The 115343-nt window shown below is 61.9% G+C and carries 94 protein-coding genes (2 of these 94 only partly in view); 45 read left to right on the top strand and 49 right to left on the bottom strand.

Annotated elements, in window-relative coordinates; genetic code table 11:
* Positions 1–1433, top strand: the 3' portion of a protein-coding gene (locus ACR9Y2_RS11325) for a hypothetical protein (RefSeq protein ID WP_435041364.1). Its footprint begins 106 nt before the window's first position; 1433 of the gene's 1539 nt are visible here — the last part of the coding sequence; its start codon lies beyond the left edge, outside the window; the stop codon is at positions 1431–1433.
* Between the two features lie 86 nt (positions 1434–1519).
* Here the strand turns inward: ACR9Y2_RS11325 and ACR9Y2_RS11330 are convergent, their stop codons facing one another.
* Complete coding sequence (locus tag ACR9Y2_RS11330; protein WP_435041365.1) at positions 1520–4675, bottom strand: efflux RND transporter permease subunit; 3156 nt, start codon at positions 4673–4675, stop codon at positions 1520–1522.
* A gap of 519 nt (positions 4676–5194) precedes the next feature.
* Between ACR9Y2_RS11330 and ACR9Y2_RS11335 the strand changes: the two genes are divergently transcribed.
* Positions 5195–6697: a glycoside hydrolase family 30 protein gene (locus ACR9Y2_RS11335; RefSeq protein ID WP_435041366.1), complete on the top strand. Its 1503-nt coding sequence runs from the start codon at positions 5195–5197 to the stop codon at positions 6695–6697.
* 49 nt (positions 6698–6746) lie between these two features.
* Here the strand turns inward: ACR9Y2_RS11335 and ACR9Y2_RS11340 are convergent, their stop codons facing one another.
* On the bottom strand, positions 6747–7496 hold the full coding sequence (locus tag ACR9Y2_RS11340) for a matrixin family metalloprotease (protein ID WP_435041367.1): 750 nt from the start codon (positions 7494–7496) through the stop codon (positions 6747–6749).
* 165 nt (positions 7497–7661) lie between these two features.
* On the opposite strand from ACR9Y2_RS11340, the gene ACR9Y2_RS11345 reads away from it, so the two are divergent.
* On the top strand, positions 7662–8174 hold the full coding sequence (locus ACR9Y2_RS11345) for a YgjV family protein (protein ID WP_435041368.1): 513 nt from the start codon (positions 7662–7664) through the stop codon (positions 8172–8174).
* 59 nt (positions 8175–8233) lie between these two features.
* Here the strand turns inward: ACR9Y2_RS11345 and ACR9Y2_RS11350 are convergent, their stop codons facing one another.
* Genes ACR9Y2_RS11350 through ACR9Y2_RS11360 form a run of 3 tightly spaced genes read right to left on the bottom strand, consistent with a single transcriptional unit; the run spans position 8234 to position 13467 of the window.
* Positions 8234–9601: an acetylxylan esterase gene (locus tag ACR9Y2_RS11350; RefSeq protein ID WP_435041369.1), complete on the bottom strand. Its 1368-nt coding sequence runs from the start codon at positions 9599–9601 to the stop codon at positions 8234–8236.
* Between the two features lie 18 nt (positions 9602–9619).
* Complete coding sequence (locus tag ACR9Y2_RS11355) at positions 9620–11104, bottom strand: MFS transporter (RefSeq protein ID WP_435041370.1); 1485 nt, start codon at positions 11102–11104, stop codon at positions 9620–9622.
* A gap of 26 nt (positions 11105–11130) precedes the next feature.
* The gene (locus ACR9Y2_RS11360) at positions 11131–13467 is read right to left on the bottom strand and encodes a glycoside hydrolase family 3 N-terminal domain-containing protein (protein WP_435041371.1); all 2337 of its coding nucleotides are present in this window, start codon (positions 13465–13467) and stop codon (positions 11131–11133) included.
* Positions 13468–13643: 176 nt separating this feature from the next.
* On the opposite strand from ACR9Y2_RS11360, the gene ACR9Y2_RS11365 reads away from it, so the two are divergent.
* Positions 13644–15176, top strand: coding sequence for a carboxylesterase/lipase family protein (locus tag ACR9Y2_RS11365; RefSeq protein WP_435041372.1), 1533 nt, complete (start codon positions 13644–13646; stop codon positions 15174–15176).
* Positions 15177–15196: 20 nt separating this feature from the next.
* On the opposite strand, the gene ACR9Y2_RS11370 is transcribed toward ACR9Y2_RS11365, so the two are convergent.
* Positions 15197–17665 (bottom strand): ABC transporter permease, encoded by a 2469-nt coding sequence (locus ACR9Y2_RS11370; RefSeq protein ID WP_435041373.1) that lies wholly within the window; start codon positions 17663–17665, stop codon positions 15197–15199.
* Positions 17666–18055: 390 nt separating this feature from the next.
* On the opposite strand from ACR9Y2_RS11370, the gene ACR9Y2_RS11375 reads away from it, so the two are divergent.
* A complete protein-coding gene (locus tag ACR9Y2_RS11375; RefSeq protein WP_435041374.1) occupies positions 18056–27226 on the top strand; it encodes a hypothetical protein in 9171 nt (3056 codons plus the stop codon).
* Positions 27227–27660: 434 nt separating this feature from the next.
* On the opposite strand, the gene ACR9Y2_RS11380 is transcribed toward ACR9Y2_RS11375, so the two are convergent.
* The 4 genes from ACR9Y2_RS11380 to ACR9Y2_RS11395 all read right to left on the bottom strand — a co-directional run bounded on the left by ACR9Y2_RS11380 (position 27661) and on the right by ACR9Y2_RS11395 (position 31978).
* Positions 27661–28557 carry a hypothetical protein gene (locus ACR9Y2_RS11380; RefSeq protein WP_435041375.1) on the bottom strand — a complete coding sequence of 299 codons (897 nt, stop codon included), beginning with the start codon at positions 28555–28557 and terminating at the stop codon, positions 27661–27663.
* Positions 28558–28622: 65 nt separating this feature from the next.
* Complete coding sequence (locus ACR9Y2_RS11385) at positions 28623–29366, bottom strand: hypothetical protein (RefSeq protein WP_435041376.1); 744 nt, start codon at positions 29364–29366, stop codon at positions 28623–28625.
* Between the two features lie 5 nt (positions 29367–29371).
* A complete protein-coding gene (locus tag ACR9Y2_RS11390) occupies positions 29372–30229 on the bottom strand; it encodes a hypothetical protein (protein WP_435041377.1) in 858 nt (285 codons plus the stop codon).
* An 18-nt stretch (positions 30230–30247) separates the two neighbouring features.
* Positions 30248–31978, bottom strand: coding sequence for a carboxypeptidase regulatory-like domain-containing protein (locus ACR9Y2_RS11395; RefSeq protein ID WP_435041379.1), 1731 nt, complete (start codon positions 31976–31978; stop codon positions 30248–30250).
* 249 nt (positions 31979–32227) lie between these two features.
* Here ACR9Y2_RS11395 and ACR9Y2_RS11400 point away from each other — a divergent pair, with 249 nt between their 5' ends.
* The 4 genes from ACR9Y2_RS11400 to ACR9Y2_RS11415 all read left to right on the top strand — a co-directional run bounded on the left by ACR9Y2_RS11400 (position 32228) and on the right by ACR9Y2_RS11415 (position 36547).
* A complete protein-coding gene (locus ACR9Y2_RS11400; RefSeq protein WP_435041380.1) occupies positions 32228–33088 on the top strand; it encodes a hypothetical protein in 861 nt (286 codons plus the stop codon).
* Between the two features lie 90 nt (positions 33089–33178).
* Positions 33179–33514 (top strand): PadR family transcriptional regulator, encoded by a 336-nt coding sequence (locus tag ACR9Y2_RS11405; protein ID WP_435041381.1) that lies wholly within the window; start codon positions 33179–33181, stop codon positions 33512–33514.
* A complete protein-coding gene (locus ACR9Y2_RS11410; RefSeq protein WP_435041382.1) occupies positions 33511–36144 on the top strand; it encodes an ABC transporter permease in 2634 nt (877 codons plus the stop codon). The genes ACR9Y2_RS11405 and ACR9Y2_RS11410 overlap by 4 nt, the downstream gene beginning before the upstream one ends.
* Before the next feature lie 166 nt (positions 36145–36310).
* Positions 36311–36547: a hypothetical protein gene (locus tag ACR9Y2_RS11415; protein ID WP_435041383.1), complete on the top strand. Its 237-nt coding sequence runs from the start codon at positions 36311–36313 to the stop codon at positions 36545–36547.
* A 12-nt stretch (positions 36548–36559) separates the two neighbouring features.
* Here ACR9Y2_RS11415 and ACR9Y2_RS11420 read toward each other — a convergent pair whose 3' ends face one another.
* From ACR9Y2_RS11420 to ACR9Y2_RS11430, 3 genes are all read right to left on the bottom strand, one after another.
* Positions 36560–38203, bottom strand: coding sequence for an AMP-binding protein (locus ACR9Y2_RS11420; protein WP_435041384.1), 1644 nt, complete (start codon positions 38201–38203; stop codon positions 36560–36562).
* A gap of 81 nt (positions 38204–38284) precedes the next feature.
* Positions 38285–38773 carry a YqgE/AlgH family protein gene (locus ACR9Y2_RS11425; RefSeq protein ID WP_435041385.1) on the bottom strand — a complete coding sequence of 163 codons (489 nt, stop codon included), beginning with the start codon at positions 38771–38773 and terminating at the stop codon, positions 38285–38287.
* Positions 38774–38805: 32 nt separating this feature from the next.
* Entirely contained in the window at positions 38806–39729 is a 924-nt protein-coding gene (locus tag ACR9Y2_RS11430) for a sugar phosphate isomerase/epimerase family protein (RefSeq protein WP_435041386.1), read from the bottom strand.
* Positions 39730–39927: 198 nt separating this feature from the next.
* On the opposite strand from ACR9Y2_RS11430, the gene ACR9Y2_RS11435 reads away from it, so the two are divergent.
* Together ACR9Y2_RS11435 and ACR9Y2_RS11440 are read left to right on the top strand one after the other, a co-directional pair.
* Positions 39928–41196 carry a penicillin-binding transpeptidase domain-containing protein gene (locus ACR9Y2_RS11435; RefSeq protein ID WP_435041387.1) on the top strand — a complete coding sequence of 423 codons (1269 nt, stop codon included), beginning with the start codon at positions 39928–39930 and terminating at the stop codon, positions 41194–41196.
* A 522-nt stretch (positions 41197–41718) separates the two neighbouring features.
* On the top strand, positions 41719–42150 hold the full coding sequence (locus ACR9Y2_RS11440; RefSeq protein WP_435041388.1) for a cytochrome c-type biogenesis protein: 432 nt from the start codon (positions 41719–41721) through the stop codon (positions 42148–42150).
* A gap of 67 nt (positions 42151–42217) precedes the next feature.
* Here ACR9Y2_RS11440 and ACR9Y2_RS11445 read toward each other — a convergent pair whose 3' ends face one another.
* The 4 genes from ACR9Y2_RS11445 to rplU form a co-directional block, all read right to left on the bottom strand.
* Positions 42218–42721 (bottom strand): DinB family protein, encoded by a 504-nt coding sequence (locus tag ACR9Y2_RS11445; protein ID WP_435041389.1) that lies wholly within the window; start codon positions 42719–42721, stop codon positions 42218–42220.
* Between the two features lie 123 nt (positions 42722–42844).
* A complete protein-coding gene (gene obgE, locus ACR9Y2_RS11450) occupies positions 42845–43930 on the bottom strand; it encodes a GTPase ObgE (RefSeq protein WP_435041390.1) in 1086 nt (361 codons plus the stop codon).
* 103 nt (positions 43931–44033) lie between these two features.
* On the bottom strand, positions 44034–44294 hold the full coding sequence (gene rpmA, locus ACR9Y2_RS11455; RefSeq protein WP_435041391.1) for a 50S ribosomal protein L27: 261 nt from the start codon (positions 44292–44294) through the stop codon (positions 44034–44036).
* Between the two features lie 27 nt (positions 44295–44321).
* A complete protein-coding gene (gene rplU / locus ACR9Y2_RS11460; RefSeq protein ID WP_435041392.1) occupies positions 44322–44633 on the bottom strand; it encodes a 50S ribosomal protein L21 in 312 nt (103 codons plus the stop codon).
* 242 nt (positions 44634–44875) lie between these two features.
* Between rplU and ACR9Y2_RS11465 the strand changes: the two genes are divergently transcribed.
* Positions 44876–48781 (top strand): hypothetical protein, encoded by a 3906-nt coding sequence (locus ACR9Y2_RS11465; protein ID WP_435041393.1) that lies wholly within the window; start codon positions 44876–44878, stop codon positions 48779–48781.
* 4 nt (positions 48782–48785) lie between these two features.
* Here the strand turns inward: ACR9Y2_RS11465 and ACR9Y2_RS11470 are convergent, their stop codons facing one another.
* The 3 genes from ACR9Y2_RS11470 to ACR9Y2_RS11480 are packed head-to-tail and all read right to left on the bottom strand — an operon-like array spanning position 48786 to position 50902.
* The gene (locus ACR9Y2_RS11470; protein ID WP_435041394.1) at positions 48786–48986 is read right to left on the bottom strand and encodes a hypothetical protein; all 201 of its coding nucleotides are present in this window, start codon (positions 48984–48986) and stop codon (positions 48786–48788) included.
* Positions 48987–48996: 10 nt separating this feature from the next.
* Complete coding sequence (locus ACR9Y2_RS11475; RefSeq protein ID WP_435041395.1) at positions 48997–49965, bottom strand: VWA domain-containing protein; 969 nt, start codon at positions 49963–49965, stop codon at positions 48997–48999.
* Complete coding sequence (locus ACR9Y2_RS11480) at positions 49949–50902, bottom strand: VWA domain-containing protein (protein WP_435041396.1); 954 nt, start codon at positions 50900–50902, stop codon at positions 49949–49951. The genes ACR9Y2_RS11475 and ACR9Y2_RS11480 overlap by 17 nt, the downstream gene beginning before the upstream one ends.
* A gap of 98 nt (positions 50903–51000) precedes the next feature.
* Here ACR9Y2_RS11480 and kdsB point away from each other — a divergent pair, with 98 nt between their 5' ends.
* The 5 genes from kdsB to ACR9Y2_RS11505 all read left to right on the top strand — a co-directional run bounded on the left by kdsB (position 51001) and on the right by ACR9Y2_RS11505 (position 55374).
* Positions 51001–51753: a 3-deoxy-manno-octulosonate cytidylyltransferase gene (gene kdsB, locus ACR9Y2_RS11485; protein WP_435041397.1), complete on the top strand. Its 753-nt coding sequence runs from the start codon at positions 51001–51003 to the stop codon at positions 51751–51753.
* On the top strand, positions 51743–53383 hold the full coding sequence (locus ACR9Y2_RS11490; protein WP_435044856.1) for a CTP synthase: 1641 nt from the start codon (positions 51743–51745) through the stop codon (positions 53381–53383). The genes kdsB and ACR9Y2_RS11490 overlap by 11 nt, the downstream gene beginning before the upstream one ends.
* On the top strand, positions 53384–54193 hold the full coding sequence (kdsA, locus tag ACR9Y2_RS11495; protein WP_435041398.1) for a 3-deoxy-8-phosphooctulonate synthase: 810 nt from the start codon (positions 53384–53386) through the stop codon (positions 54191–54193). It abuts the gene before it with no gap.
* A 74-nt stretch (positions 54194–54267) separates the two neighbouring features.
* Entirely contained in the window at positions 54268–54738 is a 471-nt protein-coding gene (locus tag ACR9Y2_RS11500; RefSeq protein WP_435041399.1) for a prepilin-type N-terminal cleavage/methylation domain-containing protein, read from the top strand.
* Positions 54739–54906: 168 nt separating this feature from the next.
* Complete coding sequence (locus tag ACR9Y2_RS11505; protein WP_435041400.1) at positions 54907–55374, top strand: prepilin-type N-terminal cleavage/methylation domain-containing protein; 468 nt, start codon at positions 54907–54909, stop codon at positions 55372–55374.
* A 3-nt stretch (positions 55375–55377) separates the two neighbouring features.
* Here the strand turns inward: ACR9Y2_RS11505 and ACR9Y2_RS11510 are convergent, their stop codons facing one another.
* On the bottom strand, positions 55378–56019 hold the full coding sequence (locus tag ACR9Y2_RS11510) for a hypothetical protein (RefSeq protein ID WP_435041401.1): 642 nt from the start codon (positions 56017–56019) through the stop codon (positions 55378–55380).
* Positions 56020–56122: 103 nt separating this feature from the next.
* Here ACR9Y2_RS11510 and ACR9Y2_RS11515 point away from each other — a divergent pair, with 103 nt between their 5' ends.
* The 5 genes from ACR9Y2_RS11515 to ACR9Y2_RS11535 all read left to right on the top strand — a co-directional run bounded on the left by ACR9Y2_RS11515 (position 56123) and on the right by ACR9Y2_RS11535 (position 58932).
* On the top strand, positions 56123–56596 hold the full coding sequence (locus ACR9Y2_RS11515; protein WP_435041402.1) for a Mov34/MPN/PAD-1 family protein: 474 nt from the start codon (positions 56123–56125) through the stop codon (positions 56594–56596).
* The gene (locus ACR9Y2_RS11520) at positions 56581–56859 is read left to right on the top strand and encodes a ubiquitin-like small modifier protein 1 (RefSeq protein ID WP_435041403.1); all 279 of its coding nucleotides are present in this window, start codon (positions 56581–56583) and stop codon (positions 56857–56859) included. Before ACR9Y2_RS11515 ends, ACR9Y2_RS11520 begins: the two co-directional genes overlap by 16 nt.
* Before the next feature lie 41 nt (positions 56860–56900).
* Positions 56901–57944, top strand: coding sequence for a molybdopterin-synthase adenylyltransferase MoeB (gene moeB, locus ACR9Y2_RS11525; RefSeq protein WP_435044857.1), 1044 nt, complete (start codon positions 56901–56903; stop codon positions 57942–57944).
* Positions 57945–58123: 179 nt separating this feature from the next.
* Positions 58124–58600, top strand: a complete 477-nt coding sequence (locus tag ACR9Y2_RS11530; protein WP_435041404.1) for an SRPBCC family protein — start codon at positions 58124–58126, stop codon at positions 58598–58600.
* Complete coding sequence (locus tag ACR9Y2_RS11535; protein WP_435041405.1) at positions 58597–58932, top strand: ArsR/SmtB family transcription factor; 336 nt, start codon at positions 58597–58599, stop codon at positions 58930–58932. The genes ACR9Y2_RS11530 and ACR9Y2_RS11535 overlap by 4 nt, the downstream gene beginning before the upstream one ends.
* Here ACR9Y2_RS11535 and ACR9Y2_RS11540 read toward each other — a convergent pair.
* Together ACR9Y2_RS11540 and ACR9Y2_RS11545 are read right to left on the bottom strand one after the other, a co-directional pair.
* Positions 58929–61409, bottom strand: a complete 2481-nt coding sequence (locus ACR9Y2_RS11540) for a hypothetical protein (protein ID WP_435041406.1) — start codon at positions 61407–61409, stop codon at positions 58929–58931. The genes ACR9Y2_RS11535 and ACR9Y2_RS11540 overlap by 4 nt on opposite strands.
* A gap of 128 nt (positions 61410–61537) precedes the next feature.
* Entirely contained in the window at positions 61538–62413 is an 876-nt protein-coding gene (locus tag ACR9Y2_RS11545; protein ID WP_435041408.1) for a hypothetical protein, read from the bottom strand.
* A 345-nt stretch (positions 62414–62758) separates the two neighbouring features.
* Between ACR9Y2_RS11545 and ACR9Y2_RS11550 the strand changes: the two genes are divergently transcribed.
* The 3 genes from ACR9Y2_RS11550 to ACR9Y2_RS11560 all read left to right on the top strand — a co-directional run bounded on the left by ACR9Y2_RS11550 (position 62759) and on the right by ACR9Y2_RS11560 (position 67530).
* Complete coding sequence (locus ACR9Y2_RS11550) at positions 62759–64159, top strand: dihydrolipoyl dehydrogenase family protein (protein WP_435044858.1); 1401 nt, start codon at positions 62759–62761, stop codon at positions 64157–64159.
* A gap of 249 nt (positions 64160–64408) precedes the next feature.
* The gene (locus ACR9Y2_RS11555) at positions 64409–66982 is read left to right on the top strand and encodes a BACON domain-containing protein (RefSeq protein WP_435041410.1); all 2574 of its coding nucleotides are present in this window, start codon (positions 64409–64411) and stop codon (positions 66980–66982) included.
* Between the two features lie 254 nt (positions 66983–67236).
* On the top strand, positions 67237–67530 hold the full coding sequence (locus ACR9Y2_RS11560; protein WP_435041411.1) for a YXWGXW repeat-containing protein: 294 nt from the start codon (positions 67237–67239) through the stop codon (positions 67528–67530).
* A gap of 67 nt (positions 67531–67597) precedes the next feature.
* On the opposite strand, the gene ACR9Y2_RS11565 is transcribed toward ACR9Y2_RS11560, so the two are convergent.
* Positions 67598–68446, bottom strand: a complete 849-nt coding sequence (locus ACR9Y2_RS11565; protein ID WP_435041413.1) for a sugar phosphate isomerase/epimerase family protein — start codon at positions 68444–68446, stop codon at positions 67598–67600.
* Positions 68447–68516: 70 nt separating this feature from the next.
* Positions 68517–69023, bottom strand: coding sequence for a ComEA family DNA-binding protein (locus ACR9Y2_RS11570; RefSeq protein ID WP_435041414.1), 507 nt, complete (start codon positions 69021–69023; stop codon positions 68517–68519).
* A gap of 100 nt (positions 69024–69123) precedes the next feature.
* On the opposite strand from ACR9Y2_RS11570, the gene ACR9Y2_RS11575 reads away from it, so the two are divergent.
* From ACR9Y2_RS11575 to ACR9Y2_RS11590, 4 genes are all read left to right on the top strand, one after another.
* Positions 69124–69573: a tetratricopeptide repeat protein gene (locus ACR9Y2_RS11575; RefSeq protein WP_435041415.1), complete on the top strand. Its 450-nt coding sequence runs from the start codon at positions 69124–69126 to the stop codon at positions 69571–69573.
* Between the two features lie 101 nt (positions 69574–69674).
* Positions 69675–70628: a cytochrome-c peroxidase gene (locus ACR9Y2_RS11580; protein WP_435041416.1), complete on the top strand. Its 954-nt coding sequence runs from the start codon at positions 69675–69677 to the stop codon at positions 70626–70628.
* 18 nt (positions 70629–70646) lie between these two features.
* A complete protein-coding gene (locus tag ACR9Y2_RS11585) occupies positions 70647–71423 on the top strand; it encodes a carboxypeptidase regulatory-like domain-containing protein (protein ID WP_435041417.1) in 777 nt (258 codons plus the stop codon).
* A gap of 1 nt (position 71424) precedes the next feature.
* Positions 71425–72471 (top strand): beta-propeller fold lactonase family protein, encoded by a 1047-nt coding sequence (locus tag ACR9Y2_RS11590; RefSeq protein ID WP_435041418.1) that lies wholly within the window; start codon positions 71425–71427, stop codon positions 72469–72471.
* Between the two features lie 6 nt (positions 72472–72477).
* Here the strand turns inward: ACR9Y2_RS11590 and ACR9Y2_RS11595 are convergent, their stop codons facing one another.
* The 3 genes from ACR9Y2_RS11595 to ACR9Y2_RS11605 all read right to left on the bottom strand — a co-directional run bounded on the left by ACR9Y2_RS11595 (position 72478) and on the right by ACR9Y2_RS11605 (position 75943).
* Complete coding sequence (locus tag ACR9Y2_RS11595) at positions 72478–74028, bottom strand: PQQ-binding-like beta-propeller repeat protein (protein ID WP_435041419.1); 1551 nt, start codon at positions 74026–74028, stop codon at positions 72478–72480.
* A gap of 72 nt (positions 74029–74100) precedes the next feature.
* Entirely contained in the window at positions 74101–75648 is a 1548-nt protein-coding gene (locus ACR9Y2_RS11600; RefSeq protein WP_435041420.1) for a PQQ-binding-like beta-propeller repeat protein, read from the bottom strand.
* A gap of 88 nt (positions 75649–75736) precedes the next feature.
* Positions 75737–75943: a hypothetical protein gene (locus ACR9Y2_RS11605; protein WP_435041421.1), complete on the bottom strand. Its 207-nt coding sequence runs from the start codon at positions 75941–75943 to the stop codon at positions 75737–75739.
* Between the two features lie 248 nt (positions 75944–76191).
* Between ACR9Y2_RS11605 and ACR9Y2_RS11610 the strand changes: the two genes are divergently transcribed.
* Positions 76192–76998, top strand: a complete 807-nt coding sequence (locus ACR9Y2_RS11610) for a 3-keto-disaccharide hydrolase (protein ID WP_435041422.1) — start codon at positions 76192–76194, stop codon at positions 76996–76998.
* A 43-nt stretch (positions 76999–77041) separates the two neighbouring features.
* Here ACR9Y2_RS11610 and ACR9Y2_RS11615 read toward each other — a convergent pair whose 3' ends face one another.
* From ACR9Y2_RS11615 to ACR9Y2_RS11660, 10 genes are all read right to left on the bottom strand, one after another.
* Positions 77042–77902 (bottom strand): 3-keto-disaccharide hydrolase, encoded by an 861-nt coding sequence (locus ACR9Y2_RS11615; RefSeq protein WP_435041423.1) that lies wholly within the window; start codon positions 77900–77902, stop codon positions 77042–77044.
* A gap of 93 nt (positions 77903–77995) precedes the next feature.
* The gene (locus tag ACR9Y2_RS11620) at positions 77996–79489 is read right to left on the bottom strand and encodes a family 16 glycoside hydrolase (RefSeq protein WP_435041425.1); all 1494 of its coding nucleotides are present in this window, start codon (positions 79487–79489) and stop codon (positions 77996–77998) included.
* A gap of 58 nt (positions 79490–79547) precedes the next feature.
* The gene (locus tag ACR9Y2_RS11625; protein ID WP_435041427.1) at positions 79548–79940 is read right to left on the bottom strand and encodes a hypothetical protein; all 393 of its coding nucleotides are present in this window, start codon (positions 79938–79940) and stop codon (positions 79548–79550) included.
* Positions 79941–79981: 41 nt separating this feature from the next.
* Positions 79982–81097: a DUF2911 domain-containing protein gene (locus tag ACR9Y2_RS11630; RefSeq protein WP_435041428.1), complete on the bottom strand. Its 1116-nt coding sequence runs from the start codon at positions 81095–81097 to the stop codon at positions 79982–79984.
* A gap of 109 nt (positions 81098–81206) precedes the next feature.
* Complete coding sequence (locus ACR9Y2_RS11635; protein WP_435041429.1) at positions 81207–82046, bottom strand: sugar phosphate isomerase/epimerase family protein; 840 nt, start codon at positions 82044–82046, stop codon at positions 81207–81209.
* A gap of 13 nt (positions 82047–82059) precedes the next feature.
* On the bottom strand, positions 82060–82833 hold the full coding sequence (locus ACR9Y2_RS11640; RefSeq protein ID WP_435041431.1) for an ABC transporter ATP-binding protein: 774 nt from the start codon (positions 82831–82833) through the stop codon (positions 82060–82062).
* 15 nt (positions 82834–82848) lie between these two features.
* Positions 82849–84537, bottom strand: coding sequence for a hypothetical protein (locus ACR9Y2_RS11645; RefSeq protein ID WP_435041433.1), 1689 nt, complete (start codon positions 84535–84537; stop codon positions 82849–82851).
* Between the two features lie 104 nt (positions 84538–84641).
* Positions 84642–85538, bottom strand: coding sequence for a hypothetical protein (locus ACR9Y2_RS11650; RefSeq protein ID WP_435041435.1), 897 nt, complete (start codon positions 85536–85538; stop codon positions 84642–84644).
* 129 nt (positions 85539–85667) lie between these two features.
* Positions 85668–86318 carry a 3-keto-disaccharide hydrolase gene (locus ACR9Y2_RS11655; RefSeq protein WP_435041437.1) on the bottom strand — a complete coding sequence of 217 codons (651 nt, stop codon included), beginning with the start codon at positions 86316–86318 and terminating at the stop codon, positions 85668–85670.
* Positions 86315–87628, bottom strand: a complete 1314-nt coding sequence (locus tag ACR9Y2_RS11660; RefSeq protein WP_435041439.1) for an AGE family epimerase/isomerase — start codon at positions 87626–87628, stop codon at positions 86315–86317. The genes ACR9Y2_RS11655 and ACR9Y2_RS11660 overlap by 4 nt, the downstream gene beginning before the upstream one ends.
* Between ACR9Y2_RS11660 and ACR9Y2_RS11665 the strand changes: the two genes are divergently transcribed.
* Positions 87627–88445 carry an endonuclease/exonuclease/phosphatase family protein gene (locus tag ACR9Y2_RS11665; protein WP_435041441.1) on the top strand — a complete coding sequence of 273 codons (819 nt, stop codon included), beginning with the start codon at positions 87627–87629 and terminating at the stop codon, positions 88443–88445. The genes ACR9Y2_RS11660 and ACR9Y2_RS11665 overlap by 2 nt on opposite strands.
* Here the strand turns inward: ACR9Y2_RS11665 and ACR9Y2_RS11670 are convergent.
* Entirely contained in the window at positions 88442–89092 is a 651-nt protein-coding gene (locus ACR9Y2_RS11670; RefSeq protein ID WP_435041442.1) for a hypothetical protein, read from the bottom strand. The genes ACR9Y2_RS11665 and ACR9Y2_RS11670 overlap by 4 nt on opposite strands.
* Before the next feature lie 54 nt (positions 89093–89146).
* On the opposite strand from ACR9Y2_RS11670, the gene ACR9Y2_RS11675 reads away from it, so the two are divergent.
* Complete coding sequence (locus ACR9Y2_RS11675; protein WP_435041443.1) at positions 89147–89788, top strand: YceH family protein; 642 nt, start codon at positions 89147–89149, stop codon at positions 89786–89788.
* Between the two features lie 11 nt (positions 89789–89799).
* Here the strand turns inward: ACR9Y2_RS11675 and ACR9Y2_RS11680 are convergent, their stop codons facing one another.
* Positions 89800–91584 (bottom strand): ABC-F family ATP-binding cassette domain-containing protein, encoded by a 1785-nt coding sequence (locus ACR9Y2_RS11680; RefSeq protein WP_435041445.1) that lies wholly within the window; start codon positions 91582–91584, stop codon positions 89800–89802.
* A gap of 408 nt (positions 91585–91992) precedes the next feature.
* Here ACR9Y2_RS11680 and ACR9Y2_RS11685 point away from each other — a divergent pair, with 408 nt between their 5' ends.
* Together ACR9Y2_RS11685 and ACR9Y2_RS11690 are read left to right on the top strand one after the other, a co-directional pair.
* Positions 91993–92496 carry a ComF family protein gene (locus tag ACR9Y2_RS11685; protein WP_435041447.1) on the top strand — a complete coding sequence of 168 codons (504 nt, stop codon included), beginning with the start codon at positions 91993–91995 and terminating at the stop codon, positions 92494–92496.
* The gene (locus ACR9Y2_RS11690; protein ID WP_435041449.1) at positions 92497–93027 is read left to right on the top strand and encodes an HNH endonuclease; all 531 of its coding nucleotides are present in this window, start codon (positions 92497–92499) and stop codon (positions 93025–93027) included.
* 34 nt (positions 93028–93061) lie between these two features.
* On the opposite strand, the gene infC is transcribed toward ACR9Y2_RS11690, so the two are convergent.
* Both infC and ACR9Y2_RS11700 read right to left on the bottom strand, forming a co-directional pair.
* On the bottom strand, positions 93062–93679 hold the full coding sequence (gene infC / locus ACR9Y2_RS11695) for a translation initiation factor IF-3 (RefSeq protein ID WP_435041452.1): 618 nt from the start codon (positions 93677–93679) through the stop codon (positions 93062–93064).
* A 231-nt stretch (positions 93680–93910) separates the two neighbouring features.
* Positions 93911–95362: a sulfatase gene (locus ACR9Y2_RS11700; protein ID WP_435041454.1), complete on the bottom strand. Its 1452-nt coding sequence runs from the start codon at positions 95360–95362 to the stop codon at positions 93911–93913.
* Positions 95363–95455: 93 nt separating this feature from the next.
* Here ACR9Y2_RS11700 and ACR9Y2_RS11705 point away from each other — a divergent pair, with 93 nt between their 5' ends.
* The 5 genes from ACR9Y2_RS11705 to ACR9Y2_RS11725 all read left to right on the top strand — a co-directional run bounded on the left by ACR9Y2_RS11705 (position 95456) and on the right by ACR9Y2_RS11725 (position 102388).
* Complete coding sequence (locus ACR9Y2_RS11705) at positions 95456–96928, top strand: hypothetical protein (RefSeq protein ID WP_435041455.1); 1473 nt, start codon at positions 95456–95458, stop codon at positions 96926–96928.
* A complete protein-coding gene (locus tag ACR9Y2_RS11710; RefSeq protein WP_435041456.1) occupies positions 96928–97827 on the top strand; it encodes a dihydrodipicolinate synthase family protein in 900 nt (299 codons plus the stop codon). Before ACR9Y2_RS11705 ends, ACR9Y2_RS11710 begins: the two co-directional genes overlap by 1 nt.
* A 139-nt stretch (positions 97828–97966) precedes the next feature.
* Entirely contained in the window at positions 97967–98146 is a 180-nt protein-coding gene (locus ACR9Y2_RS11715; RefSeq protein ID WP_435041457.1) for a hypothetical protein, read from the top strand.
* A gap of 75 nt (positions 98147–98221) precedes the next feature.
* Positions 98222–101389, top strand: a complete 3168-nt coding sequence (locus ACR9Y2_RS11720) for a hypothetical protein (protein ID WP_435041459.1) — start codon at positions 98222–98224, stop codon at positions 101387–101389.
* Between the two features lie 54 nt (positions 101390–101443).
* Positions 101444–102388: a PhzF family phenazine biosynthesis protein gene (locus tag ACR9Y2_RS11725; RefSeq protein WP_435041460.1), complete on the top strand. Its 945-nt coding sequence runs from the start codon at positions 101444–101446 to the stop codon at positions 102386–102388.
* Here the strand turns inward: ACR9Y2_RS11725 and ACR9Y2_RS11730 are convergent.
* A complete protein-coding gene (locus ACR9Y2_RS11730) occupies positions 102349–103917 on the bottom strand; it encodes a Fic family protein (RefSeq protein WP_435041461.1) in 1569 nt (522 codons plus the stop codon). The two genes, ACR9Y2_RS11725 and ACR9Y2_RS11730, sit on opposite strands and share 40 nt — an antisense overlap.
* Positions 103918–104162: 245 nt before the next feature.
* Here ACR9Y2_RS11730 and ACR9Y2_RS11735 point away from each other — a divergent pair, with 245 nt between their 5' ends.
* The 4 genes from ACR9Y2_RS11735 (at position 104163) to ACR9Y2_RS11750 (ending at position 108145) form a co-directional block, all read left to right on the top strand.
* Positions 104163–105350 (top strand): PQQ-dependent sugar dehydrogenase, encoded by a 1188-nt coding sequence (locus ACR9Y2_RS11735; RefSeq protein WP_435041462.1) that lies wholly within the window; start codon positions 104163–104165, stop codon positions 105348–105350.
* A 61-nt stretch (positions 105351–105411) separates the two neighbouring features.
* Positions 105412–106605, top strand: coding sequence for a PQQ-dependent sugar dehydrogenase (locus tag ACR9Y2_RS11740; RefSeq protein ID WP_435041464.1), 1194 nt, complete (start codon positions 105412–105414; stop codon positions 106603–106605).
* Positions 106581–107234 (top strand): hypothetical protein, encoded by a 654-nt coding sequence (locus tag ACR9Y2_RS11745; protein WP_435041465.1) that lies wholly within the window; start codon positions 106581–106583, stop codon positions 107232–107234. Before ACR9Y2_RS11740 ends, ACR9Y2_RS11745 begins: the two co-directional genes overlap by 25 nt.
* A complete protein-coding gene (locus ACR9Y2_RS11750) occupies positions 107186–108145 on the top strand; it encodes a hypothetical protein (RefSeq protein WP_435041466.1) in 960 nt (319 codons plus the stop codon). Before ACR9Y2_RS11745 ends, ACR9Y2_RS11750 begins: the two co-directional genes overlap by 49 nt.
* Here the strand turns inward: ACR9Y2_RS11750 and ACR9Y2_RS11755 are convergent.
* Positions 108142–108498: a cupin domain-containing protein gene (locus tag ACR9Y2_RS11755; RefSeq protein ID WP_435041467.1), complete on the bottom strand. Its 357-nt coding sequence runs from the start codon at positions 108496–108498 to the stop codon at positions 108142–108144. The two genes, ACR9Y2_RS11750 and ACR9Y2_RS11755, sit on opposite strands and share 4 nt — an antisense overlap.
* 58 nt (positions 108499–108556) lie before the next feature.
* Between ACR9Y2_RS11755 and ACR9Y2_RS11760 the strand changes: the two genes are divergently transcribed.
* Together ACR9Y2_RS11760 and ACR9Y2_RS11765 are read left to right on the top strand one after the other, a co-directional pair.
* Positions 108557–109285: a sugar phosphate nucleotidyltransferase gene (locus ACR9Y2_RS11760; protein WP_435041468.1), complete on the top strand. Its 729-nt coding sequence runs from the start codon at positions 108557–108559 to the stop codon at positions 109283–109285.
* Between the two features lie 103 nt (positions 109286–109388).
* Positions 109389–109820 (top strand): PAAR domain-containing protein, encoded by a 432-nt coding sequence (locus tag ACR9Y2_RS11765; RefSeq protein ID WP_435041469.1) that lies wholly within the window; start codon positions 109389–109391, stop codon positions 109818–109820.
* 3 nt (positions 109821–109823) lie between these two features.
* Here ACR9Y2_RS11765 and ACR9Y2_RS11770 read toward each other — a convergent pair whose 3' ends face one another.
* The 5 genes from ACR9Y2_RS11770 to ACR9Y2_RS11790 all read right to left on the bottom strand — a co-directional run.
* Complete coding sequence (locus ACR9Y2_RS11770) at positions 109824–112562, bottom strand: bifunctional acetate--CoA ligase family protein/GNAT family N-acetyltransferase (RefSeq protein ID WP_435041470.1); 2739 nt, start codon at positions 112560–112562, stop codon at positions 109824–109826.
* A gap of 233 nt (positions 112563–112795) precedes the next feature.
* Positions 112796–113593 (bottom strand): hypothetical protein, encoded by a 798-nt coding sequence (locus tag ACR9Y2_RS11775; protein ID WP_435041471.1) that lies wholly within the window; start codon positions 113591–113593, stop codon positions 112796–112798.
* A 1-nt stretch (position 113594) separates the two neighbouring features.
* Positions 113595–114191, bottom strand: coding sequence for a hypothetical protein (locus tag ACR9Y2_RS11780; protein ID WP_435041472.1), 597 nt, complete (start codon positions 114189–114191; stop codon positions 113595–113597).
* 28 nt (positions 114192–114219) lie between these two features.
* A complete protein-coding gene (locus tag ACR9Y2_RS11785) occupies positions 114220–114612 on the bottom strand; it encodes a hypothetical protein (protein ID WP_435041474.1) in 393 nt (130 codons plus the stop codon).
* Between the two features lie 83 nt (positions 114613–114695).
* On the bottom strand, positions 114696–115343 hold the 3' portion of the coding sequence (locus ACR9Y2_RS11790; RefSeq protein WP_435041475.1) for a hypothetical protein. 348 nt of this gene lie beyond the right edge of the window; 648 of the gene's 996 nt are visible here — the last part of the coding sequence; its start codon lies off the right edge, out of view — the gene reads right to left on this strand; it ends in the stop codon at positions 114696–114698.

The following is a 115343-nucleotide window of genomic DNA, read 5'->3' on the forward strand; positions in this document are numbered from 1 at the left end:
TCCATGCCGATGTTGCCCTGCGGCTGCTGCAGGTACAGAAAATGTCCGCGGCCGAGCGTTTGAAGGTTCTGGAAGAGGTGTATGGGCGCGCGGGTGAGGCCCGAGAGGCGCACCCATGGGTGCTGGTGTCCCCGGCATATCCACGCGGCATTCAGGCGTTCCTAGTTCCGGTGCAGTTGCTCCGGCTGGACGGGTTGTCCATTCGGTGCCGGGTCGTGCATAGCCTGATCAACGTGAATGAGCGCAGGGCGATGGAGCTTTTCGACGAGATCGCGCTGCCGGAGTATTCCAGGCCGAAATGCGAGGAAGGATTTGTTCCAGGGAGCGGCGAATATTATTCCACGTTGGCCCAGGTGGTCCGTCGCAAGGCTTTCACCAAGGAGGAACTGGCGAGGCAGCGTCCGACGGAGATCGTCACGCGTGCCTTGCGGAATCTGCGGACGCCGGTGGACGTGGAGGCGGCGAGCGCGGCCGTCCTGACTCTGCTGGATGCCGGCTTCGATGCGGCGGCGCTGGGGAGCGCGTTCACATCGGGTCTGGCGAATGTCCGGTCGAGCGACCGGGTCTTCTCGGCCGCCCTGCAACAGAAGCACCTGGCGACGGCGGTGATCCAAACGGCCGCGCAATTGGCGGAGCGGAGCGTTCCTGCGACCGGGACGATGCAGGTTTTGCGGCAGTTGCTGGTGGAGCAGTTGAGCGGTCCTCGATGCCAGGATTCCTATGATTGGTTGTCCGGGACCGGCAAGAACGAGGCCTGGCGCAGGGAGTTCGAGACTGTACAGGTGTTCAACCGGTTTGCGCTGTCGCTGGGTGGCGGAGAGGTGCAGGCGATTGCGACGAAGGAGACGCAATCGGAGAAGGTGGAGGGCCGCGTGATGGACCGGCCGTATAGAAATGAAGCGGCGCTGATGCAGATCGCGGGCGAAGTGGAGAGGCTGCGGACAGACGGGACCTCCGAGCGGTGGCTTTCGGCGGAGGAGAAGACGAGCCCCGAGTGGGAGTTCCGCGCAGGCCCTGTGTTTCGCCGGGTGCAGGACTGGCGGGCGGAGGACGAACGGGACACGGTCCGGCAGCGGACAATGCTGTGGACTGCCCTGATGGACGCGTGTCCGCCCGGGGATTGGTTTCGTAAGGCGGCGCGGGGTTGGGTGAAGGGGATGAGCGATGCAGCGGCCCGGAATGCGGCTCCTGCGGAGTGGCTGGCCTCGCTCGAGTATGGGATGCGGCTCTCGCGAGGATTCGATGAAGAGGGCCGGCGTGACCTGGAGCGGACACGAGAGCAGATTCCGAACATCCGGATTCCGGGGCTGCCGCATCCCAGCGGTGCCGAGATTCCTGAGCTCATGCGCGAATCGGGCGATCTGGTCCTGACGCTCTACGCGGATTTGGAGAAGATTGCTCCGCGTGCGCGCAGCAGTTGGCAATCGAACTGAACGGGAGGGTGGGCTTCCACGACGGATCCCTGGAAACAGGCCACGCGAACCTGGACCATTTCAGCGAGCGGCCCACTCAGCCAGGCTTACGCCTGGTAGACGGCGGGCTCAGCCGGTGGAAGACCGGCCACATCTTCTTTGTGGTGGACCAGATAGTAGGCAGCCGGCACCAGGAAGACCGTAAGCGCCACGGAAACGGCGAGGCCGCCGATGATGGTCCGAGCCAGAGGAGCGTAGGCTTCGCTGCCGGTGCCCAGCTTGAGGGCCATGGGGAGCAGGCCGATGATGGTGGCCAATGATGTCATGAGGACTGGCCGCAGGCGTACGCGGCAGGAGAGAACGACGGCAGCCTTCACGCTCATACCCTCGGAGCGCAGGTGGCGCGCGAACTCCACTATCAGGATGCTGTTGGAGACAGCGATACCGGCCAGCATAATGACACCCATGAGGGACATGATGTTGATGGTCGTGCCGGTACTCAACAAGACGGCCATGGCCCCCATCAGACCGGGAGGTACGGCGATGAGGATGATGGCGGGATCGATGAACGACCGGAACTGGGCGATCAGGACGAGATAGAGAAGCACCAATGACATCGAAAGGCCGATGCCGAAGCTGCGGAAGGAAGACCGCATGTTTTTGACCATTCCCTGGATGGAGACATTGACGGCGCTGGGCTTCTGGATCGACTGGGTGATGTCGTCAATCGCGGACGTGATGCGGCCCAGATCTTCGCCTTCCGGCCGGACATAGACATCGATGACGCGCTGCAGTTGATAGTGATCGACCTCGGTAGGCGCGGACAGGCTCGAAATCGAAGTGATGGCATCGAGCCGGGTTGCCTCCGTGCTCGAATCGCCGCGAAGGGGGATCGCCTTCAACTCGTCGACCGACTTCACATGTCTCTCGGGGTACTGAACCGTCAGCATGTAGTCATTCCCGTTCTTTGGATCGATCCAGTAGCTGGGTGCGATCATCTGGTTGCTGTTGAGGGCCGTGATGATGTTCTGGACCACTTCTTTCTGGTCCAGGCCGAGTTGCGCTGAACGGGCGCGGCTGACATTCAGCATCAGTGCCGGATAGTCGATGTCCTGCGGGATGAAGACCTCGCCGACGTTCGGGACTCTGCGGATGCGGTTGGCAAGCTGCGTGGCGACCTGAAACGTCTCCTGGAGATTGTAGCCGGAGACTTTGACATCAATGGGGGCGGGCAGTCCCAGGTTCAGGACCGCATCCACCATTCCGCCCGGCTGGAAGAACACCGAGAGCCGGGGCAGATCTTCCTGCACTCTCTGCTTGAGCCTCGACATGTATTCGAAGCTGCTGACGCGGTGACCCTCTTTGAGACTCACCTGGACAAATGCGGTGTGCATGGCGGAGTTGCTGGTGTAGATGGACGAAAAACCCGGAACCGTGCCGATGTTGGACACGATCATATCCAGGTCGTCGTTGCCGATGACCTTGCGGATAGTGTCTTCGAGCCGGGCGACGAGTTGCTCGGTGACGCCCAACCTGGTCCCGCTGGCGGCCTTCACAAGTACAACAAACTGGCCGGCATCGGTGCGTGGGAAGAACGAAACGCCGATAAAGGGGAAGCATAGGAAGCTGGCGGCAAAGAGTACGCCAAAGACACCCAGCGAGACCGCAGGGCGGCGAAGGAATCCGGCGACGAGCTTTTCATACCCCGTCAGGAGGCGGTCAAATCCGCGATTGAACCAGGCATTGAAGCCCTTGGCCCGGGTGGGGGCGCCGGACGCCGAATGCGGCTCCGGTGCGCGCTTGAGGAACATCGCGGCAAACAACGGCACCACGGTGAGAGCCACCACGTAGGAGGCGGCCAAGGCCAGAACGACGGCGAGCGCCAAAGCGGAGAAGAGGAACTTGCTGACTCCGAAGAGGAAGGTAACAGGGAAGAACACGACGGCGGTGGTGACCGTTGCGGCCAGCACCGGCATGGCCACCTCCCGGCCCCCCTTCTCCGCGGCGACCGCCGGCTCTTCGCCCAATTCCAGATGCCGGAAGATGTTTTCGAGCACGACCACCGAGTTGTCGATGAGGCGCGAGAATGCCAGGGCCAAGCCACCGAGGACCATCGTGTTGATGCTGCCTCCGCCGAAGTAGAGGGCCACGAAGGTGGCCAGTGCGGAGAGAGGCACCGAGAAGAACACAGCGACGGTGGCGCGCATGCTGCCCAGAAAAGCGAGGATGAGCACCGAAGTGAGGAAGAGGCCAAGGGCACCTTCATGCAGCAGGGTTTCGACCGCTTTCTTCACGAAGTCTGATTGATCGAAGACGACCTTGCTGACCAGTTCCCTGGGCACATTCTGAAGGTCCGCCACCTGTTCGCGCACCCCGTCGACGACTGCGATTGTGTTCGTGTCACCGCCCTGTTTGAGCACGGGCAGGTAAACCGAACGCTGCCCGTCGATGCGCACGACGTTCGTCTGAATCTGATTCGCATCCCTGGCGACGCCGATATCCGAGATACGGACCAGCGCCTGCCCGCGAGCCTTGATGGGCAAATCATTGATCTCGGAGATTCGGTCGAGCTGGCTGTTGGTGTAGACGTTGTAGTCGCGATCCCCGATTTGTACATCACCGCCCGGCAGGATGAGGTTTGCGTTGTTCACGCGCCTCACAATGTCCATCGGGCTGAGCTGGTAAGCCTCCAGCTTCGAGGGGTCGACATACACCATGATCTGCCGGTATGCTCCGCCGAACGGAACCGGCACAGATGCACCCGAGACGCGGGCCAGTTGGTTTCGCACGGTGAACTGGGCGAGATCGCGGAGCTTGGTTTCGGTCAGGCCCTCACCCTTGAGCGTGACCAGGCATACCGGCAAGCTGGATGCATCGAACTTCAGGACGACGGGCGGGAGGGTTCCGGGTGGCAACCGGCGCAACTGGGCCATGGCCAGATTGGAGATCGTGGTGACCGCGGAATCCGCATTGAACCCGGGTTGGAAGTAGACCTTGATCACACTAACACCGGGCAGTGAGCGCGATTCGATGTGTTCAACACCGCTGCCCAGCGTGAAGAACCGCTCAAACCGGCTGGTGATGTCCGCTTCGATCTGCTGGGGAGCCATGCCGTTGTAGAAGGTCGCAACCACGACAACGGGGATGTTCATCACGGGAAACATGTCCACTGGCATCCGAGTGAGTGAGACCCCGCCGACGACGGCGATGATCAGGCATAGCACTAGGATGAAGTGGGGGTTCAGGATGGCGAACTTGGACATAGCGGGCCCCTCTCTGGCTGAAGGTCAGAATCGGCGGGTGGGTTGAAGACCCATGAGGACGGAGAAGAAAGGGCGCAGGACACTCGCCCGGCTCTGCGCACCCAATGTTGCTTGCCTCGACAGTGTCGTGCGCATTCCATATTGAGCGCCACAATGGAGAAACTCTCCGTCCTTTGGAAGCAGGTTTAACCATACTCCCCTGGTCAGGTATCCAGTCACCAATCGATTGTGTCTTTTGATGCAATCGTACGATAGCATACTGATTCCTGCCGGGTTGAGCACGTCGGCATGTCGGAAGACGATTGGCGATGGAATCAAGCCTCCCGGCTTGATTCACATCGGAGGGGCGGAGGAGTCAGAACACGGCAGTGGCGGAGCTGGTCGAACTGGCCGGGGAACTGTGAGCCTGCACCGGCCTCCGCCTCAACCCGCAGGAAAGCGGGCATGCCTTGAATCCCGTTCTCCCAGCTGGGCTCGCGAGGTCTGGCGATGATAAGCTCTGAAACACTGAGAGCAATTATGAGAATGGATCGCAGTGTGATTCTCGCGCTGGCTTGCCTGGCGGCCAGTGCTGACGCGGGCCTGGCACAGAATCGCGGGCCAGCGCAGATCGAGAGTTGGGTTACCAATCGGGACCGGTCCGCCCTGTTTGAAAAACAGGCGAGCCCGGTGGCGTTTCAGACTCATGCGAACGCCCGAGGGCCGGTGATTGTGGTGGACCCGGGGCTGCAGATGCAGTCCATGGACGGCTTCGGCTTTGCATTGACCGGCGGAAGCGCCGAACTGCTGTCGAAGATGAGCCCACAAGCTCGGGCCGGGGTGCTGCGGCGTACGTTTGGTACGGACGGCGATCACATTGGCGTCAGCTACCTGCGGCTCACGATCGGCGCGTCGGACCTGAACAGCTTCGTTTTCTCTTACGACGACCTGGCGGCGGGTGAGACGGATTTCGAGCTGAAGAAGTTCGATCTCGGCCAGGACCGGAAAGACGTAATTCCGGTTTTGAAGGAGATTCTCGCCATTGCCCCGGGGATTAAGATTCTAGGCTCACCGTGGTCGGCGCCTGTCTGGATGAAGACGAACGGCGATGTCCGCGGGGGCGCGCTGGCGGAGCGGTGCTATGCGGTCTATGCACAGTACCTGGTGAGGTATGTGGAAGAGATGAAGAAGGAAGGGATCGCGATTGATGCGATCACGATCCAGAACGAACCGCTGAACTCGAAGAACACGCCGAGCATGCAGTGGCAAGTGAGCCAGCAACTCGTGTTTTTGCGGGATCATCTCTATCCGGCATTGACGAAGGCGGGCCTGCAGACGAAAGTGATCCTGTTCGACCACAACTGCGACCGTCCCGACTTTCCCTTGACGCTGTTGAGCGATCCGGTGATTTCGCGCTTTGCCGATGGTTCGGGCTTCCATCACTACGGAGGAGACATTGCGGCGATGGGCCTGATGCACCTGGCCCGACCGGACAAGAATGTCTACTTCACTGAGCAGATGATCATTGAGAAGCCTGGTAGCGCGACGATCGACATCGCGGCGACCGTCAAACGAATGATCATCGACACGGCGCGCAACTGGAGCCGGAATGTCGTGTTGTGGAACCTGGCGGCCGACCCGGAGAACAAGCCTCACACCGGCAACGGGGGGTGCCCGATGTGCCAGGGCGGCATCACCCTGGACAAAGATGCGGTATCGATCAACCTCGCGTATTACACCATCGCGCACGCTGCCAAGTTCGTGAGGCCTGGTTCGGTGCGGATCGGGTCCACCGCGCCAGGGGATCCGGCCATTGGCCTGACCGAAGATGAAGAACGTCCGGGGGTGAAGCGTGTGGCGGTGATTGAGAATACCCGAGTCCTGCCGAATGTGGCGTTCCGCACGCCGAAGGGGCAGATCGTCCTGGTTGTGGCGAACGACACGCAGTCGGTGAGCGGCTTCACCATTCAGTATCGAGGGGCAATGGCGAATATCCGGCTGAGCCCCGGCGGGGTGGGCACGTATATCTGGCCAGCCGAGTAAGGCGGCGATAGCTCTGGCCAGATGCCGGCAGCCGCCCCACAAAGGGGGTTCACCGTGACACGCGTCTCCAGGCCTGCAGGGTCGATTGAGGAGCTCTGTTGATTTCCGCGGAATCCCGTATGCGGTGACGAGCCGCCAGGACCGCGAGGTCCGCGCTGTCCAGGAACACGGGCCCATCGAGCGCCAGGAAATACATGACCGATGACGAGTTGGCGCTATGCGGCAATCCGAGCAGGTGTCCCAATTCGTGGACGACGGTCACGAACAGTTCATTCGCGGGCAGGGTGGCTCTTGGGTTGAAGGCGATCCAGCCCTGGAACGCAGAGTGTCCCGGGAACTGGGCGCGGGCGACTTCGCCGGGCCGGAACAGACCGGGGCCGCCATCGACGGCCTGTATGGCACAGGCCCGGCTATCTTCCTCATGCCAGGTCAAGTCGAGGACGCCGGCCCAGAAGTTCATGGCGCGGGCAAACTCCGCTTTCAAAGCCGGGTTGGCGGTGGCGAACCGGACACCCAGTTTCAAGGGTTCCCGCTTCAGAACCTCGGCGTGGCCGTCACAAGGGAGAAAGGGTCCAGTCCAGGCGCCAGGCGGTTCGTCCGCCCTGATGGCGGCTGTGAGGAGCAGGCCCAGCAGCATGACACGTCCGGGTTGGCGGCAGTCCAGGACGGCTTTCCAGGTTCGGCCGGAGGGGGTGTCTCCGTTGCGCCCGCAACCAGGCCTGCAGGGGAAGAGTCGCCCGCGATGGCGGCTGTTGCTTGCCCTATCCCCGAGCTTCCAGTTGCAGCCGTAGAGAGCCATGATTCTCCAGGAGGCCGTCGCCGTGCAGCGATGGGCACGACCTTCCCCCTGCTTATCGGCGGACGGGGGGCGAACCTGCAGAGCGATTCCTACGGTGACCACGAAGTCCCGCGACGGCACCGGGATTGGGAAGATTGCCTCTGAAACTGCGAGAATAGAAGGGAAATGGATTATCTTTCGCCGGCGCAATGTGCCGGGTATGTGGCGCTGGTGTTGGGAGTGGGGGCGTTTCTGAGCAGGGATGACCGGCGGATGAAACTACTGCTTTCGGCGGAGAGCGTGGTGTATGGGGCACATTTCCTCATGTTGGGGAACCTGGCGGCGGCGGGGTCGGCCGGCATTTCAGCGGGCAGGACGTATCTGTCGCTGCGATCGCGGTCGCTCTGGCTGGCAGCGGCAGCCATTGTCCTGAATGTCTGGGTTGGGTTCCGTGTGGCGCACAACGGCATGGGCTGGCTGCCCATTGTGGCGTCGTGCATCGCGACGGTGGCGTTTTTCACCCTGGACGGCGTACGGCTGCGCCTGGTGCTGTTGACGACGACGCTGATGTGGCTGGTGAACGGGTATGTCAGCCGCTCGATTGGCGGGACGGTGTTGGAGTCGCTGATTGCGACAGCCAACGTGTCGACGCTGGTGCGGATGGGACTGGAGCGGGCGAGGCTGCGGGCGGCCGCTTAGCCGGACCGCGGCATCCTGGGTTGCTCAGCCGGACGGATCGCTTCCCGCAATTGCCCGCCTTACGGCCGGATGCCTTCCGGTTGGAACTTGCCGCCATTCACGATCAGGTTGAGCAACTCCCGGGTTCTCTCGGGGCAGGCGCGTACTTTCCGTGGCGTGAGGTTATCGTGCTCCGATTCGAGGAGGGGCAGCGGTTCCTTGGGGCCGGGTATCTGATTCAACACGGTCCAGATGCCGGCGGGCGGAGAGATGGTGTCGATGAAGCCGATGCCCGCCATCACCGCCGCTTTGATACGCGGCGCAAAGTTGACGGGATCGAAGTATAGGGCGGTTTTCAAGGCATCGGGGTTGTCCGACGGCCAGTATGGATAGCCGGGTTTGCGGCCGTGCAGAGCGCCGTTGGTATCGGCTCCGGCTGGTACGCAGACTAAGGCGGCGGTGATCTTCTCCGGACGCAAGCCGGCGAGAGCGAAGGTTTGCTGGCCGCCCATGCTGCCGCCGGTGAGGACAATGGTCGTGCCATCCCAATCGGGACGGGTGAGCAGGTAATCCAGGACCCGCGAGTCGCGCAGATACATATTCAGGAAATAGGACTGCTCCCGATCTGTATTGCCGATGGCCTGATAGTTCCTCGGGATATTTCCGGAGGGGTCCGAGGGCAGCTTGTCATGCGAATCGACGTTGAGAATCAGCCAGCCTTCGGCCGCGCGCTGTGCCGCGGCACGGGCATTCAGGGCATAGACGCCGGCATATTGGAGTTGAATCAGGGCAGGGAACTTGCCTTCCCTGGCAGGTTTGGCCAGGTAGCCATGCGCCTTGGAGCCGAGCGCATCCAGAACGAAAATGTTCATCTCGACGCCAGGGACATCGGTCGGAACCGAGGTGAGTTGCGGGTTGATGGGGACCTTGGCCTGCGCCGCCAGTTTGGCTTCCCAGAATGCGTCGAAGTCCGGGGGCGGTGGAGTCGAGAGTCCGATTCTCGCCGGTGAGACAGCGGCGCCGACTGCGTAGAGTCCGGTATTGCGGCCGGTGTTGCCGCCGGTGATGGAGATGGGCGCGGGACTCTCCGGCTTGCCTGCAGGGGCTGTGCCCGGCTGTTCGGACGCGAGGGGCGCATACGGCTCGATCGCCACGTAGAGCATAGCGGGCTCATCGGCCGCGATTTCGATCGTAGCCTTGCCCGAGGAGAGGTCGAGCCGGCCTTCCTTAAGCACGACTGCATTGTTCCGGCGGATGGTCCATTTGTAGGCGTAGGACGGCGCGACCGGGCCGGGCGTGACCGTCCAGCCAACCATTTCACCCGCGGCATAGATGCCGTTCGAGTGATAGGGCGTGAAGGTGAGCTGTTGGGGGGGCTCAGACGGCTGCGCGAAAGACAGCACCGCGGAGAGCAGGGCGAGTGCGAGTCGTGTACAGGCTGAAGTCATGCGTTGCATCCGCGGGGGTTATGCAGTGGCGAACTTCCTGCGCCGTTCGGCGAGCTGTTCCTGGATCTGGACGTTCAGCTTCTTCCCGATCGGGTAGCAGACGAGGCAGACGAGGCCGAGGGCCATAGCGATGGCGGGATAGACGCTTGCGCCGAGGCGGATGCCGAGCAGAGCCCGTTCGGTCTGCACCGCATTCGGAACGTAGCCGAACGCGTCGATCACCCAGGCGCTCAATGCTCCGCCGAGGCTGAGGCCGGCTTTCAGGGCGAAGAGGATTCCGGCAAACATGAAGCCAGTGGCGCGGCGCGAGGTCTTCCACTCCGAGTAGTCGGCGACGTCGGCGATCATGACCCAGAGGAGCGGGACGGTGGGGCCCCAGCCGATGGCCCAGAGGATGCTTAGCGCGAACATGAGGCGGATCTGGGTGGGATCGACGAAGAAAACCAGGAAGGTGGCGACCATGGTTGCGAACATACCGGCGATGAAGACGGCCTTGTTGCCGAAGCGGTCGGCCAGGGGTTTCGAGAAGAGGATGCCGACGATCTGGACCAGGCTCCCAATGACGAAGAAGAGACTGAGACCGACGGCCGAGGCGTTGGAGCCATCGGGGTTGACCAGCAGGCCCAGCGAATCGAGGACGGTGCGCCAGCCGGTGACCGGGCCGGCGGTGCCAGCCAGGCCGAAGCCGGAGAGGAAGTCGCGAATCTGCTGCTGGTCCAGGTAGTAGGCGAAAAAGTAGTTGGAGGAGCTGCCGCGGATGACCAGCATCGTGAAGATGAGCAAAGTGAGAACGAACATGACGATCCAGGGGCCGCAGGTGAAGACGTTCCTGAGATCGGAGCGCAGATCGGATTTCTGCCGGGGATCGGGCTGGACGCGCTCGCGGGTGGTGGCGAAGGTAATGAGGTTCAACAGGACGATGAGGGCGCCAAAGATGCCCATTGTGAGGGCCCAGCCGCGGGCAGGGTTGCCACCACCCAGCTTGGCGACCAACGGCAGCGGCAGGGCCTGGATGAGGAACTGGCCGATCAAGGCGCCGACGAAGCGATAGCGGGCCACGTTGTTGCGTTCGCTCACATCGGGGGTCATGACGCCCATCAGCGCGGAGTACGGCGTATTGTTCGCCGAATAGAGGATCATGACGAGCGAATAGGTGAGGTAGGCGTAAACCAGTTTGGCTTGCGGCCCGAAATCGGGTGAAACGTAGACCAGCCAGAAGATCAGGCCGAAGGGCAAGGCGGTGCCGAGGATCCACGGGCGGAACTTGCCCCAGCGGCTCTGCGTCCGGTCAGAGAGTGCGCCGATGACGGGGTCGAAGATGGCGTCGGCGAGCCGGAGCACCAGAAACATGGAGCCGACCGCGACGGCGGAGAGTCCTACCGTATCCGTGTAGAAACGGGTCTGGTAGAGAATCATCGACTGGAAGAAGAAATTCGTGGCGATGTCGCCGCAGGCGTAGCCCAGCTTTTCGCGGACCGCGAGTTTTTGCACACTATCGGCCATGTTGGATGCCTCTTTCGTAGACCCCGTCAGTTCACGCGGAGAGTGACTTTGCGCAGATCGCCATCGCGTGATGAGTTGCCCGTCATTAAGTCAAATGCGCCCGGTTCCACCGTGTAACGCATATTCACATCCCAGAAGGCGAGCAGTTCCGGGGTGATCTCGAAGTGGACGGTGCGCGTTTCACCCGGTTGGAGAGACACACGCTGGAAGCCCTTGAGCTCTTTCACGGGCCGCGTCACGGAACTCACCTGGTCCCGGATGTAGAGCTGGACAACCTCTGTGCCGTCCCGCGTGCCGGTGTTCGTCACGTCCACCGACAATCGCGTGGAGCCATCGCGGCGGATGCTCTTCTTTGACAACCGCGGGGCTGAGAATTCAAACGCGGTGTAACTGAGCCCGAAGCCGAAGGCGAACAGCGGAGAAACATCGTCGAACAGATACCCGCGGCGGGCGGACGGTTTGTGGTTGTAGTAGGCAGGGATGTGGCCGGCGGAGCGCGGGATGGTGATGGGCAGTTTGCCGCTGGGGTTGACGTCTCCGAACAGGATTTCGGCGACCGCGGTGCCTGTTTCCTGCCCGAGGTACCAGCACTCGAGAATCGCAGGCACAGATTGGGCGACTTCGCGGATGGAGAGCGGACGGCCGTTGAACAGCAGGGCTACGATGGGTTTGCCGAGGGCCAGAAGGGCGCGGACCAGTTCGTCCTGGCGTCCGATGAGGTCGAGGCTGGTGCGGTCGCCCATGTGGTTCAGGGACCAAGCTTCGCGCGACGTCTGCTCGTTGCCGCCGATGGCCAGGATGATGACATCCGCTTTGCGCGCCGTGCGGACGGCGGCCGCGATGAGCTGGCGATCTTCGGCCGGGTCAGAAGGAAGCACCTCGTCCTGGTTCCACGATCCGGGCTGGGTAATCCGGCAGCCTTCGCTGTAGAGGACCTTCACGCTCGCACCCACGCGCGCCCGAACTCCTTCAAGGACGGTGGAGCAGTATTCCGGTTTGCCGCTGTAGCCGCCGAGCAGCGGCCGGTCGCCATTCGGGCCAATGACCGCGATGGTCTTGAGGGCAGCGGCGTCCAGGGGCAGAAGACTGCCTTCATTCTTCAACAGGGTCACCGTTTCACGGGCCGCCTGCAGCGCGACCGGGCGGTGTGCTTCACAACCGGCGACGGACGCCGCGAATTCCGGATCGACGTACGGGTCGTCGAACAGGCCGAGGCGGAACTTCCAGAGGAGCATCGGCGCCACTAGTTCGTCGAGCTGGGCTTCCTTCAGAACGCCCTTGCGGACGAGTTCGACCAGGTGCAGGTAGCAGTCCGGTTCCGGGAGTTCGATATTGACTCCGGCTTCGACGGCCAAAGCGCAGGCCTGTTTCTTATCCCCGGCGAGAAAGTGACCATGGGTATCCGGGCGGTCGGAGAGTTCCCAGATGGCGTAATAGTCGGAGACCGTGTAGCCCTGAAAGCCCCATTCCTTGCGCAGCACGTCGCGCAGCAGCCAGCGGTTGGCGTGCGAAGGGACGCCGTCGATCTCGTTGTAGGAGGGCATGACGGAGATCGCGCCGCCGTGGCGGATGGCCTGTTCGAACGGATAAAGGAATGTCTCGCGCAGGACTCGTTCACTGACGTTGGCGGGCGCGCAGTTCATGCCGGATTCTGGCTGGCCGTGGGCGGCGAAGTGTTTCAGGGTGGCTATGAGGCGCGTCTTGTCGCGGAAAGTGACGTCGCCCTGAAAACCGCGGACGGCAGCGATGCCCATGCGGGAGACGAGGAAGGGATCTTCGCCAAAGGTCTCTTCGACGCGGCCCCAGCGTGGATCGCGGGCCACGTCGACGACTGGGGTCAGCGCCTGGTGGGCGCCGCGCGATCTCGCTTCCAGCGCGGTCATCGTATAGAGGGATTCGACCAGGGCAGGGTCGAATGTGGCGCCCAGGCCGATGGGTTGCGGGAAGCTGGTGCCGCCGACGGCGGCTTGTCCGTGAAGGCACTCCTCGTGGAAGACCACGGGGATACCCAGGCGGCTTTCCTCCACGAAGAAACGCTGGATGGCGTTGGTGAGTTCGGCCATGCGGCGCGCATCCAGGCCCGGACCTGCATCGCTGGGGCGGCCCACCTGTCCCAGCCCATGGCCTTTCCTGAAGGCGGCCCTGGCCTTCGCCGGGTCAAACCGGCCGTCCGCGTCGACGAGGGTTTCCGCCTTCTTCTGCCAGACGCAGATCATCTGCGCGGCCTTTTCCTCGAGAGTCATACGGCCGAGCAGGTCCTTGGTCCTTCGTTCCGGCGTCAGCTTGGGATTCTTGTAAGCTGGCGCATTGGCTTTGCTGTGGGGGGGCATCGCGGCCGAACCGGACTTCGAGGTGTTTTTCATGCGAATCTAATTTATCGCAAGCGCTTGCGGTTCGCACCGGATATTCTGATGTACCGGTTCAATTTTCTGCTGGGATACCCAGACGAAGGCTCCGATCGGGCGTTGGAGCAGGGCCGACAAGCGCTCCCGCACCCGCTGTGATATATACACGGGAGTCAGCAAAAGGTGCTCCTGCCATGTTTCGTTTCATCTGCTTGTCCCTGTTCATCCTAGGCGCGGCCGTTGCCGCAAAACCCGTCCATACGGATCGCGGACTGGTGGAAGGAGTGCCTACGGCCGATAACGCCATCACCGTGTTCCGGAGCATTCCCTACGCGGCGCCGCCGGTTGGAGATCTGCGCTGGCGCGCTCCAAAGCCAGCCGTGCCGTGGAAGGGTGTGTTGAAGGCGGAACATTTCTCACGGTCTTGCATGCAGGCGGCGGCCAGTTCGCTGGGCCCCTGGACCGAGGAGTACATGGACCAGAACGAGCGTAGCGAGGACTGCCTGTATCTGAACGTGTGGACGGGCGGTACCACAGGGAAACGGCCGGTATTCCTCTGGATTCACGGCGGCGCGTTCGACCAGGGCTCCACCTCCGTGGCGCTATATAACGGCGAGGCCCTCGCGCGGAAAGGCATCGTGGTGGTCACGATCAACTACCGCCTCGGGGTCTTCGGATTTCTCACCCATCCGGAGCTGACCCAGGAATCCGGGACGCATTCCTCCGGCAACTACGGATTGCTGGATGCCGTGGCCGCCCTGCAGTGGGTGAAAGCGAACATCGCGGCATTCGGTGGCGATCCGGATCGAGTGACCATTGCGGGGCAGTCAGCCGGCGCCAGCGCGGTGCATGCGCTGCTCGCGTCACCACTGGCGAAAGGGCTGTTCCACGCGGCGATTGCACAGAGTGGTTCGAGGATCGGCAACCGGCAGCGACCCCTGGTGGATGTGGAGAAGGATGGATTGAGGTTCCAGGAGGTGAAGAGAGCTGGATCGCTGAAGGAGTTGCGAGCGATGCCGGTGTACCTGTTGATGGCGCCGGTGGAAGGAGCGGTATTCCGCTGGGGCCCTGTCGTGGACGGGGCACTGTTGCCCGACACCGTGGCAGCGATCTTCGAACAGGGCAAGCAGAATGACGTGGTGACCTTGACAGGGTGGTGCGCCGACGAGAGTAGCGCCGATGCGAAATATGGCAAAAGCACATCGGAAGAGTTTGAGCGCTTCGCGCGGCGTTTGGCGGGTGACCTGGCCGACGAGTTCCTCAAGATGTATCCGGCCTCGACGCCGGGTCCCTCGCAGATTGAGAGCGCCCGCGCGCAAAATATGGTGTCCACGCTCCTTTGGGCGCAACAGCGGTCGGCACATTCGAAGACCGCGGTTTATACATACCTGTGGGATCATCCGCTGCCGGGGCCCAAGCGGGACCGGTATGGGGCGTTCCATTCGTCAGAGCTGCCGTATATGTTCAACAGCCTGGGCAGTGTGAAGCGGCCCTGGGAGCCGGCGGATTCGGCGATGGCGGAGAAGACGACAAGCTACTGGGCCAACTTCGTCAAGACCGGGGATCCGAATGGCGAAGGACTGCCGAAGTGGCCGCCCGTGGATGTGAATTCCGCTGTGACGATGGAGCTTGGCGAGCGCTTCGAAGTGCGTCCGATCGCCGATGCCGCGCGAGTGAAGTTGCTGGAGGCGATTCTCACGCGAGCGATGGGTGCCGTCGGGCGATAGTTGCACCGCCGTTCTCCGGGTTATTCCTGACGCAGCGAAGTGGCCGGGTCGATACGCATTGTGCCTGTCAGCGGCACCAGCGCCGCCGCGGCCGAAACCAACAGTAGCAGCAGGGCCGCGCCCGCCTGGACGAAGGGATCGGAGGGCGCTATGCCAAACAGCATCGACTTCAGGAGCCGCGCGAGGATCAAGGCGAGGAAGGATCCGGGCAGGATGCCGAAGCAGACCGGCAGTATCGCTTGCCGCAGTCCCGCCCCGATGAGGCGGCCGGCGGTGGCGCCGAGAGCGAGCCGAATGCCGAATTCCCTCTGCCTGCTTGCAACTGCATGGGCGACGGTTCCGCTGAGGCCCAGCCCGGTTAGCAGTAAAGCGAAGAGACCCAGTGTCACGGAAACAACGGAGAGAAGCCGCTCCCGCAGCAGCGAGCGCTCAACCAGTTCGCGTTGGGGCCGGAGGCGGCGAACCGCCAGGCCGGGCGCGGAGCATTGAATCACACGGCTTAGTTCCGGCAGGGGTAATCGCCTTCCCGGCAAGGCCCGAATCTCCAGTGAAGCGGGCATGTCACTGGTGCCCCGGAACTCGGATTGGAAAAAGGGCAGATAGATCATCGGTGGCGCGGCTTCCCGGAGGCCGTTCAACCGGGTATCTTCGACCACCCCGACAATTTCAAGTTTCTGCTTTGGATCGAAGATGGAGAAGCGATGACCCAGGGCCGAACCGTTTCCGAAATAGAGACGCGCCGCGGACTCGTTCAGGATGGCGACGAGAGGCGATGTTTGAGTGTCAGCGTCGCTGAAATCGCGGCCCCCCAGCAGCCTGACGCCCATGGTCGTGAAGAACCCCGGTGAGATGGAGAGGAACTCCGAAAGGTCTCCCGTGACAGCGCCGGAGGGACTCTCCGGAAGGATCGAGGCCCGCCGCGAGTTACCGCCGAAATAGCTCCAGCCCGACAGGCTGACCCGCGCCACTTCCGGCAACCCGGCCACCTGCGCCAGCAGAGTGCGGTAGACGGAGTTGGTGTACTCGCGGTTCCCCTCCCTCTCCCACTGAAGTTCCGCGATGGAAAGGCGCTGTTGGTCGAACCCGGGATCCAGCCGCTCGAGGTTGGACCGGGTGGTCTGCAGAAGTCCGCCACCGACGAGCAGGACGACCGCCAGGCAGGCCTGGCCCGCAACGAAGAGTGCGCCGGAGGGGAATCCAGTGTGGGGCAAGCGGAAGAAGGGCGACAAGCCGCGGCTGGACGCTCCGGTGTTTTCGCCTGGCAGGCGGAGCGCCGGCAATGCCGCGGAGAGCGCCGTGACGAAGGAGCAGAAGGCGATGGCCACCAAAGCAAAGCGCCAGTCCCACTGCCAGGCGAGCCGGATGGGCCGGTCGGGGTCAGAGGCCAAACCCAACAATACGCTGGAGGCGATGGGCGCGAGGATCGCCCCGAGCAGGCAGGAAGCGGCCGACAAGGCAGTGGTCTCCACCACTACCTGGCGGACGAGCCTCCGCCGGCTTGCGCCGAGGGCCATGCGAATCGCCATCTCCTCGCGGCGCCCATCGTGGAGCGCAACCAGGAGCAGGCCCGAATTCGAGCAGCCGATCAACAGGAGAAGGATCGCGGCGAGTGTCACAGTGGTGAGCGGAGTGGCGAACTGGCTCCGTAGCCCTGACCGCAAGCCCTTCGAAGCGTCCAGCGCGCGAAGCGACATCGCCGGTTGGCGCGCATCCCGCTGCTGGCCGGGGGGCAGTGGTTCCTTCTGCAGATAGTCTTCCCAGGCTGGGCGTAGCGAGGCTTCCATCTGGAGGGGGCCGGCGCCTGGACGAAGCACCACTAGCATGCGACCGCCCTGCGCTTGCGCGGCGGGAAGCCAGGCGTCGGGCGAATGGCCGAGGTCCAGTTCCGGGAAGCGGCCCGGCAGTATGCCGATGATCCTGACCTGCCTGCCGCGCCGACCGAACAGTTTCCCGAGTGCGTCAGGCGCTCCCCCAAAGCGCCGCTGCCAGTAGTCGTAGCTGAGAATTGCTACTGGTTCCGCGCCGGGGGCGCTGTCTCCGGATTGGAAACCTCTCCCCATCACTGGCCGGACTCCGAGGACTTCCAACGCCCGGACGTCCAGGCTCTGCAGCCGCACGGGTTCGGGTTGGAATGCCGCTCCCCCATACGAGACCAACTCGTCGCCCGGATAGCCCACCACGAGAATTGTGCCGAGCGGTTCCACGGCTGCCCGCAACGGGGTGATGGCCGAAGCGCGAAAAGACTCCTGTGGGACACCGCCGCGGGCGCCGGGCCGCACCAACTGGAAAAACCGGTCCGCGCAGTCCACAGGCAAGGGCCTGACCAGCAGGCGATCCAACAGGGAAACCAGGGCCATGGATAGACCGATGGTTAAGCCCAGTACGGCCACTGCGCTGACGGAGACCGCTGGATTCCGGCGGAGGACGCGAAGGCCGACAACCAGGTCCTGCCGGACTGATCCAATCGAGTGAGTCAACCGGTGTGTCATCACAAGCCCCATGGACTCTCAGACGCGCCAGCCGGCAGTATCGTGGAGCTCGACTGACCGCTAAGCCTTCGAATTGTTGCGAAGCTTGTGCGGGCCCCCCGCCGTGATCGGTACAGTGCCGGTTCATCTCTATTGAGTTCATCCATTTTGGTAGTTCCCTCGAAATCGGTGACAAGTATGAGGGGTGAAGGAACTTTGATTTGACTAGACAAGTAAGATGGCCTACAGTCTTTTGCAGACAAAGGAACCCGTATGTCCTCAGCAAATTGTCCCCGGATTAGTGTACTGTCGTCCTTCTTGTTTTCATTCCTGATGGGGAGCCTTCTTCCCGTTTATGCAGCGCAGCCAGGCCGGATCCGGCTGATTGAAGAGACCGGTGGTGCTGCTTACGTGAGCAGAGACCTGGGTGCGATCGCAGGGGCGGCGCGCCTGGCGGTGCCGGCTCAGGGCGGACATCTGCTGGTGCTGACGAGTTCCGGCCGGGTGTGGGCCTGGGGCGATAACAGCTCGGGGCAGTTGGGCACCGGCGATATGGAGCGCGTAGAAAGCTGGCGCCTGGTGGACGGGTTGGAGGACGTCGTCGCAGTGGCCGCGGGTACACAACATTCAGTGGCACTGAAGAGAGACGGTACTGTTTGGGCTTGGGGCTGCAACTACGAAGGCCAGTTGGGCGATGGGTCGCTGCTGTGCCATGCGCAGCCACGGATGGTGGAAGGTCTGACGAAAGTGAAGTCCATCGCGGCGGGCGATGCATTCACCGCGGCGCTGCGGAGTGATGGTGCACTGGTCGTATTTGGAGCGAACTGGAGCGGCATCGCACCGGGCGAAGCGCTTGGACTGCTGCTGCGTCCGACAGTGGTGCGTGGGGTCAGCCTGAAGGGTGAACTGGCCGTGCGGGAGGGGCGGATTGTCGGAGTGGAGAAGGCGCCCGGTGCGTCGGCCTGGCCGGGCAGGATCGGAATAGAACGCAGCGTGTCGGTGACGGAGAGGGCCATTGCCGTGGCAGAGGGTGGACGGACGGTTCTCAGCGTGGCGCTGGAAGTGAAAGCGACGGCTTGGGCGGCCGGATGGGCGCTGGCCTGGATCGAAGGCGGGTCGGAAATGGAGGTCCAGGAGGGCGAGTCAGCTGAGGCATCGAGTGGCGGCCAGAAGGCCGTGGCGGGGGTGTCCGTGGCCCGTATGGCGGCGTCCTGGATTGGCCAGCCTCGCAATGCGGTGGGGCCCGGTTGGGTGGCTGCTGGGCAGTCGCACAGCCTGAAGCTGAATTCCGATGGGACGGTATGGGCATGGGGCCGCAATGCAACCGGTCAATTGGGAGATGGTACGACGGCACAGCGGAGCCGGGCGGTGCAGGTAAATGGCCTTAGTGGAATTGTGGCCCTCTCGGCGGGCAACGGACATAGCGTCGCGTTGAAGAACGACGGGACCGTGTGGGCATGGGGCCAGAACTGGGCGGGCCAAATCGGGGACGGCACCACAATCACCAGGCTGATTCCGGTGCAGGTGCTGGGCCTGTCGGGTATCGTCTCCATCGCCACGGGCATGGAGCACAACCTGGCGTTGAAGAGCGACGGGACGGTGTGGGCATGGGGCTATAACTCCGATGGCCAGATCGGTGATGGAACCAACACCAATCGGACACTGGCCGTTGCCGTGACCGGGTTGACCGGCGTCAGTGCGGTTGGCGCGGGTGCGTACTACTCGCTGGCCGTAAAGAGTGACGGGACCGTGCGCGGATGGGGCAACAATTCGCAAGGGCAGTTGGGCGACGGCACCACAACCTCGCGGGTCTCACCGGTGCAGGCCACCGGAGTCACGGGAGTCACCGCGGTAGCCGGCGGCAGCAGCCACACATTGGCGCTCAAGAGTAACGGCACAGTCCTGGCCTGGGGTGCGAACTATTCCGGATCGCTGGGCGACGCGACGTCGAGCCCGAGGCTGACAGCGGTCCAGGTGAGTGCAGTGAGTTCCGCCGTCGCGATCGCGGCTTGGCAGAACCATAGCGTGGCCGTCAAGTCGGATGGCACGCTCTGGGTGTGGGGTGAGAACGGGCAAGCCCAATTGGGCAATGGCTCAGTTTTCGACCAATTCACGCCCATCGCCCTAAGCGGGCTGAGTGGGGTCGCTGCCACAGCTACGGGCCGGTATCACACATTGGCGATGAAGGCGGACGGGAGCGTCGTTTCGTGGGGGTTTGACGAGGAAGGGCAGTTGGGGACCGGTAACGTGACCGTTTTTACGTCTCCGGTCAGCACAGGGTGGCTGAGCAGCGTCACCAGAATTGCGTTGAACAGTACGCATGCGCTGGCCTTGAAGAGCGACGGGTCGGTGTTGTCGTGGGGCCAGAACGCATATGGCCAATTGGGCAATGGTTCGAACGGACTGGCAGCGAACCTGCCGGGCGCGGTTGGCGGCCTGAGCGGAATGACCGCCGTGGCGACGGGCTATGCGCACAGCCTGGCCTTGAAAAATAACGGCACCGTTTGGTCATGGGGTATAAATTGGGGCGGCCAACTGGGTGATGGAACAAATACGAATCAGAACACGCCGCTGCAGGCGGTGGGACTGACTACCGTGACGGCGATTGCTGCGGGCCTCAACCACAGCCTGGCGGTGAAGGCCGACGGAACCGTCTGGGCCATGGGTTACAACGGCTATGGGCAATTGGGTGACGGCACTACCGCCAACCGCAATACGGCTGTCCAGGTGGCCGGTTTGACGGGTATTACGGCGGTGGCGGGCGGCAATACCTCCAGTTTCGCGCTGAAGAATGATGGCACGGTGTGGGCCTGGGGGCAGAACGGCAACGGGCAACTCGGCGACGGTACGACGATCCAGCGGAATACTCCTGTACAGGTGTCCGGACTCACGGGCGTTGTCGCGATTTCCTCGAACAACAATCACACGCTGGCTCTCAAGAGCGATGGCACGGTATGGGGCTGGGGGCAGAACAGCAACGGGCAGCTCGGCGACGGCAGCACGTCGGGCCGGGCGCTTCCAGTGCGCGTGACCGGATTGACCAATGTGGCGGGTATCTCCGCCGGGCAGAACCACTCGCTGGCTGTCCTGACGAACGGCACGATCTGGTCGTGGGGTTATAACGGTCTCGGGCAGTTAGGCGATGGTAGCCTGATCCAGCGCACGACTCCCGTTCAGATCCTGGGAATCAGCGGAGTGAGTTCCGTTGCGGCGGGCGTGAACCAGGGTATGGCCGTACTGACAGACGGAACGGCGGTGGGTTGGGGCTCGCGTGGACATGGACAACTGGCTGAAGGCTCTACCCTGCTCTCGGCGACGGGTGCCGCCGCACTGAATGCTGCTGCGGCCGATCTGGTCCTGACCAAAACAGCGGCGCGGCAGTTCCGCCTGGGCTCCTATGCGGCGTACACACTGGCGGTGACCAATGCAGGTGGAATGGCCAGCAGCGGGGTCACCACCCTGACCGATGTGTTGCCGGCAGGCCTGACGTACGTGTCAGCCTTTGGCTCAGGCTGGTCGTGCGGAGCTTCGGGGCAGACGGTCACGTGCGTATCCGTGAATCCGGTGTATTCCGGAGTCGGCACCAGCGTCGCCATTCTGGTCAGTGTCAGCACCTCAGCGCCAGGCACGATTACGAACACTGCGACGCTGACGAATACTGCGGATACGAATACGGCGAATAACACCTCCACCGCGGTGACGAAGGTGACGCCGCAACTGCCGAGTGTCGGGTTGATCGCCTCCGGGCGCAATTCGGGATTCCGCGTGACCGGCAGCGGAGGCCTCTTCAGTTGGGGCGACAACTTGAGCGGACAACTGGGTGATGGGACAACGGTTTCGCGCTCCACGCAACAGCAGGTGCTGGGATCACTTAGCGGCATCATCGCGATGGCCGGCGGGACCAGCCACATGCTCGCGCTGAAGAGTGACGGAACCGTCTGGGGCTGGGGCGGCAATGGCTCCGGGCAATTGGGAGACGCCAGCTATACCCAAAGGCTCGTACCAGTTCAGGTGAGCGGATTGACGAATGCAATCGCCATCTCAGCCGGGGACAGCTTCAGCATGGCACTTAAGTCGGACGGCACGGTCTGGTGCTGGGGCACCAATGGAAACGGGCAGTTGGGCGATGGCACGACGGTCACGAAGAACACACCCGTACAGGTTACCGGACTCACCGGAGTAGTGGGCATCGTGGCTGGTTCCGCTTTCGCCCTGGCAGTGAAGAGCGATGGAACTGTTTCGAGTTGGGGCAACAACAGCGCCGGGCAGTTGGGCGACGGCGGGACGACGTCACGCAGTACGGCGCTGCCGGTGAGTGGGTTGGCCGGGGCCATCGCGGTTTCGGCGGGCGTCAGCCATGCCTTGGCCCTGATGGGCGACGGCACGGTTCGAGGCTGGGGACTGAACTCAGTTGGCCATCTGGGCGACGGGACTAGCAGTCAACGCCTCACCCCAGTGCAGACGCTGGGGATCAGCGGGGTGATTGCGCTCGTTTCGGGTGTCGACCACAACCTCGCACTGCGTAGTGATGGATCGGTTTGGGGTTGGGGCTATGCGAATGACGGACAGCTGGGCAACAACAGCATCCAGAACGTGTTCACTCCGACCTTGATTGCAGGCGCCGGGCCAGCGGCAGGTTTGGCCGCGGGTACCTTGCACAGCCTGATCTTGCGCACGGATGGCAGCATTTACTCGATGGGGAGCAATATCTACGGCCAGTTGGGAGACGGTGCCGCCGTTCAGCGTGCCGTCCCGGCGACAGCCGGCGGATTCACCGGCGTTGTCTCGGCCGCTGTCAGGTATAACTTCGGAATTGCGGCCAAATCCGATGGAACCGTCTGGACGTGGGGCCGCAACCTCAACGGGCAATTGGGGAATGGAGCCACGGGCTGGAGCACGGGCGTTCCTGCTCAGGTAGCGGGGCTCGCGGGCGTTGTCAGCGTTGCGGCCGGCGATACTCACGCGTTGGCGTTGAAGAGCGACGGCACTGTGTGGTCGTGGGGAGGGAACGGCAGCGGACAACTGGGTGACGGGACGACGTCCACACGGACAGCGCCGGTGCAGGTGACAGCCTTGACGGGCATCACCGCGTTGGCGGCCGGCCAGTCGTTCAGTCTTGCTCTCAGGAACGATGGAACCGTCTGGGCCTGGGGGGCGAACGGTTCGGGACAGTTGGGCGATGGGACCACCACCAACCGATCGACTCCGTATCAGGCGCTCACAGGAGCGGTAGCAATTGCGGGCGGGTCTGGTCACGCCGTTGTGATGAAGAGCGATGGGACCGTCTGGACCTGGGGCAGCAACGGCAACGGTCAACTCGGCGACGGAACCACAACCAATCGTCCGACGCCGCAACAGGTGAGCGGGCTGACCGGGGTTATCAAGGTAGCGGCGGGCAATTCCCTCAGCGCCGTAGTCAAAACCGATGGAACGGTTTGGACGTGGGGGTGGAACGGCTATGGACAGCTAGGCGACGGCACGACGACCCAGCGGACGACGCCGGTACAGGCGGCAGGAATCACATCGGTCACTTCTCTCAGCGGAGGAGGGTATCATATGCTCGCTCGCCGGAGCGATGGCACGGTCTGGTCCTGGGGCTACAACCAGTTTTCGCAACTGGGAGACGGCACCGTAGTCAATCGTCTATTGCCAGCGCCAGTCAGCGGCATCAGCGGCGTGACGGCAGTAGCCGCGGGCGGATACGAGTCCTTCGCCCTGAAGAGCGACACATCTCTTTGGAGCTGGGGCTCGTTCAGTTATGGCCAGCTGGCGAATGGTGTGGTACTCACAACGGCAGTGCCCACTGCTATCGCTTCCGTGCCACCGCCGGATCTGGCACTGACCATGACGGCTGGTATTCAATTCGCGGTTGGCGCCAAGGCGACTTACCTGCTCTCCTTGACCAACCAGGGTGGATCCGCGACCAGCGGCCCCATCACGATCACCGACACGCTCGCCTCCGGGCTCGGCTACGCGTCAGCCTCCGGTCCCGGGTGGAGCTGCTCCGCCAGCGGACAGACTGTGACGTGCACCAGCAATGCGGTGATTTACCCCTCCGGTAGTACCAACCTGGCGTTGTACGTGAATGTGGTTCAGGCGGCCTATCCCTCTGTTTCGAATACGGCCACCGTGGCGACAACAGGGGACGTGAATACGGCCAATAATTCTTCGACGGTCGTCAGTCCGGTCAGCCAGCAGGCCACCAGCCGTGCTCATATCGCGGTTGCTGTCGGCTATGGCCACTCACTGCGGACGACGCCGAGCCTTACCGTTTGGGCATGGGGCTACAACGGGTACGGACAACTGGGTGACGGGACCACCATTCAACGCAACGCACCCGCACAGGTTCCGGGCCTGACCGGCATCATTGAGGTGGCGGCCGGCAACTACCACAGTCTCGCGTTGAAGGCGGACGGGACAGTTTGGACGTGGGGGTACAACGGCAGAGGCCAACTCGGCGATGGGACTACCAATAGCCGGAGCACGCCGCAGCAGGTGGCGGGGCTGAGCGGTGTGGTGGGAATTGCCGCCGGCCCGTCAGCCAGCCTGGCCCTGAAGTCCGATGGAACTGTCTGGAGTTGGGGCTACAACAATGCCGGCCAACTTGGTGACGGAACTACGATCGATCGAAGCAATCCGGTGCAGGTAGCAGGATTGGTGGGCGCCACCTCGATCGCGATGGGCAATCAGAGCGCACTGGCCGCGCGAGCCGATGGCAGCGTGTGGGCATGGGGGGCGAACTCCTACGGCCAACTGGGCGACGGCACGACAACTACCAGATTGACAGCCGTGCCCGTGAAGAACGCAAGCAATGTGGTGGAGGTGGCGAGCGGCTACTATCACAGCCTGGCGCTCCGTTCGGATAACACCGTTCTGGCGTGGGGAAACAATGTGAATGGCCAGCTCGGCGATGGCTCCACGACCATGCGGTCACTTCCGGTGCAGGTTGCCGGTCTTTCCAACGCAGCTCAAGTGGGCGCGGCGAGATACAGCTCCTTTGCGCGGTTGAAGAATGGAACGGTGATGGCCTGGGGTGACAACATGGGCGGGCAGCTCGGCGACGGGACCATGACGCAGAGGACAACGCCCGTCCAGGTCAGCGGCCTGACCGGTGTTACCGGCATCGCTGCCGGTTGTCTTTCTTCCTACGGGAACGGTCTGGCGGTCAAGATGGATGGCAGCTCCTGGGCCTGGGGCTCGAACAACTATGGACAGTTGGGGAATGGACAACCCCTCTTCCGTTCCACTCCGGTGACGGTTAGCGGGCTCAGCGGAGTTTCGGCGGCATCCGGCCGTGAGAATCACTTCCTGGCGCTGAAGACGGATGGAACTGTGAGGGCCTGGGGCAACAACGTCTTAGGCTTGCTGGGGGATGGCACGGCCATGATGCGTTCCACCCCGGTGGCTGTCTCCGGCCTGTCGAGCGTCAAGCAGGTGGCCGCGGGCATGGGTCACAGCATGGCTTTGAAGACGGATGGGACTGTCTGGACCTGGGCCGATAACGTCTACGGGCAACTGGGCGACGGCACCACGACCAGCCGGCTGACGCCTGCACAGGTGGGCAGCCTGAGCGGTGTGGCCAGCATCGCGGCGGGTATGAGTCATAGCTTGGCGGTGCTCCCGAATGGAACGGTGTGGAGTTGGGGTTACAACTCCCAAGGTCAACTGGGTGACGGCACGACGACCAACCGGCCCGTGCCGGCCCAGGTACCTGGATTAACCGCTGTTGCGAAAGCGGCTGCTGGCGATCTCTTCACGCTCGCGTTGAAGACTGATGGCACGGTGTGGGCGTGGGGTGACAATTCGTCGGGTTCGCTCGGCGACGGCACGACCACCTCTCGCCTGTCTCCGGTCCAGGTGGTGGGGCTTTCCGGAATCCAGGCCATCTCGGCGGGCTACCGGCACAGCACAGCGCTCGGCTCCGACGGAAGCGTCTGGGTTTGGGGGAACAACGACTCCTCCGGAATGGGGGACGGAACCAATACCGTACACGCGACCCCACTCAAGCTGCCGGCGCTCGCGGGCGTGGTTGCGATCTCCGGCGGCGGGCAGCATACGCTGGCGCTGAAGAATGACGGAACCGTTTGGGCATGGGGGCGGAACACAGCGGCACAACTGGGTGATGGCACCATTGTGAACCGTTGGACTCCGGTGCCAGTCGCCCTGCTGCCGGGCGCCACTGCAGTGGCCGCCGGCGGCGAGAACAGCATCGCGATTCTGAGCGACGGAACGGTGCGCGCGTGGGGTAGCGAGGACTTCGGCAAGGCAGGTGACGGCCAGCCCAGTCTGGCCCTGGTGCCGGTCCAGTCGCTACCCAACGGCTACGCGGACCTGACGATCGCCATGTCGGATGGCGGGCCGCTCACAATTGGAGGCCAAGCCACTTACACCCTGACAATCAGCAATCTTGGCCAGATCGCCAGCAGCGGAACAATCACCGTAACGGATACGCTGCCGGTTGGGTTGAGCTATCTGAGCGCCAGCGGCACAGGCTGGAGCTGCGCGGCGGCGGGACAGATCGTCACTTGCACCAACTCCAATGCCATGGCGGCGGGCGCTGCTTCAGCCATCACTCTCAAGGCGACGGTTCTGGCGACAGCTTACCCGGCGGTGAGCAACATCGCCTCCATCGCAGGTGGAGGCGATATCAACCTGTCCAACAACACCTCGGGCGATCCGCTGAGCGTCAGCGGCACCACGGCGGTCAGCATCACGCCCGCGTCGGGCAGCGGCGCGCAGCAGCTCTTCCAGGCCGTCTATAGCGGCGCGCAGGGCTATCAGAAGCTCCGCTGGGTCCAGTTGCTCTTCGCCGTGGCGCCCAATGGGGGCGGCCAGGCCTTCTGCTTCCTGCACTATGACGTGCAAGGCAATGGCTTCTGGCTCTACTCGGACGTCTTTGGTTTCTTCGTGGGGCCGGTGACGCCAGGCGTGGCTTCCAGCGTCCTGCAGGGTTCGCACTGCGCCCTGAACACCGCTGGTTCAACTGTCTCGGGCAGTGGCTCGAACCTGACGCTTAATATGGCGGTTGTGTTCAAAGCGGCCGCAGTCCGAAACGTGTACATGCGAGCCATGGACGATACGGACTTCGACACCGGCTCAGTCCAGCGCGGCACCTGGACTCAGGTGGCCGCTCCCGTCGGGAATCTGACAGTGAGCCCGGCCAGCGGCACCGGCGCCAGTCCTACCTTCACGCTGACCTTCCCCGATCCGCCCGGCTTCACGGGATCGGCTCTCGGTTGGGAGGAGTTCCTGGTGGCTGCTGCGACGGATGGCGGCGGTCAGCCGTTCTGTTTCGTCCACTACGACAGGGCTGGAAACGGACTGTGGATGTATTCCTCCGACGTCGGCTTCTTCCTGGGGCCGGTGGCGCCCGGAGCGAATTCGAATGCACTCAGCAGTTCGGCCTGTTCCGTCAACACCGCGGGAACAACGGTTCAGAATGTAAGCGGCAACCTGATCCTGGGTGTGCCGCTGACGCTGAAGGCGCCGATGAGCGGAACCAAGAAGTCGTACCTGCGAACGATGGACGCGCTGAGTCGCGATACCGGCTGGCAGCAGAAAGGGACGTGGACGATTCCATAGTTGGATAGGAAGGAAATCTACGGCAGAGCGCGCCGGTGCACGATTGCCGGCGCCCGCATACTGCGGGCCATCTACCTCGCCGAATGCGTCGGCGAACTAGCGAGTCCTGCGGCCAACGCCGGAGCCGATTTCCAGAACTTTGGAATCGCGGGGCCATAACGCTGAGTAAGACGGGCAGGTAAGGGCGGATGAGTTGGTCGCAATTGGCGCTGACGGACGCATTGGCGTTGGACTCATCCGCCTGGGAATCGCGTGTGCAAACAAAGTGCTCGGAATTCAGGCAGGTCCGTTCGTTCCAGTCCCTCTTCACCCGCTCTGCGCCCGCGCTTCAACCGGCTGATTCCGATACACAATGTTCATTGAACGCCAGCAGCCACGAGTATTGAGTGCGAGGCGGACAAGTTTCCTACGGGTTTCTCTCATGGATTGGTAATTCAGGTGGGCGTATTGTCCGCCTGTCCCGTGGTTGCGTGATCGCGCCGTTTCTTGGTCCAGAATACGAAAGCGATAAGTAGCCCGACAAAGAGGCAGAGGATGGCAGTGGCCAACGCCGTCGGGCCTAGATTCTGCCTTGTTAGCGGGTAGCGCCGCAGCTGGTCGATCAGCCCCGAGAGCGAGCCGATCAGGCATAGGCCGAAGAACGCCCGGGCTGCGTACTCGGTTGCGCGCTGGTAGGGGGGGCGCAACCAGAACCCCATCGTCCATTTCCATTGAAGATTCCACAACAAGGTCATGCCGGCTGCCACGAATGCGAATGCTGTCTCGATGGCCTGGAGGACCGGGTCTCCCGCCTGTTGCTTGCCAACTTGCTCTCTCGAGAGCTCGGCGGCGATTCGTGATTCCAAGGCCGTCGGCATCTGGTCCTTCGCGACTTCGAGGCGCAGGATCGTTGGCCCGAAATATGTCACTCGAACGGAGAGGCCAGGGCGGATCGGGCCGCCATGCGAAGCGGCATTGCGGAACCCGGGCGACACGTCGTAATCCGAGTAGCAGAACCGCTTGGACCGGACCGAGAAACATTCAGCATCATGTCCGTTGTAGGGCATTGGGTGGAAATCGGTCACCATCCCTTCCACGATCGAGTAGCGGCCGGATTGTAAGGCTGTCATCGCCGCCAATCCCTCGTTGTGGAACCAGATGCCCAGGTAGATCCAGATGAGACCAAAGGCGCAGAGGAAGAATGGCACGATCCAGTGCGGCTGCCGCCATTTGAACCAGAGTTTCGCGGATATGACAATGCCGGCGGCCAGAACCAGAACGAGGCCCAGAAGCCCGAAAGAAGAGTTCGAGGATTCGCCTGAAACCTCGAACGCAGTTACGTATTCCTGCATCTGGGATTCATCATCACATGAGCGGCCCATCGCCCGACAGGACTTCGCAGCGTCGCAGGCCGCGGTTAGAACGAAAACCGCGCGCTGAGCTGGATCTGGCGGCCCGGAGTGGACGACTCGGTAATGGTCCCGAATTGCGCGGTGTTCACGAAGCGGTTTGGGGTGCCCAGGTTCACTTTGTTCAGCGCATTAAATGCCTCGAAGCGAAGTTGGAACCGGGCGGTCTCGGTGACGGCGAAGGTGCGGGCGAGGGCGAAATCGAGCGTCTGCTGGCCCGGCCCGTAGACTGTGTTCCTGCCTGTGTTGCCGAACGTGTATGGCGCAGGTGCGGAAAAGGCCAGGGGATTGAACCACTGCTGGGCGTTGCGCGTGCCCGGCCCGAAGACGGGCTGTCCGCTGTAGTTCGTACGAACGGAGTTCTCACCAAGCACTGCGCCCGTATTGGCCGTATCGCCAAAGACTGAGATGGTGAAGGGGAAGCCGCTCTGCGCCTGGTAGATCGTGGACAACTGCCAGTTGCGCGTGGAGGCGCGGGACCATTTCCAGTGAGGGAAAGAATGTACGTCATAGACGGCACTCAGCGCGAAACGGTGCCGGATGTCACAGGAAGGTCCCTTCTCTGATCTCAGGTCCTGGTTGTTTTGTGGAATGGCCGCTTCGAACATGGGCGAGCGGAAATCGGGCGCATCACTTAGATTCTTGGCGTAGGTGTAGTTGGCCAGCAGGCTGAGCCCTCCCGAATAGCGGCGGCGGAGATTGACATAACCGGCGTCGTACCAGCTCTGGGCCGTGTTCTCGAGCCAATTCACCGCGCTCACCGGGATGGTGTTGCTGACGACAGTGACGCTGTCCGGGAAGATCGTACCGGCAGGAACGTAGCGCTGCCGTAAGGGCGACGCGGCTGGATGAGGCCGGGGCCGGGCAGGGCATTGTTGATCAGGTGGGCCCGCTGCAGGTGAAAGCCGCGATCGCCCTGATAGCCAATTTCGAGGGTTGTAGCCTGGCCGAGGCTCTTCTCGATGGAGGCCGACCATTGCTGCACATATTGCGGCGCCTGGTAGGGGTCGAACGCAGTAAAGCTGGTGACCGTCCTGCCGACGACGGGCGCGGCGAAGTCGAATGTGCGGATGGAAGGCGTGAAGGCGTCGCTCTGGTTGGTTTCCGGAAAGATGATGGGTACGTTATGGAGGTTGTTGCACCAGGTGTTCATGTCGACCGGTGTATAGAAAATGCCATAGCCGGCGCGCACAACGAGCCCGTAGCGGCGGACTTGCTGCGCGATGCCCACGCGCGGCGCGAAGTTCAGTTTGTTGGGGTAGAAGAGGCCCTTCGGCGTGCCCATCTGTCCGCCGATGTACGCGGTGAGCTTTTCCCGCGTCACGAAGAGGCCGGCCCACTGGTTGGAAACGTCGGTGAGCGGGCTCATGAACTCGTAGCGCAGGCCGAGGTTCAAAGTCGTCGAGGTGGTGACGCGCCAGGTGTCCTGCACATATGCGTCGGCGTACCATTGGCGCAGGTTCATGCGCGGAGAGCCCACCTGGCGCTGCCGGACAGCAGGTAGGCCCAGTTCCATGCTGGCCAGGGCTGAGCCAGTGCCATCGTTCGTGGCTGTGCGTGTCGTATAGCCGCTGGTGAACTGATAGTAGCCTCGGCTGAGGACATAGGCCCACATGGGCCAGATGAAGCGGCGCTAAGCGCCGCCCACCCGCAAGCTATGGCGGCCGTGCTGCCACGAGAGCGTGTCGCGGCCTTCCACAATGGTGTCCCAACTCTGCATGGGTGTGGCCTGGAAGGTGTCGCCGAATGCAGAGTAGCCCTGGACGTTGAAGTTGGGAGCGCCCCAGGCGCGGGCCCCGCCGAAACCAACACCCTGGATTCCCAACTGGCCGACGATGTCGTTGACTCCGGCATTCTCTTCGGAATGCGTCATAGCGAGTCGCGAGTAGGCAATCAAAGCTGTATTGACAAGATTGGGCGTCAGGACCCGGGTCCAGCCGATGTTCGCGTTCTGTGAGAGATTGTCGTGGAACAGTCCGAAGCCCGGCAGGTTCTGGGGTGTGAAGCAGTGCTCGGCTCCGCCTGAGAACCGTGCGGTGATGTTGCCAACCTGGTCAAAAACGCGGTCCACGCGGAGCGTGCCTTGATTGTTGGTATTGCGCTGGTTGCGTTGATCGAGAAAGTTGTTTGAGTCGTTTCCGGCGCCGACCACCGAAGGCACCCCGTCCATGATCATCGCGCCCATATCCATTGTGTTGGGGCGTGGCACGTAACGGTTCAGCATGAGCTGGGCGGCGGGATTCAGCAGATTGGAGGGAATGACATTGCCAGGGAAAGGATCACGGAAGTTCTGGGGATTGGTCTTGCTGACCGGCTTCGACGGATCGTAGTCCGGGTTGGCATGCTGGCTGAACGGGTTGTAGATGTCCACGCCCGCGCCACTGAAATCGCCGTTGGCCTCCTCTTCCATGGGGACGGTGCCGATGGAGGTGACGGCCTTCACGCGACGCAGCGCTTCGTAGTTGGCGAAGAAGAATGTCTTGCTGCCGATAAGCGGCCCGCCCAGGGCGGCTCCGAAGTTGTTTTGGACGAGGAATTTACCGCCCGGGTCTTCGTTGAAGCTATGAGCATCCATGGCGCCGTTGCGCAGGAACTCGTAGGCCGTGCCGTGATACTTCGACGTGCCGCTCTTCGTGACGATGTTGATCTGCCCGCCGCCTGCGCCGCCCAATTCGGCGCTGTAACTGCCGGTCTGCACCTGGAATTCGCGAACGGCGTCGGGCGAGAGGCTGAGGTTCTGTGTGTTGAAGGTCGGGTCCGTATTGACAGCGCCGTCAATGAGGAAGTAATTAGCGTTGGGACGGTTGCCGCCGATGGTCAATGAGGAGTTCTGGCCCGGCCGCCAGTAGAGCGGATTCATTGAGCCGGTCTGGGCGCCATGACCCTGGTGCGAGCCGGGGACGGTGAGCGCGAGGTCCAGCAGGGACCGTCCGTTGAGGGGCAGTTCCTTGACCGATTTCGTCTCAACGACTTCCCCAATGGCTGCGTCCTGGGTCTTCAGCATATCGACGGTAGAGGAGACTTCCACCGATCTTCTGGCTGGACCGACCGTGAGGCTTAGATCGAGGCGCATATTCTGTCCCACCTCTAGACGCACGGCGTGGGTCGCCGTGGAGAAGCCCGGCGCTTGTGCCTCGATGGTGTAGGGTCCAGGCAGCAGGCCGACGATCTCGTAATGCCCGGTGGGGTCCGTGGAGGCTGAGCGAACAGAGCCTGTCTCATCGTTGCGCGCCTGCACTACAACGTTCAGGACCGCATCCCGGCGGAGGTCCGTGATGATCCCATTGACGTTAGCCAGGTTGCACTGCGCGGTGAGCAGCGGGCAGACGGAGACCAGGGTTGCCCAGAAGAAGATTCTCGCCATCGTGGGGGCAAGTATAAAACCGTGCAGTTTTAATTCTTATAATTTGAACCTATTAGGAGACTTGGGTTTGTAGGCAGATGCGTGCGAAGAAGACGGACCCGGTTCGGCTGCCCGGCCTGTCCCACTTACCTGAGACGCGGGTAGCGGCTATGATTGCGGTGTTGCCGGAGCGCCCCGAATTGCTCATGGACCTGACGAAAGAGATGTGATTCTTACTCGAACGACTCCAGCATGGTGTGGGATCGGCCTATGCGGATCATCCATTTTCTGACGATTGACGGCGATGACAAGGCAATAATTGCCCGGCTTGTCGGCTTGGGCTTTGAGCTCTCTGATGCTGGCCCTCGCGGGAGACCGGTATTCTTCCAGGTGGCCGAGGATGATACGCGCTGGAATGAGGTCTCCCGGTTACTCGCGGAACTTGAGGCCGGCCAGGGTTACATCGGCTGGCGGATAGAGACAGCCTTCACCAGCGAGGAAAAGGCAGCGGCGGGTTATCTCGCCTTTGACTACTGCTGGACGAGTGGATACCCTGAGCCTTCCGATATCACCGCGGTCCCTGGGTTGCGTTGTCTACCCTTTGAACTTGTGAACTACGACATGGGCGAACGGTGCATGGCCTGCGGCATTGGTACGCGGCAGAAAGCGCCGTTTCGGATGAAGAAGGAACCGGCGTGGGGGCGCAGGTCGATTCTTAAGCTGAACTGGGTGCCGGACGAGGTGTTTGTCCGGAGGGATCGATGGGAGTCGGTGTTCCGCCCGTTCGGAGTCGAGTGCGGCCCAGTCTTGCACCATCGATCGGGCACGGCTCTGGAAACGGTAGTCCAGCTGAAGTTGGAGAAGACGGCCAGCCTGAATCTGCAGGGCGTGGCGCCCAGGGTGTGTCCGGCCTGCGGCAGGCAGAAGTACGCGCCGGATCCCAGAGGCCCATTCCCGGCCGTCCTCAGCGCGAGTGCCGCCATCACCAAGACTCGAGAGTATTTCGGGCATAGCGGAACCGCCTTCAACGAAATCCTGGTGGCGGCGGCGCTCTTTCAACGCATGCAGTCAGCGGAGTTGAGAGGCGCCGGATTTCGTCCTTGCGCCAGCCAGGGGACCACAGTGCGATAGGCGTCGTAGCGCGACGCAGACGTAACAACTCACGGAGACCGCCCAAAAATCCATTGTTATGATGACTGTCTTTATATAGACTGTCTCCATATGGACCTCCTCCAAGGAACCCTCGAGATGCTCGTGTTGCGGACTCTCCTGTTTGCCCCACTTCACGGGTATGGCATTGCCAAGGCGATCCGCAGCAGTTCGAACGAGGCGCTCGACATTGAATTCGGCTCACTGTACCCCGCGTTGAAGCGGCTTGAGCTGAAGGGCTGGATCGAATCCAGTTGGGAGGTCTCCGAGCACAAGCGGCGCGCGAAGTACTACCAACTGACCTCCGAGGGCCGCCAACAACTCCAACAGGAACATTCGAAGTGGGCCGAGTTCGTTACCGCTGTCGGCCATGTCATGGGGCCCATGCCGGAAGGAGGCAAATCATGAGCCTGGTTCGAAGGCTGAAGTATCTCCTGCCGTCCTACCGGCGTGAGGAAGAGCGAGACATGCAGGAGGAACTGATGGCCCTGGCCGAAATGGCCGAACCCGGAGAACTCGGCAACCTGACCCGGGTAGCAGAAGAAGGACGCGCGGCCTGGAACTGGACACTGCTTGAGCAGTTGTACCGCGATGCGCAATATGCGTTCCGGACGCTGCGGCGCAACCCCGGCTTCACGGCGACCGCCGTACTCTCGCTGGCCCTGGGGATTGGGGCGAACACCGCGATCTTCAGCCTGGTGGATGCGCTGATGTTGCGCTGGCTGCCTGTGCGAGACCCGCAATCGCTGGTCCAGGTCAAAATGGGAACCTCGAAGTCCGACTTTGCCGGTGATACCTTCTCTTACGCGATCGTCAACGCACTGGCGGAAGAGCGGACGATCTTCGAGGGCGTCTGCGGCTTCAGCGGCGCCGAGTTCACGGTTGGCCTGGCCGGCTCCCTGAACCGCGTGCCCGGAGCCTGGGTCACCGGGTCCTTCTACGAAACGCTGGGCCTGAATCCGGCGCTGGGCCGGCTGCTGACAAGCGAGGACGATCAGCCCGGAGCCGCGCCGGCGGCCGTGATCAGCGATGGCTACTGGAGCCGCCAATATGCCCGCAGCGCCGAGGTCATCGGGCAGATGATTTCGATCCATGGCGTGGCCGTCCCCATCGTTGGCGTGAGCCCGGCCGGCTTCACGGGAGCGAACGTCGGCTCTCCCGCCGATATCACCGTCGCCGTGGCTGCTTTACCAATCCTGCAGCCGGTCGACGAGCCGCTCCTGGGCCGGGGTATCTACTGGCTGCGCGTCCTCGCCAGGCCGCGGCCCGGCCTCTCGGTCCAGCAGGCCACGGCCCACCTGGCTGCGGTTTGGCCGCAGATCGCGGAACGCGCGGTCAGCCCGGCTTGGCCGGCGGCCCAACGGAAGGAGATGAAGGAAACTCCGCTGATGCTTGTGCCGGGCGGGACCGGCTACACCTTCCTTCGGGCGATCTTCCAGAAGCCGCTGATGGTGCTGCTGGGTGTAACAGGGCTGGTGCTGCTGATCGCATGCGCGAACGTGGCCAGCCTGCTGCTGGCGCGAGCCACGGCCCGCCGGCGCGAGATCTCCGTCCGGCTCGCGATTGGCGCCGGGCGGGGGCGCATCATCCGGCAGTTGCTGACCGAGAGCACTCTGTTGGCATCCATTGGGGCCGTCCTTGGAGTTGGTGTGGCCTGGATCACGGCCCGCCTTCTGTTAGGCACGCTGCTGTCCGGCGGGCAGTTCCGCGGGCGGCTGGTGCAGTTCGACCTGACACCGAACTGGCGGGTGCTGGCCTTTACCAGCGCGGTGGCGCTGGCGACCGGCATACTGTTCGGCCTCGCTCCAGCGCTGCAGGCAACCGCGTTGGGCGGAGCGAACACGCTGCAGGAGGACGCACGCGGCGCCCGTTCGCGGTCCCGGCTGCTCTCGTCCCTGGTCAGCCTCCAGGTGGCGCTTTCCCTGATGCTGCTGATCGGAGCCGGGCTGTTCGTGCGCACGTTGCAGAATCTGCAGAATGTGGATCCGGGCTTCCGCCGTGAGGGGGTCCTGCTGGTGGACGTTGACGGGCGGCGCGAAGGCTACACAGACGAGCGCTTGCTGGCGCTCTACAAGGACGTGCTGGAGCGGGTCAGGAGGCTTCCCGGTGTTACCTCGGCGAGTATTGCCAGCCACACTCCGCTGAGCGGCTCCACCTGGTCAGAGGCGGCCGTGCCCAAGGGACAGGTTCTGCCGGAGAAAGACAACGCCATATTCGTGGCGGCCGGACCGCAGTTCTTCTCCACGATGCAGACGCGCCGCATCGCAGGGCGCGAGTTCAGTGAACGCGACGACGGCGAGGTCAGGGTGGCGATCGTCAACGCCGCCTACGCGGCTCGCCATTTTCCCGGCCGCAGCCCCATCGGGGAGCATCTGACGGCGACGGTAGCCAAGCCTGCCGGGGACCTCGAAATCGTTGGCGTCGTCGCGGATGTAGCGGCCGGTGCGCTGCGAAGACCGCCGCATCCTACGGTCTACGTGCCCTTCTTCCAGCAGGCGCCCCGCTCGGCCGCCTTGGAGATCCGTGCCTCCGGTTCGCTCGCCCATGTAGCCGAGGAGTTTCGCAAAGAACTTCAGCCCACATTCCCCAGCAATCCGTTGGAGGTCCGGGCACTGTCCGATCAGGTGGAACAGACTCTGGTGCAGGAACGGCTGATGGCGAATCTCGCCGGCGGCTTTGGTGTGCTGGGCCTGTTGCTGGCGTGTGCCGGACTCTACGGTTTGCTGGCCTACAGTGTGGTCCGGCGGACTAAGGAGATCGGCATCCGTGTGGCGCTGGGCGCCAGGCCGCAAGTCGTTCAGTGGATGGTGGCGCGCGGCGCGCTGCGCCTCATCGGCATCGGTGTGCTCCTGGGGTTACCCGCGGCCTGGGCAGCGTCGCGCTGGGTCCGCTCAATGCTCTTCGGATTGACCGAAACGGATCCGAGGATCATCGCGGCCGCGGTGGTTCTGCTGGGCGCCGGGGGATTGATCGCCGCTTACCTGCCGGCGCAACGCGCAGCGCGTGTCGAGCCCATGACCGCCCTGCGGCATGACTGACTGGCAAATCGGTGGGCCGTCGCAAACTTGGTGGGGGCAGTGTCGGACGGAGCGCCGCCAGATCACTTACGGTTCCCACTCCAATACCGGCAGGTTAGAATTGCGACAGAGGACAAGCTCGATTCTGTCGGGCGGCTGATTCATTGCATTCGTAAGGAGGCAGCGCTTGTCATTGGAGGATCTGACCTTTGGACAGCGGGTGGAGCGCACATTGAAGCCACTCGGCCTTCCCATTTACCTCTGCATGCTCGGCTGGCATTACTACGAACACAAATCGATCGATATCTTCGTGATCCTGTTCATGGCGGTCTATCTCTTTGCCGGCGTCCTGCTCGACTGCGCGATGGAGCACTTGTTCTTCATGAAACCCAAACCTCGCACGGATCGAAACAGTACGCCGTGAGACCGCTGACTGCTAGGCCGTCAGCGTGCGAGTCAGGTGCTGCAGCCCTCGCTCCTCAATTTCGACCTCGCGGATTCTGAACTTCTGCACCTTGCCGGTGACCGTCAGCGGGAACTCGTCGACAAAGCGGATGTAGGCCGGAATCTTGAAGTAGGCGATCTTGCCCTCGCAGTAGCTCCGGATCTCCTCCTCGCTGGCGGTGACCCCCGGTTTCAGCCGGATCCAGGCCAGCACCGCCTCCCCCAGGCGCGCATCGGGCAGGCCCACCACCTGCGCTTCCGAAACTTTGGGGTGGGTGTACAGGAACTCCTCGATCTCGCGCGGGTAAATGTTCTCGCCGCCGCGCAGGATCATATCCTTCAACCGTCCGGCCATGCGGAAGCAGCCGTCCGGCCGCATCACGGCCAGATCGCCGGAGTGCAGCCAGCCCTCGGAATCGATCACCTTCGCCGTGGCCTCGTCGTCTCCGTCATAGCCGCGCATCACCAGGTAGCCGCGAGTGCAGAGTTCACCGGGTTCCCCGGGGGGCAGGGTGTGGCCGCTGGCGGGATCCACGATCTTCACTTCGGTGGCCGGCATCGCCCGGCCGACGGTGGTGCAGCGCAACTCCAAGGGATCGTCGATACTCGACATCGTGCTCACGGGCGAGCTCTCGGTCTGCCCATAACAGATGGTGATCTGCGGGCAGTGCATCTCGTCGACAACGCGCCGCATCACCTCAATCGGGCAGGGTGCGCCAGCCATCACGCCGGTGCGCAGCGAGGTGAGATCGAAGCGCGAAAACGCGGGGTGGGTGAGCTCGGCGATGAACATGGTGGGGACGCCGTAGAGCGCGGTGGCGCGCTCAGCTTCCACCGCTTCCAGCGTCTTGACGACATCGAACGAGGCAGCCGGCAGGACGATGGCGGCGCCCGTCGCGGCGGCGACCTGCGTCCCGATCACGCAGCCGAAACAGTGATAGAGCGGCACCGGCAGGCAGATGCGGTCGAGCTCGCTGGCGCCCAACCGCTCACCGATGAAACGGCCGTTGTTGATCAGGTTGCGGTGCGTCAGTAGCACGCCTTTGGGCGAACCGGTGGTGCCGGAGGTGTACTGGATGTTGGCGACATCGCCGGGCAGGATCAGCGGGGCTCTGAACTCTTCGCCGGCGTCCAGCATGGCCTGCCAGTCGCGGGTGCCGAGGTAAAGCGTGCGTTCCAACTCACATTCCACGCCCGCCACTGACTCGGCCAGGATGGCGCGGTAATTTGCCCGGGCATCGGATTCGTGCAGGAACAGGACGCGGATGCGGCTCTTCTTGAGGACATAGCGCAGTTCGTGCGACCGGTACGCCGGGTTCACGTTCACCATCACCAGGCCGGAAAGCGCGCAGGCGTACTGCAGCAGGACCCATTCGGCGCAGTTCGTCGACCACACGCCCACGCGGTCGCCTGGATTCAGCCCGAGGGCAAAGAGGCCGGCGCCGACCCGCTCCGCCTCATGGATGAGTTCGTCCCAGGTATAGCGAAGATCCTGGTGGCGTGAGACCAGGGCCAGGTGGCTCCCACACGACGCCCGTGTGGCTTGCAGCACCTCTCCGATGGATCTCTCCCAGACTCCTGCGTCCGGTCCGTGCGTATAGCTACGAAGGTCACACTCCATGGTGGTGCTGGTCATCTTACCTCTGCCCAAAGCCCCAATGTACTGCGCCCGGAGATAAACCGCGAATAGGTTCGATCTATTCAGGCATGAATATCTTTAATGAGGCCTTTGGGGCTGGAGCCGCTGCCAGAGGGTACGGGGCTCGGAATCAAACAGGAGGGCGGGTTTGCCGGGCACGACACGCCACAACCCCTGGCGGATCTCGTCTCTGAGTTGGGCGCTGGACCAGCCTGTGTAACCGGCGAAGGTGCGCGAATCCGCGGTGGCAGGCTGCGCCCGGTCGATGAGATGGACGCCGTCCAGCAACGCCGGTCCCGCTGGTGGTTTCCGGCCCTGTGGGATGCGGACCAACGACCGGAAGCCTGTGGCAACGGGTCCGCCGGCAAAACGCCCATCGCCCAATGGCCGGTTGAGGACTAGTCCGAGGGCAGCCTGCCCGTCGTTGCTGATGATCAGGATCACCGTACGGGCGAATCCTTCGTCCCGAAGTTGCGGGCTGGCGACTAGCAGTACTCCAGGGCGAGGCTCCTGCGCGGAGAGGATCGAGGCAGCCAGAAGTGCCAGGGCGGCCAGTTTCAATGGCATGGATATCCGCGCCGGGAAGCCCGGGCGAGGCCCTATCGCTTGATGGGGGCCGGCGCCATCAACCCGCGGACGGCCCGCAGGTTGTCGTCGATCTTCTCCCAGGCGCCCTCATAGAAGCACAGGTCCGCGCACCACCACCCGATGTGGGGGATGCTGAGCAGCTTCGGGGCCAGGAACGGCCAAGGCACGTGCCCCTCCCCGATGGGTAAGTGGGTGCTGGTGTCGTCATTTACCAAAGTGCCATCGGAATCAATAACATGCACCGCGCCGATAGAGCCGTGGAGCTTGGCGATAAACTCGGCTACGCCGCCTTCCAGGATTTCGCGCTTGCCGTGTTGCCGCGCCCCCACCACGCCGCACATATAAGCATGCGCCGTGTCGAACAGGATCTGGAACCAGGGATGGCCCACAAGCTCATGCATTTCAATGACTTCTGAAGGCTTGTTGAACAGGAAACCGGGCTCGAACTCCCACGCCATCAGGACATGGGCCTGGCGGGCGGCGTCGGCGCAGTCGCGCCACAGGTCGGCCAGGCGGTGGAAGGCGGTGTGGTAATCCTCATCCGGGATGGACCCGGGTGCACCGACGGAATCCACACGGATCATGGGGCTTCCCAGGTCGTGGCACAGTTCCAACAGGCGCCGGAAGATGTCGAGGTAGGCCGTCCGGTTCTCCGGAATGGTCGGATTGGCGGCGCCTAAGTCCGAGGAAAAGCCGGAGATACCCAAACCCAGGTCGGAAAGGAGCGTCTTCAGTTCCGCGCGAGCCGCGGAGGTGGGGTAAGCCTCAAGCGTCACGTGCGGGGGATATCCGCTCAGCTCAATGCCGTCAAATCCCGCCGACGCAAGGCGCCGCGCGATCTCTGGGATGCTTTTCGGACTCGCGGCATAAGGCCCGAAAGCAAACGACCACGTACCCATCGAGAGCTTCATCTGTTTACTCTCAGCACGCATCATTGTCGCGCAAATTCCGGTTCAAGTGGAGGGAGATGTGCCCGGAGCGTGTAAGGTGCCTCTCCGAGGGTTTCGCCAAAAATCCTCCTGTGAATATGAAGCTTGACGGAACCCCTGCCGATACAACAAAATAGGGGAGTCTTATGGGGGCGCTCTGGTCGGCGCTTGGGGGAGTTCGGAATTGATTGACCGGAAGGCAGAATGAAGCAGAACTTCCTAATCCCGCTTGGCATCATCTCTACACTGATCCTCTCTGCTGCTGTACCGGCGTTTGCAGTTACCGCCACCACACAGAAGAGCCCCACCGCCACCTCCACCAAACGATCAAAAACGAAGCGCGCGTCAGCCGCGACCGTATCCCGGTCGACCACGGTGAAGCGCAGTCCTGCCGTGAAATCGTTCGCCGGTACAACTTCTGTCACCGCTAAGGCCGTTTCCACCCGGGGCACAGCTGCCGCCGGAAAGCGCCGTGTGGTGAGGCGATACTACAGCCCCTGGGATACGCCTACCTTTGCCGATTCCACCTACGGTGACGTGGTGGATGGCGAGGATCTGGCGATCCGCCGCGCCGCCGTACAGGCCCTGGGCCCGTACAACGGCAGCGTCGTGGTTGTGGATCCCACCTCGGGACGCGTCATGACGATGGTGAATCAGAAACTGGCCTTGACGGGCGCCTATCAGCCCTGCTCGACGATCAAGCTGGTGGCTGGCCTGGCAGGCTTGAGCGAAGGCATCATCGAACGCGAGACGCGGCTGCGGTTGTCCCGCCGCGAGTCGATGAACCTGACCACGGCCCTGGCCAAATCGAACAACGCCTACTTCGCCAATGTTGGTGAGAAGCTCGGCTTCGAAAAGATCAACTATTACGGCCGGCTGTTCGGCCTGGGTGAGAAGGCCGGCATCAATATCGAGGGCGAGAGCGCAGGCATCTTCCCGGAAGAGAAGCCCAAGGGTGTTCCGAACGGAATGATGACGAGCTTTGGCGAGGCCATCGGCCTGACGCCTCTACAGCTTGCAGCCATCGTTTCCTCCATCGCCAACGGCGGCACACTCTACTACCTGCAGTATCCGCGCACCCTCGCCGAGGCCAGCAGCCTGGTTCCGCAGGTCAAACGGCAGTTGGATATAGCCCAGCAGATCCCCGAGATGCGCCCCGGCATGATGGGTGCTGTGGAGTTTGGTACCGCGCGCCGCGCCAACTACGACACCAGTGAGCCGATCTTCGGCAAAACCGGAACATGTACAGATTCCCGTACGCACCTGGGCTGGTTCGGCAGCTTCAACGAAGTGGGCAAGAGCAAGCTCGTTGTGGTTGTCCTGCTGACCGGCGGCAAGAGTGTCAACGGTCCGGTGGCGGCCGGCATTGCCGGTCAGGTTTATAAGAACCTGTCGGAAGCCCAGTTCTTCACCACGCAGCAGCCGCATGCCATTGCCCCCACGGCGATGATTCATTCCGGCGACGTTCGCTAATCCTCGCACCTTTCAGCCGATTGCTATAGTTGGGGTAGTTCGCTACCCCGGCTATGGGCATCGGTCTCACACTCAGGCATTTGCGTACGCTCGTTCTCGCTGTAGCTTGCCTGCTGCTGGGGCCTTACTCCTGGGGATTCCTCCCCGTACTCTCCCTGGAAGATGGCGCATCCTGCGGCATGAGTTGCTGCCGGCGCAGCGGGATCTGCTGCTGCCGCAATACGCGAACGGCGCAGGCCCAATCCGGATGGCAGGCCGCACGGGGTTGTCCTTCCGGGTGCCTGCAGCGAGCTGTCCTCCCCACCGCATTCCCCGGCTTGACCGCGCAGGCCGGCGGGATCAAGGTGGCGGCTGCTCCCTCCGTAGAATCGTTGACGCGGCCCGATCCGAGCTTGCCGCGCGGAACCGCGGCCTTTGCCCTCTTCCAACGCCCTCCACCCGCTTCCTCCTGAAACCTGTATGTCGAACCACCCACGGAGGGTGGCTCCACCATTGTGTACACCAAGGCTCAGGAGGCCTCCTATGTCTTTTATATTCAGGAGCCTGGCGATGGGCGCCACGCTTTTTCTCGGTAGCGGGGCTTTGGCCGCCGGAACTCCGGATGAGGCCATCCGCCGGCTGCAGGAGAAGTTCATTGCTCCGTGTTGCTGGAGTGAGAACGTAGCCGTGCACCGGTCAGAGGCAGCAGCCGAAATGCGAGTCGAGATAGAGAAGCTTTATCGCTCTGGAGTATCGGAACAGCAGATCACGCAGCGCTATGTGAGCCAGTATGGCGAACGAATCCTGATGGAGCCTACGGGGATTAAGTTCACCTGGCTGATCGTGATTCCGGTGCTCGTCACCCTGGCGGCGGCATTCGCTCTGCTGGTATTCCTGCGGCGCCGTGCCCGGACTGAACCGGCTGCGGAGCCGGCGCGTCTGGCGACCGTTCCGGACGAAGACATCGATTGGTAAATCGGGGCGGGCCGGCGTCCACCGGCCCCTGGCTCTGACGCCCGGCTACGGCCGGGCAACCACTGCGTTATTGCTCGTCGGCGGAAGGGCCGTAAACAGCCGGCACAGGAATGTCCAGCAGCCGGTAGTAGACGCCCACCTGCGCCCGGTGGTGAATGAGGTGATTCAGGATCATCGAGCGAATAACGGCGTAGCGCGACATCTTGAACATCACATTACCGTTCATCATCAGGGCCCAGTCCGTCAGGAAAGCGTCGTCCGAGGCTGCGGCGACAGCGGCCGTAATGTCCGCGGCGTGCTGGTCAAAGCGAGCCACGGCGTCGGCGGCGGAGGTGATGCGTGCCGGTTGTTCCAAGGGCTTGCCGCCGGGCGCGAGGTCGAACTCAGTCGATTCCATTGTCATCTTGCCCCACAACGGAATCGTGGCCAGGTGCGTCGCCAAAGCGCCAAGCTCAAAGGACTTATCGTGCGGTTTAAAGGTTAGTTTGTCTTCCGGCAGACGCTCCAGCGTCTTTCGGGTTTTGGCCAATTCCTGCTCAAGTTCAGATTTCAACAGCTCGCTGATTGCCATCGGGGTTTCCACTCCTGGATCAAGATAGCAGCCTGACCGGCTGCTTTAGATATCTTAATGGGAGTCTTGCCCGATGGCAAATAAAAAGCGAAAGTGAAACCCTGGATTGGCGCGGAGTTTACATTACTCTTCCGGCTGAGGTTCTTCCGGCTCGCGATCGTGCGGGCGCACCATCGGCGGAGCGGGCGGCGGCGGCGGCTGTTCCGCGGCCCTGATCTCGATGAGCTTGGAGTCGACGGCGCGCAGCAGCTCCTTTAGCCCCTTGCCGGTCACGGCCGACATCTTGAACAGCGGCATGCCGTGCTTCTTGGCGCGGCGCTCCAGCGCGCGCAGCCGGTTCACGTCCTGGGCGACATCCAGTTTGGTGGCCACCACGAACATGGGCTTGCCGGAGAGTTCTTCGCTGAAGCTCGCCAACTCATTGAGAATGATGTCGAAATCGGTTTTGGGCTCGCGGCCGCTCATCTCGCTGACATCCACCAGGTGCAGCAGCAGCTTGGTCCGTTCAACGTGACGCAGGAACTGAATCCCCAGGCCGTGGCCTTCATGGGCGCCTTCGATGATGCCGGGGATGTCCGCCACGACGAAGCTGCGCAGGTCGTCCAACTGGACGACGCCCAAATTGGGTTCGAGTGTCGTAAACGGGTAATCGGCGATTTTGGGCTTGGCGGCGGAGATACGGGAGATCAGGGTGGACTTGCCGGCGTTGGGGAAGCCGACCAGGCCCACGTCCGCCAGAAGCTTCAATTCCAGGCGAATACGCTTTTCCTGCCCGGGCGAGCCCGGCTCGTGCCGGGTGGGCGCCTGGTGGGTGGAGGTAGCGAAGTGCTGGTTGCCGCGACCGCCTCGTCCGCCGTTGGCGATGGTGTAGCGGTCACCGGGGAAGGTGAAATCATGCAGAATCTCGCCGGTTTCCCAGTCCCAGGCGATGGTGCCAACGGGGACGGGCGCTTCGACATCGCGGCCATTGCGGCCTGTGCGGTTGCTGCCCTCGCCGTGTCGGCCGCGCTCGGCCGTATGTTCCGGATTGAAGCGGAAGTGGAGGAGGGTATTGTGATGCTCGCTGGCGACTAAAACGACGTCGCCGCCGCGGCCGCCATCGCCGCCGCTGGGTCCACCCTTGGGGACGTATTTCTCCCGGCGGAACGCCATACAGCCGTTGCCGCCGTCGCCCGCTTTTACCTTGATAATGACTTCATCAACGAACATCCATGCACCTGATCCGATCAACCGACTGACAATAGAAAAGGCCGCCCGCGGTAGCACCGCCCGGCGGCCTGATACTTTACGCGCTCATCAATGAGCGAAAAAACTAGCCTTCGAGAGCGAAGACGCTAACCCACTTGCCCATCCGGCCGCGATCTCTCCACTCGACCCGGCCCGGGATGGTCGCAAACAGGGTGTCGTCTTTGCCGATACCCACGTTCTCGCCAGCCTTGTAGCGCGTGCCGCGCTGCCGCACGATGATGGAGCCGCCGGTGACAACCTGGCCGCTAAAAACTTTGATGCCCAGACGTTGCGCGTTCGAATCACGCCCGTTTTTTGAGCTGCCGAGACCTTTTTTATGCGCCATTACTAATCTTCTCCTAGCTCAGAAGGCCTACGCCAAGATCTCGGCGATGGTCACCGATGTCTGGTTCTGCCGGTGGCCGATCGTCTTCTTGTACTGCTTCTTGCGCTTGAACTTGAAGACCAGGATCTTGGGCGCGCGATCGTGACCCTTGATGGAGCCCTTCACCTTCGCGCCGGCCACGTCTTTACCCACCACAAGCTCGCCGTCGTCCTTGCCAATTGCCAGAACTTTGTCGAACTCCACAGCCGCGCCGGCATCACCGGTCAGCGTTTCCACCACAATGGTGTCGCCCGGCGAGACGCGATACTGTTTTCCGCCCGTTTCGATCACTGCGTACATAGCTGGAATCCTCTTGAAGTCACGCGCGCTTTAAACAGCGACGCGGGAGGGAGTAACTTACGCGCACGCACACTGCTTGTGCGCTGCAAGTTCCGCAATCTCTAATATGGCACGGTTGGCCCGGCTGGCGCAAATCATGATGCGGGGAAACAGGGGCCCAGGAATGGGTGGATCGGACGGCGAACTCCGCTTACTATACTGTCAAGTTATCGTTTTGACCTATCCGATCGGAGGAACCCGTCATGCGTTGGAGCCTCGGACTCTGCGTACTGGCTTTTCCTTTGCTGGCATCCGATGTCTATGTGCCGGCCGTAACCACTGAAGCCATCGACGGGCAAGCGCAGCGAGTCCAACTGCGCATCCGGAACGCCGAAACTCGGCCAGTCCAGCTCACCTTCCAGATCCTTCCGCTGGATGACGCAACCCCGCCCTCGCCTGCAACTCGTTCCATCGAGCCGACTTCCACCGTGGACTTCGCTGACGCCCTGGCTGCGCTCTTCCCCGATGGCTCGCCCGCCGGCACCCTGAAGATCTCGGCCGATGGGGCCATTCTCGTCTCCGCGCAGCGGTTCTTCGACAAGGAGGGACGGACCTACGGTCTGCCCCTGCCGGAGGTAACATCCGAGACTGCGTCTATCCCTGGAGCAGTGCTCGATGCCCCCTGGCTGCCCACTTCCAGCGAGCGCACCTCCGCAGTCTGGATTTCGCTCGACGGCGAGGCGGAAGCCACCCTGCTCGCCTACGACCCGGCCGGCAAGGAACTGGCCCGCCGCAAGCTGACTGGCGCTGGGAAAACGTTCCGGTTGACCCCCGCCGACCTCACCGCCGACCCGCCCTCCAGCATGCGAATTAAGCTGCTGACGGCGAAAGGCTTATTCTCGGTCTTCGTCGAAACCGCACTCGCTTCCACCGGCGATCGCTCAGGCTATCCGGCCGTCGAAGTCGCCAAGCTGCCGAAGGAGCTATCCTTCCTACCAGCGCTGCGGCTTCCGTTCAACGGGACTTTCGCTTCCACCTCGGTCGTTTTGTTCAATCCCTGGGCCGCCGACCTGCCGGTCACCTTTACCCTGCGCGGCGTAAATAAGCGGGTGACAGTGCCGCCGCTTGGCATGCTGGAAGTGGCCGATCCCATCTCGACGCTGTTTGGTATGGAAGAGGGGGTGGACGTGCTGTTTGCTTCCGCCTCGTATCCCTTCTTTGCCTTGGCCGCGAATGACATCCGGCCCGACGCAGCCGGCGCCGTCATGGCTTCGGACCTGCGCCTGTTCACCGATCCGGATGACACGCCCGGACCGGGCGACGTGGCCTACCTGTTGCTGCCCGTGGTGGACGGCGCACAAGCATTCTTTGCCCTCACCACCCGCGCCGAGGACTTCACGGGTACTCTGCAACTGGAAGATTCCGCGGGGCTTCCCAGCGGAACCCCGATCACCTACACGTTGCCGTCCTCCACCCTCCAGATTCAGGCGCTGGCCGACACGCTGCCGGGAGCCGGGTCGGGTTCGGCATTCAGCGTCATCCCGGGAACCGGCCCCGCGCAGATGGGCCTGCCTGTCTACCTGCCCGGATCGAACGACCCGTTGTGGGTGGGTGCGCGCACAGCCACGGCTTCAACTGCGTGCGAGCCGCCTTACTTTTCCGAACTGGCCGGTTCCGCCTACACGCTCAGCGCTGCCGGACCGGTTACCCTCACCTGGTCGGCGGCGGGTGCCGATTCGGTAGAACTCCAACCTTCGGGTGACATCCTGGCCGCCAGCGGCTCGCTGGTTGTGAACGTCACCGCGGCGACCCAGTTCACCTTCCGCGCGGCGAACGCCTGCGCCACGGTCGAGCAGTCATTCCGCGTTTCGGTGGGACCGGCTGTGGTGAGCTCCGTTTCTGCAGGTCCGCGAGGGTCGGTCCGCGCGCATGGCGCTCCGGGGGAACTCCTCACGGTCTCCTTCGAGAATCTGACCGAACCGGAACTTATTGACTCGCTAGTGGTGTCGAATGCGGCAGGCGTATCAGTGCCAGTGAAGATTCTGGCTCGGGGGGCTCAGGGGGAGATCTTCGCGCTGGTTCCGCTGATCATGACCGGGGCCGACACCGCGAAAGTGTTCAGCGGCGATGTGACGGTGCAGGCGGCGCTGACAGACGGGAAAACCACCGCCGGGGTGAATTTCACCATCGATAGCGCGGTTTACGACGGCAATCCGGTCGCCGGTTTTACGGCCCTGGTCGACGACCTCGCGGCCTGGACCCGGGAAACTTCCGCCCAATGGAACGAATGGGGCCTTGCCGGTTCAGCGGCGCTGGAGGCAAATGCCGCCCGCGAGGAAGCCGACCTGCGCCAGATGCTGGCCGGCATTGCGGCTTCGGGCCAGGCGACGCTCTCGTACAATCACCTGCCGTTGACGAATGCGGAGGCGATTGCCGTGCCGGTCAAGGCGTCTGACCTGGCGGTCCTGCTGGCGTATAACCGGAATGCGGGGCAGGCCTGGCGGAGCATCCTGGGTGCCACCGAGACGGAGACGCCCGCCGCGGCTTCGGCCCGGCTGGCCGGCTCTTCCCGCCTGGCCGGGACTTGCCTCGCGACGAAAGTTCCGCTGCTAAGCCCCTGTCTTGCCAACGACTTCCGTAAGAAGTTCAACGATGCCATCGGAGCGCAGGTGGATGACCTGTTCCAGGACTTCGACAAGGAGGTGCCGAACGGCCGGGACGCCCTGGTGAAATGGCTGAAGAAGAAACTGGCCCAGAAGGCCGTCAACGCGGCGGCGCGGCGTATCCAGGCGTGGCTCAACTACCTGTCCGTCGCGTGTCTGGTGGCGCCCATCGAATTGAGCGACTTCCGGGTGGAGACCCAGGGCCGCCTGATCACCGCGTCGCCGCGCCGCAATCGCGCCCTGCGTGACAAGGAAGTCCTGTATTCGCGCCACGATAATCTGTTCACGGTGGTGCGGGTGATCGCTGTGCTGGTGCCGGAAATCCCCATAGACAAGGTGCGCAGCAAGGCGCGAAGCCTGGAACTGGAGGCCTTCCGGAAGGGGCTGCAGAAGGCGGGGGTCAAGAAGGAGACGGCAGACCTCCTCGCCTCGATTTTCGACAAGACACTGGATTCCGATCCGGTGCTGGATGAACTCGTCAAGATGGCCCAGGCGTACGCGAACAAGACCAAGGACGAGCAGCAGGTGGGGGCCTGCGATCTCGTGACCGTGTATCCCAAAAAGAACGGGAGCGGGCGCGCAGGCAACCCGGATCAAGGCTACAAACCAGGTGTCAGCGTGCTGAAGCTGTATACCGGCCGGGTTCAAGGCGAGGACGACTACTTCTTCATCGGGAAGCGGATCAACCGCAGCGACCTGCTCTGCATCGTGCCGATCGACAGGCATTTCCTGTTCAGCCAGGACGCCCAGCGGGTGGAGAAGCAGCGCATCTCCAACAATCCATGCGCTTTCTCTGAGCAGCTCACGGTGACTCGCCGTGCGGACTCGTCGCCCACCGACTCGGCACGGCGGCCGTCCGTGTACTCCGACCGGGTCTATGTTGGGCCTGGGGAGGCGCTGGCGCTGGTGGCGAATGCAGCGGTGGGCGCGCCGGGGACGCCGGGGGAGATTGCGACTCCGCCCATCATCACTGTGAATGTGAACGCCCAACTGGACCAGGACAACCCCTATGTCCGGCAGGCCGGTGGAGGCATATCGGTGGCGCGAATCGAGGCCCGGCAGACAGGGGACCTGACCTGGACGCTGGACTTGAAGGTATCCGGACACCAGGAGCCCATCCAGGATCCGGACGGATTCCGACACTATGACCTGTGGACGGCCTACTCCATGCTGGACGTCTATATCCTCTTTCCGACGCCGCCGCGCGATCAGCCGCGCAAGGTGAAGATGTCCGCCAAGTCCACCTCGGATGACATTTGCCAGATGCCCATCATCCTGGCTTCCGACCAGGAGATCAAGTCATCGACGTCAAATGTGTACGTGAGCGCGAATTCGCTGGACTTTTCGGGCTCCGGCACGATCAACCAGCTCCGGACCCGGATGCACCTGTATGTCCCGAACCGGGGCTTTGGCGGCCCGTTCGAGCCGCGGGATACAAGCTGCCAAGGGAACGCGAAGATCGAGGTGGTGGAGCCGCCGGATGAACCGCCGCCGGCTGAGCCGTAAGGGCTTAGCCCTGGGCCATGCGGTCGGCCCAACGGAGGAAGCGGACGAGTTCTGAGCGGTGCTGCCAGGAGAAACGCCAGAACTCGGCCGCCGTGATGCGCTCAGCGTGCAGACCCCAATAGGTCTCGATGCGCCACAGCAGGTAGGGCGACCGCCAGGGCGTCAGGCGGTAGCCGCGGGTCGATCTCCAGAGGAAGCGAATCATCTGGTTCGCGCTACTGCAGGGAGCCGTTGGGTGCGGTGGATTTCTTTCTGGGCGCTTCCGGCGAGGCATAGTAACCGCTGCGGGTACGGACGGTATATCGGCCGCCATTCGCCTTGACGCTGATGGTCCTGAAGGTTCCGTCCAGATTCTGGTTCGTCGGCGAGTAAGCGATCACGTATTGGCTTCGAATGTCCTGCGCGACCTGTTCGGCGAGGGCTTCGACGTCCGCCACGTCACCGGGGTAGAAGCTGGCGCCGCCAGAGGCCTTGGTGAGGGCGTCGATGGCGCGTTCCGCCTTCTTGCGGGAGCGGGCGTCTTCCTTACCCAGAACGCCAATCCCATAGATGATGACTTGGTCCAGTTTGTGGGCCTTCTCGACCAGTTTTTCGAGGGTGATGCCGGTGGACGCGGTGTCATCGCCATCGGTGACCACCAGGATGACCTTCTTATCCTTCTTGCCTTCCTGCTTCAGGTGATCCATCGACATGGAAATCGCATCGCGCATGGCGGTACCGCCTCGAGAGTCGATGCGGGCGACGCCCTCTTCCATCTTGGCGACATCGTTCGTGAAGGGGACATCCAGGTAGGCGTCGTCATTGAAGTTGACGATGAAAACCTCGTCCTGCCGGTTGGAGGCTTTGACGAGTTTGATGGCCGCGGCTTCCACGCGCTGGCGTTTGTCGCGCATGCTGCCGCTGTTGTCGATGACCAGGCCCATGGAAACGGGGACGTCTTCCCGGCGGAACAGCTTTACGGGCTGCTCCACTTTGTTTTCATAGACTTTGAAGGCACTTTGGGGGAGATTGGTGATCAGCTTGCCCTTGCTGTCAAGCACGCTGCAGTGCAGCACCACCAGGCGTGTATCGACGCGAATGACGCTAGGATCGTCCGGGGTCTCGGGCTTCACCTGCGCATCCATGTGTCCGAGGACCAGGGAGGCCAGGAGGGCGAGGGGGCCGAACTTACTGGGTAGGTGCATAGTATCCCTGCCGGTGGAGCGGCTTTAACGGCGGCATTCCGCGCGGCTGGTTTAATTTTACCGTGACTCGCCGGTACTTCCCATCCCGGGTCTGGTTTTTTGACATGTAACCCAGAACATACTGATTTCTCAGCTCAATTCCAATCTTTGCGGCGATGTCAGGTAGATCGTTGAGGTTGTCGACAGGGAAGTTGCGGCCTCCGGTCATCTCGGTGAGTTCGCTGAGCAGGCCGGGGCCGGAGAGCTCTTCGGCGCTGCGGCTGCGCGAGCCGATGGGTTCGTAGATGCCGATGGCGTACATCTGGGCGTCCGCTTCCCGCAGCAGCGTGCGCACTTCGTTTTCGGTGTAGCGGCTGGAGTTGTCGCCTCCATCCGAGATGATCAGCAGCGCCTTGCGTGGATTCTTGGCTTTCTTTAATGTCTGGAGCGCCATATAGATGCCATCCAGCAGAGCGGTGCGGCCTTTGGCCTGGGTGAACGTGAGGCGGCTTTGGATGTCTTCGGTGTTCTGGGTGAACGGTACGACGAGCTGCGGCCGGTCGTTGAACTGAATGAGGAAGAATTCATCTTCCGGATTAGCAGTTTTGAAGAACTGGGCGGAGGCCTGGCGGCTCTTGCTCAACTTGCTGCCCATTGAGCCGCTGGCGTCGAAAACGAGACCGACGGAGAGCGGCGCGTCGAAGCTGGCGAAATAGGTGATCTCCTGTTCGACCTTGTCTTCGAAGACGCGGAAGTTCTCTTTTTCCATGCCGGTAACGAACTGGTTGAGCGGTGTGGTGACGGTGACCGGGATCAATACGACGTTCGTATCGATGCGCAGATTGGGGGTGATGCGATCGTTTTCCGGGGTCTCGGCGCCGGGTTTGGGGCGAGGGGTAATCTGAGGTCTCGGCTGTTGGGCCGAAAGGGCTCCAGGGATCCCGAGGATCCCACCCAAGAGACAGAAAATGAAAGAGTTTCTACTGAAATGCAACATCTGTCTCCCGGTCTGGTGTCCCAAGTATATCATGCGTACTTTTTGTGCTATGCTCGATTGTGCCCCCCAAAATTCTGGGTGTCATACCCGCTCGTTTCGCGTCCGTCCGATTCCCAGGCAAACCCATCGCTACACTCGCCGGAAAACCGATGATCCAGCATGTGTGGGAGCGGACGAGGCTTGCGAAGCTGCCACAGCGCACACTCATCGCCACAGACGATGAGCGCATCGCCGACACGGCACGCGGCTTTGGGGCTGAAGTAGTCATAACCCGCCACGATCACATTTCCGGCACAGACCGTGTGGCTGAAGCAGCCGCCACGACCGATGCCGAAATTATCGTCAATATCCAGGGAGACGAGCCGCTCATCGATCCGGACGCGATCGACGCCGCCATCACTGTTCTGTTAGACGATCCAGAATGCCAAATGGCCACATTGAAAAAGCGCATTGTGGAGCGGGATGAGATTGAAAATCCTAATGTTGTCAAAGTGGTCACCGGTCACGACGGGCGTGCGCTGTACTTTTCCCGCCACCCGATCCCATACAACCGGGGCGGCTCAGCGGAGTACTGGAAACATATTGGGCTGTATGTGTATCGCCGGGCTCTGCTGCTCGGCTACTCTACTTTGAGACTTGGCGTTCTCGAAGAGAACGAAAAACTGGAGCAACTCCGTGCGCTGGAGAACGGCATCTCCATCCGGGTGGCCGAAACACGCTACGAAACGATTGGCGTCGATACGCCAGAGGATCTCCTGCACGTAGAATCGCTGCTATTCACTGCTTCTATTCCCACCACCAATCATGGCTAAGTACATCTTCGTCACCGGCGGCGTCGTCTCCTCCCTGGGGAAAGGGATCGCCGCCGCGTCCATCGGATGCCTTCTGGAGAGCCGGGGGCTTCGGGTGAACATGCAGAAGTTCGACCCGTATCTCAACGTCGATCCCGGCACCATGAGCCCCTTCCAGCACGGGGAAGTATTCGTCACCGACGATGGCGCCGAAACCGATCTCGACCTGGGTCACTACGAGCGGTTTACCCACGCGCATCTTTCTCAAAACAATAATCTGACCTCGGGCCGAATCTACGAGCGGATCATCACGAGGGAGCGTCGCGGCGACTATCTGGGCAAAACAGTCCAGGTAATCCCCCATGTGACCAACGAGATCAAAGCCGCGGCCCACAAAGTGGCTGACGGCGTTGATGTGGTCATCTGCGAGATTGGCGGCACGGTGGGTGACATCGAGTCGCAGCCGTTTACGGAAGCCATCCGGCAGATGCGGCACGAACTGGGCCGGCGGAACACGCTGTTCGTCCACGTGTCGTACGTGCCCTGGATCGCCGCCGCGCAGGAGCTGAAGACGAAGCCGACACAGCACTCCGTCAAGGAGTTGCGGGCGATGGGTATCCAGCCGGATATCCTGGTGTGCCGCTCCGAGCGGCCGCTGCCGGATGACCAGTGCGACAAGATCGCCCTGTTCTGCGACGTGGACAAGAAGGCTGTCATCTCGGCCTACGACGTGAAGACGGTGTACCAGTGTCCGGTGATGTTTGCCGAGCAGGGCGTCGACGACCTGATTGTCGAACTGCTGCACCTGGATACGGCCGGTCCGCGCAACCTGAACGAGTGGACCTCGATGCTGGAGGCGCTGGAGAATCCGAACGATGAAGTCCATATTGGTCTAGTCGGCAAGTATGTGGAGTACGAAGACTCCTACAAGTCGCTGAAAGAGGCGCTGTTACATGCGGGGATCCACCATCGCGTCAAGGTGAAGATGAGCTGGATCGAGTCTGAGGAGATGTTCTGGCCGGAGTGTGTGGACAAGCTGTCCCACTACGACGGCATCCTCGTGCCGGGCGGCTTTGGGAAGCGCGGCGTGGAGGGGATGCTGAACGCGATCCGCTATGCGCGCGAGAAGCAGGTACCTTACTTCGGGATCTGCCTGGGCATGCAGACGGCGGTGATCGAGTTCGCGCGCAACGTCTGCGGGATCGCCGGCGCGGATTCCACCGAATTCGACAATGGTGCTCCACATCCTGTTATCTACAAGTTGCGGGACTTGCTGGGTGTGGAGGAGTTGGGCGGAACGATGCGCCTGGGCGCCTATGAGTGCCTGCTGTTGGAAGGTTCATTCGCCCGCGACGCCTATGGGACCGAGGTGATCAGCGAACGCCACCGGCACCGTTACGAGTTCAACCGTACCTATGAGAAACCTTTGACCGACAAGGGTTTACGGATCACGGGGCAGTCTCGGGACGGCAAGTTCGTGGAGATCTGCGAGTTGCCCAACCACCCCTATTTCCTGGGCTGCCAGTTCCATCCGGAGTTCAAATCGAAGCCGTTGGAGCCGCATCCGTTGTTCCAGTCGTTCATTGGGGCGGCCCTGGAATTTCATCAGAAACGTATGGAATCCGAAACGAATCCGCTGTTTGCTGGATAGATGACACCGATCACCGTAATACCCGGCGTGGTTTTCGGAGATGGCTCCCTGCAGTTCATCTGCGGACCGTGTGTGATCGAATCCGAGGAGAGCATCCACCGGTTGGCGGCCGGGATCGGCGCGAGCCTGGGCGCCCCTTATGTATTCAAGGCGTCCTTCGACAAGGCGAACCGGTCGTCGGTGGACTCCTATCGCGGCCCCGGGCTGAAGGCGGGATTGAAGATCCTGGCCAGTGTGAAGAAGTCGATGGGGCTACCCATCCTGACGGACATTCACGAGCCGGCCCAGTGCGCCAAGGTGGCGGAAGTGGCCGACATTCTCCAGATTCCGGCGTTCCTGTGCCGGCAGACGGATCTGCTGTTGGAAGCGGGCAAGACGGGCCGTATCGTCAACATAAAGAAGGGTCAATTTGTGGCGCCGCTGGACTTGCGGCATGCGGCGGACAAGGTGGCGTCGACTGGGAATTCGAAGGTGATCCTGACGGAGCGCGGATCGTCGTTCGGCTACAACAACCTGGTGGTGGATATGCGCGGGCTGGTGATGATGCGCTCGATCGGGTACCCGGTGGTATTTGATGCGACGCATTCGGTGCAGCTGCCGGGAGCGGCCGGGTCGAAGTCGGGCGGTTCGCCGGAGTTTATCGCTCCGTTGTCGCGCGCGGCGGTAGCGACCGGGATCGACGGCGTGTTTCTCGAGGTCCACGACAACCCGGCGGCGGCGCTTTCCGACGGTGCGAATGCGCTGAAACTGGACCTGTTGCAGCCGCTGGCGGAGACTTTGCGCCGGCTGCACGCGGCGCGAATCGGGTAACATCTCCTGCACGCCGCGGGCCTAGCTTGCGTCTAGAATAGAGTCAAGGACGATTCTCAAAGGAGAGAGTAGCCATGCGCCGTGTTCAGGACCGCCGCCGCCGGGGATTTTCGCTGATCGAACTCTTAATCGTTATTGCCATCATCCTGGTGATTGCGGCTATCGCTGCCCCGAAACTGAACAATGCCCGTATGCACTCGCAGGAGATGGCGGCGATCCGCCAGATCAATACGGTGCACACGGCGCAAACGCAGTACTTTTCGCAGTTCGGCAAGTTCGCTGAGAACCTGGCCCAACTGGGGCCGCCTGCATCCGGCAACGCCGGGCCCGCCGCGTCTGACCTGATCCCCGGTGATCTGTCGTTGGGCCAGAAGACGGGCTACATCTTCACGGTCGCGATTACCAAGGAAGGGTACACGGTGACCGCCGTGCCGCAGGCCTTTAATAACACGGGCCGCCGGACCTTCTTCTCCGACCAGTCGCTGGTGATTCGTGAAAACTGGGGCGCTGAACCCGCCACGGTCGCCAGCAAAGAGATCAAGTAGCTCCAGATTAGTGAGTTCCCTTTGTTCCCGGGCTCCGGCTGACGCCGGGTGCCGCGCTCGAGTCTCGTCCACTCAACCCGTTTAGCCAATTTGCGATGGTCCCAGACGCTCTTGCCGGCGCCCTGGGAGATGTGCGTCCAAACATCTGAAATTTAAGGAGATAGTGCCATGAAACTGGTCCGGAAGCGCCGCCGCGGCTTCTCTCTGATTGAACTCCTGGTCGTAATCGCCATCATCCTGGTGATTGTGGCCATTGCCGTCCCCAAGATGGATGCAGCCCTCGCGAATGCGCGCGAGATGGCGGCCATCGGGCATGTGCGGACGATTCTTACCGCGCAGACGCAGTACGCGTCGCAGTATGGGCGGTTTGCGGAACGGTTGAGCCAACTGGGACCGCCTGTTTCTGGCGGGACGGGACCGGATGCGGCCAACCTGATTCCGGGCGACCTGGCAGGCGGGCGGAAATCGGGCTTCCTGTTTCAAGTGGCGGCTTCCGGGGAAGGGTATGCGATTCAGGCGGTTCCGGTGGTGTTCAACGGTACGGGCCGGCGGACGTTCTATTCAGACCAGACAATGGTGATTCGGCAGAACTGGGGCGGTGAACCAGCCACCGCCCAGAGTCCTGAACTGCCATAAGGATTAGAAACTAAACGTGAAGGTTGCGTAGGTGTTGGTCCAGCGATCATTCGTTTTGACGGACGGAGTGGCGCCGATGGGCGGTCCGGAGGTGTCGACGACATAGACGCGGGACAGGACACCGAGCCGGAAATGCTGGCCGCGGTCGAGGGCCACGCTGCCTCCCAACAGCGCGTAATAACCCCAGCCGTCGCGGGCCTGGCAGACCGGGCAGCCAATCTGGAAGTAGTCGCTGGGCTGTTTGAGGAGTTCGGTGTAGCGGGCATAGGCTCCGCCGCCGCCACCGTAGAACTCCACTCTGCCCTTCGCCAGGGGGGCGACAACGCGCGCGCCCATGGGTACGAAGAACTGGAAATCACGGATGCGGAGCGGTCCGTAATCGGTGTCCAGATAGTCATTTACATCGGCTGAGTTGTAGGCGGAGTCGAGGCCGATGTCGAGCTGCAGGTACTTCCACGGCCGGAAACCGTAATCAAAGGTCCAGGCTGGCGCGACCTTGTAGTAAGGTTTCAGGTCGGCCCCAGGGACCGCGGCACCGATGCCGGCCGTGATGTGGTTGCGCTGGAAGTCTCTCCCCCACGACTGCGCGAAGGCACTGCCTGCCCCAATTGCCGTAACGATCAAGCAGACCAAGGCTTTTTTCATACGCCCTCCTGACGCGGCTGTGAGAGGGTCCGTTTCAATTCAACTAGTATTGTGATTTGTTTGGTTTGCGGGTGGTGTGGGGACTAGGAGTGCAATCTGGCCCATGTTGACAGAGAAACTCCAGATTGGATATCCTACAGGCACAAACGTGATTCGAATCGAACCGCACCCCTGGGACGTGATGTTGCGGCACGCTCTCGACAATTACCCCCGTGAATGCTGCGGCATCATGCTGGGCACTTTGCAGGACGGGGACGAACGCACCGTCACCACCGCCATCGCCTGCCGCAATTCCTATGAGGGCGACCAATCGGACCGCTTTGAGCTGGATCCGAAGGACCAGCTTGCCGCCCAACGCCTGGCACGGGAACAGAAGCTCGAGGTTCTGGGATTCTTCCATTCCCACCCTGATTGCGACTCGTATTTTTCGGCGACGGACCTGGCCAACTCCTGGCCCTGGTATTCAAACGTCGTCATCTCCATCGTGGGTGGGGTGTTGAACCAAGCCAAGGCCTTCCGGGCCAACGAGACACAGACTGAATCGACTGAAGAGATCCTGACATGGCCACAATCCTGATTCCGACCCCCCTCCGCCAGTATGCCGGCGGACAGAGCAGTGTGGACGCTACGGGCGCCAGTGTAAGTGAGGTCCTGGCGTCACTTACATCGCAACACCCCGCCCTGAAGAACCATCTTTACAACGACGAAGGGCGCCTGCGCTCGTTCGTGAACATCTATGTGAATGATGAGGATATCCGCTACCTGGACAAGGAAAAGACAGCCGTGGCGGCGGCCGATACGCTGAGTATCGTCCCCTCGATTGCGGGAGGCGTTGCGTGAGCCTGACGGCGGAAGAACTGGACCGGTATTCACGGCACATCATGCTGCCCGAGGTGGGCGCCGAGGGCCAGGAGAAGCTGAAGAACTCGAAGGTCCTGCTGGTGGGCACCGGCGGCCTGGGCGCTCCGCTGGGCCTGTATCTGGCAGCGGCCGGCGTGGGCACGATTGGCCTGGTGGACTTCGACACGGTGAGTGTCTCGAACCTGCAGCGCCAGGTGATCCACGGGACCAAGGACATCGGCCGGCGGAAGCTGGATTCGGCGGCGGATACCCTGCTCGACATCAATCCGAACGTCACCATCGTGAAGCACGAGGTGGCCCTGACCAGTGAGAACGCGCTGGCGATTGTGGGCGCCTATGACGTGGTGGCCGACGGCACGGACAACTTTCCGACGCGGTACCTGGTGAACGACGCCTGTGTATTGACGGGCAAGCCGAACGCATACGGTTCGATTTTCCGGTTTGAGGGCCAGGCCTCGGTGTTCGCTACCGAGGAGGGGCCTTGCTACCGCTGTCTCTACCCGGAACCGCCGCCTCCCGGGCTGGTCCCGAGCTGCGCCGAGGGCGGCGTGCTGGGCATTCTGCCGGGCGTGATCGGGCTGATCCAGGCTACGGAAGTAGTGAAGATTCTATTGGGGTTAGGGCAGACGCTGGCCGGGCGGCTGCTGCTGTACGACGCCCTGAACATGAAGTTCCGCGAGCTGAAGCTGCGTAAGAATCCGGATTGTCCGGTGTGCGGCACGAACCGGACTGTCACCAAATTGATCGATTATCATCAATTCTGTGGAATGCCCAAAGAAATCTCTGCCCTGGAAGTGAAAGCCAAACTGGCGCGGAAGGACGACTTTGTCCTGATTGATGTGCGGGAGCCGCACGAGCATCAGGCGCGGAACATTCCGGAAGCGACGCTGATCCCGCTGGGCCAACTGCCGCAGCGGATGCTGGAGATCGACCGGTCGAAGCTGGTGATTGTGCACTGCAAGTCGGGTATGCGCTCGGCGAAGGCGTGTACGCTGCTGCGCGAGAGCGGTTATCCGAATGTGCTGAACATGACGGGCGGGATTGACGCCTACCCGGCGAATTAAAGATAACAACTTGTCGGTACTAAACCCGGCGCAGGCGAGTCCGAGGGGCTCTCCTGACGCCGGGTTTCTTTGTTGCGGGGGCTGGCTCAATACTGAAGTTTCTGCTTGACAATCAGGTCGACTGGCTTAATACTCAAGTCATTACTTCAGTGTTGCCGGGATGCAAGAAAGGAAACAGTATGGCCGATCAACCCGTGGTTCACAGCACCTTCGTGATTGAGCGAAGGTATCCGCAATCGCCTGAACAGGTGTTCGCCGCCTTCTCCGATGTGGAGAAGAAGAAACGGTGGTTTGCCGTGGGCGAACATCATAATGTGGAGGAGTTCGAGATCGATTTCCGGGTGGGCGGCGCGGAGCGGCTGCGCTACCGGTTCAATGACAAGAGCCCGTTTCCCGGGGTGCCGCTGATCAGCGAGGGCAGATACCTGGACATCGTGCCGAACCGACGGATCGTGTCGGCGTCGAGCATGGCGATGGGAGAACACCGGTTTTCCAGTTCGCTGGTGACCATTGAAGTGGTGCCGGCGGAAGGCGGGACAGATCTGATCTGCACGCATCAGGGAGCATTCTTTGAACGTGCCGACGGTCCCGCAATGCGCGAGGCCGGCTGGAAGAAGCTGCTGGACAACCTGGGGGCTTCGCTCGGAGTGAGATGAGCAGTTCCAAGGACGACATCGACCGCATTTTCCACGCGCTGGGCGATCCTACGCGGCGCGCGCTGGTGGAGCGCCTCAGCGCGGGTCCGATGTCGGTTTCGTCGCTTGCCACGCCGCTCGACATTACGCTGACGGCGGTGATGCAGCACCTGCAGGTACTGGAAGAGAGCGGGTTGGTCCGCACGGAGAAGCTCGGCCGGGTGAGAACCTGCCGGATTGAGCCGGCGGGCTTTGCGGTGCTGCAGAAGTGGCTTGGGGATCGCAGGTCGTTGTGGGAACGCCGCCTGGACCTTCTGGGGGACTTTCTCGCCGAGGAAGGCGAGGGCGGCTAAGGCGCTGCCGCGGCGATTGCCAGCATGGGGGCCGGGGTCCTGGCTGCCCGCACCTGGGGCCGCAGGGCATGGATCGGGATGGCCGAGCCGCCACCCTGGACTGCGTAACCGATGCAGTCAATGGTGAGGTGGATCGCGCTCAATTGGGAGAGATCGATCACCGAGGGTAACGAGACCTGCAGTCGAAAAGTGGTGGCGACCCCGCGGCCCCAGAAGGAGAAGGGCGGACCGGGCTCCGATGAGGATTGGGGGTTCGCGGGGATCTTTGATTTCAGGGTTCCGACGCCGGGGCTGCAGGCGAACAGTTCGGAGCGGGGCAGCAGGATGAGCTCGGCGGTAGTCCCGTCGGTGCGGCGTTTCATGGTCCAGTGGCCGGAATGGGTGATCCAGATATTGGCGCTTTGGGCGGAGGTGGCTCCGGTGAGTTCCATGCTCATTGCATTCACTTTAAGCTCGAACATTTTGTCGGGCATGTCCGTGAGTTCGAGGCTGAAATCCAGCGTCGCGCCGCCGGCAAAGGCCTGCAGTTTCGCGGCGTCGGTGATGGTGACGCTGAGTTGTGGATGGATGACGTCGAAGCCGATCTGGGCCGTATTCAGCTGCTGGAAGATCTGATCCCAGGCGAGAACCTGGATCGCCATGCCGGACAGGCTGGTGAGGCTGGAACTGGCGCGGGTGGCCGGTGACAGGCTGCGGTCGACGTCGGGGTGGAGGAAGCCGAAGTCGAAGCGTAGACCGGCGATGCTGTCGAGTTGGTAGATTTCGCGGGCGCGTTGGGCGAGGAAGACGTCTTCCATCACCATGTCGACGATGTCGCGGGCGGAGCGGATGAGGAGGTCGGTTGCGGCCTTGAGGGCGGTTGCATCCGCTGACCAGTGGGCGAGGGTCGACTGGACCTGCGCCAGTTCCGAGGCAAGATTGCTGGCCCGGAATTCCGCCGCGGCGACCCGGGATTTCGCCTGGTTTTCGCGGAGGCCGGCCACCATCTTTTCGCGGACGAGCAGGATCTGCTGTTTGAGCAGTTTACCGATGGCATCCTGGCCGGGCAGGGACATGGCGTTCTCGAGATCGGCCATGACTTTGCCGAAGCTGATGAAGGAGTTCGTGCCTTCGATCAGATCCTTGAAGCCGCCGCCGAGCTTCTTTACTTCCTCGATGTCTTCGGAGGTGTTGCTATGGGGGTCGGGCTTCTCTTTCATGAACTTCAGGAATTGGACGAGGTCGATGCCGTCGGTGACGCGCTGCAGGGTGGCGAGTCCGCCGGCGACTGAGACGATGGCGCCGACTCCGGTAGCCATGCCCGCGACCACGGCGGCGATGGAGCCGACATCGGAGAGGATGCCGGTGATGCTGAAGCGGTTCTCTCGGATGGTCTCGATCTGTTTGTCTATGTCCTTGATCTGGAGCTGTAGATTCGCCCCTTCGGCCTGGGCGATGCGTACGTCCTGCTGGGCGATGGCGGCATCGGCCTGAGCTTCCAGACGGCGGTTCGCCAATTGTGTGGCCATCAGCGTGAGGCTGTCGCGGATGGATTCGGCTATGGTTTCGAGGGAGACGACCGAGACATACGCCTGGAAGGAGTTCTGGACGACGGCGATTTCGGCGGCCAGGTTCTGGGAGAGGGCCTGGAAGTCCGGAGCGATGTCGAGGTCGCGGGCCTGGCCGGACGGAGTCTGACGGTTGGCGATGCGGTCGCGAACGGTGAGGGCGTCGGGGTCAGAGGGATTGATGGTGAGCGCTGACCGCGCCTCTTCGAACGCGAAGAGCTGGGAGCCGGGATCGAACTTGCGGAAGAAGAAGCCAGCGACCTCGGCACGGTAAGCGGCCCAAGCCTGGGCGGACGCGGAGTCGAGGAGGGTCCAGGCCTGCTCAGCGGTGATTTGGGCGATGTTGATGGTGCCTACTCCGCCGGACCGGCCGGGTTTGCCGCTTTTGCCCCGTTTGCCGCGCGGGCGACCGGTCCCGCCGGCTCCACCGACTCCGCCGCGGCCGCCTTTTCCTCCAGGCGCCGTGCCGGTGGGTGACGGTGTGGCCGAAGCGAAGCGGATGAGGATGCTGCCGCCGCGGCCGCCATTGCCGCCATTCTCGCCGTCTCCTCCGGCTCCGCCGGGCAGCAGGACGGGTTTGCCGCCGCCTTCGGGATGGATGATGCCACCTTCCCCCGGCTCGCCATTGGCTCCGTCGACGCCGACGAGGCCGGCGGCGGTGATGGCCAGAGGGGCTCCGGTGATGACGCGGGCGAGGACGGTGACGGCAGGGGAGGGGTTGCCGGCTACTCCGACAAGGGAAGTTCCGGCATTGGGGACGACGGCCAATTGCTCGGCGGCGATGACGTAGTTGAAGTCCGGCCGCAGGGTGACGAGGGTCACCTGCCTGGCGCCCAGCACGAGGGTATCGCCAGGTTTGGCCTGGAGGGAAGCGGGTACGCCCTCATCAATGGTTAGGGTGTCCCGGAAGAAGCGGATGGTATTCGGCATGGTCGAGCCCTCCTGAGCGCACAGCAAGATGGGCATGCCCGCTGGAATGGCGGGCGTACGGCAGCCTCGGAGTATAGTGCCGGCAGGTGTGCGATCGTTACTAGATTTCCGGCGGTGAGTGGCCAGTTTCAATCCACGCGGTTGACCAATTCGACCGCGGACTCGATTGCGTCGGGGCGGAGGAGTGGTTTGTACCAGTCGACATTGGTGGAAGCGCTGATGATCTCTCCGGAGCGGACGAACTCCATGTGATAGAGGTTTTCGCGCCTTTTGGCCTGGCCGTAGGCGAACCATTCCCAGCGCACGCGCCGGGCGTCCGCGATCTGAAAGCCGGAGTTGCCGATGGTCAAACCCTTCGGGGACCAGATCGATAGGGTCTCACCCTGATCGAACAGAAGGCGCAAGGCCGTCTGCTCGAAGTCGCAGGAGACCAGGGTGTGCACGGTGTCGTGAGGGCGTCCGAACCACTCGCCCCAGAAGCGGAGGCTGCCCCTGAGTCCGGCCGGGATGGCCGCCTGGAGGTGGCTGGTGAGCATTTGGAGCTCCGCGATTACGACCGAATCGGCCATCCGGCCGAGCGAAGAAACTACGGCTCCGTCGGGGGAGGAGACGAAGGGGATGCGGTAGAGTTCGGTCCAGTTCGTTTCGAAGGCGGGAAATGCCACCTTCTGGAACCAGTCGGCAGGGGCGAGGCAACCGGGCAGGTGCCTGGGGAGATCCTCCACCAGTTGCTGGTAGCCAGCGTCATCCTCGGAAACGGCCAGACGGACCTCGCCGCCGAGGTCGACGAAGGTGATGCAGATCTGGTCGACAGTCGCACAGTCCTGTTTGTAGGCGAAGACGGCACCGACGTTCTTCCAGGCGATGTGGTGCTGCGGTTCGGTGTTGCCGGATTGGCTGGCGAGGGATACTCCGAGTTTGTTGAAGATGACGGCTCGTGGAGACGAGGCCCGGCCGGTGAGGAATTCGGTCCACCAGTCCCGGACCCGGCTGAGCAGCGTCATCCCCTCCATTGTGCCCGAAGGGGTTGGAGATACAGGGGATCCATGGCGCTGGAAATGAACAGGAATCGTCTGGTGAACGAAGGGTATTCACCTTAGGTGGGGGCGCCACCTGTCAAAAAGTTGTAGTGACGGGTACCCTTGCCGTGGCATGACGAAATGAGGATTCCCGCCTATAGTCGAGGCAGATATGAGCAATGTGAAGGTCTTGAACCAGTCGATGATGCTCGTGGGGCTACTTGCACGAGGGCGGCAATCCCCGGCGGTTGTCGAGACAGCCCTTGCCCTAGCGGAGCCTGATGCTTCCTATCGGGCGGGCTCGACTTCAGGAGCGGCATCGAGGTGAGCATCCAGCCAGAGGTGGAAGCCTACGATCTGCTGGTGCTGGGCAGCGGCGAGGCCGGCAAGTATATTGCGTGGGATGCCGCGGCCTCCGGCAGGAAGACCGCCTTGATTGAGCGGCGGTATATCGGCGGATCGTGTCCGAACATTGCGTGCCTTCCGAGCAAGAACTTCATCTATTCGGCGAGCGTGGCGCATCTGGCGGGTCAGGCGGACCGCTTTGGGCTGCATCCGGCACAACCGGGCGTCGACATGGAGGCCGTGCGCGGGCGCAAGCGCGCGATGGTCGAGGGATTGATCAAGGTGCACGAGGGACGGTTCGCGCAAACCGGTGCAGAGCTGATTCGAGGTGAAGGGCGGTTTGTGGCGCCCAAAACGATCGAGGTGGCATTGAATGGTGGCGGAATCCGTGTTCTTACCGGTGCGCATGTCGTGATCAGCACCGGTTCGCGCGCCTCGATCGATCCGATTCCCGGGCTGAGGGAAAGTTGCCCGCTGACGCACGTCGAAGCGCTGGAACTGGGAGTGGTACCGGCGCGACTTGTGGTGCTGGGCGGCGGATACGCCGGGCTGGAGTTGGCGCAGGCGTTCCGCCGGCTGGGGAGTGAAGTTACGATCATTGACCGCAATCACCGGCTGTTGCCGCGGGCGGACGAGGATGTGGCGGAGGCCGTGACGCGCGCGTTCCTGGCCGAGGGGATCGAACTGGTAACCGATGCCCGGGTGACCAGGGTGGAGGGGCGGTCGGGTGAGGATGTGAGATTGCACCTGGAAGGTGGCATGGGCCAGTTACAGGTGGGTGGTACGCACTTGCTGGTGGCGACGGGCAGGAATCCGAATACCGCGGGAATCGGGTTGGAGGCGGCGGGGGTTGTGCTGACACAGGCGGGCTTTGTCCAGGTGGACGAGCGGTTGCGGACCACGGCGGAGGGGGTGTTCGCCGTGGGGGATTGCGCCGGGAGTCCGCACTTCACGCACATCGCCTTCGACGACCACCGGGTGGTGCGTGAGACCCTGGCCGGCCGGAATCGAGTCACGACCGGGCGGCTTGTGCCGTCGTGTCTGTTCGTGGATCCGGAGTTGGCGCAGATTGGGTTGAGCGAGACAGAAGCGCGGCGGACGAGCACGCCTTACCGGCTGCTGAAGCTACCAATGGCGGCCGTGTTGCGGACGCGCACGACCGGGCACACGGATGGGTTTCTCAAGGCGCTGGTTGGCCGGGGCGATGACCGGATCCTGGGCTTCACGGCGCTGGGCTCGTGCGCCGGCGAGTTGATGGCTACCGTACAGTTGGCGATGAGCGCGGGGCTGCCGTATACGGCCCTACGAGATTCCATCTTTGCGCATCCGACGTATTCCGAGGGACTGGTTTATCTATTCTCCGGATCGCCGACGGCGGTTGAGTGATGGTGCTGGGGGGCGGGAGTAACTCGCTGGCTGAGCGCATTCTGAAGGAGTTCGGCACGGAGCAAAGTGAGTGGCGGATTGCGCACACCCTTTGACCTGATCCAGGAACTTGTCAGATATTGGTATCGGTAATTCTGTAAGATGAACAGCCTGAAATTCGCGCTGATCTTCTGCTCGGTATTGTGCTGCCTCCGGGGCCAGACGGTCACTCACCGCACTGCTTTGGAGCAAAGGCAACTACAGGAGTTGATGCGACGGTCGCCGGCCGCCGCTGTAGCCACTGCGCCGGAGCTGCGCGACCTGTATGAAGGCCCAGTGGAAGTTTCCGTGGCGGATGACTTTGAGCACGGGGTGAGTACTACGGCGTTCCGGTTCCGACACGCGGGTCATGATGTGACGGCGTATCAGCAGTCTTCGACAGCTCCGAAACTGCAGTGCGGCGACACCCTCCGGGTGGAGGGGGTTCGGTTGGGCGACACGATGGCGGTGAGCCGGGCGGTGGTGACGGCGCGAGGGGCGGCTGAGGCCGATTGTGGGACCACCGGACCTCAACGGGTGGCCGTTATTCTGGCGCGGTTCCCAGGATCAGGCGGCTCTCTGCCCTCGGCGGGCGATCTCCAGCGCAGGCTGTTCGATGAGAATGGACTCTCGGCGAATACCTGGTACCGGGAAATGTCCTACGGAAAGCTATCGCTATCCGGGGCAGTGTTCGGACCGTATACGCTGGACCGTTCGTACACCTGCGCCGAGTCGGGGCTTATGCAGGCGGCTGCTATCCGGGCCGCGGACCGGGACATCAACTTCCAGCAGTTTCAGCGTTACATTCTGGTCTTTCCGTTCGTTGCGGGCTGCAGTTGGGGCGGGATGGGCACGCTGGGCTGCGGCGAGCTGCAATCGAGCGACGGGACAGTCCGAGCCTCCTGGATCTGGGCGAATTACGGTTCCAGCCTGGATCACCTGCTAAACCTGCTGCTGCACGAATTCGGGCACAACCTGGGGCTGGGCCATTCGCGGCTGCTGCGTTTTCCGGGAGTCTCCCTGGAAGCCGACAACTTTCGCGCAATGCCGGTGGAGTATGGCGATTCCGCGGCGATGATGGGCAACTCCTGGTATGGAGATTTTGCGGCAGGCCACAAAGCGCAGATGGGGTGGCTGGAGTCGGGGACGGATGTTGTGAGTGTCGAGGCGGATGGTGAATTCACGATACCGCCACTCGGGAATGACTCGGGTGTAAGGGCGTTGCGTGTGCGGCGGCGAGTGGGGGTCGATCAGTGGATTTGGCTCGAGTTTCGCCGCTGGCGTGAAGGGAGTGTTGCGGCAGTACACGGCGCGACCCGTTCCGGCATGGACGGCGTGCTGGTGCGGCTGGAGGGGGGAGCCACCGAGACCTGGACGAATTTGCTGGACATGACGCCGCCCACCTTGGACGAGGCACGGCTGGATTCGGGCGCGGGCAGTGATGCGCAAATGGAGCTGATGCCAGGCGCTACCTGGGTGGATCCTCACAGCGACCTGACCATCACCGTGGGTGAGATTGGCGAGGATGGCATTTCGGTGGCGGTTCGCTACGCCGAGCGATGCGCCGTGCCGGAGCGACTGGAGATCAATGCCTCCGCCGAGGAGCAAGTGGTCTCCCTGCCGGTGGCCGTTGCTGAGGGATGTGACTGGCAGGTGACGAGCGGCCGGTCCTGGCTGAGTATCCCACCCGCGCAGGAGGAAGCCACGGAAGGCGGTGCGCCAAGGGCAGCGGCGGTCGTCCATCTCGCTGCGGTGACGGACAACCTGGACCGCAGTGGGGTGGTCTCCGTTGGCCGGCATACTGTTCGCGTGAACCAGAGAGGCCCAGTGCACGAAATGGCGGTCCTGTCGGTTTCGCCGCCAGGTTCGGAGCTGCCGGTTGGCTCGCCTGTGCCGTTCCTGATTTATCTACGCGACCAGAATGGAGTGAGCGACCTGCAAGCCATTCAGCTCTCCGTGCTCCCTCGCGAGGGATCTACGGCTGCCCCCTGCTATTTCCGCTATTCGACCGTGCGCCGGGTGGTCGAGGTGAGCTATGACGGGAACGAGTACAGGGACTCCGAGTCGCCGTCTACCGGATTCTCCGGGGCCTGTGCGCTGGAGGGATCCACTTACCAGCCAAACGGTACGGATCTGATCTTCTGGTTCTCGCTGCTGTTTGCAGGGGACGTTGGAGAGGGGTTGACCTTTTCCGTGAGAGCGGAGGACGCCCATGGGGTGGCCGGCCCCTGGGTAAAGGCGACGGAGATGAATGCCGTCAACCGTTGCCGGGTGCTGCCGAAGTTCGACTACTTCACCTACCTTTCCGGGGGCGGCACGAACAATTCCATGCCCATCATGGCATCGACTTCGCCTTGTCCCTGGACGGCCAGTTCCGATTCCGCCTGGCTGCAAGTTGCTACGGCTGCCGGTAATGACAGCGGGGATCTGCGATTCACAGTGGCCGCGAACACCTCTCCCGTCACGCGAGAGGGCCATATCTTCGTCAATGGCACACCGGTGCGGTTCACGCAGTTCGGCCTGGGAGAGATCCAGCCGTACTATGTGACATTGCGGCCCACAGAGACTGTCGTTTCGGGCCTGGGCGGAGTTGGCACGCTTGCCTTCTACTACGGTTTAAGCGATCTCGTGCCCGCAGAATCCCAGGATTCGTGGCTGCAGGTGGTGCGGGTGGAACGAAGTGCGGATCAGAAGCAGGTCGTCTTCCTATTCGAAGCGAATCCGGAGCCGATGCCGCGGCTAGGCAGCATTGTGGTAGGAGGAAAGCGGTTCAGCGTGCTGCAGACAGCCGGCACAGGCCAATAGTTGCGGAGCAGTGCGGCCGAGCCTCGGGCGGCGAGCAAGTAGCGAAGGCGCCGTGTAGTTCTTACATGCCTGTAAGGATGGCGAAACCTCCCGGCCGGGCGGTGGTGCCGAATTTCAAACAGAGGTGGTGGTTTTCGGCCACCGCTTCCGCTTGCTGTGCCCTCGTTATTCCTTTCCTTCCAAGCAGATACGGGTTCTGGCAGCGGAAATGCAAATACCTCAGTGAGTCCAATGCGGACGAAAGTGAGGACAAAATGAAGAGATTCGTTGCTATTGGAGTATTTGCACTGGCGTTGACGAGCGGCGTGGCGAGCGCGGCGGATGTGTTTGTGCGCTTCGGACCGCCGCCTCCGCCTCGCGAAGTCGTGGTGGTGCAGCCCAGCCGGCGGCACGTCTGGGTGCCCGGTTACTACCAGTGGCACCACGGGCGCTACGTCTGGACGAATGGATACTGGGCGGTGCCTCCGCGCGGGCGAGGGGCCTGGGTACCCGGTTATTGGGCTCCAAAGCGGGGCGGGTACATCTGGTTCAACGGCCACTGGCGGTAATGCAGTGAAGGAGCGGGGCCGCTTCCCGAGAGCGGCCCCACCTGCTGAACTCAGGCCACAGTAAGGGCTAGAAGCTGGTCTTTTTGAGGTACTCGAAGCTCTGCTTGAGAGAATCCAGAGGATTGCCTGGCGTCTGGTCCTGCTCGACGAAATAGTGCCTCACACCAACTTCGGAGGCGGCTTTCAGGACGGCTGGGATGTCGATGGAGCCATTGCCGACTTCCCGGAAGGCTTCCTTGGCGACCTTTTCGTTGAACTGAGGCCCGACACCGGCTGCGACATTCTTCAGGTGCATGAGCGCGATGCGTTTGTTGTATTTCTTGAGGATCTCCACGGGATCGTGCCCGCCGACCTTCGACCACATGATGTCGAGTTCCAGGCTGACGTATTTGGGATCAGTGGTTTGCATCAGCACGTCGAGCAGAGTGCCACCGGCAGCGGGTTCGAATTCGAAAGCGTGGTTGTGATAGCAGAGGCTCAGGCCGGATTTGGCGCAGGTTTCGCCGGCCTTGTTCAGCGTCTCGCCGAGTTTCTTGATGACATCAACACCGCCGCGATCCTTGGGGGCAATGTAGGGGCAAACGGCGAACTTCAGTCCCCGCTTCTTTGCGTCTTCCAGGGCTGCCGGCAGTTTGTCCTGATTGGTGGTGAAGAGTGCCGTATCGAGGTGCACGCTGACCGGTTTCAGCTTGGTCTGCATCAGGCTGGGCCAGACCGCGTCGAGGCTGCCGCCGATCACCTCGGCTTCGGTATAGCCGATCGCTTCCAACGCCTTCAGCGTTTCGAGCGGCTTCTCCGGCAGAATGGCGCGGAGGGTATACAACTGTACGCCCACAGTCTTCAAGGTGCGGGCGAAGGACGGGACCGCGGAAACGGCGAGCGCGGCGAGGAAACCACGGCGGTGGAGATTCAGCATCTCTATATCCTATTCCCGAACTTCCCGGCGCGGTAGAGCCTGGCGCTCACGAAGTGAGAGGCCGCTGGAGTCAGAAGTCGATGCTGCTCTTCCTGGCTTGGACGGCGGCTACCTTGAGGCCCGGCACTTTTAGCAGATCCTCGACAGTCTTGAATTTGCCATTTTCCGTGCGGTACTTCACGATGGCGGCGCCCTGCGCGTCGGGGATACCCAGGCCGGCGGACAGGTCTTTTTCGTCGGCGGTGTTGACGTTGATGCGGGCCACGGGTGTGCTTTTGGAGAGGTGCTGGGTGAGGTAGTCGACGACTTCGCCCCACTGATCGTCGTCGCCTTTGGCGCCGCGCTGAATCATGTCTTCGACGATGCCGCTCCAGCCCTCCCGGCTTTCGCGCCGGTTGAGGAAGATATTCGTCCCGTGGCAGGAGCCGCAGAGTTTCTCCGTGGTGGCGCGGCCCGCCCCATCAGGCAGTTTCGATTTCTGCTGAGCTTCGACGGGTAGTGCGCCGAGCAGGCCAATGAACGCGAAACAGACAATCGACCTGGAATGTGTGTGGCGGCCTGGTTGAGATCCTGTCATGCACCATCCTTGTATGCTGGAAGTAGAGAGCGCTCGCCCAGATGCGCTAGTTTTATTGTGTATCAAACCGAGGGATGAGAGGGAGAGGCTGGGATTGCCTATGCGACTACTGCTATTGGCCCTGATTGCCACTACACTCGCTGTTGGGCAGGACGGTCCGCCGCCGGGACGTGCCCCCTTGAAAGTGCGCGCCGCGCAGGGCGACGCCGAAGCGCAGTTCACCCTGGCCAAGAATTACGAGGCCGGCCGAGGCGGGCTGACGAAGGACTACGTCCAGGCTCATCACTGGTACCTGTTGTCGGCGAATCAAGGCGATCCGTGGGCACAGGCGAGCCTCGGGTTGCTTTACCGTTTTGGGAAGGGCGTACCCAAGGATCTCGTGCAGGCTTACATGTGGCTTTCGCTGGCTACTTCGGCGACCCACGGGCCGGATTCCGACTCGCTGGCGGAACTGCGTGACGCCGCGGGTGCTCATATGACTAAGGACGAGATCGCGGAGGCCACCCGATTGGCCCGGGCCTGGCAGCCTTCACCCGCCACACATCCATGAAGCTGTTGTGCTGTATTGTCGTTCTCCTCGCCATGATGGCGGCCTCGTGCCGGCAAAGTTCGAAGGCGGGTTCTGACCGGCCTCTTGGGCAGGCCATTCAATTGAAGACCCCGCTGGGGTTGCCGGAGGTGGCGGCTCCGGCGGACAATCCGGTGACTGCGGAGACCGTGGCACTGGGGCGCAAGCTCTACTACGACCGGCGGCTTTCGGCGGACGACACGATTGCCTGCGCCAGTTGCCATGATCCCGCGAAGGGGTTCACCGATGGCCGGCGCTTCTCCACCGGTTTCCACAACCAGCAAGGTACGCGGAATGCGCCACCCGTGGTGAATGCGGCGTACAGTTCGCTGCAGTTCTGGGATGGGCGGGCCGCGACGCTGGAGGATCAGGCCGGCGGGCCGATTGCGAATCCGGTAGAGATGAATCAGAAGTACGAGGTGTTGGTAGCCAAGCTCCAGGCCGATGCGGAGTATCCCAAGCTGTTTGAGAAGGCGTTCGGCCCGGGCGCTATCACGATGAACCAGGTGCGGAAGGCATTGGCCAGTTTCGAGCGCACAGTGGTCAGTGGGAACTCGCCTTTCGACCGGTACCAGTATGGCGGTGACAAAACTGCTCTTTCGCCTGCGGCAGTGCGGGGGCTGGCGATCTTTCGCGACTCCGGCAAGGGCAACTGCATCGCGTGCCATCCCATCGGCGAAAAGAGCGCGCTCTTTACCGACGGCAAGTTCCGCAACATCGGCGTGGGCGTCAACGAAGAAGGCGTACTCACGGATCTGGGCCGGTTTCAGGAGACGAAGGCCGAGCGGGATCGGGGCGCCGTGAAGACCCCCTCGCTGCGCAACGTCGCCATCACGGCGCCATACATGCATGATGGCAGCCTGAAGACACTGCGCTCCGTGCTGGAATACTATGCCGGCGGGGGCAACTCGAATCCGGCGCTCGACAAGGACCTGAAGCCGTTACGGTTGAACAAGGCAGAGCGCGAAGACCTGCTGGCGTTTCTCGAATCGCTGACGGGCGAAATGCCATCCGATGCGGGCCCGCCGGCCAACTGAGTACACTGAACACCAGACATGAAACACAGCCCTGCGTGGCGTATCGCCCTGGGAGCGGCGGCGCTGGCGGTTCTTGGCGGATGCTCCCGTCCTCAGCCTGCACAGAAGCAAGAGAAGGCGAAACCCGTGTACTTCCACGTCGACACTGGGACGGCAGGCACGATTAAGGGCGTCATCCGGTTCAGCGGGAAGAAGCCTGCCAGGCGTGTGATCGACATGGACCAGGAACCGGAGTGCGCGCACCTGCACAAGGACGGCAAGGTTCTGGCCGAGGACATCGTCGTCAATGCAAACGGCACCCTGGCCAATGTCTTCGTCTTCCTGAAAAAAGGGCTGGAAGACAAAAATTTCGAGCCGCCCACGGCGCCTGTGGTGATCAACCAGAAGGGCTGCTGGTTTGAGCCGCGCGTGTTGGGCATGCAAACCGGGCAGGCGCTGAAAGTAACCAATTCCGATCCGGTGACGCATAACATCCATCCAATGGCGAAGGTCAACAACGAGTGGAATCACAGCCAGGCGCCCGAGGATCCGCCGCTGTCGCGCCGCTTTGTGCGCGAGGAGGTAATGATCCGGGTGAAGTGCAATGTTCACGGATGGATGCGGGCCTGGGTGGGGGTGCTGCCGCATCCGTATTTCGCGGTTACGGGCGCGGATGGCTCGTTTGAAATCCGCAATGTGCCTCCGGGCAACTATACGCTGGCGGCCTGGCAGGAGCGGTTCGGATCGGAGGAGCAGGCGCTGACGCTGGCCCCTTCGTCGCAACAGAATGTCACGTTCACATTCAAAGGAGACTGAGGTGACGACACGGAAAAGTGCGCTGCTCACGGCCGGTTTGACGGCTCTGCTGGCTGGTTGTGCGCGGCCACCCGCTGCCCCGCCGCCTTCGTCGGCCTATAGGATCTATGTGACGAACGAGGCATCGGGTGATATGAGCGTCATCGATTCGGCCACGATGAACGTGATGGCGACCGTGCCACTGGGCAAGCGTCCGCGCGGCATTCATGCGAGCCCGGATGGCAAGACGATTTACGTGGCGCTGAGCGGCTCTCCCATTGCGGGACCCGGCGTGGACGAGAGCACTCTGCCGCCGCCCGACAAGAGCGCGGACGGCATTGGTGTGTTCGATGTGAAGCAGAACAAACTGGTGCGCGTCATGCACAGCGGCTCTGACCCGGAGAACTTCGATATCAGCAAGGACGGTAAGCGCCTGTATGTCTCCAACGAGGATGTGGCGGGGATTTCGGTAGTCGACTTGGAAACGGAGAAGGTGATCGCGACGCTGCAGACGGGGGAGGAGCCGGAAGGCGTCCGGATCAGCCCGGACGGCAAGTGGGTCTTCGTCACTTCGGAAGAGGCGGGTACGATCGCCGTAGTGGATACGACCACGAACAAGGTGGTGGATACGTTCAAGGTGGGCCGCCGGCCGCGTTCCATCGCATTTCTGCCGGATAGCGCCATGGCGTGGGTCAACGCAGAAAACGACGGCACGGTTGTGTTGGTGGATGCCGTGAAGCACAAGATTGTGGATAGCGTGCAGTTAGGGGAGCGCGGGGTGGTGAAACCGATGGCGGTGCTGCTGTCGCCGGACGCGAAGACGCTCTATGTGAGTTCAGGCCGGGGGAAGAGGGTTTTTGTAGTGGATGCCGCGAACCGCAAGGTGGAGGCGTCGGTGGAAGTGGGGCAGCGGCCATGGGGGATTGCGCTTTCCCCGGACGGGAAGACCCTGTTTTCGGCGAATGGGCCGTCCAATGACCTTTCCGTTGTGGATTTGGCGGCCCGCACGGTGAGCCGGAAGGTAAAGCTGACCGGCTCGCCGTGGGGCGTGATTACGCTGGAACAGTAAGCGGCCTCAGATCTCCATGAAGATGCCGAAGCCGTAGACAGTGTTGTCCGTAGTGGTGAAGAAGACGCGGCCGTTCGCCAGGGTAAGCCCGGTGAGGCTACCGGGCACCGTAACCTGATTGCCGGTGGAGTAGAGTTCCTTACCGCTGGCGGCGTCGAGGCCGTAGAGTACAGCCTGGCCGGAAGTTGAGAGCGCGAAGACGGCCCCGCCGGTGATGACCGGGGCTACGGGCGACTTGAGGTCGCGCGAGGTCCAGGCAGGTACGAGTCCGATCTTGCCGTCCTTTTCTTCTACCCGCAAGGCAACGATGGAGCCATTGGGCGCCGCACCGTTGGCATTCGCGGGCTTAAGCGCGGTGTTGAGGGCTCCCCACACCGGGGCGGCGAGCCAGCGCACGCCATCCGCGTCTTCCCAGGTGGAGAGACCGCCGAAGAGTCCGCCTTGCGAGGAGGCGATGACGGGGCTCTGGGCGAGTGGTGTTTTGTGGTCGGCGCCGCCAAGGGACTTGGAATCCAACAGGACAATGCGTCCGTCCGGCGAGGCGGTGGCGATCACGTCGCGCCCTTTGAACTCGAAGACCACGGGGGTGGTGACATTGAGGGCCGGGTTCTTCCTCGCTGTTGATTTGGGAAGGAGGAAGTAATCTTTCTGCTCGACCTTCTTCGAACTCAGCGCTAGCAGCGCATTGCCCCACTTGCCGGTGGCTGGATCGGATGCCCCGGAACCCGTCTGGACATAAACCGTTCCCTCGTTGCCCACGGCAAAGCCGCCGGTGCCATTGGGGTCGGTGCCGGCCAGGGGGAAGGAGACAGCGGACGGCTCTTCCTGGGCCAGATCGATGGCGTAGATCGCGTTGGCGACGCCACCGCAGCCGCCAGTGGTCATCGCGTACACCGTGTTGTCGGTCATCAGCAGGCTGGAAGGCTTGCTGTTGGCGGGCAGGAAATTGAGGGCAGGGAACTGGTCGCTGCCGTCAGAGGAATTGACCATGTGGAGTTTGCCGTCACCGGCGAGTACGTACACGGAGCGGGAGCCGCCGAAGCCGCCGCCGCCCAGGCGAGCGGGCAAGGTAGGACGGGGCGCCGCGGTCGCGGCAGCGCCACCGGCGGGACGCGGAGCGCCAGGACGGCGGCCGAAGACCGCTGGCGGAGTCAGGGTCGGAATGGTGGCAAGGCCGGCGCATTCAGGTCCACCCTGCGCGGATACATTCAGTTTGGTCTTCCAGAACGGGCGGTCCAGGTCCAGGTCAATGGCCCACAGATCGCCGGAGTTGCCGTATACGAAACCCAGTTCCTTGAAGCCCTTGTACGAGATGAGCAGGCCGATGACGACAGGTGGCGTCAGCGCCTTGGCGCCAGCGGTTGGCCCATCGATCTTGCGTTTCAGGACGAGCCGGAAGTCTTTGACGTTGTCCCTGGTGATGCGGATGTCGCTTTTCTCCCAACCGGAGCGGCGGGCGTCGCCGCCGGCGGAAGGCCAGTCGACCGGACGGCCTTGCGGCGTCGCGATGCCGGCGGTCGCCATTGCGGTCAGAACCAGTGCGCCCATCGATCTCATGAAATCACCTCGTAGAATTCCCGTGGCACGGAGGTTGTGGGGTGGAATCGTCATTATTTGCTGCATGGCGCGTTATTTCCCCGGTAGACCGAAGCAGTAGAGGACACTGTCGAACGAGCCGAGATAGACCCGGCCATTGGCCACGGACAAGGCTCCGAAATGGACGAAGGAGGAGATCTCGTCGCCGCTGTTATAAAGCTCCTTGCCGGTCTGCCCATCGAGCGCGTAGAGGACGGCGTGGGTGGAAGCCTTGATGCGCAAGGGGCTGTAATCGGCCAGGCCTTTGTCGGGGTACGCTTGGCGCGTGTTCTCTCCACTGCCATAGGCAAAGACGATGCCGTTGGCGATGACCGGCGGCTCCGCCTGATCCATATCGCGCGACATCCAGGCGGGACTCAACTGCGGCTTCCCGTTGACGTCTTCGACCTTGAACGCGACGACAGCGCCGTGCTCGACGGGACCGTGTGACACAGGCGGCTTGAAATTCGGGTGGGAGGGGCCCCAGAAGGGGGTGAGCGCCCAGCGTGTGCCGCTGTCGTCGAGCCAACTGGCCATGCTGCCCCAGATGCCGGCGGACTGGAAATCGACTTCCTCATTGCACAGCAGCGGGGTGCGGAACATAGGATCCATGTGGTTTTCGCCGCCGGCGGAACGTGTGTCCAGAAGATAGACCCGGCATTCCTTGCTGCCCGTGACCATCAGTTCGCGACCCTTGTAGTCGAAGATGGCGGGCGTGACCTGCATGTCGAGGTCGCGTTTCTGAAGCCAGACCCAGTTGGATGGCTCAAACCAATCGCGGATCTTGAGTTCGCCGCCTGTGACCTTTGCGCCGATGAGACCGTTTCCATAGACCTCGTTGGCGGCGTCGTACCGGCCGTCGCCGGTGGGCGCCCAAGCGGTGCCAGTGGAGTCGATGGCGACGCCGCTGCGGCCCCAGAGGCCCCCGCTTTTCGGGTGGGCAACCATCACCTTGTGGTCAGGGTCCTTCAGGTTGACGGCCCACATTTGATTGGGATTACCCGCGCAGCCCTGCGAGGTGGACGTGAAGATAATGTCGTTCCACAGGTTCAGGGAGTAGTGCTTGCCGTTGGGGTAGCCGAAGGGGAAGGGCTGCGCGACTTCCTCTCCGTCGCCGACGTTCAGTGAATGCAGCTTGCCGTCGCCGGCGAGGGCATAGAGCGTGCGGGCTCCGTTGGCGCCGGCCGGACCCACCGTTGGCGCCGCGGTCATGCCGGGCGGGCACAGCGGATCACCGGGGCGGCCGCGTCGTTCCGGTTCAGAGTACTCAAAATGCTTCTTCCAGAGTAGTTTGCCGGTCTTGAGGTCGACCGCGTAAATATTGTCGGAGATGCCGCCGACGATGCCGATCTCTTTAGGGCCACTGGAGGTGGGTACGTTCTCGACGACCATTGGCGCGAAGAGAGAGTGCATCTCCTGCGGCACATTGTCGAGCTTCAGTTTCCACAGGACCTTCAGATTCTTCACGTTGTCCTTTGTGAGAATCTTCTCGTCCTTCTGCCATGCCGTACGCTGTGGGTTGCCGCCGTCCGTGGGCCAGTCGGCGCCCCAGAGCAGCCCGCAGCCCACTAGTCCCAGGATCCAAACAGGGTGTCTTCGCATCAGTGCCATCTCCTCATCTCGGCCAACAAACGGGGTGCCAGAGCACGCATAGGATTGGAATTGCACGCAATGACGGACGCCATCGCGACTACCGGTCAAAATCCTTCAGCCAGCCAGCCTCTCCGCCGATGTTGAGTAACATACCACCATTGAGGCCAGCGACGGGACCTGTCGAGGCAGACGCTGGACGACCAGGCTGGGCCGCAGCATGGAATTGAACTCCTGCCAGCAGCCGCGCTGCTTTGGCGGCGATGATGGCACAGCGAGTCAAATCAAGCGTACTAAGATTGCTCATGTCCAGACCCTTCGGTTGGCCCTCCTTGGGGGGCTACTGTATTGCGGGGGAGTGATGGGTGTCAAGTAGGTTCGATCAATCCGCGGCAGGATCGTGCGGGATTCTGGCCGCTATTGCGCGGTTTTGGGATCTGATGCTCCTTGGAGTTGTCAGCCGGGTGGGCTGGAGGGCGGGCATTTTGCGGTGGGCACAGTTGATATAATCGCGCCGGGCTATTGCCACTTTACATAGAGGGCCAGGAGCAAGGTATGAATCTGATTGGCGTTCCATCCAAGCTGATGCGGGTGATCGTATGCGGTGTGGCGATCGGCGCCGTGGTTTGCGCGCAGCAGGCGGCACCGGCTGGTGCGGCTGCGGGCGCGCAAGGCCGTCCGCGGGGAGCGGGCCGTGCAATGAACCAGGCGAATCTGGTGCCGCCGCTGGAAGAGGCCGGCTTTACGCAGATCTTCGACGGCAAGAGCCTCAATGGCTGGGATGCGGATCCGGACTTCTGGCGGGTGGAAGACGGCGCGCTCGTGGGCGAGACCAAAGCCGATCATCAGCCGAAGCAGAACATCTTCGCGATCTGGCGCGGAGGGAAGCCGGCGGATTTCGAGTTCAAGGCCCAATACCGGATGACCGGAGGCAACAGCGGAATCCAGTACCGCAGTATCGAACGGCCCGATGTCGCGAAGTGGGTCCTGCAGGGCTATCAGGCGGACATCGACGCGCAGCAGCAGTTCACGGGCCAGATCTATGAAGAACGAGGCCGGGGCTTCCTGGCCCTGCGAGGAATGTTTGCCTATGTCGGCGACGGCAGGAAGACAGGGATGGTGGGCAAGGTCGGCGAGAATGAGGAGTTGAAGGCGCTAATCAAGGGCGACGACTGGAATGAGATCCACATCATCGCTCGTGGCAACACGATCATCCAGCTGATCAACGGCCATGTGATGGCGGCGCTGGTGGACGACGACACGGCGAAGCGCAAAATGGATGGCCTGATCGGCCTTCAACTGCACCTCACGAACACAGGGATGAAGATCGAGGTCAAGAACATCCGGGTCAAGACGTTCTAGTTGGACGGGGCAGGCCGGGTTCTTGCGAATCCGGCCCAGCCCGCTAATATTTGCAGGCTGAGTTGTCGGCCTTGACGTAGTAGGATTTGAAGTTCTTGGCCTTCGGATCGATGCAGCCCACAAGGTTCAGCAGTTCCACCTTGCGGAATTCTATTGGGTGGCTTTCGCTTTGCAGGGAGATGTAGCCTTCGTTCAGCAACAGGCCATCCGGCTTGGCCGCCGGATCGAAATTGGTGACCGAACCACCCCCGATCTGCGGCATCTCGTACGTCAGGACGGTCTCTCCATTCACCACGTGGCGCACGACGCTGTCACCGTGGACCACTGCCTCCACCCGCACCCATTGATCCCCGTGGAAGGTTTTCGACGTGGAATTGATGCAGTGTTTGGTCACCAATGAGCCGTCCATCACCAGGTTTGTGCCCGGCGTGCAGACATTGGCGTTTGTGCGGGCATCCTTGCCATTGCCGCCCAATAGCTGCACTTCAATCGAAATTGGGAAATCCTGGTCTTTACCAATCGTCTCGGGCCGCTGGCAGTGGATCATGATGCCGCTGTTGCGGAACGCCCAGGCCGGACCGCCTTTCGCCTGGTCCCCGGTAAACCGGTATTCCACTGCGATGATGTAGTGCGAGAACTTGTCCTTGTAGAAAATGTGCCCGAAGCGGCTGTTGAACTGATCGTACTTGTCGTAGGAAACCTTCAACAGGCCGTCCTCTACGCGGAAGGTGTTGCCGAAATTATCCCCAAAGGCGTAGCCGGTGATCTTGGGCTTCCACCCGTCCAGGTTCTTCCCGTTGAAGAGCTGGACCCAATCCTTCTGGTCCTGAGCTCCGGATGGAGCCTGCGCGAACATGGGAGCCAGCAAGGCAAACGGAGCAAGGGCGAGGAGTAGCGGTTTCATGACGTGCCAAGTATATCGAGTAGAGGCCAAAGCGGAAAGCGGCGTCCGCGCCATCGTCGACGCGGCCGGAGTTGAATGCGATGGAAGGAGCAGTCAGGCCTTGAGTGCGTTTGGCTTGCGCTCCACCGCCTTGGGGCCAAAAGCACCCGGAACAAAAAAGTCCTGCCAACCCAGCTTGCACTCTTTGATCATCTGCAGCCCATACTCGCAACGCAGAAGATCAGCGGGTCCGGTGTTATTCGTACCCATGGTGAACTTCACGCCCGCCTCCTTGGCCATCTGGACAAATGAAGCACTGGGTAGTTTGTAGCGGTTGTTGATCTCCATGGCCACGCCGTTGCGTGCCAGGGCGGCCACTACCTTCTTCATTCGTGCTTCGGTCCACAGGGTGGCGTAGTCCTTGGCGATGATCTCCGGCAGGAAGGTCGGGTTGACATAGATGTCGACCGGTTCCTTGTCGATGATGCCGACGGCGCGATCGACCAGGGTGTCCATGAACTCCTGCGGGTCGGCGATAGCACCCACTTCGTCGGGCAGCCATGTGCGCATCCGCCGGCCGCGGTTATCCGTCCAGGTCATCGAATCGGTGAAGACGTAGTCGAACAGGGCTGCCGTCTTGCTGGAGAACATCTGTGTCCATTCGCGGCCTTCCGCCTGCATGGCGACGAACACTGGCTGGCCCTTCAGGCTCTCTACGAACTGCCTCGCCGTGGCGTCGTCCTGCACCGGGAAGCCCTTGCCGCAGTTGACGGCGATGCCGTACATGATGCCGTCCTGACGCGACTTCTGCAGCGCCTGTTCCAGCGTGAGGCCGAGCTTCAGGTGCACATGGAAGTCGACCATCGGGATGTTGTGGGCGCCGTAGTTGATGATGTCCTGGAAGGTCTGGTCCGGCGGAGGGTAGGCGATTTTCGTTGTGGGCAGTTCGTCGGCCAATGGCCGGACGCGGATGCTCTTGTACATTACGTGCGATCCCGGATCGTGCCCCTGCAGGGCGAACGTCCCATGATCCAGGAACCGGCCGCGCTCCGACCCCTCGGCGATCACAGGTGGCGTGGGTTCGTTGTAATCCACCATTAGCATGTCGTTCAGGCGCACCTGAACATTCTTCATGCGCACTGAGATACGAAGCTTGAACCACTCGTTGTCAGGCACGAACTGCTTGTACACATTGCGGACGCCATATAGCGAAGCGGTCCTCTTGCGCTCGCGGTAGCTGCCTTCGCCGGACGCCGAATTGTTGACCTGAACCTCGAAGCCCTTCTGGGGGAAGCCCTTTTCCTGATAGGTGGAGTGGAAGTAAATGCCAGAGTTGCACCCGGGCTTGGTCATCACCTCTGCTTCGAGCTCGAAATTCCGGAAGTCAGCGCCCTTCACGGGGCCGTCGTAGAAGAGGTGCGAGCGGCCGCCGTCGTTGGAGAGCATCCCGTCGACCACCTTCCACGTTCCCTTATTCTCACTGGGTTTCCACCCTTTCAGGGAAGAACCGTCGAAAAGGGAAACCCAGCCGTCATCAGCGGCGGATAGCTGGCTGGCAGCGGCGAGGGTGGCGACAAACGCGCGGCGGGAGATTTCGGAGGTGGGCATCGGCAAAGTTCTCTGCCGTCAGTATATGGCGAATCGCCCGCTGACTGTGCGCCGGCCCTCAACTCAAAGGCTTCCCGCGTGCATGGGAGAGGGCGTGAACCAACTGGCGACCGACAACCGCGAGCAGGGGAATGCCGATCATGAGGAAGCCGGTGCCCATCGCCGCGTCGAGCGCGTGCTTTGGCCGGACGGATGCGTTCACCGCCGCCAGGCAGGACAGGGTGAGCAGTCCCGCAGCTGTCAGCAGCCAGGTCAGGCGTTCGCGAGCGGGCAGGCTCCGCACCGCATGCCAGTGCAGCAACACCGCGGCGGGCAGGCTGAAGACAAGAAATGCGTACTCAAGCCAGTAGGAATCCTCGCGTCCCCAGGCGATATCGTGAAGCGCGCCGAACACCGCATAAGTGATGCCCAGCGCGCCTAGAATGAAGAGGATCAGCCGCCCATCGCGCATGCCCGCAGCATACTCCGCGGCGGCGCCGGCGGCAAGCTGGCTCAGTGCGACAGTGACTCAACCATGCCCTCGAGGTTTTTGCGGTTCACTTCATCGGGTGCCTGTGCCAGCGCTTTTTTCGCATGTTCCAGTGCTTTCGGTTTATCGCCCACGGCCGCATACGCTCGAGCCAGTCCCACATTCACTGGCCAGACCTCGCCATTCCGCTTCGCGTTCAACTGGAACACTTCCAAGGCCTCCTGGTTCTTCTTGTCGTTCAGCAGTTGCCGTCCATACTGATGAATGAGCAGGGGTGTCGCCGTGGGGTGATTCAGCGCAGTCAGCATGATCTCCTTGGCTTCGGCTTCGCGATTCAGCTTCGAAAGAACCTGCGCCTTGGTGCTGAGCGTCAGGAAGTTAGCTTGTCCGACGAAGCGCATGTTGATGGCGGCATCGGCCCATTTCAACGCCTGTTCGAGATGGGTATTCTCAGCCAGGCAGAACTGCACCGCCGAGACATAACCCTCGTGGCTGAAACCCGGCGTCGTGGTGAGTTCCTTCTGCAGGTGCGAGATGTAGACGTCATTGGCATTCGGGACCTGGATAGTCCACGGAACCGACAGGTCCTCCCATTGAAGCTCTGCCGTCGCCTGCGTGGATTTGCGGCCTGTGAACTCATATGTGAGCCATTCGCGATACTCGTGTTTTTGCGGCTTCACAGTCACCCGCAACGCATCCTGGCCTTCCTCATAGAAGAAACTGCCCCAGGCGCCGGAATTCTTCGAGAGGATCAAAGTCCACTCCTCAGGGCCGGTGAGCATGTGGAGCCCATAACGCCCGGCGGGCAGTGGCTTACCTTGGATCATGACGTCGCTGGACACAGCGAACACCGTGTTCTCATTCGCGCCAGCTCGCCAGGGGCCGGGGTTTCCGCTGCCAAACCCCAGGTTGGTCATGCCGTAGGGGACCAGCTTGCCCCAGATCTGACCACGTCTATCCTTGCCGTCCGGACCGTGTACGGCCGGGCTGGAGTACTCGATACTCACCTTCACCGGGCCAATGAACTGGACTACAGCTGCTTTCTGGTTGTTGCCGCTCGGCGGCAGTGTCAGGCCCGGATATTGGGCCCAGGCAGCCGCGGCCAGAGCAAGTGGGAGAGAGATTCTGAGCATTCGCATCAGTGTCGTCAGACGCGAAGGCGCGGGAAGGGTACTTGGCGGGCCGGAAGAGTTTGCAGCGGGCAGGGAAGGGGGCGGGAGCATGCCCCCTCACACCTGTGGACGACTTCTAGCCGTGCAGCTTCTGGAACGATTCCAGGCAACGCTGCGCGGTCTCAATGGGGGAAAAGCGGCTGCCTTCCTGCTCTACCAGGTAGTACTCAATGCCGCCCTTCTTTTCCGCGGCTTCAAAGATCTTCTTCCAGGGCGCCACGCCCTCACCAAACAGCACTTTGTAGCCCAGTTCCTTGTCCGGAGACCAGTCCTTGCAGTGGATGCAGTTAATGCGGCCCGGGTTCTGGTTGATCCAAAGTACAGGGTCGGAGCCGGCTTCAATGCAGGTGCCGACATCCAGTTGCAGCATCAGCGTTTTGGGCGTCTCCTTGGCCAGGATCTCGATTGGCCGTGTGCCTTCCAGGGGCTTAAACTCCGTCTGGTGGTTGTGATAACCCCCACGAATACCGGCCTTCATGAACTTTTCATGGCCCTGCGAGAGCGTGGCTGCGACCTTCTTCCAGCCGTCGAGCCCTACTACCTTGCCCGAACTCGCCATCACAATGAACTTGCTGCCGATGATCGTATTCAGCTCGATGGCCTTGTCCACGTTTTCGGGCGCGAACGAGCTAAAGCTGTTATGCGTCGAGAACGCCTTGATATTCAGGTCGTCGAGCAGCTTGCGGACATCTTTGGCCTGGGCCGTGGTCCAGGAGAAGTAGGGAGAGAAGAACTCGACGCCCTGATAACCGAGCTTGCCGACCTGACGGACTGTGTCCATCATGTCCTTTGCCAGCATGTCGCGAACGGAGAACAGTTCCAGGCCGACCGGAATCTTCTTGCCTTTGGCCGAAACAACGGTGGCAGCCGCTGCCGTTGCCAGGAAGGAACGACGAGAGAGCGTTGAACGTAGCATCGTGGGCAAGATATCACACTCGCGTAGGCTGGATCACTGTTGCGATATCACGGGCCACAGCCTGCAAATCCCGCTGCTCCACAAGTTCGGAAAAGATCTGCTCCAGCGAAGAAAGGTGCATCAGGCCCCGCAGGCGCTCCACTGAGTCGTTGGCCATCACGCGGCCCTGGTAGATGATCACTACCCGCTCACAAACGCGCTCCACTACTTCCAGCACGTGGGAGATGTAGAGGATCATTTTGCCCTGGCGGGCAAGTTCGTCCAGTAGGTGCTTGAACAATTGAGCAGACGTCACGTCCATGCCCGAGAGCGGTTCGTCGAGGATCAGCAGGTCCGGATTGTGCATCAGCGCCGCCGAGATCAGGATCCGCTGTCGCATGCCCTTCGAGTAGGTCGAGATGGCGCCATGACGGAAGGCACTCAACGAGAACAACTCCAGCAGGTCGTTGGCCCGTTGCTCCACGTCCCGTTCCCGCAAGCCCCGCAGGCGGCCGATCAGGCGAAGGTACTCGAGGCCCGTGAGGTACGAGTAGAGGATCGCCTCTTCCGGCACGTACCCCAGACGGCGTTTGAACCCGGTCCAGTCCTGGCTAATGTCTCGGCCATCCAGAAGGACTTTGCCGGCGCTTGGCTCCAACAGGCCGGTGATCATTTTGACCGTGGTCGACTTGCCTGAGCCGTTGGGTCCCAGGTAACCGGTGACCTCCCCCGGCAGCACCTGGAAGCTCACGTCGTCCACCACGGCGTTGTTGCGGTAATACTTGGTGAGTCCAACCAGTTCCAGCATCGTGAACCTCCAGCGTTAACGAATCACCAGCCCGAGCGTGTGAATGGAGCTCTCATCAACGTCCTCGAAGTTGACGCGCGTCGTCTCCTTCAACAGAGCCCGCCTCCAGATGCCCAGCAGGACCAGGACCGTGGCCACCGCCCCGTAAAAGGTCGAAGTCGCCAGCACTGATCCGTACATCCACACCTCCAGCCGGGCCATCCACTCGCTGTAGGTGGTGAAGCCCAGGACGTAGAGCGCCATCAGCCCGACAAGGTTCACTTTTCCGGGATAGAACGAGCAGGTGAATGGCACTTTACGGTAGCTGAGGAATAGGACTTCCATCATCACCAGCGAGAGCGTTAGGCCGAACGCCAAGTGGTAAACGGCCTGTTGCCATGGGAAGTAGAAGAACTCCATTACGGAGAAAGCTGTGAACATCGGCACCATCGCACACAGGCAAATCCACTTACGAGTGGCCCGCAGGCAGGGTTTTGCGATCTGGGCGTCGGTCATCTGGAACAGCCAGTTTGCACTGAGCTCCGACGGAAAGTTGAATGCCGCGCGCAGCCCGGAGACGAGGATGAAGGACAGCACCAGGGGTAGCTGCAACCTGCCGTTCCGGCCCATGGTGAAGTGGAAGAAGGCCAGTGCCGCACCCAGGCCGCCGTACATGGCCAGAAACAATCGGTGCTTGGCGCTGCGGGCGATCGTCTCGCTGATGAAATGGAACACGGCCCGTTCCACCGCGCTTGTCAGGACAAACCGGTTGAGCAGGCGATCCAGCGCACGCCACGCGATGCCCGGCCCGCCGGGGCTGGGCTCAGGCGCCTCCACCACGCGCCGCACCTGCAGCCGGTAAGCCGGCAGGTAGGTGATGGCGAACAGCAGCATCACGACGCCCAGGGCCACTAGAGCGACAGATCCCATGGCCCGGAACTCCAGATGCCCGGTGGCTGGACTCAGCCATTCGTACAGTGCTGTAAACCACACGCTCGGCAGGCAGTAAAGCACCCAGGGCCTGGAGTTCACCAGTTGCCGCGTGCTCATCCCGATGAACGGCGTCACCACCAGCAGCATGACGAACAGGCTCATCAGCAGCGTCTGCAGGATCACGGAAAGACGGCGCAGCAGCCAACCGCTGAACAGCACAACCAGCAGCCCGCGCAGTATGGCTACGGCCAGCGCCATGAACAGTCCTGCCGTGCCCACCACAAATATGTGCCTGGCCCAGTTGTCGACAAGACCTCCGCGGCTCTCAATGCCAGGCCACAGCAGCGTGCCGAACAGATTCACATCCACCAGGAAGATGGCCATCAGTAAGGCGATGGCCATCAGTTTGGCCGTGAACATCTGGGATTGCTTCAGTGGCAGTGGCGTCAGGATCTGATAGTCGCGGCGGTCCGGGAACAAAGCATCCCACTCGAAAACGAGGAGGAACCCCAGCACCAGCATGGATAGAGAGACAAACATGTGACGCAGCGTGACGAGCGACCAGCCTGTCATCCCGAAAGGCCGGAAGAGCAGAACAAAAAAGGCGCTGGGCGCCGCGAGAATGCCCAACAACTGAGCCATGCTCGCTCCCGGATCACCTTGCGGGGAGAGCGCCTCCTTGTCGAAGAAGCGTCCGAAGAAGTGCGCCACCAGAACCGCGTGAACGTTGGCTTGCTGCGCTCCGTTCTCCGCCACTGGCTTGCCTGCCTCGGAATGGAGCAGTTGCTGCACGCTGGTATAGACGCCGGTTCCCTCCCATTGTTCCCGGGCTCAACACGCACGAATACTGCTCCGGTGCAACGGGGCTGGCTCCTCCATCGGGGTGGGAATTGCGCTCAGGCGGGGATGTCGGTCGGCCAGTTTCGCAGTACTTCGTCCCGGTTGACGACGGACTTCCAGCGCAGGTTCAGGCGGCCCGCGACGTCCGGCCGGTCGTGCAGGACGTGGCCCAGGCCCAGTTGCAGGTGCGGCTGTTCCACCTCGTCCTCATAGCTCAGCCGGCTTTCGATTTCGTGCCACTGATTGGTGAGGCCGCCGGTATCCAGCAGGACGATGCGATCGCCCGTCACGCCGTAGTTCTTCAGGTGGGAGTCGATGGAGAAAACGCCGTGCTGCCAGCCCTGGCGCCGTGTGTCCAGCAGGCGGGCCAGCCAGCGCTCCATCTCTTCATAGTTCCCGGCAGCAGCCAGTTCATTCAGCCGCTGGTAAAGCGTGGACTCGACTCGTTCCGTAGCCTCTGAAACCGTCAGCCAGCCGGGCCAGCCGCCTACGCGGACCTTGGCCGGCGGAAAGGTCACAATTTCCGGCATCAGTTCGGTTCCGGCCAGACGCTGCCGGGCCAGTCCTTCGCCGCGTTTGTCCCGCTTGCGGTAGATGCGCCACATCTCACCGGCGTGCGAGGTGAACCAGACACCACTGGGCACTACCAATACCAGCGCATGCACAATCACGCGCAACAGCCGAATTTGCCTCGAGGGGTGCTCCAGCAGGCGACGGGCGAAATTACCCGGCGTATGACGTTCCAGGCTTCGCAGTAGCTTCCAAACCACGATCAAAGCCAGGATTTCAGAGGGCGTGCGTTCGCGCTTCACGACCCATTGCGGCGATGCGTACACTACTTTCCCGATGCCCTCGCCAAGCCGTACAAGCCTCTGGCTGGTCAACTCCTGCGGTGCCCGGGGGAGCACCCTCGGTTTCCCCGCGCGGCTTTCTACTTCAGCTCGACGCGACATAGCCATCCTTGTCCTATCACGGTTTCGGTTGTTTGTGAATCCCCGGCAGGGACAGTCGGAGCATCGGCGGCAGTCTGCCGGTGCTCCGTGCGGTCTCAATCCGGGTGTATCCAAACAGCCGATCGTGGGCTACGCCAGCGTCTTGATCCGGATGTTTCGGAATTCCACCTTCGTGCCATGCCCGAGGAAACCGATATGCCCGCTCTTCCGCAACAGCCCGGGGTGCTTCTTCAGTACCTCGGGATCCTTCACCGTGGCCAGATCCACATCCGTAATGACGGTGCCATTGAGCGTAACTTTGATGTTCGTGTCCTTGGCCATGATCTCTTCGGAGTTCCAAACGCCATTGCGCTTCACGAACCCGTGCTTGGCGGCGAAGACGCCATAGACTGAGCCGGTATACTGCTCGGGCTTGATGGGGTTCTTGCCGTGGTACATGGCCGATTCTTCGTCGAGAACCTGGATCTCCATGCCAACATAAGCGGCATCACCTTCCAGCGGAGCACGGATGCCGACTCCGTTGTTGCTGCCTTCCCATACCCGCCATTCCAGCCTCAGCACGAAATCGGAATACTCCTTCACGGTGAACAGATTCCCGCCGCCTTCCTGCGGGCACTGGATCACTCCGTCCGTCACCACATAGCCGGGACCGCGGCCATGCACGAGAGTCCAGCCATCCAGATCCTTACCGTTAAACAGCGGCGTGAAGCCGGGTTCTTTCTGTGCAAGCGCCACGGGCGCTGCCGCGAGAGCAGCGAGAAGTGCGCGTCTGGTGGTCATTTTTGTTCCTGAAGTCCTTTGAGTAGTTGGATGCATTCGATCATCGCACGGCCGTTGTGGTAACCGGCCTTCCAGGCATTGGCTTTGTCGCCCGAAGACTCTAGCCGTTCACTCACCGCTGGCCACCATTCTCCATGCACCCAGTCGATCTGGTGGCGGTTGGTGAAATCCCATGTCTTTTCGAAGATACCCCAATACAGGGGGTCCTTGGTCAGTTTGAACATGGTCAGTGCGCTGACTAACGCTTCCGCTTCCACCCACCACGTCTTGCGGCGGGCCGTGGCCGGTTGCAGGAAGGGCCCCCAGTCCCAGAACCCGCCGTCCTTCTCGTCCCAGCCGTACTTGAGCGAATACGCGAAATTGCTGCGGAACAAGTCCATCATCGGCGATACAGGGACCTGGGCCGCTTCGGCCGCGTCTACCAGCAGCCAGATGTTCTCCAGGTCGTGTCCATAACTGGAGCGCGCTCCTCCGCCCTCGCGAATCGGCGTCCAGTCGAGCTGGTACTGGTCGCTGCACGAGCCCACATCCTTGCGCACCACCGCGTTGCTCTCGATCGTCATCAGTTCCAGCAGCCTCTCTCGAGCTAAAGGCAGCCGGGAGGCCCGGTAGAATGTCGTCATCGCCTCCATCAGGTGGAGATGGGTGTTCATGAGTTTTACACTGCTGTCCACGCCCATGTAGCCCGGCTCCCCTGCCGGTGACGGAGTCCAGTCCTCCTCGAAGGTCTCCCGGTAGCCGCCATGCTTCGCGTCGTGCGCCTTCTTCTCGAACAGGTCAAAGACCTTTGTTGCGAAGGCCAGCACGTCCTTGCGGCTGGAGGCCTGCGCATATTCGCTGATCGCATAGAGCGCGAACGACTCACCGTACATGTGCTTCTTCGGGCGCGTCTTCTTCTCGCCCGTAACATCTACTTCCCAATAGAAGCCGCCGTCTTTCGTGTCCCACATTTTCGTGGTGAGGAACTGGTAACCGTGTTCGGCCGCGGCCAGCATCTGCTTGCGATCGCCATAACCCGCGCGGGCGGCGCGCGCGAACAGCCACACCATCCGCGCCTGCGTCACAATCATCTTCGGCGCGTCACCCTTCGACTGCCCGTCCGGCCCATGGTTGATCGTGTAACCGCCGTATTTCCGGTCCAGCGATTGTGGATACCAGAAGCCCAGGATATTCTCGCGTAGCGCTTCTTCCATCGGTGCGACGGCCGTCGCTGGCGTCAGGCTTTGAGCGCCCAACGACCCGAGAACAGTACACATTACGAGAAGCCGGCCCGCGACATTCATGCGTGCGATTGTATAACGTAAGGGCATGTGGAAAGTCCTTCTTCTCGCCTTCTTCCTCTCCTCCCTGCTGCCTGCGGAAACGCTGCGTGTCATGACCTTCAATGTCCGGTATCCGAATCCTGGTGACGGCGCCAATGTCTGGTCCGCCCGGCGCGACCTCTTCGTCGAAACAGTCAAAGCCAGCGCTCCGGACGTAATGGGCACTCAGGAACTGTTCTATGAGCAGGGCCAGTACATCGTGGAGAAGCTTCCCGACTATGCCTGGTTCGGTGTCAGCCGCCGCGGCAACCACGAAGACGAACACATGGGCGTGTTCTACCGGAAGGACCGGCTGCGTGTGGTCGACTCGGGCGATTTCTGGCTCTCCACAACTCCGGAGCGTGCCGGCAGCAGTTCCTGGCAGATGAGCCTGCCGCGCATGGTTACCTGGGCGCTCTTTGAGGTGCGCGGCGGAGCGAAATTCCTGTTCCTCAATACCCATTTCCCCCACCGCGACATCGACGAGGCGGCCCGGGTGAAATGCGCCCGCCTGCTGGCCGGCCGTATCGGCCTCTACGACGAGGACTTGCCCATCGTCCTCACCGGCGATTTCAACGCACCTGCCACCGGCGGAGCTTACGCCATCCTCAGCCCGTTGATGAAGGACGCCTGGAAGGCAGTGCATCCGGGGCGCGAAGAGGGCACGTTCCACGGCTTTCGTGGGACGCCCCGCCCTGACCGCATCGACTGGATCTTCTATCGTGCCCCCTGGAAGGTGACCTCGGCCGAAATCATCACCCACCACCAGGGCGCGTTGTACCCGTCCGACCACTTCCCTGTTGTGGTCGCGTTTGAGCTGCCCTAATTCTGGTGCGGTGTTCGTGCTCGGCGGGCCTGCCATTCGAACAGCGTAGTGATCACGTGCGACGGTGCGCCGGTCATTGCCTGCCTATACTCATACCCGGTGCCAACCTTTATCCGGGAGTTCATTTTCCACAGGACGCCCGCCGCATAACGTCCGTACCACACGCCACGTTCATGCAGCGCCTCCCCGCTGGCATAGGGCTCACCGAAATGGAGCTTCTTCGTGAGCAGCGCCCGTGTCCGCCAACGGCGGTAATCCAGTAACTGGGCGGAGTGGAAGCTTTCCAGTGCGGCGCGGGCATCGACTGACCATGTTTCGCCGCGCAATACCCGGTATTGCAGCCCCCCGAAGGCTCTATGGATGTCGTAGTTCGTGTGGACCGCCCGCCGGTTCTGGTTCGAGAAGTAATAGCCGGAGATGACCAGAAGACGCGGATTGGCCTGCCAGAGCAGGACAGGGCCGCCGCGGAACTGGTTGTAAGCGGCTATGTTTTCAAAGGCCCGAAGGCGAGTGTGCATCTGCAGCGTGAGGCCGCGCCGCCACTCGAAGTTCAGGTTGAATGCATGTAGCGACTCGACATCGTCCGCGTAGGCAGGGGACTGAGCCAGCGCTGCCAGCATGGCGCCGGCCAACAGCCACTGTTTCATTTCGGTTTATTTTTCATTACAGCACGGTGGCGGCGCGGTATGGCATCCTCTTAGGTGTCTTTCGATTTGGACCTCGTAGAAGCCCGTGTGCTCGGGTGCCTCGCGGAAAAAGACTTGGCCACACCGGAGTACTACCCGCTGTCGCTCAATGCCTTAACCAACGCCTGCAATCAGAAATCGAACCGCGAACCGGTCGTTAGTTACGACGAAGTTACCGTCCGGGAAGGACTTTGCTCGCTCCGCGATCGTGGCTTGACGACCTTTGTCTCCGAAGCCGGCAGCCGGGTGGAGAAGTTCCGGCACCGGTTGAACGAGCGGTTCAATTTCACCCGTGGTGAACTGTCAGTGTTGACTGTACTGCTATTGCGCGGCCCGCAGACGCCCGGTGAATTGCGGCAGCGCACCGACCGCATGCATGCGTTCGAGGATCTCGACGCCCTCACGCACACACTGGAAAAACTGGCTGCTCGCAATCCTGAGCCGGTGGTCCGCCAACTGGACCGCGTGCCGGGGATGAAGGAATCCCGCTGGGCCCACCTGCTCTCAGGAGAGCCGGTTCTTCCGGCGATGCAAGCCATCGAGTACGTCACTGCCCAGCCGCACGGGTCCCCCCTGCAGGAGCGCGTAGATCAACTGGAAGCAGAGTTGAAGTCGCTGCGCGAGGAGTTCGAGCAGTTCAAAGCGCAGTTCGGCTGATTCTGGACCTCTTAGGCGAGCTTGGCTTCGAGTTCCGCCCAGCGAGCATACAACCGGTCGACTTCATCCTGCGCCGACTGCATAGCCGTGTAGGCGGCTTCCAGGCGCCGCGGCTCGCCCGCAATCGACGCGTCGTGGACCTCGGTATGTGCCTGTTCCAGCGCCGCTTCCGCCTGGAGAATCTTCGCTTCCATCCCATCCCACTCGCGCTGATCCAGGTAGGAAAGCCGCTTCTTGGGCGCCCCTTCCGCCGGTTTGTCCGCGGGAGCGGACTGTGACTTGGCCTGCGCCGCTTTGGCTTGCCTGGCTTCTTTTAACCCTGTCTCCCACTGGGATAGGTCGGCATAGATCCGCGCTCCGCCGTCCCCGTCCAGGCCCAGCACGGCGTTGGTTACGCGGTCCATCAGATACCGGTCGTGGGTGACCAGCACCAAGGCGCCCGGAAACTCCGCCAGGCTGTCTTCCAATACCTCAAGGGTCGGAATATCCAGGTCGTTCGTGGGCTCGTCCAGCAGCAGGACGTCGGCTTCTTCCAGCATCAGCCGGGCGATGTGGACACGGGCCCGCTCGCCTCCGGACAGGCTCCCCACCGGCTGTACCAGTTGCTCTTCCTTGAAAAGAAACTGCTTCGCCCAGCCGTTCACGTGGATCGTACGGCCGTTGAAGACGACCGAGTCACCTTCGGGCGCCAGCGCGCGTCGCAGCGTGAGCGCCGGGTCGATCTGCTGCCGGTTTTGCTCGAAGTAGACGACTCGCAGGTTGTCGGCCCTGCGGATCTCGCCCGCCGTCGGCTTCAACTGGTCCAGCAGCAGGCGCAGCAGCGTCGTTTTGCCGCTGCCGTTCGGGCCGGCCAAGCCCAGGCTGCGGCCCGGTGCCAGCACGAAATCAAGATTCTTCATGAGAGTACGGCCGCCGATGCCATACTCCAGTCCCGCCACTTCGATTAGTTTCTTGGTCTTACGGTCGCTGGCGGTGAAGTCAATCTGCGCTTTGGCCGTGCGCGTTCTCGTTTCGATATCATCCAGCGCGGCAATCATCTCATTGGCGGTTCCAATGCGGGCCTTGGATTTGCGCGTGCGGGCCTTCGCTCCGCGTCGCAGCCACTCCACCTCTCGTTTTACGCGAATCTCCAGCGCCTCGCGGTGTTTGGACTGTGCCTCGAAGTACTGTTCCCGCTTCTCCAGAAAGCTGCTGTAGTTGCCGGCCACCCGGAACAAACCGTCCGGGTAAACACGGTTCAACTCCATCATGTTCGTGGCCACGTTCTCGAGAAAGTAGCGGTCGTGGCTGACCACCACGCAGCCAAACGGAGCCGCGGCCAGCATCCGCTCCAGCCAGGCAATCCCCTCAATGTCCAGGTGATTGGTCGGCTCGTCCAGCAGCATCAGGTCCGGGCGGTCAACCATCGCTACGGCGATCGCCAGCCGTTTGCGCCAGCCGCCCGAAAGCTCTCCGGCGCGGACTTGGGGATCGGTAAATCCAGCCTGTCCCAGCGCCACCGGGACCAGAGTGGGTTCGAATGCCGCTTCGTCCAAAATCTGACGGACGGTCTTGGCCGGCTCGAACACTGGGTCCTGTGGGACGTAAGTCATCCGCACGCCTTTGCGCAGCGCGACCTCGCCCCGGTCGGCATGGTCCAGGCCAGCCAAAACTTTGAGAAGTGTGGATTTGCCGGCTCCGTTGGGGCCGATCATGCCATGGCGCTCGCCGTCGCTGATGGTCAGTGACACGTTCTCGAACAGAGTTGTGGCCCCGAACTGGCGGGCGATGGATTGGCAATTGAGCAGCAGCGCCATGCGTCTCATTCCAGTGAACCACAGGCTTGCCCGCGGCATCGTCCCGGCCATCGGATTGCTGGAGTATAATGACCTTGGAGGTGGGTCTTCCCGAGTTTCCACTTCGCGAAACCCTCATCGCACTTTTCCGCAACCTGGCTTCGGAGAGCCGGGACCCCACTTCTTGCGCTCCTCTTCCCCGATGAATGCCGAATTTGCGGCACCGAACTGACTGAATTCCGCCGGGTTCCGATCTGCGCCGAGTGTCTCGAGGCCCCCTCCGTTCTGCAACCGGAGCACTTCTGCCTGCAGTGCCGGACCCCTTTCCTGAACGACAGGCCCCTGAACAGCGACGGAGTCTGCGGCCTTTGTGCCGCCGGCCTGACAAGGTACGACGCAGCTTACGCCTACGGTGACTATGACGGCGCATTGCGCGACCTGATTCACCTGTTCAAATACCATCGAATGCGCGCGCTGGCCCGGCCATTGGGCCGGTTGGTGACCCGCGCACTACCAAGGGACCAGATCTTTGACGCCATTGTCCCGATGCCCATCCACTGGCGCAAGCTTCTCTCCCGGGGATTCAATCAGAGCCGGCTGCTAGCCGGGGAGGTAGCACGCAGAACCGGGTTGCCTGTGGCAGCCTGCCTGCGCCGCAGAAAAAGCGCGCGCGCGCAGGCGGGTTTGAGCGGAAAACAGCGCCGGGCCAATGTTGCCGGCGCTTTTTTAGTACCCAAAGACAGCCAGCCCAAGGGGCAACGCCTTCTTTTGATTGACGATGTCTTTACGACCGGTGCCACGGCCAATGCCGCCGCCACTGCCCTCAAACGGGCAGGCGCCGCGCACGTCAGCGTTCTCACGCTGGCCAGGACCGACCGGCTGAGCGGATTTCAAGTGGTAAGAATCGCTGATGGAATGGAGAGGAGTGACTGAATGATCACGACACCCGACCGCCTGCACAGGCCGGTGCTCGTGCTGAATGCCAGCTACGAGCCCATTAACATCTGTGCCGCGCGCCGTGCCCTCGTGCTCGTCTTGAAAGGCGTTGCCTTGACCGAAGAACACACGCCGGGCACATTTCATGCCCAGCGAGCGGCCGTCCCGATGCCCAGCGTTATCCGCCTGTTGGAGTACCGTCGAATCCCGCATCAGACACGGGCGCTGTCCCGCAAGAACATCATGATGCGCGACCGCTACACTTGCCAGTACTGCCACAAAGTGTTCAACAGCGCCGACCTCACGCTGGATCACGTCATTCCTCGCTCCCGTAGCGGCGAAACCACTTGGGAGAATCTGGTTGCCTGCTGCCATTTCTGCAACAACAAGAAAGGCAACCGGACGCCCGAAGAGGCGGGTATGCGCCTGTTGCACCAGCCGCGCCCGTTCAATCTCCACACCGGCCGTCATCTCATGCGACTTCTGGCGAAGAGCGACGAGCAGTGGAAGAAGTATCTGTTTTATTAATGGGATAGGGGCGGTCGGCGACCGCCCCCGGATTTTAGGCCCGGCCTGAGTCGGGTGAAGCGGGCGGAGGCGGCGGCTTGGGTGCTGCCGACTTCGGCTTCTCTTTGACAGCTTCCTTCTTCAGGGGGCTGATGATGACGTGAGCGTTACGCCCTTCCAGTTTCGGAGAGCCTTCCACCGCACCGTGTTCCGCCAGATCGCCGGCAAAACGCAGCAGCAGCTTCTTGCCCAGGTCGACGTGAGCAATCTCTCGTCCGCGGAACTGCACCACGGCCTTCACCCGGTTGCCCTCGGCGAGAAACCGCACGGCGTGGTTCATTTTGAAGGTGTAGTCGTGGTCGTCGGTGTTGGGGCGGAACTTCAGCTCCTTCACCTGGATCACGTGCTGCTTCTTCTTCGCCTCGTGCTGCTTCTTCTTGACCTCATACTGCCACTGGCCGTAATCCATGGCCTTGGCCACCGGCGGCTCCGCCGTCGGTGCAATGAGAATGAGGTCGAGCCCAAGATCCTGTGCCCGGCGGATGGCCGCCTGGGTAGGCATCACCTCTACCGAGCCATCCGGAAAGACAGCGCGCACTTCTCGCGCCCGGATGGCCTCGTTGACGTTTTCTCTTACTTTGATTCGGGGGCGGGGAAACCTAGAAGGATACATGCGGGAGGTGCTTCTGAGAGATGTTCATGAGGTAGACTTCGATGCTCCTAAAACAGAAAAAGGGCATACCGGAGGGATTCTTTCCCGCCAGCGCCCCGGTCTGTTCAAACTCGATAGCGAAAGGAACCGTCAGTAATTGACCCTCTCCAGCCAACTATACACCACAAAGTCAAGTGGATGGAAGCACCTGGAGTGATTAGGAAGTTCGTCCGGATCAACTTTTTCTCATCCTCACGGTTCCTTTCTCTCAATCTTCGACTTAAAGTCAGGATTCACGAGCGGCATACGCGCGCCAGACGCCTTCCTCCAATTCGCGAGCCTGGCTCGAAGGGATCGAACCAAGTCCGGAAGTTTTGCGGCCAGATCTACGGATTCTCCTGGGTCCTCCCGCAGGTCGAACAGTTCCAGCCTGCCACTGTCCAAGTACTCCAATAGCTTCCAGGAGCCCGACCGGATCGCCGAAACCGGAGACGTGGTCGGATAGTAGTGCGGAAAATGGAAGCAGAGGTCCCGCTCACCGAGGGAACTCTCGGGTTGTTTCAGCAAGTTGGTTATCGAGACTCCGTCCCTCGTTCTGGTCCCGTTTGGGAGCCCGTTCAAACCTTGCAAAGTCGGATAGAAATCAGTCGTGATCACCGGCTCATGACAAACTGCATCTGCTGGAGTGATACCCGGTACCCGGATCATCAGCGGCACCCGCAGCCCGCCCTCATATAGCGACCCCTTCCCCGACCGCAAGGGCAGGTTGTTGGTTACCGGGATGCCGTCGAACTTCTCGGTGTACCCTCCGTTGTCCGACGTAAAGATGACGATCGTATTGCGGTCGAGTCCGGTGCTCTTCAGGCGGTCGAGCAGCCGGCCGACGTTGTAATCGTATCGGGCCAGCATCGCGGCATACGCCGGGTTCCGGTGCGTGTGCCGCGGTTCCAATTTGCGCCGGAATTTGTCGACCAGATCCGCCGGCGCCTCGATGGGCGTGTGAACTGAATGGCACCAATAGTTCAGGAAGAACGGAACCGCTGACTTGCGATCAATAACATCCAGGGCGGCGTCCGTGAGCAGGTCCGGCAGGTAATCTCCTGGCTTCGAATAAGGCAATCCTGGCACGTACCGGAATTCTCCGCCATACCGGCGGTCTCCGCTGAATGGATGGAAGAAGGTCTGCGGCGCGCCCCAAAAGGTTCCGCCGACATTCAGATCGAAGCCATGCGCTTCCGGATAGTATCCGGCGGTCCCCAGGTGCCATTTGCCGACATGCGCCGTATAGTACCCGGCCTGGCGGTACAGTTTCGCCAGCGAAATCTCGGATAGGGGAAGATTGCCGTCCGAAGGCGCCGGCAGCATCGGGCGATCCGTGGGAGGATCCACCGAGGCCTCATGCCACGTGGTCATTCCCAGCCTGGCAGGGGACTTGCCGGTAAGCAGTGCTGCCCGGGTGGGCGAACAGACGGGGGCGGATGCGTAGCCATTCGTAAACCGGACGGCGGTGCGCGCAAACGCGTCGAGATTCGGCGTCTCGTGGTAATTCGAGCCGTAGCACGCCAGGTCGGACCAGCCCAGGTCGTCGGCCAGAATAAAAAGAACATTCATCCGGCTCGCGGCAACCTGTGATGCGACAGCCGGCATGGCCGTCAGTGTGGAAAGAAAGCCGCGCCGTGTGGCCTCACTGTACGAGTACTTCATGACTGCAAGTGTTTACCCATTCTAGGCGAGACGTAACAGCCGGGGATTAGGCTATCCCTACCCGACCGTGCGTAAATAGATCGGATGTCCCGCATGACCTGGCCGGCAATTCTCGCCGTCGCCTTAGCCCATTCCATCGGCTGGGGCGTGCGTGGTCAATGGGGACACGAGGCCGGCGCCATGATTCCCGGAGCGCTTTCCGCCCTGGCCGCGGTGAGCTTCCTTGGCCGCTCCGACTGGTTGAGGCGCTTCCTGCCCTGCGCTTTCTTTGCCGCCCTAGGTTGGTCGTTCGGCGGCTCCATGTCCTACATGAAAGTGCTGGCCTTTACACATTCCGACTCAGCGCCCGACGTTGTCTACGGCTACGCGATGATCTTCGTCATCGGCTTCCTGTGGGGGATTCCGGGCGGAGCGGGTCTTGCCCTGCCTGCCACGTTGGACACCACCAGGCTGAAGAGTTTCTTCGGGCCGATTCTCGCGATCTCGGCGGCCTGGGTTGTCCTGGGCCAAGTGACTGAGTGGCTGGGCTGGGATCCCAACTGGTACGACAGTGATTGGCTGGCCGTCAGCCTGGCACTCGGCGCAATTCTGATCTACAGGGTTTGGAAAGGGCCGTCGTTTGCGGCTTCCCTGCTACTTCACATGGGGATCGGATGGTGGGTTGGTTTCCTCCTCTTTCCCGTTCTCCTCCGTCTTCGCATGACACCCCCGCGTGGCGATAATTGGGCGGGCACTATCGGGCTCTGCGTGGCGATGCTGTGGTTCTTTCGTAAGAATGATCTTCGACCCGTGTTCGAGGCGTCGATCATCACAGGCTTTGCCTCCGGCATCGGATTCGTTGTGGGCCAGTGGCTCAAGCTGTGGGGTTCCTCCACTGGCATTGTGACCAACTGGCATAGCGTAACCGAGCAGTCATTTGGCTTCATTGCCGGACTCGGAGTGGCACTGGCGGCCTATCGCCTGGCCGCGCAGACCCCTCCACTGGCACCAGAGGGCAACGAACTGAGAGCCCAATCCGCGGCCTATGCGGCCTTTCTCCTTGTGGTGATGACCTGGGTGAACATTTCCAAGAATCTGAACTCAGTCTGGCTGAAAGCCGGAACTGTGCCTGCCCATTTTTACGGGTTGGATGCTTACACCTGGTTCTCGCTGGCTTACCTGGCGCTGGCCGCAGTCATCCTTCTGCTACTGCGCGCGCATCTCCAACACACCCTGGCTGTCCTGCCATCGACCCCCTTAGGCCGCAGCCAGCTTCTCTTCGCGGTCCTGTTGTGGTGGATCGTGCTGGGCAACCTCTCCCGTGTGCTACCCTTCGCGCCAGAGCGGCTGGTCACTGAGGGCATCATCCACCTGAATGCGTGCGCCGTCACACTCCTGGTGTTGATCTGCCCCCGAGAGCACCAGTCCGTGATCGCGTTGTCCGGGTGCCCGCGCTTCCCTATCTGGGCGGCTGTGTCGCTGGCCGTGGTGGGCCTCCTCTCGTGGCACACGCTTTCGTTATATGATGGCCCCGCAACGGGTGCGCAGTTTCGGTTCGGTCCCCGGAGCAACAACCAACAGCGCTGATGTCAGATAACAACTCCTACACCGGGATTATTCCCCCGCTCGTCACTCCCCTGCTTGAACCGGAACGGCTCGATATTGGCGGCCTGGAACGCCTGATCGAACGCGGCATCGACGGCGGAGTCGACGGCTTCTTTCTGCTGGGCACTACCGGAGAGGCTCCCAACCTGAGCCACCGCCTGCAGCGCGAGTTCATCAAGCGCGCGTCCCAGATTATTGGTGGACGGAAGCCGGTGCTCACCGGGATCACCGACTGCTGCCTGACAGAGGCGCTGGACCTCTCGCGCTACGCGGCCGGATGCGGCGGAACCGCGGTAGTCTTTGCTCCTCCCTACTACTACCCGCTCTCGCAGGAAGAGCTGCTGCGCTACTGCCTGCGCCTGGTCGACTCCCTGCCGCTGCCCTTCTTCCTTTACAACATCCCCAGCCACACCCGGAACTCGTTTGAACGCTCCACTGCCCGGGTGCTGAGCCATCATCCAAATTGCCTTGGGATTAAGGACAGCTCCGGCGACTGGCCGTATTTTCAAGGACTACTGGAGGACTATCGCGACAGGAAGGACTTTTCCGTCCTGATGGGCCCCGAGGAACTGCTCGATCAGGCGGTGCTGGCCGGCGCATCCGGCGGCGTCTCCGGCGGAGCCAACCTCTACCCCAAGCTCTATGTCGACACCTGCCGGGCCGCGCGGGAAGGGCGTGCCGGCGAGGCCCGCGCCCTGCAGGCCACCATTCTGCGGCTGAGCGAGAAGATCTACGAGCCCGCCGGCTATCTGCGCGGCATGAAGTGCGCTCTCGACCTGGCCGGTGTATGCTCCGGCGTGCTTACTGAACCGTTTGCGCCGCTCGAAGATGAACAGCGAGCCGGAGTCCGCCAGGCGCTTCTCGAACTCGGACTGATCTAGTCCGCGCGCGGGCAGGGCCCATACGATATATCCGCGACTTCCCGGCAGGGCCTGCTCGAATCGAAGGCCGCCGTCGCGATCCCTTGTCCCGTGTCGCCGGGTCACTACCAGGACTTCATCCATTCAGTGAAATCGCGCAATGAAGATTCTGACCCCCGCGGAAGTGGCGCTGCGCTCCGCCATGCCGGAAAGGTTGGGGAACATTGCCATGTTCACCGGCCGCATGCTCAAGTGGGATGCCATGAGGATGGAGATCGCAGGTGACACGATAGCCTCCACAATACTGGGCCCGATGCTGCGGGCGCCGTGGGAATTGTAATCGGCTTAATCGATGTGAAGATCTGAAAAGCTGATTGCTGTGGAAGAAAGGCGTAGAATTGCAATCGGGATTTCTATGCGCGTTGCTCAGCATGTTTCGGTGCCGGTTTTCATTGCTCTACTGCTTGCAGGATTGCCGCCAGCACGGAGCTTTGCCGCTTCGCCGCAGGATTCGGGACCAGGCGCTGTCCTCCGCTCCCTATCCATTGCTCAATTCGAGAGCGACAACCCCGGGGTGATTCAGGCCATCGCGAGTGACGCTGCCGGAAATGTCTATGCCGCGGGGCGTACCATCTCGCCGAACTTCAAGTTGGAGAACCCGTTCCAAATTGGCCTTGGCGAATCTACCGGCATGCGCTCGCTCGACATGGGGCTGACCTGGAAGAGGCTGGGAATTCCTCCCGATGCCATCCAGATGATACTGCCAGATCCGGTCGATCCAAATGTGCTGTTCGCAGCCGGCGATCAGGTGATATTCAAGAGCTCGGATGCCGGCGAATCGTGGAAGGTCGTTGTTGCCAGGAATAAAGAGCCTGGGAATCCGTTCTACCTGCAACCCGTTGTGGATCGCGGCAACTCACAACGCCTGGCCGTTGCGGTAGGGAAAGGGATCCTGCTTCGCAGTTTCGACCGAGGGGAAACCTGGGCGGAGGCAGCCTGTCCTCTCTATAATTGCGGCACTGTGGCGGATGATCCCTCCGGCGCGGGCCGCTTATTGGCCTACTCTGCGGGACAGGCGGATATTTATCTATCCCCGGACTGGGGGCAGAGCTTCCAGCGCGTTGCCACCCCGCAATCAGCCAATCCGCTGGTGCGAGCTGCCAGCCTGGATCCAGCCCACCCGGGATGGATCTACGCGGTGACAGACAGCTTCACACAAAGCGAATTGTGGCTGTCGAAAGACTCTGGCGCCTCGTGGATCCGCAGGACACTCCCGCTGGATCCCTACAACTCCGTCAGTGCGTTTGTGCCTGATATCGAGCGAGCTGACACCTGGTACATTGTTTCGCTTTCCGATTTGTACCGAACGGAGGATGGTGGGGCGACATGGGTTCCGGTCCGCTATAAAACCAGCGGTTCGTTTGCGTTGCCCAGCCACCAATGCGGGTCGGGAGGCGGGCTGGTCGCGATCACCGGCTCTGGGACTGTGGCCGCCAGTTCCGATTTGGGAGCCAGCTGGGGGCCCGATCGACTGTACGGGTTCAGCCGTATCAGCGCAGGCCCGGATTGCGCCATTTATGGAACCAAGACCTTCAGCGGGGACGCGTTCCTTGTCAAGATCGCCCGGGATGGAAGCGTCGTCTGGTCCACCTTGCTCGCCGGTGCAATGGACGAATGGGTCACCGCCCTGAAGCTGGATGCCCACGGGGACATCGCGGTGCTTGGGTTCACTCGCTCCCCCGATTTTCCCAGGACCGCGCCGCATGTAGGTGTTGCCGGTGAGCGGGACCTTTTTGTAGCGCGCTTTTCGAACTCAGGCCAACTCCTGGGCGCAGTGACCGTGGGCGGCCAGTCGGACGAGCAACCCGTGGCTTTGGATATCGGTCCCCACTGTGATGCCTACGTTGCAGGGATCACCGCCTCCAGCGATTTTCCCGTCACACCTGATGCGTTGAATACGCGGACCACTACCAGCATGCGCGGCTTTGTCCTGCGGATCAATGCGGAAGGAGTATTGCAGTGGGCGACCTATTTTGGCGATACCATCACACCCTTCCCGGGCATCGAGTTCAGCGGGCCATCCGCTGTGCTTGCGGGCGCTGACGGACAGGTGTGGATCGGCGGCATCGGAATCCTGCCCGGAACCGAATTGCCCCCAGAGACGGAAGCCGGCTACCTGGCGCGGCTTGCGGCGGACGGAACACGGCTCAACGCTTATCGCTACCTGGGTGGGCCCGTCTCGCTCAGCCACATGGTTAACTATGGGCCGCGGGCCTTGGCCACCGATTCGCAGGGCTATCTGTATGTTGGCGGCACCACGCGCAGCGGTGCGTTCCCCAGGACCGCGGGTGCTCTCGATCGCGGCGTCGCGGTGGGACAGTGCTGGTCGGCGTACCAATTGTCATCCAGTACACCCGCCCAGCAGATCTATCTGATGAAGCTCATGCCGGACAACCTTGAGCCGGTGTACTCCGCATTGCTCGGTGGGCATTGCGACACCCAGTTCGGCTCGCTGGCCGTCGATGAGCAGGGAGTGGCTGGCTTCTCCGTATCGACAGGCCAAGGGTTCCCCCTGAGCGCCCCCTTGCAGGCCGCACCTTCCATCGCTGATCCAGTCTCAATTCCGGCGGCCAGGCTTGTGGCCCGCTTAAGCTCCGACGGGAGTTCGCTGCTCTTCTCTTCCTACCTGGACGCCTCTTCGGCGTTGCCCGCGCCGTCTATCGCAAACGCGCCGGAGGGTGGATTGTACGCCGCCGTCCAGAGAGGCTCGCAGCAGAGGGTCTTGCAGCTTCCCTCTGCTGTGACGGCAGCACTGACGCTCGATCGAGTCTCCAATTCGTTCAGCGGCGATGGGGCCGGCGTAACCGCAAACTCAATCTACACTCTTGATGTCCGAGGACTGGACGCCGAAACTACCGATTCTGGCCTGAATCCGGCACAAGGTCTTCCAACGGAACAGGCCGGCGTGCGTGTGACCTTTGATGGTGTGTCTGTTCCGATTCTCTCCACTACGTCCGGCCGGGTCACTGTCGTGTCTCCCAATGAACTCGACCAGTTCACCGCCATCCAAGTGAGCTACCAGGGGCATCAGTCGAACATTGTGTTTTTGCCAGTCCTCCCTGAAGGAGCTCCCACTCTCGCAACACGCGACTATTCCTCGGAGGGCGTCCCGCCATTCGCCGGGGTCATCTACAACGAAGATGGGACCACCAACGATGCAGAGCACCCCGCGCGGCCTGGCTCGACCATTCTGGCTTTGGTCTCCGGAGTCTCGATCGCCGGGTCCGCTCCTGTTCCGGGTGCAATCCACGCTTCGGATGCAAGCTGGCCTACGAGGCTGTTCTACTACAGCTGGGGCAAACTCCCTCTCCAGGTGCAGGTGAGGCCGCTGCCCGGCTTCCTGACCGCCATCTACCAATTGGTACTGACTGTTCCGGACTCCCCGGAGCCGGGCGTCCTCCAAGCGTTCCCGTTGACAGTTTCGGGATATAACATCGTCCGGAACAACCTGTTCGCCTTCATTCCCTTCGGGACAAATCCGTATGGGATTCTCCCCAGCGCTGTTTCGGTCTATGTGAAATAGACACGGCGCCTTAGTGCGCCGCCACCGCGGGATGGCAGAATAGAGGAATTCCTCATGCTCTCCCGACGCGAGTTTCACGCTCTCTCGGCCCTCACTTCCATGTCAGCCAACGCCCCTGTACGCACGTTTGCTTTTGAATGGTGGGACGTTTTCACCACGCAACCTCTCAGCGGCAATCAGCTTGCCGTCTTCCCCGATGCCACCGGGCTCAGCGACGCCGAAATGCAGCGCATAGCCCACGAGATGAACCTCTCCGAGACGACTTTCGTGCTGCCACGCGACAAGGCCACGGAAGCACGTCAGGGTGTGAAAGTCCGGATCTTCACCCGCGAGCACGAGATCCCCTTCGGCGGGCATCCTGCCCTCGGCACCGCGTGCCTGTTGCGCGAACGCGTGGGTGATCTGGTCAAGCTTGATCTCGGCATCGGGCTCGTACCCGTTACATTCACCAGACAGTCCAGCGGCCTGGTGTTCGGCGATATGCTGCAGGCCGACCCGGTGTTTGCCGAGACGCACGAACACGCCAGGATCGCGCCGCTGCTGGGCCTGCGCCTGGAAGATCTCGACACCAGCTTGCCCATCCAGAATGTTTCTACCGGGCGGCCCAATCTCCTCGTGATGCTGCGGTCGCTGGACGCGATCCGGCGGCTTAAGGTGAATTGGAACGATGCCCGCCCGTACTTCGCCGCCGGGGACAACCAGCGCGGATTCTATGTGATGACCCGGGAAGTCGAAACACCGGGCGTGTTCCTGCATGCCCGCAAGCCCAGTGCCGCGCAGGAGGATCCGGCAACCGGCTCAGCCGCAGGCTGCGCGATTGCGTGGCTGGTGAAGCAGGGGCTGGTCGAATCGGGACAGAGAGTCCGCTTTGAGCAGGGGCTGGAAATGAAAAGGCCAGGGGAATTGCACGTCAGCGCGGTGAAGTCAGGGGAGCGGATCCACGACGTCCGCGTCGGCGGTTACTGCGTGCGGGTGATGCGGGGCGCGGTTTCGCTCTGAGCGGTCGGATCCGGCTCCATTCCGCTCTCGCCAATCTGTACCATCCGCCGGACGACGGCCTCTTCGATCCTGCCCAACTCATCGTCCGTGACCACGGCAAACATCTGCCGCTTGCCCTTCGCCAGGTGCCCGTTGTTTTGCAGCAGCAGCTTCACCAGCAGCCGCAGCCGGGTGTCTGGCAGTTCCACCACGGCCTGCGTGTCCCGGTAGGCCCCGTCAAACAGTTGCAGGAAACGGAGTTCCTCCGGCCAGTCCTTACGCAGCGTCTCCTCGATGCACTCATAGAGGAATTCGGCGTGGCGGGTCAGGTCCGGATACCGGTACAGGCCTCCAGTGGCGTTCTGGACCGCCATCCTGTTGTCGGCATCCAACTCGTACCGCACGCCCGGGTTCACCAACCGGGATACGGTCTCCAGCACCGCATCGTATTCTTTCATCCGACGCTGGATCGCCGCTGAGACCGGGAAGATAATGCCCTCCGGCGTATACTGTGCCGCTGCCAGGATGTGGTGAATCAGGAATCGGTGCAGCCGCCCGTTTCCATCCTCAAACGGGTGTAGGTACACGAAGCCGAAAGCCACACAGGCTGCAAGCGGGACGACATCGCCGAGCTCCACCTTGGCGATTCTGGCGACCAGATCGGTCCACCCTTTCATCAGCTCCGGCAGGTCCTCCGGTTTTGGGCAGACATAGCGGACATCTTCGGAGTAGTCGACGCGGGTGCGCCCGACGTAGTTCTGGATCGTCCGCCAGCCTGTGGCGGCAAACCGCCGATCCTGCACGATCTCGTTCTGGAGCCGCACCAACTCCAACTCGCCGGCCACCTCCTGACGGCCAGCCTGTGCCAGCACCGCCAGGAATCGCTCTTCGCGGCCCGGCGCCGGTGTCTCCCCCTCAATGGCATAGGAGGAGCGGGTCTCACTCCGGTACAGATAGTCGGCGGCTCGCCGAAACAGGAGAGGGTCCAGGCCCAGCGTCAGCGCCCGCGCTTCGGTGCCGTAGTTCTTCTCCCCTCTCTCTTTCAGCGCCTTGGATCGTCGCACCAGAGGACAGTATTCGATGGGGCCCAATAGATTCTCGCGGATGTGGTGCCGCTGCGAGAGGGGCGTATCGTAGCGGCTGCTGCGCAGGACGATCTGGAGATCTCCATCCGCCAGATCTGCAAACGGAGCCCGGCTGTCATTCAATGGCAGACGATTACCCGTCAAGCGCTCGTATAGATACCAAGCCCGCTGGGCATACTTGCTGTTCGGCTGGCCGGAGACCCAGCCGGTGACCACCTGTGCCGGCAAAGCGTCCATTACCCGATGCCACACGCGCAGGTCCAGCGGCTCATGGCGCAACGCAAATTGCAGATGCTTCTGCAGCGTGCCGCACGCATACGTCTGTGGATAGGTTTCCAGAACCAAGTCCTGGCTTTCTACCGTCCGGCGAGCCGATGCCCGCACCTCGCTCCGCACGAACGGAGGTTCCACATCGGAGAGCTGTAGCTCCTGCAACAGGCCCATTAAGCCGATTGGCCCGATCACTCGACCCTCCCCGTGGAAATACGTATCGCGGCAGCCGGTTTCATGACAGGACGCAAACCAACTAGTGGTTTTATGTCTTGTCTGCCGTCTCCGTGTAGATTCGCTCTCACTCATCCAGAATTATATGTCAGCTCTACGTTTCATGTGGAAAATATCGACCAGTGTTTCTGTGTTCGCCATTTATTTCCTGGTGAGGAAGTAGTGTTTGCTAGGGTGCTCACCCACCCTCCGCTACAATGCGAGTAATGACGACTTCCCATCTGGTGCTGCTTGCGGTAGCTCTGGGCGCCTCCGCCACGGCCGCCGATCCGCCTAAGCTCCCCGCTCCCTACCACACGCCATCCGCTTCCAACGCGCCTCGTGTCGTCGACCGGCCCGATGGCGCTCGTCTCACCGTACCCGCCGGCTTCTCCATCGAGGAATATGCCTCCAACTTCTCCACGCCCCGCTACATGATTTATGGCCCCTCCGGCGAGATCCTGCTCACGGAAAGCGGCCGCCAGGGTGGTGTCTACGCCCTTGTTGATAAGAACAAGGATGGCAAGATCACCGAGAACGAGAAGACGCGCCTGGTCGACAAACTCAACCGGCCCTTCGGTCTCGCGATCTGGAAAGACTATCTGTATGTCGGGGAAGTCACTTCCATCAAGCGCTACAAGTACGACTCCAGGACCCTGAAACTCGGGCCCGGAGAAGAAGTGGTTGCCTTGAAGGATGCGGAGGAGGGCCACTGGACCCGCAGCCTCCTGTTCGACCGCAAGGGCGAGAAGTTCTATGTCGGTGTCGGCTCGAAATCCAATGTGTCGCCCGGTGAGCCGGAGATCCGGGCCGCCATCTCGCGCTACAACCCCGACGGCAGCGGCCGCGAAATTGTTGCTGCCGGCACGCGTAATCCCATCGGCCTGGCGCTCTATCCCGGCTCCGATAGCCTCTGGGCCGCGGTACAAGAGCGGGACGGCCTCGGCGATGACCTGGTGCCCGACTACTTCACCTCCATCAGGCCTGGCGGCTTCTACGGCTGGCCCTATTCCTACATCGGCCCCAATGAAGATCCGCGGAATAAAGGCCAGAAGTCCGACCTGGTGGCAAAAACCATCGTGCCGGACGTCGTTCTGCCCGCGCATGTCGCGGTGCTCGATGCCCGTTTCTACACCGGCAGGATGTTCCCGGCCAAGTATCAGGGCGGCGCCTTCCTCGCCTTCCACGGCTCCTGGAATCGCTCGCAGCGCATCGGCTACTCCGTGGCCTTTGTTCCATTCAAGGACGGCAAGCCCAGCGGGCCCCGGGAGGACTTTCTCAGCGGCTTCATGCCAGATCCCACTTCCAAAGAAGTCTGGGGCCGGCCCGTCGGCCTGCTGCCTATGGCGGACGGCAGCCTGCTCGTCACCGACGACGGTGGCAACAAAATCTGGCGCATCTTCTACAGGAAGTAGCCTTCTCGTCCTGGCGTACGCCAGATACGTCAGGATGAGATCGCCCTGTAGAATGGCAGAGATGCAATTTCCCGCTCTTTTGATGATTGCGGTGGCGGCACTGGGAACCACCGCTGTCGCCTCTGACCCCCCCAAGCTGCCCGCCCCTTACCAGACCCCCTCCGCCAGCAACGGCCCGAAGGTTGTAAAACAGCCGGACGGCGTCTCTTTGAAGGTGCCTGCCGGGTTTCACGTCACCGAGTTTGCCTCCGGCTTCTCCAAGCCGCGTTATTTGCTGACAGGACCCGCTGGCGAGATCCTCGTCTCCGACAGCGCGGCCAAGGGCGCGGTCTATGCCCTCACCGATCGAAACAAAGACGGCAGGATCAGCGACGACGAGAAGAAGAAACTGGTTGGCGACCTGGATCGCCCCTACGGCCTCGCCATCTGGAAGGGCTACCTCTACATCGCCGAAGCCACTTCAATCAAGCGCTACAAGTACGATTCCGCCAAGCAGGAGTTGGCTGCCGGTGAGGAGATCATCCCGCTGAAGGGCGAGGGCCAGGGCCATTGGACACGCACCCTGTTGTTCGATAAGAAGGGCGAGTCGCTCTATATGGGCATCGGGTCCCGCTCGAATATCACGCCGGGCGATCCGGAGTACCGCGCCGCCATCCTCCGCTACAATCCGGATGGAACCCAGCGCGAAGTCATCGCCGGCGGCATTCGCAATCCTGTGGGCATGGATTGGAATCCCTCTTCCGGTAAGTTGTGGGCCTCGATCCAGGAGCGTGATGGACTGGGCGACGATCTCGTGCCCGACTACTTCACCTCCATTCAGCCCGGCGCCTACTACGGTTGGCCCTACGCCTATATCGGACCCAACGAGGAGCCCCGCAACAAGGGTCAACGGCCCGATCTCGTGGCGAAGACCATTGTGCCCGATGTCATTCTTAGCCCGTCGCACGTCGCTGTTCTGGACGCGCGTTTCTACACGGGCAAGCAATTCCCGAAGAAGTACCAGGGCGGCGCCTTCCTCGCGTTCCACGGTTCATCCAACCGCGCATCGCGTGCCGGCTACTCCGTCGTCTTCATACCTTTCAAGAACGGCAAACCGTCGGGACCGCAGGAGGATTTCCTCAGTGGTTTCATGTCCGACCCCAACTCCAAAGAGGTTTGGGGCCGCCCCGTCGGCGTGCTTCCGGCAAAGGATGGTAGCCTCCTGGTCTCCGAGGATGGAGGCAATAAGCTTTGGAAAATCACTTACGCAAAATAATCGTCCTGCTGTCCCTGTTTGGAGCGGTTGCCTTACTGGCCGCCGCTCCGAAACGGCCTTTTTCGCACAAGTATCACCTCACGCAGGTCGCGTCCTGCGAGAACTGCCACACCACCGCCACCACGTCGACCAAGGCGGAAGACAACAACCTGCCCGATAAGAGCGCCTGCGCCACCTGCCACGACGAGGTGGAGATCAGCGAACCGCGCCCCATCGGCGTCCAGAAGTTCAATCACGCGAAGCACGTGCCTATGGGCAGCATCGCCCCAGTTGTCGCTGCCGCCGTGAAGAGCGGAACATACGTCGGATCCCATCCGCCCACCACCGCCGAACTCGCCGTTGCCAAGGACGCCTGCACCGGCTGCCACCGCGGCATCGCCGAGAGCGAGAATGTTCCGCACGACAAGATTGTGAAGGCGCACTACCCGCAGATGTCCGATTGCCTCGTCTGCCACAACAAGATCAACCCGCCCGAATCCTGTGAGAAGTGCCACGTAGCCAAGGTGCCGAACTTCCGGCCCACATCGCATACAGCTGAGTTCGGCGATAAGCACTCAAGTAAAGAGATGGCCAAAATGGAGTGTGCCTCCTGCCACGGACGAAAGTTCACCTGCAAGGGCTGCCACTAGTCCTGCTCCTCCTCACGCCGCTCCAGGCCCAAATCCGGGGCGGCGCGCTGGTGGCCCATCCTAAGCCGGCGCTCCTCACCTGGGGCTCAAAGCTTCAGTTGTGGCCCCTCGACGGAGGCGCGCCCAGGACGCTTCAGAACCAGGCTGATTACGGCCCGGGCGGTTGCGTGGCCGATGTGGATGGGGATGGACGGGACGACCTCCTCGTTCAGCAGCATCCCGGCTCCTCACCGCTCGTTCTCCTCAAAGCCCCCTCCTGGCGGCCTAGCATTGTCGAGAAGGAGACCGATTTCCACGATTGCCTGGAGTTCACCCTGGCCGGCCGCCGCGGTGTACTCGTCCCCCACTTCAATTCACAGCTCCGCTTCTATCTCTTCCCCACCTTCGAGTACAAGGAGATCTATTCCATCTATACCGCCTCGCAGCAGGGCGGCATGCTGGTTCATGATGTCGACCACGATGGCTTGCCTGATCTTTTCCTGGGCAACTACTGGGTGCGCAATCCAGGCCAACTTGACGTCGACTGGCGCATCTTCGCGGTCAATATCTTCCACGACACGCCCAAAGCCGCTCTCGCTGCGCTCGGAATGTGGAAGGACGACTGGCTATTCTGGGCCGAGACAACCGCCAAAAACGCCCGCATCGTCGCCTACGAACCTCCGCCGGACCGCAAACAGCTCTGGATCGAGCATCGCCTGGAACCCCTCGACGAACCGCGAGCCGTCCTGGTCCATCCACAGGGCGTCTTCATCGGTCATGCCGATGGCGTGGTGCTGGAGTCCCTCGAAGGCTCATCCTGGCGTCGTAGCACCATCGCCAGGGGCATTCGTGTATTGAAGCTCTTCAACGACCGCGACAACGTCATCGCCCTCACGCCCGAGGGGCCCCGCTGGGTCTTTCCCTTGCGTTAACCTTTGCCGCCGCGCAGGTAGGCGTCGTCGCCGGAGATCCAATCCTCGCGGCGCGGAGTGAACAGGTCGATCGCGACGCTGTCCTCCAGCACTTCCACCCCATGCGTCTCATGCGGAGCCAACGTCAGCACCTGCCCCGCCGAAACCAGGACGGGCCCGTCTTTGAGTAAGAACCGCAGGCACCCGCTCTGCACCGTCGTAATCTGCTCATTGTGGTGCGAGTGCACCGGCACAACGGCTCCGGCTTTCATTTCCAGTCGTGATACCGTCATGAGCGGCGTGTGAATCACCTGACGCGTCAACAGCGGGGTCATTGCCTCACGCGCGATGCTGTTCCAGTCGAATAGGCTCACGGCTGGCTAGTGTATCATGGTGGCGATTAATGGTACTTAACCTACAGAGAAGCCCGGCATGAGGGGCGTCATCCTGGCTGGAGGCAAGGGCACCCGTCTCTTCCCTCTGACCAAAATCACCAACAAGCACCTGTTGCCCGTCTATGACGCGCCAATGATCTACTACCCTATACAAACATTGGTGAATGCCGGCATTCGCGACATTCTCATCGTGGCGGGCGGGAACTACGCCGGAGACTTCCTCCAATTGCTGGGCAACGGGCGCCAGTTTGGGCTCACCAGCCTGAACTATACCTACCAGGAGGGCGATGGCGGCATAGCCGACGCACTGGCCCTGGCCGAGCACTTCGCCGACGGTGACAAGATCTGCGTCATTCTTGGCGACAACATCATCGAGTTGGGTATTGATGCGGCCGTCAGCGAGTTCCACAAGCAGGAGTCCGGAGCCCGCATCCTGCTGAAGGAGGTACACGATCCGGAACGCTTTGGCGTCGCCGAAGTTCGTGGCGGCCATGTTGTCAACATCCAGGAGAAGCCCAAGCTCCCCAGGTCCAACTACGCCGTCACCGGCATTTATATGTACGACGCCTCGGTTTTCGCCAAAATCAGGACTCTCGATCCATCCTCCCGCGGCGAACTGGAAATCACCGACGTCAATAATGCCTATATCCAGGAAGGATCCCTGCGGTTCTCCTATCTCGATGGGTGGTGGACCGATGCCGGCACCTTCGACTCGTTATTGAGAGCCAGCAGCCTGGTATCGCAGAGCAAACACAAGGATGCCTGACCTGCTCTACTATGGGGTCAGCTGCTGTACCCGCGAAGCCTGGTGCCGTTGACTTGCCGCCGGTCGGCCGCTAGACTCCCTCATAAGGACGACACGATAGACCATGCCTGGGAAGCCTGCCGCTCGCATCGGAGACATGCACGTCTGCAACGCGATGAATCCTGGAATGCCGCCCACTCCGCACGTCGGCGGACCCATCATCCAAGGCGTTGAGACGGTCGTCACCGGCAATCAGAAGCAGTCCACTGTTACTCACAAATGCATCTGCCGCGGGCCCGAGGACGAAATCGCCGAAGGCGCGACCACCGTCCTGGTGAATAACCTGCCTGCCGCGCGCCTGGGCGACCACACCGTCCACGGCGGTGTGATTGTAGAGGGTGACGCAACGGTTCTCATCGGCAACGAAGGTGCACCTGGAGCCGCCAAACCCGGTAGCCCGAATCTGCCTGAACTACCCGGCCCCGGCAAGCTCATCAGTGGTTTACCGGGGGAGGTCCAGAAAGCCATCGGCCTGCCTCCCCCTACTGTTGCCTAGAACTTAGAGCTCCAGCCGGGCGCCCACCACCGGCTCGCCCGTATCCCGCTTCAGCTTGAAGCCAGCCCTTTCGCTGATCTTCTGCATTGCTGAGTTCTCTGCCAGGATGTCGGCGACAATCACCTTCACGCCTTCCGCCTTGCCGATCGAGATCAACCGGTTCAGCAACTCGCTGCCCAGGCCCTGCTTCTGGAAGTCATCCGAGATGACAATCGAGAACTCCGCCTCGGGTACGTCAACCAGTCCCTGCAGCCGGCCCACGCCAATGATGCCCGCCACGCCGGTCTTCGGATCGGTGCGCTCCACCGCCAGCGCCATCTGCCGCGCGTAGTCGATGTAGCAGATCCTCGTCAGCCGGTCATGCGCCGTCCGCTGGCTTAGGTTGAGCAGTTGCAGGTAGCGTTGATAGACCGTACGCTCGGAAAGCGACTCGTGGAATTTCACCATCGCCGGTTCATCCTCCGGCCGGATGGGCCGGATCGTGACCGTCTCGCCGTTCGGCATCGTCCACTGCCCCGCGTACTGAATGGGGTACGGGCGGATCGCCGGCTTCGGCAGGTCCTCTTCCTTCGTGTCCGGTTCGTGCAGTACGACTCTGGCATCCAAAGCCAGCAGCCGTTCCGGGGACGCCATCAGCGGATTGATGTCGAGCTCCTTGATCCAGGGCTGCTCCACCACAAGCCGGCTGAAGGCTACCAGCAATTGCTCCAGGCCCGGCAGGTCCACCGGAGCCCGGCCGCGCACGCCTTTCAGGGCTGTGTAGATCTTCGTCCGCTCCATCATTCGCCGCGCCAGTGTGGAATTCAGCGGAGGCAGCGCCAGCGCCCGGTCCTTGAATACTTCCACCAGTTGGCCACCCATGCCGAACAGCAGCACCGGGCCAAACTGCGGATCGATCGAGGAGCCCAGGATCACTTCATAGCCATCCAGCTTCGCGAACGGCTGGACATTCACGCCATTGAAGTGCTCCAGGCCCACCTTGGCCGCCACGGAATCCCTGATCGAGCGGAAAGCGCCCCGCACCGCATCAGCCGTCTTCAGGTTCAACTGCACGCCACCCACGTCGGTCTTGTGGGTAATCGTCAGCGAGTGCAGTTTCAGTACCACGGGGTAGCCCATGGATTCTGCCGCATCCGCGGCCTGGTCTTCCGTCGAGGCGATCCGCGAAGGCAAAGTCGGGATACCGTAAGCCGCCAGAACATCCTTCGACTCAAACTCGGTCAGGATGGTCCGGCCTTCTCCTCGCACCCTTTGAATGATGGCGCTGGCCGCGGCGGCATCCACTGAGCCGCCATCCTTGGCATAGCTCGGCGTTTCGTACAAGGCCTTCAGGTTGCTCGCGTAACGCCACATGTAGTTGAACATGCGCGCCGCCGTGTCCGGATACGGGAAGGTGGGAATGCCCGCCTGGTTCAGGATCTGCTCGCCGGCGGCCACATCGACGCCGCCCATCCAACTCGCGATCACCGGCTTGTCGCCCAGCTTCGCGTACGGTTTCAGCATCTGCGCCGTCTGCGTGGAATCCGTCATCGCCTGGGGCGTCAACACCACCAGCAGGCCGTCGCTGTTCGGATCCTTCGCCGCCACTTCCAGTGACTTCGCATACCGCTCCGGACCGGCGTCGCCAATGACATCGATCGGGTTGCCATGGCTCCACGACGCAGGCAGGAACTCGCTCAGTTCGCTAATCGTCTTTTCGGAGATCTCAGCCAGTTCGCCGCCGCCCAGCAGCAGCGAATCCGCCGCCAGCACGCCAGGGCCGCCTGCGTTCGTCAGGATCGTCAGCCTCGGGCCCTTGGGCCTCGGCTGCTTCGCCAGAACTTCGGCCATGTAGAACAGGTCCGAAATGTTCTTCACACGCAGCACTCCGCTGCGCTGGAACGCGATATCCAGTACATCATCCGATCCCGTCATCGAGCCCGTGTGCGACGCCGCGGCTTTCGAGCCCGCCGCCGTCCGACCGGCCTTGATCACGATAATCGGCTTCGTGTAGGCCACCTCGCGCGCCGCCGACAGGAACGACCGCGCATCGCCTACGCTCTCCATGTAAATCAGAATGGAGCGCGTCTTCGGGTCGTTGCCCAGATAGTAGATCAGGTCGCCCCAACCCACATCGGACATCGAGCCCAGCGACATGAACGCACTGAAACCAACCTGCTCCTTCAACGACCAGTCGAGGACCGCCGTGCAGAGAGCGCCGCTCTGGCTCAGGAAGCCCACACTGCCCGTCCGCGCCATGCCCGCTGCGAACGTGGCATTGACGCCCGAAGGCGGCACCATGATCCCCAGGCAGTTCGGCCCGATAATCCGGATACCCGCCGCGCGCGCATTGGCAAGCAGTTGCCGCTCCAACTCCTGGCCTTCCGGCCCGGCCTCTTTGAAACCGGCCGAAATCACCACCGCTGACTTCACGCCAATCTCGCCGCACTCGGCCACCAGGCCGGGAATCAGCTTCGACTGCGTCACGATCACGGCCAAATCCACTTCGGCCGGGATCTCCTTGACAGACTTGTACGACTTAATGCCCAACACGCTGTCCCGCTTGGGGTTAACGGGGAAGACGGCGCCTCCAAACGGCGTGCTGATCAGATTCCACAGAGTGGTGCGGCCTACGCTGCCCGGATTCTCTGTGGCGCCGATGACGGCTATATTCTTAGGTCGGAAGAAGGGGTCAAGCGGGTGCTCCGCATGACCTAGGAAATCGTGAGCGGACTTGAGGGCCTTGCCAGACGAGGGTTTCATTTCAATTAATCCGATCCGAAACGGCTTTAATAGGAGCTACACATCCATAATCCCTCCATAAGCTGTACAGGGCAAGACCCTAACTTGCGGGTCCAAGGCGGGCCGATCGAGAAAGTACTGTGATGTGAGTAAGATAGGCTGCCGGCCGCAAATGTCCGCACACCCCACGGCCATGTTAAATGTTGATGAAACTTTCAGGATTCACGCCGCGGGGAGCCCTCCGGTCCTGGAAACTACCTCAGTTGGCGCTGGATGTAGCGCCACACTTCCACCTCCGGGGGCCGGTGGGGGTAGCAATCCCTGCGCGACTCCCAGTCGTAGAAATTCCGGATCGCCTGCAGCATCTCCGCGTCGTTCGAATACTCCTGCTGCCCAGGCTCGTCTCCATAATCTACCCGAACAAAACTATGCCCGCTAAAGGAAAGGATCGACCCGCCTTCCTTGTGCGCCGTGCTGAACCTCTTGCCCCCGCGCAACGCGGCCAAAACCGCCTGCTGGAGAGCCTCAATCGCTTTCGGGTCTTCCTTGACCCGGGATTTTTTCTCCTCGCGCTCGAGGCTTTCCTGGACCTGCCGGTCGTACAGCGGCCTCAGTTCGTCTGCCCAACCGTTGCCGCCCGACCCGCACTGCAAGCGTAGCGTCCAGCATTCAAACGCCCGGTTCAAGTCCCGTTGGAACGCTTCCTCCTTCACCCACCTGCGAGGTGCAGCCATCTCCACCCACAGCGTGAACTGGTTCCGGTATTCCCGCGGGTCCGTCCACGGTTCGAACATGTAAGGCCGTCGCGGCGTTACGGCCTCAAACCGCAACCTCAATACGTGCTTTGTACCGCCCGTCTTCGACTCGCCAACGTAAGTGAGGCGTTCGGTCTGCTCCGGGTCCCGCACCAGCAGGGTCCCTGTCAGTTTCTCGATCTCGAATTTCACCTCATACGGGGTTCGGTCGTGCCAGAAGAACGCCTCCCGGTGATCGATCCACTCCCCCGTCTGCGTGTCGTCCGGCTCGACGAACTTGCTATTCCTGGTGTCCACGTCACTGCCGCTCATAGCGCATGGGCCGGTCGCCGCCCCAGTAGCGCAGGATGAGATCCTTGCCGTCGATGACCATCTTCTCGTCCTTGAACCGGACCGTCGTGATCGCCTCGCCGTTGATCTCGAAGTAGTATTCGTTTTGCGCTGGATCCAGGCGGAAGGGCCCGGCCTCCAATCCGTAGACGGGCACGGAAAACATCACCTCCCGAGCCCGCTCAGATCGCGGAAACAGAGCCGCTCCCTCGTTCGAGGTCTTGCTCTCCTTCACATCGTCCTCAGCTTTCACCGCCACCCGGATGTGCGGCACCGGTTGCCCGTTCGCCGCCTTCACCCAAACCCGGGAGAACTCCTCTTTGTTCGATTCGCCCTTCACCATCCGGAAGGGCGGCAGGACAGGCGCCTGCGTGTTCAGCACAACCACACCTTCCTGCCTCTTCCACGATCCTCTGGCCGAGTAGTCCGCCGCCCCGTAGGCCAGCATGTATTCAAAACGGCCATCCGGCTTCAACAGCAGTTCCGACCCCACCTCATGTGCGCCGCGCAGCACATAGTGCCCCGCCAAGTCCTGCGCCCGCATGGCAACGACAGGGAGAAGCATAATCAGCGCGAATCTCCTCAGCATGCCCTTACAGGCGCTGTTCCAGCAGTTGCCGGATCTCTCCGTCGCTGAACATCCCGCCTGCCCCCAGCGCGTACGCACAGTGCATTTCCAGCACCCCGCCATTGAAGGTGATCGCCATGGATTCCCGATCCTTCACATTCTTCAGCTTCACCTCCTTCAGGCCTTCCCTTACCGCCTGTTTGCCCATGTCATCCTGGCAGATCATGCGCAACGCCATGTTCAGGCGGTGGCACGAAATGTTATCCACGAAGTTCAGCGCCTGGCCGTCGTCCGCCATGCTCTCCCAGTCCACCTGGTAGGGGATCGGCGCTCCGCAGATCTCCTCGATCTCCTTCACCCGGCCAGGCAGCGTCACTTCCTGCATCTCTTTGATCTTCCGGCGTTCATTCAGTCCCATTTGTCATTACCTCTCAGTCATCTTTCCAACGTCTAATCCAGCGCGAAAGGTCCGTAAAATCGATCACGCCTCTCGCAAAATCCTCAGTGCGCGTGTGCCTTCAAAGTGGCGTCAATCTCGTCCGCCAGGTCGTTCAGGCCCTTCAGCGTTCGCAGATAGTCGCGCCAAGCCGTCAGCGCACCCGCCAGGTCGCCGCCGGCGTCTTCCAGTCGTGTCGCCGCTTGAAATAGAGGCGCCAGTTCGCGCCTCCGGTCATAAGGCGTGGAAGCGTCATCCAGAACCGGGCGCCACGCCGCCAGTTGCCGCTCCAGAAACAGGCCATAGTCAACGGCCAGCGACGCCGGCGGGTGTTCGTAGACATCCGCAATATAGTTGACCACCGAAGACTGCAGCGTAGGGTAGCCCAGGTATTCAACCAGCTTCGTGTTCAAGTCGGGGCGGTTTGCAATCAGCGCGCGGCAACGCTGCTTCTCCGTCTCGTTCTCCAGGTACATATAGCCGAAGTACTTCCACAGCTCCGCGTTCTCGCCCAAGGCATGAAACTCGTCGATCCTCGACTGTTCCCGCGCGCGAACCCGCTCCATGTCCGCGATGCTCTTCCTGTTCTCGCTCTGAACATACAACCCAATGCCCCAAAGCACCAGCGCCCATCCAGCCACACCGCCAGCACCCAGTACACCGGCGATCACGGTCTTCATCCCCGGCGACGGCTGGTTGCCGCCGTGCACCGC

This window comes from Paludibaculum fermentans, from assembly GCF_051172195.1.
Classification (GTDB): Bacteria; Acidobacteriota; Terriglobia; order Bryobacterales; family Bryobacteraceae; genus Paludibaculum; species Paludibaculum fermentans_A.

Excerpts from the sequence above, each read along its gene's own strand:
- ACR9Y2_RS11330 (WP_435041365.1), bottom strand. The coding sequence starts at position 4,675 with ATGTCCAAGTTCGCCATCCTGAACCCCCACTTCATCCTAGTGCTATGC.
- ACR9Y2_RS11335 (WP_435041366.1), top strand. The coding sequence starts at position 5,195 with ATGAGAATGGATCGCAGTGTGATTCTCGCGCTGGCTTGCCTGGCGGCC.
- ACR9Y2_RS11340 (WP_435041367.1), bottom strand. The coding sequence starts at position 7,496 with ATGGCTCTCTACGGCTGCAACTGGAAGCTCGGGGATAGGGCAAGCAAC.
- ACR9Y2_RS11345 (WP_435041368.1), top strand. The coding sequence starts at position 7,662 with ATGGATTATCTTTCGCCGGCGCAATGTGCCGGGTATGTGGCGCTGGTG.
- ACR9Y2_RS11350 (WP_435041369.1), bottom strand. The coding sequence starts at position 9,601 with ATGACTTCAGCCTGTACACGACTCGCACTCGCCCTGCTCTCCGCGGTG.
- ACR9Y2_RS11355 (WP_435041370.1), bottom strand. The coding sequence starts at position 11,104 with ATGGCCGATAGTGTGCAAAAACTCGCGGTCCGCGAAAAGCTGGGCTAC.
- ACR9Y2_RS11360 (WP_435041371.1), bottom strand. The coding sequence starts at position 13,467 with ATGAAAAACACCTCGAAGTCCGGTTCGGCCGCGATGCCCCCCCACAGC.
- ACR9Y2_RS11365 (WP_435041372.1), top strand. The coding sequence starts at position 13,644 with ATGTTTCGTTTCATCTGCTTGTCCCTGTTCATCCTAGGCGCGGCCGTT.
- ACR9Y2_RS11370 (WP_435041373.1), bottom strand. The coding sequence starts at position 17,665 with ATGACACACCGGTTGACTCACTCGATTGGATCAGTCCGGCAGGACCTG.
- ACR9Y2_RS11380 (WP_435041375.1), bottom strand. The coding sequence starts at position 28,557 with ATGCAGGAATACGTAACTGCGTTCGAGGTTTCAGGCGAATCCTCGAAC.
- ACR9Y2_RS11390 (WP_435041377.1), bottom strand. The coding sequence starts at position 30,229 with ATGTGGGCCTATGTCCTCAGCCGAGGCTACTATCAGTTCACCAGCGGC.
- ACR9Y2_RS11395 (WP_435041379.1), bottom strand. The coding sequence starts at position 31,978 with ATGGCGAGAATCTTCTTCTGGGCAACCCTGGTCTCCGTCTGCCCGCTG.
- ACR9Y2_RS11400 (WP_435041380.1), top strand. The coding sequence starts at position 32,228 with ATGCGGATCATCCATTTTCTGACGATTGACGGCGATGACAAGGCAATA.
- ACR9Y2_RS11405 (WP_435041381.1), top strand. The coding sequence starts at position 33,179 with ATGGACCTCCTCCAAGGAACCCTCGAGATGCTCGTGTTGCGGACTCTC.
- ACR9Y2_RS11410 (WP_435041382.1), top strand. The coding sequence starts at position 33,511 with ATGAGCCTGGTTCGAAGGCTGAAGTATCTCCTGCCGTCCTACCGGCGT.
- ACR9Y2_RS11420 (WP_435041384.1), bottom strand. The coding sequence starts at position 38,203 with ATGACCAGCACCACCATGGAGTGTGACCTTCGTAGCTATACGCACGGA.
- ACR9Y2_RS11425 (WP_435041385.1), bottom strand. The coding sequence starts at position 38,773 with ATGCCATTGAAACTGGCCGCCCTGGCACTTCTGGCTGCCTCGATCCTC.
- ACR9Y2_RS11430 (WP_435041386.1), bottom strand. The coding sequence starts at position 39,729 with ATGATGCGTGCTGAGAGTAAACAGATGAAGCTCTCGATGGGTACGTGG.
- ACR9Y2_RS11435 (WP_435041387.1), top strand. The coding sequence starts at position 39,928 with ATGAAGCAGAACTTCCTAATCCCGCTTGGCATCATCTCTACACTGATC.
- ACR9Y2_RS11440 (WP_435041388.1), top strand. The coding sequence starts at position 41,719 with ATGTCTTTTATATTCAGGAGCCTGGCGATGGGCGCCACGCTTTTTCTC.
- ACR9Y2_RS11445 (WP_435041389.1), bottom strand. The coding sequence starts at position 42,721 with ATGGCAATCAGCGAGCTGTTGAAATCTGAACTTGAGCAGGAATTGGCC.
- obgE (WP_435041390.1), bottom strand. The coding sequence starts at position 43,930 with ATGTTCGTTGATGAAGTCATTATCAAGGTAAAAGCGGGCGACGGCGGC.
- rpmA (WP_435041391.1), bottom strand. The coding sequence starts at position 44,294 with ATGGCGCATAAAAAAGGTCTCGGCAGCTCAAAAAACGGGCGTGATTCG.
- rplU (WP_435041392.1), bottom strand. The coding sequence starts at position 44,633 with ATGTACGCAGTGATCGAAACGGGCGGAAAACAGTATCGCGTCTCGCCG.
- ACR9Y2_RS11465 (WP_435041393.1), top strand. The coding sequence starts at position 44,876 with ATGCGTTGGAGCCTCGGACTCTGCGTACTGGCTTTTCCTTTGCTGGCA.
- ACR9Y2_RS11470 (WP_435041394.1), bottom strand. The coding sequence starts at position 48,986 with ATGATTCGCTTCCTCTGGAGATCGACCCGCGGCTACCGCCTGACGCCC.
- ACR9Y2_RS11475 (WP_435041395.1), bottom strand. The coding sequence starts at position 49,965 with ATGCACCTACCCAGTAAGTTCGGCCCCCTCGCCCTCCTGGCCTCCCTG.
- kdsA (WP_435041398.1), top strand. The coding sequence starts at position 53,384 with ATGACACCGATCACCGTAATACCCGGCGTGGTTTTCGGAGATGGCTCC.
- ACR9Y2_RS11500 (WP_435041399.1), top strand. The coding sequence starts at position 54,268 with ATGCGCCGTGTTCAGGACCGCCGCCGCCGGGGATTTTCGCTGATCGAA.
- ACR9Y2_RS11505 (WP_435041400.1), top strand. The coding sequence starts at position 54,907 with ATGAAACTGGTCCGGAAGCGCCGCCGCGGCTTCTCTCTGATTGAACTC.
- ACR9Y2_RS11510 (WP_435041401.1), bottom strand. The coding sequence starts at position 56,019 with ATGAAAAAAGCCTTGGTCTGCTTGATCGTTACGGCAATTGGGGCAGGC.
- ACR9Y2_RS11515 (WP_435041402.1), top strand. The coding sequence starts at position 56,123 with ATGTTGACAGAGAAACTCCAGATTGGATATCCTACAGGCACAAACGTG.
- ACR9Y2_RS11520 (WP_435041403.1), top strand. The coding sequence starts at position 56,581 with ATGGCCACAATCCTGATTCCGACCCCCCTCCGCCAGTATGCCGGCGGA.
- moeB (WP_435044857.1), top strand. The coding sequence starts at position 56,901 with ATGCTGCCCGAGGTGGGCGCCGAGGGCCAGGAGAAGCTGAAGAACTCG.
- ACR9Y2_RS11530 (WP_435041404.1), top strand. The coding sequence starts at position 58,124 with ATGGCCGATCAACCCGTGGTTCACAGCACCTTCGTGATTGAGCGAAGG.
- ACR9Y2_RS11535 (WP_435041405.1), top strand. The coding sequence starts at position 58,597 with ATGAGCAGTTCCAAGGACGACATCGACCGCATTTTCCACGCGCTGGGC.
- ACR9Y2_RS11540 (WP_435041406.1), bottom strand. The coding sequence starts at position 61,409 with ATGCCGAATACCATCCGCTTCTTCCGGGACACCCTAACCATTGATGAG.
- ACR9Y2_RS11545 (WP_435041408.1), bottom strand. The coding sequence starts at position 62,413 with ATGACGCTGCTCAGCCGGGTCCGGGACTGGTGGACCGAATTCCTCACC.
- ACR9Y2_RS11555 (WP_435041410.1), top strand. The coding sequence starts at position 64,409 with ATGCGACGGTCGCCGGCCGCCGCTGTAGCCACTGCGCCGGAGCTGCGC.
- ACR9Y2_RS11560 (WP_435041411.1), top strand. The coding sequence starts at position 67,237 with ATGAAGAGATTCGTTGCTATTGGAGTATTTGCACTGGCGTTGACGAGC.
- ACR9Y2_RS11565 (WP_435041413.1), bottom strand. The coding sequence starts at position 68,446 with ATGCTGAATCTCCACCGCCGTGGTTTCCTCGCCGCGCTCGCCGTTTCC.
- ACR9Y2_RS11570 (WP_435041414.1), bottom strand. The coding sequence starts at position 69,023 with ATGACAGGATCTCAACCAGGCCGCCACACACATTCCAGGTCGATTGTC.
- ACR9Y2_RS11575 (WP_435041415.1), top strand. The coding sequence starts at position 69,124 with ATGCGACTACTGCTATTGGCCCTGATTGCCACTACACTCGCTGTTGGG.
- ACR9Y2_RS11585 (WP_435041417.1), top strand. The coding sequence starts at position 70,647 with ATGAAACACAGCCCTGCGTGGCGTATCGCCCTGGGAGCGGCGGCGCTG.
- ACR9Y2_RS11595 (WP_435041419.1), bottom strand. The coding sequence starts at position 74,028 with ATGAGATCGATGGGCGCACTGGTTCTGACCGCAATGGCGACCGCCGGC.
- ACR9Y2_RS11600 (WP_435041420.1), bottom strand. The coding sequence starts at position 75,648 with ATGCGAAGACACCCTGTTTGGATCCTGGGACTAGTGGGCTGCGGGCTG.
- ACR9Y2_RS11605 (WP_435041421.1), bottom strand. The coding sequence starts at position 75,943 with ATGAGCAATCTTAGTACGCTTGATTTGACTCGCTGTGCCATCATCGCC.
- ACR9Y2_RS11610 (WP_435041422.1), top strand. The coding sequence starts at position 76,192 with ATGAATCTGATTGGCGTTCCATCCAAGCTGATGCGGGTGATCGTATGC.
- ACR9Y2_RS11615 (WP_435041423.1), bottom strand. The coding sequence starts at position 77,902 with ATGAAACCGCTACTCCTCGCCCTTGCTCCGTTTGCCTTGCTGGCTCCC.
- ACR9Y2_RS11620 (WP_435041425.1), bottom strand. The coding sequence starts at position 79,489 with ATGCCCACCTCCGAAATCTCCCGCCGCGCGTTTGTCGCCACCCTCGCC.
- ACR9Y2_RS11625 (WP_435041427.1), bottom strand. The coding sequence starts at position 79,940 with ATGCGCGATGGGCGGCTGATCCTCTTCATTCTAGGCGCGCTGGGCATC.
- ACR9Y2_RS11630 (WP_435041428.1), bottom strand. The coding sequence starts at position 81,097 with ATGCGAATGCTCAGAATCTCTCTCCCACTTGCTCTGGCCGCGGCTGCC.
- ACR9Y2_RS11635 (WP_435041429.1), bottom strand. The coding sequence starts at position 82,046 with ATGCTACGTTCAACGCTCTCTCGTCGTTCCTTCCTGGCAACGGCAGCG.
- ACR9Y2_RS11640 (WP_435041431.1), bottom strand. The coding sequence starts at position 82,833 with ATGCTGGAACTGGTTGGACTCACCAAGTATTACCGCAACAACGCCGTG.
- ACR9Y2_RS11650 (WP_435041435.1), bottom strand. The coding sequence starts at position 85,538 with ATGTCGCGTCGAGCTGAAGTAGAAAGCCGCGCGGGGAAACCGAGGGTG.
- ACR9Y2_RS11655 (WP_435041437.1), bottom strand. The coding sequence starts at position 86,318 with ATGACCACCAGACGCGCACTTCTCGCTGCTCTCGCGGCAGCGCCCGTG.
- ACR9Y2_RS11665 (WP_435041441.1), top strand. The coding sequence starts at position 87,627 with ATGTGGAAAGTCCTTCTTCTCGCCTTCTTCCTCTCCTCCCTGCTGCCT.
- ACR9Y2_RS11660 (WP_435041439.1), bottom strand. The coding sequence starts at position 87,628 with ATGCCCTTACGTTATACAATCGCACGCATGAATGTCGCGGGCCGGCTT.
- ACR9Y2_RS11670 (WP_435041442.1), bottom strand. The coding sequence starts at position 89,092 with ATGAAACAGTGGCTGTTGGCCGGCGCCATGCTGGCAGCGCTGGCTCAG.
- ACR9Y2_RS11680 (WP_435041445.1), bottom strand. The coding sequence starts at position 91,584 with ATGGCGCTGCTGCTCAATTGCCAATCCATCGCCCGCCAGTTCGGGGCC.
- ACR9Y2_RS11690 (WP_435041449.1), top strand. The coding sequence starts at position 92,497 with ATGATCACGACACCCGACCGCCTGCACAGGCCGGTGCTCGTGCTGAAT.
- infC (WP_435041452.1), bottom strand. The coding sequence starts at position 93,679 with ATGTATCCTTCTAGGTTTCCCCGCCCCCGAATCAAAGTAAGAGAAAAC.
- ACR9Y2_RS11700 (WP_435041454.1), bottom strand. The coding sequence starts at position 95,362 with ATGAAGTACTCGTACAGTGAGGCCACACGGCGCGGCTTTCTTTCCACA.
- ACR9Y2_RS11705 (WP_435041455.1), top strand. The coding sequence starts at position 95,456 with ATGACCTGGCCGGCAATTCTCGCCGTCGCCTTAGCCCATTCCATCGGC.
- ACR9Y2_RS11710 (WP_435041456.1), top strand. The coding sequence starts at position 96,928 with ATGTCAGATAACAACTCCTACACCGGGATTATTCCCCCGCTCGTCACT.
- ACR9Y2_RS11715 (WP_435041457.1), top strand. The coding sequence starts at position 97,967 with ATGAAGATTCTGACCCCCGCGGAAGTGGCGCTGCGCTCCGCCATGCCG.
- ACR9Y2_RS11720 (WP_435041459.1), top strand. The coding sequence starts at position 98,222 with ATGCGCGTTGCTCAGCATGTTTCGGTGCCGGTTTTCATTGCTCTACTG.
- ACR9Y2_RS11725 (WP_435041460.1), top strand. The coding sequence starts at position 101,444 with ATGCTCTCCCGACGCGAGTTTCACGCTCTCTCGGCCCTCACTTCCATG.
- ACR9Y2_RS11735 (WP_435041462.1), top strand. The coding sequence starts at position 104,163 with ATGACGACTTCCCATCTGGTGCTGCTTGCGGTAGCTCTGGGCGCCTCC.
- ACR9Y2_RS11740 (WP_435041464.1), top strand. The coding sequence starts at position 105,412 with ATGCAATTTCCCGCTCTTTTGATGATTGCGGTGGCGGCACTGGGAACC.
- ACR9Y2_RS11760 (WP_435041468.1), top strand. The coding sequence starts at position 108,557 with ATGAGGGGCGTCATCCTGGCTGGAGGCAAGGGCACCCGTCTCTTCCCT.
- ACR9Y2_RS11765 (WP_435041469.1), top strand. The coding sequence starts at position 109,389 with ATGCCTGGGAAGCCTGCCGCTCGCATCGGAGACATGCACGTCTGCAAC.
- ACR9Y2_RS11770 (WP_435041470.1), bottom strand. The coding sequence starts at position 112,562 with ATGAAACCCTCGTCTGGCAAGGCCCTCAAGTCCGCTCACGATTTCCTA.
- ACR9Y2_RS11780 (WP_435041472.1), bottom strand. The coding sequence starts at position 114,191 with ATGCTTCTCCCTGTCGTTGCCATGCGGGCGCAGGACTTGGCGGGGCAC.
- ACR9Y2_RS11785 (WP_435041474.1), bottom strand. The coding sequence starts at position 114,612 with ATGGGACTGAATGAACGCCGGAAGATCAAAGAGATGCAGGAAGTGACG.